This window comes from Azospirillum formosense (assembly GCF_013340925.1).
GTDB classification, from domain to species: domain Bacteria; phylum Pseudomonadota; class Alphaproteobacteria; order Azospirillales; family Azospirillaceae; genus Azospirillum; species Azospirillum formosense.
On sequence record NZ_WHOR01000001.1, the window covers coordinates 1 to 100,233 of the forward strand.

Annotated in this window: 101 protein-coding genes; 33 read left to right on the plus strand and 68 right to left on the minus strand. The window is 68.5% G+C overall.

Annotation, left to right across the window (positions count from 1 at the left end; all coding sequences use genetic code 11):
* Positions 1-90: 90 nt before the first annotated feature.
* The 3 genes from GBZ26_RS00005 to GBZ26_RS00015 form a co-directional block, all read right to left on the minus strand.
* On the minus strand, positions 91-3,228 hold the full coding sequence (locus GBZ26_RS00005) for an efflux RND transporter permease subunit (RefSeq protein WP_174437029.1): 3,138 nt from the start codon (positions 3,226-3,228) through the stop codon (positions 91-93).
* Between the two features lie 4 nt (positions 3,229-3,232).
* On the minus strand, positions 3,233-4,363 hold the full coding sequence (locus tag GBZ26_RS00010; RefSeq protein WP_174437030.1) for an efflux RND transporter periplasmic adaptor subunit: 1,131 nt from the start codon (positions 4,361-4,363) through the stop codon (positions 3,233-3,235).
* Positions 4,364-4,506: 143 nt separating this feature from the next.
* The gene (locus GBZ26_RS00015) at positions 4,507-4,875 is read right to left on the minus strand and encodes a hypothetical protein (RefSeq protein ID WP_174437031.1); all 369 of its coding nucleotides are present in this window, start codon (positions 4,873-4,875) and stop codon (positions 4,507-4,509) included.
* A 165-nt stretch (positions 4,876-5,040) separates the two neighbouring features.
* On the opposite strand from GBZ26_RS00015, the gene GBZ26_RS00020 reads away from it, so the two are divergent.
* The gene (locus GBZ26_RS00020) at positions 5,041-5,856 is read left to right on the plus strand and encodes a phosphodiesterase (RefSeq protein WP_174437032.1); all 816 of its coding nucleotides are present in this window, start codon (positions 5,041-5,043) and stop codon (positions 5,854-5,856) included.
* Here GBZ26_RS00020 and GBZ26_RS00025 read toward each other — a convergent pair.
* Positions 5,814-6,674 carry a glycosyltransferase family 2 protein gene (locus tag GBZ26_RS00025; protein WP_174437033.1) on the minus strand — a complete coding sequence of 287 codons (861 nt, stop codon included), beginning with the start codon at positions 6,672-6,674 and terminating at the stop codon, positions 5,814-5,816. The genes GBZ26_RS00020 and GBZ26_RS00025 overlap by 43 nt on opposite strands.
* A gap of 261 nt (positions 6,675-6,935) precedes the next feature.
* Between GBZ26_RS00025 and GBZ26_RS00030 the strand changes: the two genes are divergently transcribed.
* A complete protein-coding gene (locus GBZ26_RS00030) occupies positions 6,936-7,562 on the plus strand; it encodes an ATP-dependent Clp protease proteolytic subunit (protein ID WP_174437034.1) in 627 nt (208 codons plus the stop codon).
* A 97-nt stretch (positions 7,563-7,659) separates the two neighbouring features.
* Here GBZ26_RS00030 and GBZ26_RS00035 read toward each other — a convergent pair whose 3' ends face one another.
* Both GBZ26_RS00035 and GBZ26_RS00040 read right to left on the minus strand, forming a co-directional pair.
* Positions 7,660-7,872, minus strand: coding sequence for a hypothetical protein (locus GBZ26_RS00035; RefSeq protein WP_174437035.1), 213 nt, complete (start codon positions 7,870-7,872; stop codon positions 7,660-7,662).
* A gap of 51 nt (positions 7,873-7,923) precedes the next feature.
* Complete coding sequence (locus GBZ26_RS00040) at positions 7,924-8,481, minus strand: hypothetical protein (RefSeq protein ID WP_174437036.1); 558 nt, start codon at positions 8,479-8,481, stop codon at positions 7,924-7,926.
* Positions 8,482-8,703: 222 nt separating this feature from the next.
* Here GBZ26_RS00040 and GBZ26_RS00045 point away from each other — a divergent pair, with 222 nt between their 5' ends.
* Positions 8,704-10,188 (plus strand): tetratricopeptide repeat protein, encoded by a 1,485-nt coding sequence (locus tag GBZ26_RS00045; RefSeq protein WP_174437037.1) that lies wholly within the window; start codon positions 8,704-8,706, stop codon positions 10,186-10,188.
* Positions 10,189-10,192: 4 nt separating this feature from the next.
* Here the strand turns inward: GBZ26_RS00045 and GBZ26_RS00050 are convergent, their stop codons facing one another.
* The 10 genes from GBZ26_RS00050 to rpoZ form a co-directional block, all read right to left on the minus strand.
* Positions 10,193-11,221 carry a YcjF family protein gene (locus GBZ26_RS00050; RefSeq protein ID WP_174437038.1) on the minus strand — a complete coding sequence of 343 codons (1,029 nt, stop codon included), beginning with the start codon at positions 11,219-11,221 and terminating at the stop codon, positions 10,193-10,195.
* Positions 11,218-12,633 carry a YcjX family protein gene (locus tag GBZ26_RS00055; protein WP_174437039.1) on the minus strand — a complete coding sequence of 472 codons (1,416 nt, stop codon included), beginning with the start codon at positions 12,631-12,633 and terminating at the stop codon, positions 11,218-11,220. The genes GBZ26_RS00050 and GBZ26_RS00055 overlap by 4 nt, the downstream gene beginning before the upstream one ends.
* Before the next feature lie 80 nt (positions 12,634-12,713).
* Positions 12,714-13,742: a GTPase Era gene (gene era / locus GBZ26_RS00060; protein WP_174437040.1), complete on the minus strand. Its 1,029-nt coding sequence runs from the start codon at positions 13,740-13,742 to the stop codon at positions 12,714-12,716.
* Positions 13,735-14,484 (minus strand): ribonuclease III, encoded by a 750-nt coding sequence (gene rnc / locus GBZ26_RS00065; protein ID WP_051140636.1) that lies wholly within the window; start codon positions 14,482-14,484, stop codon positions 13,735-13,737. The genes era and rnc overlap by 8 nt, the downstream gene beginning before the upstream one ends.
* Before the next feature lie 63 nt (positions 14,485-14,547).
* A complete protein-coding gene (gene lepB, locus GBZ26_RS00070) occupies positions 14,548-15,318 on the minus strand; it encodes a signal peptidase I (RefSeq protein ID WP_035679215.1) in 771 nt (256 codons plus the stop codon).
* Positions 15,315-15,782: a holo-ACP synthase gene (acpS, locus tag GBZ26_RS00075; protein ID WP_174437041.1), complete on the minus strand. Its 468-nt coding sequence runs from the start codon at positions 15,780-15,782 to the stop codon at positions 15,315-15,317. Before acpS ends, lepB begins: the two co-directional genes overlap by 4 nt.
* Positions 15,779-16,531 carry a pyridoxine 5'-phosphate synthase gene (locus GBZ26_RS00080; RefSeq protein WP_174437042.1) on the minus strand — a complete coding sequence of 251 codons (753 nt, stop codon included), beginning with the start codon at positions 16,529-16,531 and terminating at the stop codon, positions 15,779-15,781. Before GBZ26_RS00080 ends, acpS begins: the two co-directional genes overlap by 4 nt.
* A gap of 65 nt (positions 16,532-16,596) precedes the next feature.
* Positions 16,597-17,052 (minus strand): HIT family protein, encoded by a 456-nt coding sequence (locus GBZ26_RS00085; RefSeq protein WP_174437043.1) that lies wholly within the window; start codon positions 17,050-17,052, stop codon positions 16,597-16,599.
* Positions 17,053-17,078: 26 nt separating this feature from the next.
* Entirely contained in the window at positions 17,079-19,250 is a 2,172-nt protein-coding gene (locus GBZ26_RS00090) for a RelA/SpoT family protein (protein WP_174437044.1), read from the minus strand.
* Between the two features lie 105 nt (positions 19,251-19,355).
* A complete protein-coding gene (gene rpoZ, locus GBZ26_RS00095; RefSeq protein ID WP_035679203.1) occupies positions 19,356-19,802 on the minus strand; it encodes a DNA-directed RNA polymerase subunit omega in 447 nt (148 codons plus the stop codon).
* 297 nt (positions 19,803-20,099) lie between these two features.
* Here rpoZ and GBZ26_RS00100 point away from each other — a divergent pair, with 297 nt between their 5' ends.
* Positions 20,100-20,690 (plus strand): LabA-like NYN domain-containing protein, encoded by a 591-nt coding sequence (locus tag GBZ26_RS00100; RefSeq protein WP_174437045.1) that lies wholly within the window; start codon positions 20,100-20,102, stop codon positions 20,688-20,690.
* A gap of 37 nt (positions 20,691-20,727) precedes the next feature.
* Here GBZ26_RS00100 and GBZ26_RS00105 read toward each other — a convergent pair whose 3' ends face one another.
* Positions 20,728-21,762: an esterase-like activity of phytase family protein gene (locus GBZ26_RS00105; protein WP_246653889.1), complete on the minus strand. Its 1,035-nt coding sequence runs from the start codon at positions 21,760-21,762 to the stop codon at positions 20,728-20,730.
* 232 nt (positions 21,763-21,994) lie between these two features.
* Here GBZ26_RS00105 and GBZ26_RS00110 point away from each other — a divergent pair, with 232 nt between their 5' ends.
* Positions 21,995-22,687 carry a sensor histidine kinase gene (locus tag GBZ26_RS00110; protein ID WP_137116284.1) on the plus strand — a complete coding sequence of 231 codons (693 nt, stop codon included), beginning with the start codon at positions 21,995-21,997 and terminating at the stop codon, positions 22,685-22,687.
* A gap of 21 nt (positions 22,688-22,708) precedes the next feature.
* On the opposite strand, the gene GBZ26_RS00115 is transcribed toward GBZ26_RS00110, so the two are convergent.
* The 12 genes from GBZ26_RS00115 to GBZ26_RS00170 form a co-directional block, all read right to left on the minus strand.
* On the minus strand, positions 22,709-23,128 hold the full coding sequence (locus GBZ26_RS00115; protein ID WP_174437046.1) for a NifB/NifX family molybdenum-iron cluster-binding protein: 420 nt from the start codon (positions 23,126-23,128) through the stop codon (positions 22,709-22,711).
* 78 nt (positions 23,129-23,206) lie between these two features.
* Positions 23,207-23,740 carry a MarR family transcriptional regulator gene (locus GBZ26_RS00120; RefSeq protein ID WP_174437047.1) on the minus strand — a complete coding sequence of 178 codons (534 nt, stop codon included), beginning with the start codon at positions 23,738-23,740 and terminating at the stop codon, positions 23,207-23,209.
* A 175-nt stretch (positions 23,741-23,915) separates the two neighbouring features.
* The gene (locus GBZ26_RS00125; protein ID WP_174437048.1) at positions 23,916-24,785 is read right to left on the minus strand and encodes a DUF2076 domain-containing protein; all 870 of its coding nucleotides are present in this window, start codon (positions 24,783-24,785) and stop codon (positions 23,916-23,918) included.
* Between the two features lie 92 nt (positions 24,786-24,877).
* The gene (lon, locus tag GBZ26_RS00130) at positions 24,878-27,295 is read right to left on the minus strand and encodes an endopeptidase La (RefSeq protein ID WP_211104503.1); all 2,418 of its coding nucleotides are present in this window, start codon (positions 27,293-27,295) and stop codon (positions 24,878-24,880) included.
* A 10-nt stretch (positions 27,296-27,305) separates the two neighbouring features.
* Positions 27,306-27,710 carry an Hsp20/alpha crystallin family protein gene (locus tag GBZ26_RS00135; protein ID WP_174437049.1) on the minus strand — a complete coding sequence of 135 codons (405 nt, stop codon included), beginning with the start codon at positions 27,708-27,710 and terminating at the stop codon, positions 27,306-27,308.
* A 33-nt stretch (positions 27,711-27,743) separates the two neighbouring features.
* Positions 27,744-27,935: a DUF2934 domain-containing protein gene (locus tag GBZ26_RS00140; protein WP_174437050.1), complete on the minus strand. Its 192-nt coding sequence runs from the start codon at positions 27,933-27,935 to the stop codon at positions 27,744-27,746.
* A gap of 167 nt (positions 27,936-28,102) precedes the next feature.
* Positions 28,103-28,354, minus strand: coding sequence for a hypothetical protein (locus GBZ26_RS00145; protein WP_014198724.1), 252 nt, complete (start codon positions 28,352-28,354; stop codon positions 28,103-28,105).
* 92 nt (positions 28,355-28,446) lie between these two features.
* Complete coding sequence (locus GBZ26_RS00150; RefSeq protein WP_174437051.1) at positions 28,447-29,274, minus strand: universal stress protein; 828 nt, start codon at positions 29,272-29,274, stop codon at positions 28,447-28,449.
* A 129-nt stretch (positions 29,275-29,403) separates the two neighbouring features.
* Positions 29,404-31,233, minus strand: a complete 1,830-nt coding sequence (locus GBZ26_RS00155; RefSeq protein ID WP_174437052.1) for an autotransporter domain-containing protein — start codon at positions 31,231-31,233, stop codon at positions 29,404-29,406.
* 219 nt (positions 31,234-31,452) lie between these two features.
* Positions 31,453-32,043 carry a cytochrome b gene (locus tag GBZ26_RS00160; protein WP_174437053.1) on the minus strand — a complete coding sequence of 197 codons (591 nt, stop codon included), beginning with the start codon at positions 32,041-32,043 and terminating at the stop codon, positions 31,453-31,455.
* A gap of 203 nt (positions 32,044-32,246) precedes the next feature.
* On the minus strand, positions 32,247-34,220 hold the full coding sequence (locus GBZ26_RS00165; protein WP_174437054.1) for a PP2C family protein-serine/threonine phosphatase: 1,974 nt from the start codon (positions 34,218-34,220) through the stop codon (positions 32,247-32,249).
* Between the two features lie 156 nt (positions 34,221-34,376).
* A complete protein-coding gene (locus GBZ26_RS00170; protein WP_174437055.1) occupies positions 34,377-35,396 on the minus strand; it encodes a zinc metalloprotease HtpX in 1,020 nt (339 codons plus the stop codon).
* A 233-nt stretch (positions 35,397-35,629) separates the two neighbouring features.
* On the opposite strand from GBZ26_RS00170, the gene GBZ26_RS00175 reads away from it, so the two are divergent.
* Together GBZ26_RS00175 and GBZ26_RS00180 are read left to right on the plus strand one after the other, a co-directional pair.
* On the plus strand, positions 35,630-36,541 hold the full coding sequence (locus tag GBZ26_RS00175) for a DnaJ C-terminal domain-containing protein (RefSeq protein WP_174437056.1): 912 nt from the start codon (positions 35,630-35,632) through the stop codon (positions 36,539-36,541).
* A 1-nt stretch (position 36,542) separates the two neighbouring features.
* Positions 36,543-36,911: a chaperone modulator CbpM gene (locus GBZ26_RS00180; RefSeq protein WP_119507132.1), complete on the plus strand. Its 369-nt coding sequence runs from the start codon at positions 36,543-36,545 to the stop codon at positions 36,909-36,911.
* Positions 36,912-36,913: 2 nt separating this feature from the next.
* Here the strand turns inward: GBZ26_RS00180 and GBZ26_RS00185 are convergent, their stop codons facing one another.
* Together GBZ26_RS00185 and GBZ26_RS00190 are read right to left on the minus strand one after the other, a co-directional pair.
* Positions 36,914-37,105, minus strand: coding sequence for a hypothetical protein (locus tag GBZ26_RS00185; protein WP_014198714.1), 192 nt, complete (start codon positions 37,103-37,105; stop codon positions 36,914-36,916).
* A gap of 336 nt (positions 37,106-37,441) precedes the next feature.
* Entirely contained in the window at positions 37,442-38,371 is a 930-nt protein-coding gene (locus GBZ26_RS00190) for an NAD(P)/FAD-dependent oxidoreductase (protein WP_174437057.1), read from the minus strand.
* A gap of 176 nt (positions 38,372-38,547) precedes the next feature.
* Here GBZ26_RS00190 and GBZ26_RS00195 point away from each other — a divergent pair, with 176 nt between their 5' ends.
* The 3 genes from GBZ26_RS00195 (at position 38,548) to GBZ26_RS00205 (ending at position 39,861) form a co-directional block, all read left to right on the plus strand.
* On the plus strand, positions 38,548-38,937 hold the full coding sequence (locus GBZ26_RS00195) for an Hpt domain-containing protein (RefSeq protein ID WP_174437058.1): 390 nt from the start codon (positions 38,548-38,550) through the stop codon (positions 38,935-38,937).
* A 73-nt stretch (positions 38,938-39,010) separates the two neighbouring features.
* Complete coding sequence (locus GBZ26_RS00200; RefSeq protein WP_343207267.1) at positions 39,011-39,382, plus strand: response regulator; 372 nt, start codon at positions 39,011-39,013, stop codon at positions 39,380-39,382.
* 98 nt (positions 39,383-39,480) lie between these two features.
* Positions 39,481-39,861, plus strand: coding sequence for a hypothetical protein (locus GBZ26_RS00205; protein WP_014198709.1), 381 nt, complete (start codon positions 39,481-39,483; stop codon positions 39,859-39,861).
* A 19-nt stretch (positions 39,862-39,880) separates the two neighbouring features.
* On the opposite strand, the gene GBZ26_RS00210 is transcribed toward GBZ26_RS00205, so the two are convergent.
* Together GBZ26_RS00210 and wrbA are read right to left on the minus strand one after the other, a co-directional pair.
* Positions 39,881-40,828, minus strand: coding sequence for a glutathione S-transferase family protein (locus GBZ26_RS00210; RefSeq protein WP_174437060.1), 948 nt, complete (start codon positions 40,826-40,828; stop codon positions 39,881-39,883).
* 67 nt (positions 40,829-40,895) lie between these two features.
* Positions 40,896-41,498: an NAD(P)H:quinone oxidoreductase gene (wrbA, locus tag GBZ26_RS00215; protein WP_174437061.1), complete on the minus strand. Its 603-nt coding sequence runs from the start codon at positions 41,496-41,498 to the stop codon at positions 40,896-40,898.
* A 127-nt stretch (positions 41,499-41,625) separates the two neighbouring features.
* Here wrbA and GBZ26_RS00220 point away from each other — a divergent pair, with 127 nt between their 5' ends.
* On the plus strand, positions 41,626-42,564 hold the full coding sequence (locus tag GBZ26_RS00220) for a LysR family transcriptional regulator (protein WP_174437062.1): 939 nt from the start codon (positions 41,626-41,628) through the stop codon (positions 42,562-42,564).
* Positions 42,565-42,594: 30 nt separating this feature from the next.
* Here GBZ26_RS00220 and GBZ26_RS00225 read toward each other — a convergent pair whose 3' ends face one another.
* Positions 42,595-43,974, minus strand: coding sequence for a tetratricopeptide repeat protein (locus tag GBZ26_RS00225; protein ID WP_174437063.1), 1,380 nt, complete (start codon positions 43,972-43,974; stop codon positions 42,595-42,597).
* A 522-nt stretch (positions 43,975-44,496) separates the two neighbouring features.
* Between GBZ26_RS00225 and GBZ26_RS00230 the strand changes: the two genes are divergently transcribed.
* From GBZ26_RS00230 to GBZ26_RS00250, 5 genes are all read left to right on the plus strand, one after another.
* Positions 44,497-45,141 carry a transglycosylase SLT domain-containing protein gene (locus tag GBZ26_RS00230; protein WP_343207266.1) on the plus strand — a complete coding sequence of 215 codons (645 nt, stop codon included), beginning with the start codon at positions 44,497-44,499 and terminating at the stop codon, positions 45,139-45,141.
* A gap of 54 nt (positions 45,142-45,195) precedes the next feature.
* Positions 45,196-46,035 carry a 23S rRNA (adenine(2030)-N(6))-methyltransferase RlmJ gene (locus GBZ26_RS00235; protein WP_174437065.1) on the plus strand — a complete coding sequence of 280 codons (840 nt, stop codon included), beginning with the start codon at positions 45,196-45,198 and terminating at the stop codon, positions 46,033-46,035.
* 110 nt (positions 46,036-46,145) lie between these two features.
* On the plus strand, positions 46,146-47,141 hold the full coding sequence (locus GBZ26_RS00240; RefSeq protein WP_174437066.1) for a hypothetical protein: 996 nt from the start codon (positions 46,146-46,148) through the stop codon (positions 47,139-47,141).
* A gap of 31 nt (positions 47,142-47,172) precedes the next feature.
* Positions 47,173-48,174, plus strand: a complete 1,002-nt coding sequence (locus GBZ26_RS00245; protein ID WP_174437067.1) for a hypothetical protein — start codon at positions 47,173-47,175, stop codon at positions 48,172-48,174.
* Positions 48,175-48,265: 91 nt separating this feature from the next.
* Positions 48,266-48,991, plus strand: coding sequence for a protein tyrosine phosphatase family protein (locus GBZ26_RS00250; RefSeq protein ID WP_343207265.1), 726 nt, complete (start codon positions 48,266-48,268; stop codon positions 48,989-48,991).
* Positions 48,992-49,013: 22 nt separating this feature from the next.
* On the opposite strand, the gene GBZ26_RS00255 is transcribed toward GBZ26_RS00250, so the two are convergent.
* A complete protein-coding gene (locus GBZ26_RS00255; RefSeq protein ID WP_174437068.1) occupies positions 49,014-50,792 on the minus strand; it encodes a tetratricopeptide repeat protein in 1,779 nt (592 codons plus the stop codon).
* A 456-nt stretch (positions 50,793-51,248) separates the two neighbouring features.
* Between GBZ26_RS00255 and GBZ26_RS00260 the strand changes: the two genes are divergently transcribed.
* On the plus strand, positions 51,249-53,807 hold the full coding sequence (locus GBZ26_RS00260) for a hybrid sensor histidine kinase/response regulator (protein WP_246653888.1): 2,559 nt from the start codon (positions 51,249-51,251) through the stop codon (positions 53,805-53,807).
* 21 nt (positions 53,808-53,828) lie between these two features.
* On the opposite strand, the gene GBZ26_RS00265 is transcribed toward GBZ26_RS00260, so the two are convergent.
* Positions 53,829-55,622, minus strand: a complete 1,794-nt coding sequence (locus GBZ26_RS00265) for an ABC transporter transmembrane domain-containing protein (RefSeq protein WP_174437070.1) — start codon at positions 55,620-55,622, stop codon at positions 53,829-53,831.
* 190 nt (positions 55,623-55,812) lie between these two features.
* Between GBZ26_RS00265 and GBZ26_RS00270 the strand changes: the two genes are divergently transcribed.
* Positions 55,813-56,829, plus strand: coding sequence for a patatin-like phospholipase family protein (locus GBZ26_RS00270; RefSeq protein ID WP_174437071.1), 1,017 nt, complete (start codon positions 55,813-55,815; stop codon positions 56,827-56,829).
* Positions 56,830-56,835: 6 nt separating this feature from the next.
* Here the strand turns inward: GBZ26_RS00270 and GBZ26_RS00275 are convergent, their stop codons facing one another.
* Positions 56,836-57,150, minus strand: a complete 315-nt coding sequence (locus GBZ26_RS00275; protein ID WP_174437072.1) for a hypothetical protein — start codon at positions 57,148-57,150, stop codon at positions 56,836-56,838.
* Between the two features lie 180 nt (positions 57,151-57,330).
* On the opposite strand from GBZ26_RS00275, the gene GBZ26_RS00280 reads away from it, so the two are divergent.
* The gene (locus GBZ26_RS00280) at positions 57,331-57,861 is read left to right on the plus strand and encodes a GNAT family N-acetyltransferase (RefSeq protein WP_174437073.1); all 531 of its coding nucleotides are present in this window, start codon (positions 57,331-57,333) and stop codon (positions 57,859-57,861) included.
* Between the two features lie 78 nt (positions 57,862-57,939).
* On the opposite strand, the gene GBZ26_RS00285 is transcribed toward GBZ26_RS00280, so the two are convergent.
* Entirely contained in the window at positions 57,940-58,119 is a 180-nt protein-coding gene (locus tag GBZ26_RS00285; RefSeq protein ID WP_014198692.1) for a hypothetical protein, read from the minus strand.
* Between the two features lie 139 nt (positions 58,120-58,258).
* Positions 58,259-59,050, minus strand: coding sequence for a porin (locus tag GBZ26_RS00290; RefSeq protein ID WP_246653887.1), 792 nt, complete (start codon positions 59,048-59,050; stop codon positions 58,259-58,261).
* 235 nt (positions 59,051-59,285) lie between these two features.
* On the opposite strand from GBZ26_RS00290, the gene GBZ26_RS00295 reads away from it, so the two are divergent.
* Positions 59,286-61,175 (plus strand): potassium/proton antiporter, encoded by a 1,890-nt coding sequence (locus GBZ26_RS00295; RefSeq protein WP_174437075.1) that lies wholly within the window; start codon positions 59,286-59,288, stop codon positions 61,173-61,175.
* Between the two features lie 27 nt (positions 61,176-61,202).
* On the opposite strand, the gene GBZ26_RS00300 is transcribed toward GBZ26_RS00295, so the two are convergent.
* Entirely contained in the window at positions 61,203-63,281 is a 2,079-nt protein-coding gene (locus GBZ26_RS00300; RefSeq protein WP_174437076.1) for a putative bifunctional diguanylate cyclase/phosphodiesterase, read from the minus strand.
* Positions 63,282-63,612: 331 nt separating this feature from the next.
* Positions 63,613-64,488 (minus strand): RNA polymerase sigma factor RpoH, encoded by an 876-nt coding sequence (gene rpoH / locus GBZ26_RS00305; RefSeq protein WP_174437077.1) that lies wholly within the window; start codon positions 64,486-64,488, stop codon positions 63,613-63,615.
* A 247-nt stretch (positions 64,489-64,735) separates the two neighbouring features.
* Between rpoH and GBZ26_RS00310 the strand changes: the two genes are divergently transcribed.
* Positions 64,736-65,110 (plus strand): response regulator, encoded by a 375-nt coding sequence (locus GBZ26_RS00310; protein WP_174437078.1) that lies wholly within the window; start codon positions 64,736-64,738, stop codon positions 65,108-65,110.
* A 130-nt stretch (positions 65,111-65,240) separates the two neighbouring features.
* The gene (locus tag GBZ26_RS00315; protein ID WP_174437079.1) at positions 65,241-66,251 is read left to right on the plus strand and encodes a M23 family metallopeptidase; all 1,011 of its coding nucleotides are present in this window, start codon (positions 65,241-65,243) and stop codon (positions 66,249-66,251) included.
* Positions 66,252-66,265: 14 nt separating this feature from the next.
* On the opposite strand, the gene GBZ26_RS00320 is transcribed toward GBZ26_RS00315, so the two are convergent.
* From GBZ26_RS00320 to GBZ26_RS00345, 6 genes are all read right to left on the minus strand, one after another.
* Entirely contained in the window at positions 66,266-66,721 is a 456-nt protein-coding gene (locus GBZ26_RS00320; RefSeq protein ID WP_174437080.1) for a hypothetical protein, read from the minus strand.
* A gap of 192 nt (positions 66,722-66,913) precedes the next feature.
* Positions 66,914-67,402 (minus strand): YajQ family cyclic di-GMP-binding protein, encoded by a 489-nt coding sequence (locus GBZ26_RS00325; RefSeq protein WP_035679074.1) that lies wholly within the window; start codon positions 67,400-67,402, stop codon positions 66,914-66,916.
* Between the two features lie 127 nt (positions 67,403-67,529).
* Entirely contained in the window at positions 67,530-68,066 is a 537-nt protein-coding gene (locus tag GBZ26_RS00330; protein ID WP_174437081.1) for a hypothetical protein, read from the minus strand.
* Positions 68,067-68,088: 22 nt separating this feature from the next.
* Complete coding sequence (locus tag GBZ26_RS00335) at positions 68,089-68,724, minus strand: hypothetical protein (RefSeq protein ID WP_035679068.1); 636 nt, start codon at positions 68,722-68,724, stop codon at positions 68,089-68,091.
* A complete protein-coding gene (locus tag GBZ26_RS00340) occupies positions 68,721-69,374 on the minus strand; it encodes a MotA/TolQ/ExbB proton channel family protein (protein WP_174437082.1) in 654 nt (217 codons plus the stop codon). Before GBZ26_RS00340 ends, GBZ26_RS00335 begins: the two co-directional genes overlap by 4 nt.
* Positions 69,375-69,796: 422 nt before the next feature.
* Entirely contained in the window at positions 69,797-70,207 is a 411-nt protein-coding gene (locus tag GBZ26_RS00345) for a bacteriohemerythrin (RefSeq protein ID WP_174437083.1), read from the minus strand.
* Between the two features lie 168 nt (positions 70,208-70,375).
* Between GBZ26_RS00345 and GBZ26_RS00350 the strand changes: the two genes are divergently transcribed.
* Positions 70,376-70,663, plus strand: coding sequence for a DUF3072 domain-containing protein (locus GBZ26_RS00350; protein ID WP_174437084.1), 288 nt, complete (start codon positions 70,376-70,378; stop codon positions 70,661-70,663).
* A gap of 25 nt (positions 70,664-70,688) precedes the next feature.
* Here the strand turns inward: GBZ26_RS00350 and GBZ26_RS00355 are convergent, their stop codons facing one another.
* From GBZ26_RS00355 to GBZ26_RS00385, 7 genes are all read right to left on the minus strand, one after another.
* Positions 70,689-71,693: a peptide ABC transporter ATP-binding protein gene (locus GBZ26_RS00355; RefSeq protein WP_211104504.1), complete on the minus strand. Its 1,005-nt coding sequence runs from the start codon at positions 71,691-71,693 to the stop codon at positions 70,689-70,691.
* Positions 71,693-72,682, minus strand: coding sequence for an ABC transporter ATP-binding protein (locus GBZ26_RS00360; protein WP_145623436.1), 990 nt, complete (start codon positions 72,680-72,682; stop codon positions 71,693-71,695). Before GBZ26_RS00360 ends, GBZ26_RS00355 begins: the two co-directional genes overlap by 1 nt.
* Before the next feature lie 8 nt (positions 72,683-72,690).
* A complete protein-coding gene (locus GBZ26_RS00365; RefSeq protein WP_174437085.1) occupies positions 72,691-73,617 on the minus strand; it encodes an ABC transporter permease subunit in 927 nt (308 codons plus the stop codon).
* Positions 73,618-73,625: 8 nt separating this feature from the next.
* Positions 73,626-74,636: an ABC transporter permease subunit gene (locus GBZ26_RS00370; protein WP_035679052.1), complete on the minus strand. Its 1,011-nt coding sequence runs from the start codon at positions 74,634-74,636 to the stop codon at positions 73,626-73,628.
* A 131-nt stretch (positions 74,637-74,767) separates the two neighbouring features.
* Positions 74,768-76,369, minus strand: a complete 1,602-nt coding sequence (locus GBZ26_RS00375; RefSeq protein WP_145680716.1) for an ABC transporter substrate-binding protein — start codon at positions 76,367-76,369, stop codon at positions 74,768-74,770.
* 136 nt (positions 76,370-76,505) lie between these two features.
* Positions 76,506-76,976 carry a GNAT family N-acetyltransferase gene (locus tag GBZ26_RS00380; protein WP_174437086.1) on the minus strand — a complete coding sequence of 157 codons (471 nt, stop codon included), beginning with the start codon at positions 76,974-76,976 and terminating at the stop codon, positions 76,506-76,508.
* Positions 76,977-77,005: 29 nt separating this feature from the next.
* Entirely contained in the window at positions 77,006-77,770 is a 765-nt protein-coding gene (locus GBZ26_RS00385; protein WP_174437087.1) for a class I SAM-dependent methyltransferase, read from the minus strand.
* Between the two features lie 113 nt (positions 77,771-77,883).
* Here GBZ26_RS00385 and GBZ26_RS00390 point away from each other — a divergent pair, with 113 nt between their 5' ends.
* Both GBZ26_RS00390 and GBZ26_RS00395 read left to right on the plus strand, forming a co-directional pair.
* Positions 77,884-78,681: a helix-turn-helix transcriptional regulator gene (locus tag GBZ26_RS00390; protein ID WP_174437088.1), complete on the plus strand. Its 798-nt coding sequence runs from the start codon at positions 77,884-77,886 to the stop codon at positions 78,679-78,681.
* Between the two features lie 29 nt (positions 78,682-78,710).
* Positions 78,711-79,667, plus strand: a complete 957-nt coding sequence (locus GBZ26_RS00395) for a DMT family transporter (protein WP_174437089.1) — start codon at positions 78,711-78,713, stop codon at positions 79,665-79,667.
* On the opposite strand, the gene hutU is transcribed toward GBZ26_RS00395, so the two are convergent.
* Genes hutU through hutI form a run of 4 tightly spaced genes read right to left on the minus strand, consistent with a single transcriptional unit; the run spans position 79,645 to position 83,303 of the window.
* On the minus strand, positions 79,645-81,345 hold the full coding sequence (hutU, locus tag GBZ26_RS00400; RefSeq protein ID WP_174437090.1) for a urocanate hydratase: 1,701 nt from the start codon (positions 81,343-81,345) through the stop codon (positions 79,645-79,647). The genes GBZ26_RS00395 and hutU overlap by 23 nt on opposite strands.
* Before the next feature lie 43 nt (positions 81,346-81,388).
* Positions 81,389-81,817, minus strand: a complete 429-nt coding sequence (locus GBZ26_RS00405) for a type II toxin-antitoxin system VapC family toxin (protein ID WP_174437091.1) — start codon at positions 81,815-81,817, stop codon at positions 81,389-81,391.
* Positions 81,814-82,050, minus strand: a complete 237-nt coding sequence (locus GBZ26_RS00410; protein WP_040134202.1) for a FitA-like ribbon-helix-helix domain-containing protein — start codon at positions 82,048-82,050, stop codon at positions 81,814-81,816. Before GBZ26_RS00410 ends, GBZ26_RS00405 begins: the two co-directional genes overlap by 4 nt.
* Before the next feature lie 44 nt (positions 82,051-82,094).
* Positions 82,095-83,303: an imidazolonepropionase gene (gene hutI, locus GBZ26_RS00415; RefSeq protein WP_174437110.1), complete on the minus strand. Its 1,209-nt coding sequence runs from the start codon at positions 83,301-83,303 to the stop codon at positions 82,095-82,097.
* Between the two features lie 63 nt (positions 83,304-83,366).
* Here hutI and GBZ26_RS00420 point away from each other — a divergent pair, with 63 nt between their 5' ends.
* Both GBZ26_RS00420 and GBZ26_RS00425 read left to right on the plus strand, forming a co-directional pair.
* Positions 83,367-84,242 (plus strand): ChbG/HpnK family deacetylase, encoded by an 876-nt coding sequence (locus tag GBZ26_RS00420; protein ID WP_174437092.1) that lies wholly within the window; start codon positions 83,367-83,369, stop codon positions 84,240-84,242.
* 180 nt (positions 84,243-84,422) lie between these two features.
* A complete protein-coding gene (locus tag GBZ26_RS00425; RefSeq protein ID WP_174437093.1) occupies positions 84,423-85,208 on the plus strand; it encodes a class I SAM-dependent methyltransferase in 786 nt (261 codons plus the stop codon).
* On the opposite strand, the gene GBZ26_RS00430 is transcribed toward GBZ26_RS00425, so the two are convergent.
* The 4 genes from GBZ26_RS00430 to GBZ26_RS00445 form a co-directional block, all read right to left on the minus strand.
* A complete protein-coding gene (locus GBZ26_RS00430) occupies positions 85,172-85,585 on the minus strand; it encodes a GtrA family protein (protein ID WP_174437094.1) in 414 nt (137 codons plus the stop codon). The genes GBZ26_RS00425 and GBZ26_RS00430 overlap by 37 nt on opposite strands.
* A complete protein-coding gene (locus tag GBZ26_RS00435; RefSeq protein ID WP_174437095.1) occupies positions 85,582-87,219 on the minus strand; it encodes an AMP-binding protein in 1,638 nt (545 codons plus the stop codon). Before GBZ26_RS00435 ends, GBZ26_RS00430 begins: the two co-directional genes overlap by 4 nt.
* The gene (locus GBZ26_RS00440) at positions 87,216-87,749 is read right to left on the minus strand and encodes a MarR family transcriptional regulator (RefSeq protein WP_174437096.1); all 534 of its coding nucleotides are present in this window, start codon (positions 87,747-87,749) and stop codon (positions 87,216-87,218) included. Before GBZ26_RS00440 ends, GBZ26_RS00435 begins: the two co-directional genes overlap by 4 nt.
* A gap of 175 nt (positions 87,750-87,924) precedes the next feature.
* On the minus strand, positions 87,925-88,488 hold the full coding sequence (locus tag GBZ26_RS00445) for a hypothetical protein (RefSeq protein WP_246653885.1): 564 nt from the start codon (positions 88,486-88,488) through the stop codon (positions 87,925-87,927).
* 594 nt (positions 88,489-89,082) lie between these two features.
* Here GBZ26_RS00445 and GBZ26_RS00450 point away from each other — a divergent pair.
* Positions 89,083-89,877 carry a response regulator gene (locus GBZ26_RS00450; protein WP_174437097.1) on the plus strand — a complete coding sequence of 265 codons (795 nt, stop codon included), beginning with the start codon at positions 89,083-89,085 and terminating at the stop codon, positions 89,875-89,877.
* Positions 89,878-89,908: 31 nt separating this feature from the next.
* Here GBZ26_RS00450 and purU read toward each other — a convergent pair whose 3' ends face one another.
* Positions 89,909-90,775, minus strand: a complete 867-nt coding sequence (gene purU / locus GBZ26_RS00455; RefSeq protein WP_174437098.1) for a formyltetrahydrofolate deformylase — start codon at positions 90,773-90,775, stop codon at positions 89,909-89,911.
* A gap of 168 nt (positions 90,776-90,943) precedes the next feature.
* Between purU and GBZ26_RS00460 the strand changes: the two genes are divergently transcribed.
* On the plus strand, positions 90,944-91,330 hold the full coding sequence (locus tag GBZ26_RS00460) for a hypothetical protein (protein WP_051658221.1): 387 nt from the start codon (positions 90,944-90,946) through the stop codon (positions 91,328-91,330).
* A gap of 46 nt (positions 91,331-91,376) precedes the next feature.
* Here GBZ26_RS00460 and GBZ26_RS00465 read toward each other — a convergent pair whose 3' ends face one another.
* From GBZ26_RS00465 to GBZ26_RS00480, 4 genes are all read right to left on the minus strand, one after another.
* Positions 91,377-91,898: a hypothetical protein gene (locus tag GBZ26_RS00465; RefSeq protein ID WP_174437099.1), complete on the minus strand. Its 522-nt coding sequence runs from the start codon at positions 91,896-91,898 to the stop codon at positions 91,377-91,379.
* The gene (locus tag GBZ26_RS00470; protein ID WP_174437100.1) at positions 91,895-92,506 is read right to left on the minus strand and encodes a hypothetical protein; all 612 of its coding nucleotides are present in this window, start codon (positions 92,504-92,506) and stop codon (positions 91,895-91,897) included. Before GBZ26_RS00470 ends, GBZ26_RS00465 begins: the two co-directional genes overlap by 4 nt.
* Entirely contained in the window at positions 92,493-93,236 is a 744-nt protein-coding gene (locus GBZ26_RS30040; protein WP_246653884.1) for a MotA/TolQ/ExbB proton channel family protein, read from the minus strand. Before GBZ26_RS30040 ends, GBZ26_RS00470 begins: the two co-directional genes overlap by 14 nt.
* 429 nt (positions 93,237-93,665) lie before the next feature.
* Positions 93,666-93,818 carry a hypothetical protein gene (locus GBZ26_RS00480; RefSeq protein WP_158282581.1) on the minus strand — a complete coding sequence of 51 codons (153 nt, stop codon included), beginning with the start codon at positions 93,816-93,818 and terminating at the stop codon, positions 93,666-93,668.
* Positions 93,819-94,125: 307 nt separating this feature from the next.
* On the opposite strand from GBZ26_RS00480, the gene GBZ26_RS00485 reads away from it, so the two are divergent.
* The 3 genes from GBZ26_RS00485 to GBZ26_RS00495 all read left to right on the plus strand — a co-directional run bounded on the left by GBZ26_RS00485 (position 94,126) and on the right by GBZ26_RS00495 (position 97,079).
* Positions 94,126-94,923: an N-acetylmuramoyl-L-alanine amidase family protein gene (locus GBZ26_RS00485; RefSeq protein WP_174437101.1), complete on the plus strand. Its 798-nt coding sequence runs from the start codon at positions 94,126-94,128 to the stop codon at positions 94,921-94,923.
* Positions 94,924-95,124: 201 nt separating this feature from the next.
* Complete coding sequence (locus GBZ26_RS00490; protein ID WP_244948007.1) at positions 95,125-95,673, plus strand: BON domain-containing protein; 549 nt, start codon at positions 95,125-95,127, stop codon at positions 95,671-95,673.
* A 23-nt stretch (positions 95,674-95,696) separates the two neighbouring features.
* The gene (locus GBZ26_RS00495) at positions 95,697-97,079 is read left to right on the plus strand and encodes a hypothetical protein (RefSeq protein ID WP_174437103.1); all 1,383 of its coding nucleotides are present in this window, start codon (positions 95,697-95,699) and stop codon (positions 97,077-97,079) included.
* 7 nt (positions 97,080-97,086) lie between these two features.
* Here GBZ26_RS00495 and GBZ26_RS30565 read toward each other — a convergent pair whose 3' ends face one another.
* A complete protein-coding gene (locus GBZ26_RS30565) occupies positions 97,087-98,376 on the minus strand; it encodes a methyltransferase (RefSeq protein WP_174437104.1) in 1,290 nt (429 codons plus the stop codon).
* A 139-nt stretch (positions 98,377-98,515) separates the two neighbouring features.
* Between GBZ26_RS30565 and GBZ26_RS00505 the strand changes: the two genes are divergently transcribed.
* On the plus strand, positions 98,516-100,233 hold a 1,718-nt coding region (locus GBZ26_RS00505; RefSeq protein ID WP_174437105.1), incomplete at its 3' end, for a tetratricopeptide repeat protein.

The following is a 100,233-nucleotide window of genomic DNA, read 5'->3' on the forward strand; positions in this document are numbered from 1 at the left end:
CAGTCCCCTCCCCTGCGAAAGCGGGGGAGGGTTAGGGTGGGGGCCCAACGCAACCACCCGCCAAGCATTTCTGCTTTCCCGCCCGCTTGGTCACTCCGCCGGCTGCGGATGCGCGTCCGAGGGCGGATGGCCGGTCGGATGGCTGGCGGAGCCGTCCAAGGCCGGGAGGGGCTTCTTCTTCGCGATGTAGCTGTAGACCGTCGGCACCACGAACAGCGTCAGGAAGGTGCCCAGCAGCATGCCGCCGACGATCACCGCGCCGATGGCCTGCCGGCTCTCCGCGCCGGCCCCATGGGCGTTGGCGAGCGGCACGGCGCCCAGCACCATGGCTCCCGTGGTCATCAGGATCGGACGCAGGCGCAGCACGGCGGCCTCCTCCACCGCCTTGCGGATGTCCACCCCCTCGCGCTGGAGCTGGTTGGCGAATTCCACGATCAGGATGCCGTGCTTGGTGATGAGTCCGACGAGGGTCACCAAGCCGATCTGGCTGTAGACGTTCATCGTCCCGCCGGTGAAATGCAGGGCGGCCAGCGCGCCGGTCATCGACAGCGGCACCGTCAGCATGATCACGAAGGGGTCGATGAAGCTCTCGAACTGCGCCGCCAGCACCAGATAGATGAAGGCCAGCGCCAGAATGAAGACAAAGTACAGGCCCGTCGCCGATTCCCGGAACTCGCGGCTCTGCCCCGCATAGTCGGTCTGGGCGGTGGCCGGCAGCACCCGGTTCGCAGCATCCTGGAGGTAGCCCAGCGCCTCGCCCAGCGAGGTGCCCGGCGCCAGCGTGGCGGTGATGGTGACGGAGCGCAGCTTGTTGAAGTGGTTCAGCTCCTTGGGCGCCACCCGCTCCTCGATGCGGACGAGGTTGGCGAGCGAGATCATCGCCCCGGTGCTGGTGGCGACACCGGCCTCCGCCGCCATGGTCGGCGTGCCGCGGACGTAGATGGAGGCGATGTCGTCCGGGTTGCGGCGGTCGACGTCGCCGACCTGGACCACCACGTCGTACTGCTTGCCCTCCTTCTTGAAGCGGGTGACCTGCCGCCCGCCCAGCAGCGTTTCCAGCGTGCGGCCCACTGTCTCCACGTCCACCCCGAGGTCGGCCGCCTTGTCGCGGTCGATGGTGATGCGCAGTTCCGGCTTGTTCAGCTTCAGGTCGGTGTCGAGGTTGGTCAGGCCGGGGAACTTCCGTGCCTCCGCCATCAGCCCGTCGACCATCTTCTGAAGCTCGTCGTAGGGCAGCGAGCTTTGGATGACGAAGTTGACCGGCTTGTCCACCGGGCTCTGGCCGAGCGACGGCGGGTTGGTGACGAAGGCCAGGATGCCGGGAATGCCGAACATCTTGGGGAAGAGCTGGGCGGTAATCGCCTGCTGCTTCACGTCGCGCTCGTCCCAATCGATCAGTCGGACGAAGGAGATGCCCTGGTTGACCACCGGGAAGCCGACCACGACGAAGAACTTCTCGACAATGGGGATCTGGCGGAACAGGTCCTCCATGCGCTTGGCGTAGCTTTCCGTGTAGTCGAGCGTCGAGCCCTCCGGCGCGATGGCGATGCCGACGATGGTGCCGCGGTCCTCGACCGGGGCCAGCTCCGACTTCAGCCCGGTGAACAGCGTGTAGCTGAGCCCCGCCACCACCGCGCCGACCAGCAGCACCAGCGGACGCGCCTTCAGCGACAGGCGGAGGATGGAGCGGTAGCCGTTGGTCAGCCCGTTCAGCAGCCGCTCGATGGCATTGTAGAGCGCGTTGTGCTTGGTCTGGTGCTTCAGCAGCTTGGAGCACATCATCGGCGACAGGGTCAGGGCGACGAAGCCCGACACGATCACCGCCCCCGCCAGCGTCAGGGCGAACTCGGAGAAGAGTCGGCCGGTGCGACCGGTCATGAAGCCGATGGGCGCGTAGACCGCGGCCAGCGTGATCGTCATCGCGATGACCGCGAAGCCGATCTCCTTCGACCCCTGCAAGGCCGCCTGGAAAGGCGGCACGCCCTCCTCGATGTGGCGGTAGATGTTCTCCAGCATCACGATGGCATCGTCCACGACGAGGCCGATGGCCAGCACCATGGACAGCAGCGTCAGCGTGTTGACCGAAAAACCGAAGGCGTACATCAGCGCGAAGCCGCCGATCAGCGACACCGGGATGGTCACCAGCGGCACCAGCGTGGCGCGGAAGCTGCGCAGGAACACGAAGATGACCAGAACGACCAGGACGATGGCCTCGAAGATCGTGCTGAACACCGCGTCGATGGACTTGGCGATGAAGACGGAGCTGTCGTAGCCGACGTCGACCCCCATGCCGTCGGGTAGGGCGGCGCGGATCTTCGGCAGCGCCTCGTTCACCGCCTTGGACACGTCCAGCGGGTTGGCGGTGGACTGCTTGACCACGCCGATGGCGACGGCGCCGCGCCCGTTGAAGCGGGCGCTGACCCGCTCGTCCCGCGCCCCCAGCTCGGCCCGGCCGACGTCCTTCAGCCGGACCAGATAGCCGCCGTCGTCGCGCAGGATGATGCGGTCGAACTCCTCCGGCGTGCGCAGGTCGGTTTCGGAGACGACGGTGAACTCCCGCGCCTTGCTCTCGACGCGGCCCGCCGGAATCTCGACGTTCTGCTTGCGCAGCGCGTTCTCCACGTCCTGCGGGGTGACCCGGTAGGCGGCCATGCGCTGCGGGTCGAGCCACAGACGCATGGCGAAGCGCCGCTCGCCGAAAATGCGCACCTGGGCGACGCCGGGCAGATTCTGCAAACGGTCCTTGACGTAGCGGTCGGCGAAGTCCGTCACGTCCAGCGGCGAATGGCGGTCGGAGGAGAAGGCCAGATAGATGATCGGCTGCGCGTCGGCCTCCACCTTCGCGATGACCGGCTCGTCGATCTCGTTGGGAAGCTGGGCGCGCACCCGGCCGACGCGGTCGCGCACGTCGCTGGCCGCCGTGTCGACGTTGCGGTCCAGCCGGAAGCGCAGGGTGATCTGGCTCTTCTCCGCCCGGCTGATCGAGGACATCACGTCGATGCCCTCGATGCCCGACAGCGAGTCCTCCAGGATCTGGGTGACCTGGCTTTCGATGATCTCGGCCGACGCGCCCTTGTAGGTGGTCTCCACCGTGACGACGGGCTCGTCGATCTTCGGGTATTCGCGCACCGACAGGCGCTGGTACGACACGATGCCGATCAGCATGAGCGCGAGGCTCATGACCGTCGCCAGGACGGGCCGGCGGATGGAAATGTCGGAGAGAACCATCGGCTCAGCTCCCCGCCGGCTTGTTGTTGACGACCATCACCGGGGCGCCGTCGCGGATCTTCAACTGGCCGGCGGTCACCACCACGTCGCCGGGCTGCAGGCCGGCGGTGATCTCCACCTCGGCGTTGCGGCGCTCGCCCAGCGTGACCGTGGTCTGCACCGCCTTGCCCTCCACCACCTTGAAAACGAACTGCTTGTTGCCGAAGGCGCTGACCGCCTGCTCGGGCACCAGCACGGCGTTCGGATTCTGGTCCAGCGTCAGGGCCACCCGGGCGAACAGACCGGGGCGCAGCGAGCCGTCGCTGTTGGGAACACGGGCGCGGATCACCACGGCGCGGCCGTTCACGTCGACCAGCGGGTCGATGGCGTAGACCGTGCCGTCGAAGGTCCGCCCGCCGAAGGAGTCCACGACAACCTTCAGGGTCTGGCCGGTGCGGACGGTCGGCAGATACAGCTCCGGCACCCGGAAATCGAGCTTGAGGACCTCGATGGCCTCCAGGTTCACGATGTCCTTGCCCGCCGCCACCACGTCGCCCACCGAGACCTTGCGCAGGCCCAGCACGCCGTCGAAGGGCGCGGTCAGGGTCAGCTTCTCCAATTGCGCTTTGGCGAGCTGCACCGCCGCCTCGTCGGACTGGAGCTTGGCGAGCGCCTGCTCGCGGTTGCGGGCGGGGCCGGTGCGCTGGCGGTACAGTTCCTCGGCGCGGGACAGCTCGGCGCGGGAGAAGGCGATGCTCGCCTGCGCCTGGGCCAGCGTGGCGCGGGCGATGGAGTCGTCCAGCCGGATCAGCACCGCGCCCTTCTTCACCGCCTGCCCTTCCAGGAAGGCGATCTCCGAGACCTTGCCCGCCACCTCGGGCCGGATGACCACCGACTCGCTGGACAGCAGCGAGCCGACCGCGGTGACCTGACGCGACACGGTGCCAATCTTGACCGGCAGGGCCTCCACCGGCATCGGCGGCGGTCCCCCCGGCGGTCCGCCCGCCGCAGGACCCGCGGACGCGCCGCCGGGGGACGGAACCTTGCCGGCGAGCAGCGTGTTGATGGTCCCGCCCTGCTTGACGAAGTACCAGTAGGCGCCGCCGCCGAGAGCGACCAGGACCAGAAGGGCGACGATGCGAAGCGTGTGACGCATGGATACGGAACCCGCGCAGGCCCGCCGGCCCGCCGGGCGGGCGCGCGGGGCGTTTCGTGTCAACCGGGCCGCTGTGAGGTGCGGGCGGTAAACTGAACTATATCGTTCAGTTCAGTTCCGGAGTCGAGACGGTTGCAGAGGGGTCAGCCGCCGGACGGCGGCGGATCGGGTTGCGCAACCCGGCCCTTTTCCATCTCCAGCCGCTCCCCATCGGGAAGAATCACCGTCAGATCAGCGGGTTGACCAGGGCCGACGGCGGTGCAGCCGCCGCGTGGTCGAACGGGCCCGCCGTCGAGGCAGAGGCCGGGCGCGCAGCAGGGCGCCTCGCCCGCCGGTAGAACCGCGCGAATCCGATCGCCTTCGATGCGAAGATCGGCCAGCAGAGCGCCGTCCGCGCCGGGTGGAGGTGCGCCCTCGCCGAGATCGGGGGAGGCGATGCGGGCGCGCTTCAGCCAGAACTTCCCGGACGCCAGCAACCGTGCGAGCAGGCAGGAGGAGGTGGACGCGCTCATTCCCCAATCCGATGCAGTGGCGGCAAGGGTGTGTTCAGGCGATGGGTCAGCCTGCCATGGAAGCGTAAAGGAAGTTTTGCTCCGGTTGAACTCTTGAAGACATTCGGGAAATCGGCGATGTGACAATCCTTGGTCCTTCGACCCTCGCGTCCCCAGGGGTGCCCGATGCTGATCGCCCAGATCTCCGACCTGCATGTCACGGCCCCCGGCACCGCCCCGACGACGGAATACGACACCAACGACCGGCTCGCCGCCGCGGTGGCCCATCTCAACGCGCTGGTGCCGCGCCCCGACCTCGTCCTGATCACCGGCGACCTCGTCAACGGGCCGAAGCCCGGCGAGTATGAAGCGCTGTCCGCCCTGCTGGAGCCGCTCGCCATCCCCGTCCGCGCGCTGCCGGGCAATCACGACGACCGGGACGGGCTGCGCCGGACCTTTGCGGCGACCGGCTGGATGCCCATGGATGGCCCCTTCCTCCACTATGCCGTCGAAGAGTTTCCGGTCCGTATCCTGATGCTCGACTCGGTCGTTTCCGGAACGGCGGCGGGCGGCCTGTGCGCCGACCGGCTGTCCTGGCTGGCGGAGCGTCTGGCCGAACAGCCGGAGCGGCCGACCGTGCTGGCGCTGCACCATCCGCCCTTCGACACCGGGCTGGCTTTCCTTGATACGCTGCGCTGTCTTGAGGGCGCTGAGGAACTGGGACGGCTGGTGCGGAGCCGCCCGAATGTCCGGGCCGTTCTGAGCGGTCACACCCACCGCCAGACCGCGGTCGCCTGGAACGGGGCGCACGGCTATGTCGCCCCGTCCGTGGCCTACCAGATCGCCCTGGACTTGGCGCCGGAGCCTCCCTACCGCTGGACGGAGGAGCCGTCCGCGCTCGCTCTTCATCAATTCCGACCGGATGGCACGGTGGTCACGCATCTGAGCGTGATCGGCGACTACCCCGGCAAGGAGTTTTCCCGCAAGGCCAGGAATTCCTGAAAGCTGGCGCAGCGCCCGGCGGCCTGCGCGGCCATGTAGGCGGCGTTCAGGGCGCGCTTTGCGTCCAGGGCGGCGGCGAAGCGGTGGCGCAGCGCGGCGTCGGCGATCCGCAGCCCGTCGCCCGCCAACCGCTCCAGAACATGGCGGTAGCAGAGGTCCGCCCGCGTGCCGCTGTCGGCGGAGCAGGTGATCGACCCCTCCCGCTGCCGGTATTCGTACAGCGGTTCCAGCACCAGAGGCAAACGGCCCACCCGGTCGATAACCTGGACGTTGAAGACCACGTCGTCGCAGAAGTCGACCCCCTCCTCCCAACCGGGAACATGGTCGCGGCGGACCACGGGGAACATCGGAATGGAGGTCTCCAGGAAGGCCGCGGCGTCCAGCGTCGTTGTCCCGGCGCCGGGCGGAAACAGGATGGAGAGCGGCGAACCATCGCCGTCGCGCACCACCGCCACATTGTCCGCCGCTGCCCCCTGCGCGGCCGCCAGCGGGGCCAAGCGCGCCAGCCGGTCCGGCTCGAACCGGTCGTCGGCGTCCAGCGAGGCGATCAGCGGTCGGCGCGCGCAGCGGAGCCCGGCGTTGCGCGCCGTCGAGGCACCGGACCCGACGCGGCCGGTTCCGGTGAAGGTCAGGCGCGAATCGGCGATGCCGGCGGCCTGCAGAACGGCCCGGTAATCGACGCCGTCGTCGCTGACCACCACCGCTTCCCATTGGGCAAAGCTCTGCGCCAGGAGGCTGGACACGGCGCGGACGATGGTGTCCTGCGCCCGGTAGGCCGGAATGATGACCGAGACGCCGATCCCGCTGCCCTCGTCCATGCACCGCCCTCCGATTGTGCAAGGATCAGTTTGCCGCTCCTTTCCGGATGCGCGCAAGCGGCGATCCGCACCGATACGGCCAGCCTGAGCGCGACTATGACGGTGCGGGGGTGGGATTTGGCGTCGCGGCCCGTTGAACAAGGAACCGATACGGGCTATGTGGAGAAACGAGTGGCGTGGTTCGGTCCCCATCCGACAACCCAGGCCCCCGCAAGCCAAAGCCCCCCGGTAGACACGCCGACCTCAGGGAGTTCAAAAACGATGGCGCAAGACGGATACACCCGCTTCGACGACGAACCCGAGCAGGAGCCGGACGAGAAGTCGAAGGAAAGCGCCCCGCCGCCGTTCGCTGCCGTGCAGTCGAACCTGTTCAAGGCGCGCACGGTGCTGATCTTCGGGCAGATCGACATGAAGCTGGCGCAGGCCGTCTCGGCCCAGCTGCTGGCTCTGGCCCACGAGAGCAACGACGACATCACGGTCGTGGTGAACTCCCCCGGCGGCCACGTCGAGGCGGGCGACACCATTCACGACATGATCCGCTTCGTGAAGCCGCGCGTGAAGATGCTGGGCACCGGCTGGGTCGCCAGCGCCGGCTGCCACATCTTCCTGGCCGCGAAGAAGGAAGACCGCTTCTGCCTGCCGAACACCCGCTTCCTGATCCACCAGCCGCTGGGCGGCACCGGTGGCCGGGCGACGGACATCGCCATCGAGGCGAAGGAAATCATCCGCATGCGTGAGCGCCTGAACCGCATCATCGCGCGCGAGACCGGCCAGCCGGTGGAGAAGGTTTCCAAGGACACCGACCGGAACTATTGGATGCTGGCGGACGAAGCCCGCGAGTACGGCATCGTCAGCCACATCATCGAGACCTTCGACGAGTTGAAGTAAGCGGTCCTCCGGAACGCACGAAGCCCCTCTCCAGCGAGAGGGGCTTTTTTTATGGCCGTGGCTTGGCTTGAGCGATCATGCCAAGCAAATCAGCCGCTTACACGACGATGTTGAGATTCTGTCCGCGCGTGGCGGTGACGTTGCCACCGGACGAGGACGCATCCGAACCGCCCTGAAGCAGCGTGGCGATCGCCTGATCCTGCTGCTGCGCGGTCTGGTTCAGCGTCTTCACGCCGAAGTCCATCTGTCCCTGCGCCTGCCGCAAACCGACCGCCGCGCCCAGGGTGGAGGATGAAACATCGAGAGCCATCGGAAAAAACCTTCAAAGGAAACCGGCGGCAGAAGCCCACCGTCCGTGTCGTCAGATGACCACGTTGACGGAACCGGCCCCCGACGAAGGAGCGGCCGCCGCGTGGGCCACCATCGGGGTCGAGGCTACCACCGGTGCGGCGTGCGCGGAAGTCCCCTGTGACGGGCCGATGCGGCCCCCGCCGGTCCCGGAATGGCCCGTGGCCCAGCGGTGCACGGGCGAGCCGTTGGCGGAGGTCCCGCTCTGGCCGGCGCCGTTCGGTTGGTCCTGCCCGTCCGAGCCACCGACCAGAAGCTCAAGCGACGCCTTGCCGCTCTTCCGATCCTTCTGCGCTTCACGGTATTGCCGCAGCGCCGCCTCGGTCGGAATCTGGTCGAGGGTCGCTCCGTCCTCCGGGCTGCGGAACAACAGCACCAGCCGCGACGCGTCGGCGTCATAGCGGTACGCGGTCTTCGTGTAGCGTCCGGAGAGAGGTTCGGACTGCCCGGTCACGGGGTCCTTCGCGGGCGGAGTCCCGGTGTCGGCCCCTGTTTCAACAGCCTCGCTGTTGCGGGCCGTCATGAAGGCCAACGGCCTTGCAGCCGTTGCGGTGGCGATGGCCACGTTCATGACATTACACCGATAATTGGACAATCCAGCTCATATATTGCAGCCGCACTCGTGCATTGTAAAGGGTTCGTTCACCTTTTTTCCGGCTATGCCAAAGGATGAAGTCCCTCAGGCTGTTTCCGGCACCAAAGCTTCGCATTCCAGGACCAGCGGAGCCGCCGCTCACCCTTTTCACAGCCGTGAGGCTTGCGGAGGGGCGCCGGGGTGCTTAAGCCTGTATGCATGGCTACGATCGCGGAAGCGCTGACGCTCGCCCTGGACCACCATCTGGCCGGCCGGTTGGCCGAGGCCCAGCAACTCTACAACCGCATCCTGGATGTGGAACCGGATCAGCCGGACGCTCTGCATTTCCTGGGCGTCCTGGCCGGGCAGGTGGGGGAGCAGACGCTCGGCCTGCAACTCATCGGCCGCGCCATCGCCCAGCGGCCCGAAGCGGCGGACATGCACGCCAACATCGGCAACATCCGCCGTTCCGCCGGGCAACCAGAAGCGGCGGTGGAGGATTACCGGCGCGCCATCGCCCTCCAGCCCGATTTCGCGGAAGCCTGGACCGACATGGCGAACGCGCTGCGCAGCCTGGGCCGTTCCGCCGGGGCCATCACCGCGCTGGAGCGTGCCGTCGCCTCCGCCCCCAGCCTCGCCATCGCGGTGGAACGCCTGGGCGCGCTGCGGCACGAAGAGGGGCGTTTGCTGGTGGAGCAGGGACGCGGCACGGAATCCCTCCGCCCGCTGGCCCGCGCTGCGGAATTGCTGCCGCTGGACGCCGACGTCGCCTTTCTCTACGGCAACGCGCTGTTCGCCATGGGACTGCGGGAGGATTCCACCCACGCCTACCGCAACGCCCTGGCCATCACGCCGGATTTTCCCTCCGCCGCCTTCAATTTGGGAGTCGCGCTGGGGGTCGTGGACCGGTTGGAGGACTCCGCCCGCGCTCTGGAACGGGCCGCCCGTCTGGACCCCCGCCATCTCGACGCCATCGACCGGCTCGTCGTCGCCCTCGCCTTTCTCGGTCGGGACGACGAGGCCGCCGCCTGGGGCGAACGCGCGCTGGACCTGAAGGACCGGGCGGCCATGGGCACTACTCCTGCCCTGCCGCCGTTGCCCGCCCGGCCGCGCGGGGCCGAGGCGCGGCGGCGGAGCGTCATCGCCTTCAGCCTGTGGGGCGGCCAGCCCACCAGTGCCCACGACCCGGCGGAGATTGTGCGGCAGACCGTGGCGCTGTATCCGGGTTGGACCTGCCGGGTCTTTCACGACGACACCCTTGCCGCCGACCGGTTGGCCGAACTGGCCGCGGCCGGGGCGGACCTCGTGGCGGTGACGTCCGGCGCGCCAATCGGTGGCCCCTATTGGCGCCTGACCGCGGCCGACGACCCTACGGTGGCGCGCTTCCTCTGCCGCGATTGGGACGCGTTGCCGTCCGCCGAGGGAAAAGCCGCCGTCGATTCCTGGGTCGCCTCCGGCCTGCCCTTCCACGTCCTGCGCGACGGGGTGCTGCACACGGAGGTGATGTCGGGCGGTCATTGGGGCGGCGTCGCCGGGCTGCTGCCCGACCTGTTGCCGCTCGCCGAGCGGCACGCCGCCGCCGAGGCGGACCGGGTGCAGGATCACCGGTTCCTGCGCCGCATCGTCTGGCCGATGATCCGCGACCGCGCCCTGATCCACGACCGTGCCCACCCCCGGCACGGTCTGCCCTTCCCCGCGGTGTGAGCGGCTACAGCACCTGCTTTGGCAGCGACAGCAGCTCCTTGCGGATCTGGCCCATGCTCGGCCGGTTGTCCGGCCCAAAGGCGATGGGGCGGCACAGATGCATCGCGGTCAGCCCGACCCGCGCGGTCAACAGCCCGTTGATCACCCCCTGCCCCATGCGGGTGGAGATGGCCGCGGCGATGGAGCCGCCCAGCGCCTCGACGGCGACATGGTGGGCGCTTTCCGCCACCCCGGCGACGGCGAGGTTGGCGAGCATCCGCCGCAGCAGCCGCAGCGACCCGACATAGCCGGGCCGCGCCCCGTAGAGCGCCGCGATCTCCCGCACCAGCTTCAGGTTCCGCCACAGCACCACCGCGAGGTCGACGACCGCCGCCGGGCTGAGCGCCGTCGCCACCGCCGTGTCGCGCGACGCCCGCAGGACGGTGTGGTAGGCGCGGCGGTCGAGCGGCCCCATCACCTCGCGGTCGAGCAGGCGCAGGATCTCCGCGTCGCCGTGGGCATCGGTCACATGGTCGCGCACCCGTTCCAGCGAGGGCGCCAGATCAGGACGCCCCTCATAGAGGCGGGTCAGCGACCCGGCGAAGCGCTCGGCGTGGCCCGGCTCTCCGGCCTTGGTCACGATCTCCGTGGTCAGGCGCCCGGCCTCGCCGCGCAGTTCCTCGATCTTGCGCAGGCGGCGCAGCGCGCGCAGCTCGCGCAGCAGCATCGCCAGCGCCGCCCCACCGGCCACGGTCACGGCGGCGGCCACCAGGACGCCCAGGGCGGCGCTGGTGGCGAAGGCGCGGTTGAATAGGTCCCAGGTGTCGAAGCCCAGCGCGATCAGCACCAGCGCGGCGACCGAGCCGGCCAACCAGCGGCCCAGCCGGCTGCGCGGCCGGTCTTCCGCCAGCAGCGCGGGAAGGCGCTCCGCCGCGGACCCGGACAGGGGGCCGGCGATGATCGCCTCCTCCTCCGCCGCGGGGACGGCGGCGGCGCGGGTGGGGTCCAGCTCCATCGGCGGGACCCAGTGGCGGTCGCGCGTGCGCTCGCTCATTCCAGATAATCCCCCAGCAGGAACTGCATGGCCTGATCCAGCCGGATGTGCGGCAGGCCGCGCGCCTCGCGGGCGAGGTCGGCGGGCGGCTGGAAGGCCATGAAGTTGTAGGGCCGCTCCTGCCCCGGCGGGAAGTCTGCGTCCTCGGGGATTTCGCCGGGGAACAGCACGGTCGGGCGGTCACGGCCGAGCGGCACGCCGCGCACGCAGCGCAATTGCCGCCCCTCATGCTCGGTCACCACCGTCTCGGTCGATTTCAGGGCGGCGATGGCCATCGTTTCCACTTGCGCCCCTTCGAAGCGGATGCCGGCGCGGGCGTCGGAGACCAGCCGGTCCAGCAGATGGCGCAGGCTGTTGTGCTGGTGCGAGGCGACATGGTCGGCCTTGGTCGCGGCAAACAGCACGCGGTCGATCTTCCGGCCCAGCAGCCAGTCCAGCCAACTGCTGGACCCGTGGCGGAACGGCTCCAGGCTCAGTTCCAGGGCGCGCTTCATGTCCGCCATGCCCGCAGGGCCGGAGTTCAGCGCGCCCAGCACGTCGATCAGGACGATCTGGCGGTCGAGGCGTGCGAAATGCTCGGCGAAGAAGCGGCGGACCACCTTGGACTTGTACGCCTCGTAGCGGTCCTCCATCAGCCCCCACAGGCTGCCGCGGGTGCGCGGACGGTCACCCGGCAGCGGGCAGAAGGTCAGCAACGGAGCGTTCGCCATGTCGCCCGGTTCGACGAAGCGCCCCGGCTGGATCAGGCTCAGCAGATTGTCGGAGCGGCGGCAGGCGTGCAGGTAGTCGGTGAACAGCGCCGCGCCGCGCCGCGCCTGCTCCTCTTCCGCCGGGGCCGCCGTGTCGATGGTCGCGAGCCAGCCGCGCCAGGACACCGACAGCTCGTCGCGCGGCGCCCGCCCGGCGAGTTCCAGGGTCAGCGCGCTCCATTCCGCGAAGGACTGGTAGAGCAGCGGCAGGTCGAGCAGCCATTCGCCGGGATAATCGACGATGTCCAGATTCAGCGTGGCGACCGGCTGCACCGTGCGTTTCAGCATGGCGTTCGGGCGGTAGCGCATGGACAGGCGGAGCTGGCTGATGCCCCGCGTCTCGGTCGGCCAGTGGGGCGCCGGGCCGGTCAACTCGGCCAGCCGCTGCTCGACCTCGAAACGGGGAACCTGGGCGTCGGGCTGCGGGCGCAGGCGCGACGCCTGGAAGCGGCCGGAGGACACCACGTCGAGGAAGGGAAGCCGCCCGGCCTTCAGGAGGTTGTCGACCAGCGAGGTGACGAAGACGGTCTTGCCGGCCCGCCGCAGCCCGGTGACGCCGAGACGGACGTCCTGTTCCAGGATGCCGCCGGAAACGAGATCGCCGGCCCGCCCCAACAGGCGCGAGCCGGCGTCGTAAAGGTCGTTGAAAATGGGCACGCGCACGGTCAGCCGGTCCGTGTGGGGGAAGGATCGCCCCTCTATATGGGGGACCGTCCGCCCACGCCTATACCCTGACCGGTGCTTTAGGACGCCCCGAAGTCGAGGTTCCAGGCCTCATAGCGCTCCGGATCGTTCTCCCAGTCCTCGCGCACCTTGACGAACAGCATCAGGTGGACGCGCTGCTCCAGCATCTCCTCCAGCTCGGTGCGGGCGGCCTGCCCCAGCGCCTTGATGCGGGTGCCCTGCTTGCCGAGCACGATGGCCTTCTGGCTGTCACGCTGGACATAGACGACCTGGGATATCTTGACCGACCCGTTCTCGAACTCCTCCCACTGCTCGGTCTCGACCGTCGCCGCGTAGGGGAGTTCCTGGTGAAGCTGCTGGAACAGCTTCTCGCGGGTGATCTCCGCCGCCAGAAGGCGCATCGGCATGTCGGAGATCTGGTCCTCCGGGTAGTGCCAAGGGCCTTCCGGCATGCGGGCGGCCAGGAAGCCGCGCAGATGCTCCACCCCGTCGCCGGTCGAGGCGGACAGCATGAAGATGTCGGTGAAGATGCCTTCCTGGTTGAAGCTGTCGGCGAGGCCCAGCAGCTTCTCGCGCGGCACGAGGTCGATCTTGTTCAGGATCAGGATGGCCTTGCGCCCCTGCTCCTTCAGCCGGGCGATGATGCCCTGGGTGTCCTGGTCGATGCCGCGGCGCGACACGTCGAACAGCAGGCCGACCAGATCGGCGTCCTCCGCCCCCTGCCAGGCCGCCGCCACCATGGCGCGGTCCAGCCGGCGCTTCGGCTTGAAGATGCCCGGCGTGTCCACGAAGATGATCTGGCTGTCGCCGGCGATGGTGATGCCCAACACGCGCGTGCGGGTCGTCTGCACCTTGGAGCTGACGATCGACACCTTGGAGCCGACCATCGCGTTCAGCAGGGTCGACTTGCCGGCGTTCGGCGCGCCGACCAGGGCGACGAAACCGCAGCGCGGGTTTTCGGGCACATAGGCAGCCACTTCGGCGCCCTCTTCGGCACCAGTGTCGGCACCCTCGTCCACGCTCTCGCTCACGCCCTCGTCCTTATCGTCGAAATCGTCGTCTTCAAACTTGTCGCGGCCGTCAGTCATCGACCTGCACTCCCAATTGGCGCAGCAAGGCGCTGGCCGCTTTCCGTTCGGCGACCCGCTTGGATGGGCCGGTGGCCGTCACCGGCTCCATGCCCTTCAGCCGGACCGCGATGCGGAACACCGGCTCGTGCGCCGGGCCGCTCTGCTCGATCAGTTCATAGGTGGGAAGGGGCCGCTTGTTGCCCTGCGCCCATTCCTGCAACGCCGTCTTGGAATCCAGCGGCGGCGGCTCCGCGCGGTCGATCTGACCGGCCCAGGCCCTGCGGATGAAGTCCCGCGCCTTGTCCATGCCGCCGTCCAGATAGAGCGCCCCGATCACCGCCTCGCAGGCGTCGGCCAGGATGGTGTTGTTGCTGCGCCCGCCGCCCTGCGCCTCCGACGGGGACAGGCGCAGGTAGCGCCCCAGTTGCAACGCGTCGGCGACACGGCTCAGCGCCTCCCGCCGGACCAGCGAGACGTGCCGCTTGGCGAGCGCGCCCTCGCGTTCGTTGGGGAAGCGCTCCAGCAGCCATTCCGCGATGACGAGGCCGAGCACACGGTCGCCCAGGAATTCCAGACGTTCGTAGGCAAGGCCCGGCCCCTGCTCGGGCCGTCCGCCGCGGACGTTGCGCTCCAGCCCCATCAGGCTGGGATGGGTGACCGCGTCGGCCAGCCGTTGCGGGTCGGCGAAGCGGTGGCCGATGGCCGCGGCCAGTTCCGCAAGGTCGGCGGAATCGGCGCTCACGTCCGCGTCGGACGCCATGGGGGTCCCCCGTTCTTCAGGGCTCACAATAATCGGTCTCCGCGCCCCGGTGCTGTGCGGGGCTCACTTCACGGCGTTGAACAGGCGGCTGAACCGCAGGTCCGCCGGCCATCGCCACACCTCGAAGAAGCGCGTCCCGTCCTCCAACGAGAAGAACAGGAATTCGGCGCGCCCGACCAGATTTTCCATCGGGACATACCCCACCTGCGACGGGACGCGGCTGTCCAGCGAGTTGTCGCGGTTGTCGCCCATCATGAACAGGTGGTTCGCCGGCACCTTGAAGGCCGGGGTGTTGTCCAGTGGACCGTTGTCCGATTCCTCGATGATGCGGTGGCTGCGCCCGCCCGGCAGGGTCTCGACATACTGGGCGATGCGGACCTCGCGGCCCAGCGCGTCGCGGGACACATAGTCCTCGATGCGCTCGCGCTTCACCGGCTGGCCGTTGATGTGCAGCACGCCGCCGGTCACCTGGACGGTGTCGCCGGGCAGGCCGATGACGCGCTTGATGTAGTCGGTCTTGTTGTCGCGCGGCAGCTTGAAGACGGCGACGTCGCCGCGCTCCGGCGCGTGGCCCATGATGCGGCCCTCGAACAACGGCAACCCGAAGCCGACGGTGTACTTGCTGTATCCGTAGGAGAACTTGGACACGAACAGGTAGTCGCCGATCAGCAGCGTCGGGATCATCGAGCCGGACGGGATGTTGAAGGGCTCGAAGGCGAAGGTCCGCACGCCGAAGGCGATGATGACCGCGTAGAAGACCGTCTTCACCGTCTCGGCAAAGCCGCCTGTCTCTTTGGATTTGCCGGTCAAGGCGGTCTCTCTGTTCATGGTCATGCGGGGGGTGCCGTGGAGGTGGTGATGGAGGTGTCGGAGGAGGTGTCGGCCGGTTCGGCGCTGATGATGACGAAGGCTTCCGCCATCGGGTATTCGTCGGTCAGCGTCACATGGATGCGCGCCTGCATGCCCGGCGGGGTGATCGCCTGCAGCCGTTCCAGCGCGCCGCCGGTCAAGCGCATGGTCGGCTGGCCGGAGGGCAGGTTCACCACCCCCATGTCGCGCCAGAACACGCCGTCGCGGAAGCCGGTGCCCAGCGCCTTGGAGCAGGCCTCCTTGGCGGCGAAGCGCTTGGCGTAGGTTGCGGCCCGCGCGCTGTGCTTGCCGGCGGCTCCGGCGCGGCGTTCGGACTTGGCGCGCTCCACGTCGGTGAAGATGCGGGCGATGAAGCGGTCGCCGAAACGGTCCAGCGACTGCTCGATCCGACGGATGTCGATCAGGTCGTTTCCGATGCCGAGGATCATGAGACGCCCCTAGCCGCCGCGCGGGCGTCCTTCATGACGGCGCGCATGCGCTGGAGTGTGTTGCCCAGCCCGACGAAGATCGCCTCGCCGATCAGGAAATGGCCTATGTTCAGTTCCACGATGGTCGGGATGGCGGCGACCGCCCCGACCGTCTCGTAATTCAGCCCGTGGCCGGCGTGGCATTCCAGGCCGATGGCCTCGGCGTGGGCCGCCGCCCGGACGATGCGCTCCAGCTCCGCCGCGCGCTCCGCCCCGGCGGGCGCGTCGCAATAAGCGCCGGTGTGCAGTTCCACCACCGGCGCGCCCAGCGCCTTGGCCGCGTCGAGCTGCGCCGGCTCCGGGTCGATGAACAGCGAGACGCGAATGCCCGCGGCGCCGAGATCGCCCACGGTGCGCTTGAGGTTGTCCAACTGCCCGGCGACGTCCAGACCGCCTTCGGTGGTGACCTCGGTCCGCTTCTCCGGGACGAGGCAGCAGGCGTGCGGCCGGTGGCGCAGCGCGATGGCGAGCATCTCGTCCGTCGCCGCCATCTCCAGGTTCAGCGGCAGCCGGATCTCCGCCATCAGCCGCTCGATGTCGGAATCGATGATGTGGCGCCGGTCTTCGCGCAGATGGGCGGTGATGCCGTCGGCCCCGGCTTCGGCGGCGAGCTTCGCCGCGCGCACGGGATCGGGATGTCGCCCGCCCCGCGCGTTGCGGACGGTCGCCACGTGGTCGATGTTCACGCCAAGGCGCAAAGGGCGGGGCATAGGCTCGAAACTCCGGTGTCGCGCCGGTCCCGCATCCTGCATCCGGCGGGCACCGGTTCTCCCTGCTATATAGCGGCGGCGTGGCGTGGCGTCACGCCGTCATTCGACGCGTGATGCGCGGCGATCCGCGCGGCGAGCGCCTTCAGCTCCTCGATGGGCGGGTCATGGCGCGGCCAGACCAGATCGGCGCCGTCGTTCTCGTAGCGCGGCACCACATGCACGTGAATGTGCGGCACCGTCTGCCATCCCGCCGGCTTGTTCGTCTGGAGAAGCGTGATCCCCTCCGGCGAAAAGGCCGCCTGGACGGCCTGGGCGACCTTGTGGACGGTGCGGAACAGGGCCGCCGCCTCGTCCTCCGTCACATCCAGAATGGTCGGGGCCGGGCGCTTCAGAGCGACAAGCACATGGCCGGGGTTGACTTGCCCGGCGTCCATGAAGGCGAAGGTCTCCGCATCCTCGTACACCACGGCGCAGGGCAGCTCGCCGGCGATCAGGCGGCTGAAAATGGTCGGGCTGGACATGCTTCCCTCGCTCCTGATGGGCACGCTCAACGCCCGCGGGCGCGCTCCACCGCGTTGATGGCGGGTGTGGCACGCAGGGCCGCCATGATGTTGGTCAGATGCTTGGCGTCCTTCACGTCGATGTCGATCAGCAGCTCGAAGAAGTCGGTGTTGCGGCTCGTGATCTTCAGGTTCGTGATGTTGCCGCCGTTCTTGCCGATGACCGTGGACAACGTGCCGAGCGAGCCCGGCTCGTTGTTGACCACCAGCGAGATGCGCCCGACATGCTCCTCCGGGCTGTCCGGTCCGATGTCCCAGGCGACGTCGATCCAGCGCTCCGGCGACTCGTGAAAGCTTTCGAGCGTTTCGCAGTCGATGGTGTGGATGGTCACGCCCTTGCCAGTGGTCACGATGCCGACGATGCGGTCGCCCGGCAGCGGGTGGCAGCAGCGGGCGTAGTGGACCGCCATGCCGGGGATCAGGCCACGGATCGGCAGCGGCGCGTTGTTGCCCTTCGCCTTCGGCTTGGGCTTCGGCACCGTGATGGAGTTCTTGTCGTCGCCTTCCTTGGGCGTCGCCACATGCGGCTTGTGGCCAGGGAAGACGGCATGGAAGACCTCGCGGCCCGAATGCAGGCCGGACCCGACGCTGGCCAGAAGGTCGTCGGCGCTCGGCTGCTGGAAGATCTTGACGACACCGTCCAGCGCCTTTTCCGAGAACTCGTAGCCTTCCGACTTGAATTGGCGCTGCAGGATGGCCCGGCCCAGCTCGATGTACTGGGTGCGCTGCTGGGTGCGCAGGAACTTGCGGATGCGCGCCCGCGCCTTGCCGGTGACGACGAATCGTTCCCAGCCCGGAACCGGGGTCTGGGCCTTGGAAGTGATGATGTCGACCTGATCGCCGTTCTGCAGCTGCGTGCGCAGCGGCAGCATCCGCCCGTTGATCTTGGCGCCAACGCAGTGGTCGCCGACCTCGGAATGGACGGCGTAGGCGAAGTCCACCGGGGTCGCCCCGCGCGGCAGCGCGATCAGGTCGCCCTTTGGTGTGAAGCAGAAGACCTGGTCCTGGAACAACTCCAGCTTGGTGTGCTCCAGGAACTCCTCGGGCTTCTGGGCGTGCTCCAGGATGTCGAGAAGCTCACGCAGCCAGCGGTACTCGCGCCCCTGCTGGGTGCGTTGCTCGCCCTGCTTGTAGGCCCAATGGGCGGCGACGCCGAGCTCGCAGATCTCGTGCATGTCGCTGGTGCGGATCTGCACCTCGATGCGGTTGCGCTCCGGACCGATCACCCCGGTGTGGAGCGAGCGGTAGCCGTTGGGCTTGGGCGTCGAGATGTAGTCCTTGAAGCGCCCCGGGACGACCGGGTAGTGGGCGTGGATGACGCCCAGCGCCTGATAGCATTCCGGCACCGTGTCCACCATGATCCGGAAGGCCATGATGTCCGACAGTTGCTCGAAGCTGACATTCTTGCGCTGCAGCTTGCGCCAGATCGAATAGGCGGTCTTCTCGCGTCCGGTGACCGCGGCGTTGGGCAGCCCCTCTTCCGCCAGCGTGCCGCGGAGTTCCTGGATGATCCGCTGGACCCGGTTCTCGCCCTCGGAGCGCAGGCGGGAAAGCTGGGCCAGGATGCTGTCCCGGGCGTCCGGATTCAGCTCCGCGAAGGAGAGATCCTCCAACTCGTCCTTGACCTGATGCATGCCGATGCGCTCGGCGAGCGGCGCGTAGATCTCGATCGTTTCACGCGCGATGCGCTTGCGCTTGTCCGGGTTCTTCAGATGGAACAGCGTGCGCATGTTGTGCAGCCGGTCGGCCAGCTTGACCAGGAGGACACGGATGTCCTCCGACATCGCCAGCACCAGCTTGCGGAAATTCTCGGCCTGCTTGGCCTGCTCGCTGTGCAGTTCCAGGCGCGACAGCTTGGTCACGCCGTCGACCAGACGGGCGATCTCCTTGCCGAAGTGCTTCTCGATGTCCTCCAGCGTGGCGACCGTGTCCTCGACCGTGTCGTGCAGCAGCGCCGTCGCGATGGTCCCGGCGTCCAGCTTGAGCTGGGTGAGGATGCCGGCGACTTCCAACGGGTGGAGGAAGTAGGGATCACCCGAGGCGCGGGTCTGCGACCCGTGCGCCTTCATGGAAAAGACGTAGGCGCGGTTGAGCAACTCCTCGTCCGCCGAGGGGTCGTACGCCTTGACGCGTTCGACAAGCTCATATTGCCGGATCATGCCACCCGACCCGGCGCAGTGTGCGCCATAAAGTTTCGCAAACGATTGGTTCGTGGACGGAAAGGGGGCCGATCGACCCCCACAGCCGGTCGCTGTCGCTCAGCGTCAGAGATCCCCGTCCGCATCGCGGCCGACAACGTCGTCCTCGGTCTCGCCGAAGGCCGCCGCCGGGTCGCTCTCCATGTCGGACAGCAGGTCATCGCCTTCGCCGACTTCCTCCGCTTCGCTCATCCCGTCCTCGTCCTCCAGCGACGTGTCGCCGCGGGCGGCCCAGTCGTGCTCGCCGGCCATCAGTTCGACGATCTCCTCCTCGGGCTCGTCCGGCTCGACGTGCTTCTGGTGGCCCTTGATCAGGGCGTTCTTCAGATGCTCCAGCATCACCGTCTCATCGGCGATCTCACGCAGGGCAACGACCGGGTTCTTGTCGTTGTCGCGGTCGATCGACAGCGGGGCGCCGGACGCGATCTCACGCGCGCGCTGGGCCGCCATCATAACCAGTTCAAACCGGTTCGGAACCTTGAGGACGCAATCTTCGACGGTAACGCGAGCCATACCAAACCAACTCCGGGATCTGCGAAGGCATCCGAATATATTGATGCGTTCGCGCCTGCGCAAGCGCTTCGAGCCTTGTCGGGTCCGCCCGCCGTACCCCGCCCGCGGCGCGCCCATGCCAGCACTCCCCCTTGCTCGCGCGAAGACGACCTCCTACTTTACTTATCTGGTGAATCGCAATTTCGCGTATGCCTGGCATATAATTCAATCCATCGTGGAAGGATTACGGAATTGGATCGGAATACGACTTTGCCGAAAGATGTTACGAAGCTCTTTTATAAGGAAGAGCGTCTGGCGATGTTCATCGACGGCGCCAATTTGTACGCAGCCGCCCGGTCCCTGGGCTTCGATATCGACTATAAGCGTCTTCGCGACGGCTTCGCCTCCGAAGGGCGACTGGTGCGGGCCTTCTATTACACCGCGTTGGTGGAGGATCAGGAGTATTCGCCGATCCGCCCGCTGGTCGACTGGCTTGACTACAACGGCTACACCATGGTGACCAAGCCGACCAAGGAGTTCACCGACGCCTCGGGCCGGCGCAAGATCAAGGGCAACATGGACATTGAGCTGGCCATCGACGTCATGGAGATGGCCGAGCGGGTGGACCACATCCTGCTCTTCTCCGGCGACGGCGATTTCCGCCGGCTGGTGGAGGCGGTGCAGCGCAAGGGCGTGCGGGTCAGCGTCATCAGCACCGTGCGCTCCCAGCCGCCGATGGTCGCCGACGAACTGCGCCGTCAGGCCGACAACTTCATCGAGCTTCAGGACCTTGCCCCCAGCATCGCCCGTGTCCATCATCACCGCGAGTCGATGGGGAACCCGAGCGCTCCGGGCGCTCCGGGCGCTCCGGACATGCCCGGCCAAGGCGGCCCCTACGCCAATTTCTGATCGGCACCGCTCTCCGCGGGCGGGGCGCGTTTTCCGGTCAGCGCCCCGCAACGGTGGGCTTCAGAGCATTCGCCGGAAGTTGGAACATCATCAGATAGGTCCGCTGAAGCGGGCTGCGGTTGTCGTCAGAGACAATGTAGAGCAACAGGTCGCCGTCCGGGCCGGGCCGCACCGCCAACCCTTCGAAATTGTCGGTCGGCAACGGCGGCTCCAGCCGAGCCAGTTCGACTCCATCCATCGTTGCGCCGCCGCGCAGCGAGTCGGAGGACACGTGAACGATGCGTGCCGCCCAACCACCCAGCAGGGACACCCGCCGTTCCAGCACCAGCACCCCACCGTCGGGCAGGGGCGCCGCCGCCGTGGGGCGGAAGCGCGGCGCGGCGCGGTAGGTCAGCGGCAGCCAGTCGCCGCGCGACGTTGGGTCGGCAGGGGCGATCCAGGCGTGGCGTTCCCGAACGCCGTCGTCATCCCCCTCCTCGATGGCCAGGAGGCGGCCGTCCGGCAGCGCGGCCAGAGCCTCGACCCCACCGTTCGACGGAGCCTTCTCCAGGCCTAGCGGCGTCGGAAGCTTCCGCGGCTTTCCCTCGGGCCGGTCGGCCCCGTCGTAACGGAGGATGCGGTGATTGCGTTCGAACGGCACCAGCCAGCCGCCGTCCGGAAGACGGATGAGGTCTTCCGAGTCATTGAGCCGACCGCGGTAATCCGGGTCCCTGTCGATCACCAGAGGGCGGACATCATAATGTCCGGCACCGGCCAGATGCCCCTGAGCGTCGTAGGACAGCCGGCCCGTGACGCTTTTGCCGTTGTCGGACAAGGCGACGAAACGGTCGCCCGAGTCGCTGACCCACAGGCCGGACAGGCCCCCGACACCCGCCCCATCGGGCAGACGGAGGGCGCCACGAAATGGCAGCGCACCGACCTCCGCAAGGGCCGGACGGTCCGGGTCCAGGGCTATCGGAACGGAGGGCACGGCCGGCCTGCCGTTACCGGCCACCGCGGCGCAGCCGCCGGCCACGGCCAGCAGAGCGCAAAAGGGAATCACCAAGCTTCTCAAACGCATGGCGGCACTCATGCCACGTCGGGGCGGCTGGGGGAACGCATTTTCCGGCTTGCCCCGCCTGCCCGTGATACCGACCCTTCGTCCTCCCGGCTCATAAGCCCCTCCTCTCCGTCCGAACGTGAACGAACGAATTGGCTATGCGCAGAGGGTTACTTCCTCAGAACCAACTCGGGAGTGGGTTCAAGCGCATAAATTGTTCTGAACCTAAGTAAAACGTTGCCCAGCCTCAGCCGAGAATTGCGTGATGCCCAATCCCCTCCGGTTCCAGCCGGTCGCCCTGCCTGCTGATCGCCCCGCCACCGGTTCGGGAGCGCCGGAGGACCCAATTGCGGAACGCATCCGCGAGTTGGAAGCCGAACTGCGCGAGCTTCAGCACCGGGCCAAGAACAGCCTTCAGCTGGTCATCAGCCTGCTGAAGCTGCAGACGGGCCGCATCCGCGACCCGGACGCCCGCGCCGCCTACGAACAAACGCTGGTCCGCATCGAAGCGCTGGCGATTCTCTATCGCCAGCTCCACGAGTCGGGCACCGGCACCCATGTGAATCTGGGCCGTTACATCGAATCCCTTGCCGATGCGGTGAAGCATGGAACGCCCGGCGGCCTCGCCAACGTGCCCATCGAGGTGAAGAGCGACCCCATCCAGATCGGCCTGTACGAGGCCATGCCTCTGGGCCTGATCACCGCGGAGCTGATCACCAACAGCCTGCACCACGCCTTTCCGGAGCAGGGCTGGATCCGCGTGTCGGTGACGCAGGAGAACAACGGGCGCGCCCGCCTGATCGTCGAGGACAACGGGCGCGCCCTGCCCGCCGGCTTCGACACGACGGCGGAGGACGGGCTGATGCTGGCCGAGGCGCTGGCCGCCCAGCTCGGCGACACGCTGAACACGGAAAGCGACGCCGCCGGCACCACCGCCAGCGTGTCTTTCCCTGTGTGACGACTCGGGCCGCTTGACGAATCAGGCCGGCGGCCCGTGGCGCTCCTGCGGGGCGTCACCAAGGTCGTGGTCGTGATGGCCGTGGTCGTGATGCTCGTGGGGATGCTCGGGCAGCGGCGCCGTCTTAACGGTTCCGGCGAACCAGTCACGGATCGCCTGTACCGGGTCGGTCTCCAGCGTGGTCACCGGCTCTATGCCGCGGCGCTTCATGTGGTCGATGAAGCCCTGGCCGGAGGAGCCGGTGATGACGACCCGCACTGCGTCGATGGGATGCGGGCGCCCGTCGCCGGCGAGGTGAAGCACCTCATCCTCCGCCAGTTCGATCCGCGTGACCTCGACGGGGTCGCCGCCCACCTCGGCCTCGAAGACCAGGAAGCGGCGGGTGCGTCCGCCATGGGTGGCGATGCTGCGGTAATCCTGCGTGCCGACGGCGAACTTCATCCCACTTCCCCCATAAAGCCCAGCGGCCTTACCGTGGCACGGCGTACCGCCGCGCACAGTGAGGGAGGTCAATGCGCGTCAGAGGATTTCCGTTTCGTCGGAGCGGATGACGTCCGTCCACTTGCGCTCCAGGCGGCGCAGCGTGCGGTAGGTGACCTCGAAGTCCTGGCTGTCGCCGTCGCTGCGGATCAGACCGTCGGAATGGACGGACGCCATATGGCGCAGCCGTTCGCACAGCTCCAGCCCCCTCGCCGACAGCTTCAGCCGGGCGGCGCGCTTGTCGCGCGGCGAGGCGGAGCGGTCCACATAGCCGCTGTCCACCAGCTGCTTCAGGTTGTAGGAGGCGTTGGAACCGAGGTAGTAGCCGCGCTCGATCAGGTCGCGCACACTGATCTCTCCGTTGGAGATGTTCAGCAGCATCATCACCTGCACCGGGCTGATGTCGTCGATGCCGATGCGGGACAGCTCGATTCGCAGAACGTCGAGGAACCGGCGGTGCATCCGTTCGATGATCCGCGCCACCTCATGGTACATCTGGGTGGCGGACACCTTGCGCTCAGCGTCGCTGCGCTCGGCGTCTTCGGTCGGCTGGGGCTGAACGAGCGTCGTCATGGGCCTCGGTTCTGCGTGGGGATCGGGGGAGCACGGCCTTCCTTGCCCGACGCACCGTAGGGACCTAACTGTTTAATTTATATTAACTGTGATGGCGGCACGAAGGCGCACCGGCCCTTTCCCAAAGGTTGGCACGCCTTCGCCAAAGATTGGATAAGGCAAGGACTGGATAAGGTCAGATCCAGCTGTCGTCTCCACCGCCATCGCCGCCGCCGCCATCGCCGCCGCCATCGTCGAACGAGGAATCGTCGGTCTGGTAGTCGACGTTCTGGAGGTTGTTGTCCTCCGGCGGGAAGCCCTGGTCCGCGCCCTGGTCGGCGGAGTCGCCGTAGTAATTGTTGATGATCGTCTCGCCATGGCTGGCCGTCTGGCCCGCCGCCGCGGCGGCCTCACCGAACGGACCCGGCGAATGGCTGAGCATCGAGGAGATGGCGCTGGCCGCCAGCATGCCACCAGCCACGCCGGCCGCGGTCTGGGCGGCCCCGCTCAGGAACCCGCCGCCGCGCGGCGCGTAGCCCTGCGGGCCGAAGCCGGGCTGCGGCGCGTAACCGGGCTGGGGCGGAAAGGCAGGCTGGCCATAACCGGGTTGCCCGCCACCTTGCGGAGCGGCGCCCCACGGGCTGCGCGACGGCGCCCCGGGCGACTGCATCGGCGGCTGCATCGGGTTGTAGGCCGGCCCCTGGGGCGACGGGGGCATCGGCGCAGGCCGCGGCTCAGCCGCACGGCTTCCCCCACCGGCCCACGGGCTGCGCCCCAGGCCGAGCGCGTTGGACAGGAAGCTGCCGCCGGACGGCTGGGTCTGGGTCTGCTGGGCGCGGGACTGCGCCTCCCTCACCTGCCGCTCCAGATCCTCGATGCGCTGCTGGGCGGCGGTCAGCGCCTGCTGCTGCACCAGGACCGACTGCGCCATGTAGTAGGCGGCGGCGGGCTGGCCCTGGATCATCTGCTGGATGAAGCGTTCCGCCTCCGGATCGCGGGGCTGGTTCTCCACCTCGCGCAGGTGCGTGAACAGATCGGAAAGGAGGGTGCGTTCCTCGGGCGTCATGATCGTCTCCTGTGCGCGCTCCGTGCGGGCGCGCCATTGATGTGGCGCACCGCACCCCCGGTGCGCAAGGGTCCCGGCCCCTGCGGAGAACGCTACCCGGCCTTGCGCTCCGCCCCCGCCTCTGAGGTCTCCGACACCAGGGCGGCGCGGACGGCGTCGTCCACCCGCTCCAGCCAGACGAAGCTCAGCCGCTCACGCACCGCCGCGGGAATGTCGTCGAAATCCTTGCGGTTGCGGGCGGGCAGCATCACCGTCTTCAGGCCGGCACGCTGGGCGGCCACCACCTTCTCACGGATGCCGCCGACCGGCAGAACCAGCCCGCGCAGGCTGATCTCCCCGGTCATCGCCGTGTCGGAGCGGATGCAGCGCCCGGACAGCAACGACACCAGGGCCGTGAAGATCGCCACCCCGGCGGACGGCCCGTCCTTCGGAATGGCGCCCGCCGGCACGTGGATGTGGATGTCGTAGCGGTCGAGCCCCTCCGGGTCGAGGCCGAGGTCCTTCACCCGCGACTTGACGAGGCTGAGGGCGGCCTGGGCGCTCTCCTTCATCACCTCGCCGAGCTGGCCGGTCAGGATCAGCCGGCCCGAGCCGGAAAAGCGGCTGGCCTCGATGAACAGGATGTCGCCGCCGACCGGCGTCCAGGCGAGGCCGGTCGCCACGCCGGGCACGCTGGTGCGCATCGCCACGTCGTTCTCGAAGCGCGGCGGCCCGAGGATCGCCGTCAGGTCCGGCGGCTCGACCCGCATCCGCTCGACCTCGCCCTCGGCGATGCGCACGGCGGCGTAGCGCCCGACCGCGCCGATCAGCCGTTCCAGCTGGCGGTTCCCCGCCTCCCGCGTGTGGTCGCGGATGATGGCGCGCAGGGTGTCGTCCGGGATCTCCAGTTGCTCCGCCGTCAGCCCGTTGGCGGCGAGCTGGCGGGCCAGCAAGTAGCGCTTGGCGATCTCCAGCTTCTCATCTTCCGTGTAGCCGGACAGTTCGATCACCTCCATGCGATCGCGCAGCGGGCCGGGGATGGTGTCCAGCATGTTGGCGGTGGCGATGAACATCACCTTCGACAGGTCGAAGGGCACGCCCAGGTAATGGTCGCGGAAGGTCGCGTTCTGCTCCGGGTCCAGCACCTCCAGCAGGGCGGCCGAGGGGTCGCCGTGGAAGCCCTGCCCCAGCTTGTCCATCTCGTCCAGCATCAGCACGCAGTCGCGCGTCCCGGCCTTGCGGATGGCCTGGACGATGGTGCCGGGAAGCGCGCCGACATAGGTGCGGCGATGGCCGCGGATCTCGCTCTCGTCATGGACGCCGCCCAGCGAGACGCGGGCGAAGGCCCGCCCGGTCGCCCGCGCGATGCTCTGGCCGAGCGAGGTCTTGCCCACCCCCGGCGGACCGACGAAGCACAGGATGGGGCTGCGCCCCTCCGGGTTCAGCTTGCGCACCGCGAGGAATTCCAGGATGCGGCGCTTGACCTTCTCCAGCCCGTAATGGTCCTCGTCGAGGATGCGGCGGGCCTCGGCGATGTCGATGCGGGATTCGGAACGGCGGTCCCACGGCATCTCGATCAGCCAGTCCAGATAGCTGCGCACCATTGAATATTCCGCCGCCGCCTCCGGCATGCGCTCCAGCCGGCGCAGCTCCTTTTCGGCGTGCTCGCGGACGTCGGGCGGCATACCGGCCTTGGCGATGGCGTCCTGAAGCTCGCCGATCTCGGCCTGCCGGCCCTCGTCGGCCTCGCCCAGTTCCTTCTGGATGGCGCGCAGCTGCTCGCGCAGCAGATATTCGCGCTGCCGCTCGTCCATCGCCTCGCGGGTGCGCTCGCGGAGGTCGCGCGACAGCCGCAGCACCTCGATCCGCCGGGCGAGCAGGCCGCCGACCTTGTCGAGCCGGTCCGGCAGGTCGAACGTCTCCAGCACCTCCTGCTTCTCGGCGGGTTTCAGGTCCATGTAGCTGGCGGTCATGTCAGCCAGCTCGCCGGGGCTCTCCAGCGCCTGGACGGCGGCAAGCAGCTCCTGCGGGGCCTGGGGCAGCAGTTGCAGCGCCTCCACCGCCTCGTTGCGCAGGTTCAGGAAGCGGGCCATGACCTCCGGCGTGGCGGTGTCGCTTTCCTCCACCATCTCCACACGCGCGGCCATGAAGGGATGGCCGGGCACCCATTCGACGATGCGGAAGCGCTGCTGCCCCTGGCACACCAGATGATGCGAGCCGTCGGGCGTGGTGACGTAGCGCAGGATGCTGGCGGTCGTGCCGACGCGGTGCATGTCGGCGCCGGTCGGGTCCTCCACCGCTTCGTCGCGCTGGAGCAGGATGCCGACCGGCCGTTCGGTGCGGGCCGCCTCCTGCGCCGCGGCGACCGAGCGCGCCCGCCCGACCGTCACCGGCAGCACCACCCCGGGAAACTGCACGAGGTTGCGCACCGGGATGACCGGGATCACATCCTCCGGCAACCCGGAGGCGGGCGTCGAGGCGGGTGGCGTCTGGGGGGGCGGCGTCGCTTCGGCAGCGTGCTCATCAGTCATTGGACGTCCTTCATCCCATCTTGTCGAGCGTCAGCACGAGGCAGCCCGCCGACAGCTCACGCCGCCCCATGCGGAAGGCCCCGGCGGGCAGCTCGATCCGCCGCTCGAAGCGGCCGTGGGGAATCTCAAGCCGGTGAATGATCCCGTCGCAGCCCAGCGGCAGAGTCCGTTCGCCGGCAACCACCAGAACGCCGTCCTCGACGGCGACGTGAAGCTCCTCCGCGCCGACGCCGGGAAGGGCGACGACGATGGTCACCGAATCTTCCGTCTCATAGACGTCGATGGGCGGGGTCCAGCAGGCACGGCGGCCGGGAGGGGCCGGACGGAAGAACTGGCGGTGCAGCCGCTCGGCGCGGTCCAGCAGTTCGACGGCCTCCGACCACATGAAGGAAGCGGGATCACGGCGGGGCGGCATGGCGTCTCCTTGGAGGAATGGCTGTGATGGACGTCAGATGCCGGCGCCCGAATCCGCAGAGGATCGGGCGAGGTCGCGCGGTTCGGACCCCTTCTCCTTCGCCCGCTCGTCCTCTTCCTGGAGTTCGCGGCAGGCCCGTTCCCAATGCTCGGCGCGGCGGCCTTCGGGGCGCCCTTCCCGCTCCCAGATCTCGTAGGCACGGTGGCGGATGCGGTGTTCGTCCATCGCGGCGTTCCCCTCCTTCCCGCCCCGGCCGCAGGCATGGCCCATCCGGCCGCAAGAACCGGGGCTCCTTCGTCCCTTCAGCAACGGCGGGGAATCGCAGGCGTTCCGCCGACCTTGCGGACATCAGACGGAAGAAAGGGCCGATGGCCCCTTTCGGGGTTGGGGCTTTAGAGCCGGTCCGGCCCGTCCGTGGGGTCCGGACGGCCCGCCGCCTCATCGTGGCCGCTGCGGTTGCTGAGGAAGACCAGGGCCATCAGCCCGATGGCGACGGCGCTGGTCAGCACGGCGCCGCCCACCAGGGCGAGCAGACCCGGCAGGCTGAGGCCGAACAGGTCGAATCCCGTCGCCGCCCAGGCGGCGAACAGCGCCGCCAGGACGATGACGGGACAGGCGATCAGGAAGACGCGGAGCCAGGACATGCACGCTCTCCAGCCGGTGCCGGGAAGCCTCTACATGGCCGCCCGGCACGGCGGAGGAAAGCCCGCCGCCTGTTTCCGTCAACCGGACGGCGTCAGTGGGACAGCAGCAGCGGCACCGGGCAGGTGCGCAGGACATGGCGCGTCCCGCCGCCGCGGTGCAGGAAGGGGAAACCGTAATGGCCGTGCGCGCCCATCACCAGCAGATCGGCCCCGGAGTCGATGCTGCGGGCGAGAAGCGCGTCCATGGCGCCGATGTCGGTCACCGTGAAATGGGTCTGGTCTGCCGTCACGCCGTGGAGGGCCAGATGGTCGAGCAGGCCGATGCGCTGCGGCTCCGACCCGGCGGGCGGGGCGGCCTGGGTCAGAACGGTGATGACCGTGACCTCGTCGGCGGCCTGGAGGAAGGGCATGGCGTCGGACAGGGCGCGGGCGGCCTCGCGCTCGGCGTTCCAGGCGACGGCGACGCGCTTGCCGATCACCGGGAAGGTGCCGGCGAAGGGCAGCACCAGCACCGGGCGACCGGAGTTCAGCACTACCTGCTCGTTCAGCTCCTCCGGCGCCACGCCGTCGGAGGGGGCGCTGCGGTCGAACTGGCCCAGCACCGTCAGGTCGGCGAAGCGCGACCAGATGATGACCTCGCGGATGACGTGGTTGTGCTCGCCGTGGGTCAGGCCGTGCCATTGCCCCTGCAGGCCGGATGCCTGGAGCTTGTCGCGGAACATCGCCTCGCTGCGGGCGGCGGCCTGTTCCAGATGATCGCTGGAGCGGCGGGCGATGACGCTGGTGGCGCTGCGGTCCGGCTGGGCGAACAGGCCGCGCAGGAAGGCGCCGCTGGTCTTCGCCAGCGCGATCGCCGCATCGAGGCGGGTTTCCACCTGCGGGCCGGAATCGAGATGCACGAGGATGTGCTTGTAGGCCATGAAACTCCTCCCGTTGTTCTTGTTCGGGCGGGCGTGCCCGGGGGCGACGCACCGGTTCCGATTGTTCCTCCTGCCGCTCCGCAACGCCAGCAGGAAAAAGCCTTCCGGAAGGATGGAATAGGCGATTCCTCAGAAGCTCATCCGCAAGCGGGCGGTGAAGGCATGGTTGTGGCCGTCCGCCCCCGACAGTTCGCCGCGGTAACCCACCGTGGCGCCGACCGCCTGCCAGAGTTGGGCCGACAGGCCGGCGCCGATCACCAGGGAGTCGCGGCCGTCGCCACTGGGGCTCACGCTGTTGGCGGCCCCGCCGGGCAGGCGGACGGTGACGGTGCGCGCGTCCTCGGCGAACTGGTGCTCCCAGGCGATGCCCAGGCTGGGCTGAAGCACCGTCCGCCCGATCTCCACGACGGTGGAGGCCTCGGCCCCGACGCTGCTCTCCAGCGATTCGGCGCTCTGCCGCTCGACGCCGAGCGACAGCAGGCCGGCGCCGCTCTCCTGATAGCCGTCGATCCGCGTGTGGATGTAGCGCAGGCCCAGCCGCGGACCCAGCGCCACCGGCCCGAGCTGCGCGGTGTAGCCCCCGGCGACCGACAGGGCGTAGGTCCGCCCGTCCGTCTCCGCCGAGGCGTTGGGGAACGGCGCGAAGCCGGTGGTCCGGTCGATGTCGCCGTAGCGGTCGAAGGAGACGCTGCCCGCCACGGCCAGTTGGAAGCCCCGAGCCTCGGTCACCGCGTGCAGACCGATGATGGTGCTGGTCATGTCCAGCGTGCCCGCCCCCTCGTCCAGCCGGGCGCGGCCACGCGACCCGCCGACCGACAGCCCGACCCGCGAGGCCGGCCCGACCGGCAGTTCGGCGCCGACGCCGCCCGACTGGGTGTTGAAGCGGAAGCCCTGGCGCTCCGCCGTGCCGCCGAGACGGCCCCAGGCGGCGTCGCCGATCAGGAAGGCCCTCAGCTCCCCGTTGCCGAGCGGCGCCTCCACCCGCGTCGCGGCGGGGCCGGCGATGGAGCCGAGCAGCGCGCGGTGCCAGCTCCGCGCCGACTCGAAGGCCAGTTCCGGCTGCATCGCCACCGTCTCCGCCGCGTCGTTCAGCGCGAGCAGGGCGCCCTGCATGTATTGCGCGATCAACAGATGAGCGGCGCGGGTCGGGTGGATCTCGTCCCAATAGACGGTCTGGTCGGCCTGCGCCTCGCTCCCGCAGGCGCCGGTCGGCGCGTTGTCCGACAGGCAGGGCGTCACGGCGTTGGTGAAGCCGTAGGCCGTCGGGTTGGCCGCCACCGCGCGGTACAGCGCGTTGACGTCGGCCACCACGACGGTGACTCCCAGCCGCTTCTCCACGTCGGCCATCGCCTGCGACAGCAACGTGTTGTGGGAGGCGGTGACGGCGTTCAGCAGGGCGGCGCGGTCGGAACTGCGGGTGTCCGGGATGGTGCCGAGGTCCGGCAGGTTCGGCACCAGGAAGGTCTTCCCACCGAGCGCCGCCAGGCGCTCCACCGTGGTGACGATGTTGCCGACCGTCTGGGTGACGAGGCCCGACGGGTCCGACCCGGCCGAGACGCGGTTGAAATAGTCGTTGCCGCCCGCCCACACCGCGAACAGCCCGCCGCCGGTGCCGCTCGGTCGGCTGAGCAGGAACTGCCCGACCTGTCCCTGGATGCCGGGAACGCCGGTCTGCGACAGCGTGCCCGTCTCGGCACCGCCATAGGCGAAGTTGGTCTTCTGCTCGGGCTGGCTGCCGATCAGCGGGGCCAGCCGCTCGACCCAGACGGGGCCGTTGGAGAAACGCCCGTCGTAATAGGGCGGGCTCTGCGGAATGGCACCGCGCGTCAGCTCATAGACCCGGCCGGTGTCGGACAGGCTGTCGCCGAAGACGAACACCCGGTCGAACGGCACCGCCCCGGCGGGCGCCGACACCAGCAACGCGGCTCCCGCCGCCATACGAATCGCCTTACCCGTCACCGCCTCACCTCCCCCGCTGGACAGCCGGAAAACAGGAGCGGTGCGTCAAAGCGGGGGGCGGTACCGCCATTGCGTCGGGAAGAGAAGCCGCTTGGGCGGGTTCATCAGACCATGGGGGACCCGAGCATGGGTCCATCCATGGAGGAGGCAGGACCTCACCACTCGGCGGGCGGCGCCCAGCGGCACTCCGGTGCCGGCGCTGCCCGCCCTTTTCTCAGTTCAGCGGTTCCTCCGGGGAAGCATGCGGCTCAAGGTCCCGTCCTTCAAGACATACTGGTGGACCAGGGCCGCCGCCGCGTGCAGGCCGGCCAGCACGATGATGGCAGTGCCAAGGAACTCGTGGGCCTCCTCCAGCGTGTGGCCGAAGCCCTTGTCCTCACCGACCAGCGCGGGCAACGTGAACAGGCCGAAGACGGAGACGGGATGGCCGTTGGCCTGGGTCATCAGCACGCCGACCAGCGGCACCGCGATCATCAGGGCGTAGAGCGCCAGATGCCCGGCTTTCGCGGCCAGAAGGAGCAGCGGCGCGGTGTCGGCGGGCATCGGCGGCGGCGGGCTGACGGCGCGCCAGACCATGCGCAGCGCCACCAGGGCCAGCACGAGGACGCCAAGCGAACGGTGGAGGTCCATCAGGGCGGTTCGCTCCGGCCCGCGGGGCACCAGCCCACGCCCCTGGGCGATGGCGAAGGCCACGAGGATCAGCAGGGCGACGCTCCAGTGCAGGAGCAGCATCACCCCGTCGTAGCGGGTCTTGACGGGGCGGGTCTTGACGGGCGGCCGGGCGGCGGCCTCGGAATACGCGTTGGACATCGGACATCCCCTCATCGGCAGAAACAGGCAAGTCCTGCCGATCCTGTCCGGGGGCGACTGAACCGAAGCTGAACGGCGGAACCCAGGACAGACATGGGGACGCAGGACGGGTCTGCGCCGTGGTCGCACGGATGACCCGGCCCGCCAGCCGGGCCACCACCATCAGAGAGAAAGGCCGCGATGCCGGCTCTGACCAGCCCGCGTCACGCCGTCGCTTCGGACTCCGGCGCCAGTTCGGACGCGGGCAGCAGGCGGCGGACGGTCAGGCAGACGATGTCGCCGGTCTGCCCGTCCGGACCGACATGGGCCTCCACCGCGCGCAGCAGCAGTTCGGAGCGGTCGCGCGCCGACAGGCCGCGGCCCTGGTGCAGGACGGCGGCCAGACGCTCCTCCCCGAACGGCTCGCGGTGGGCGTTCACCGCCCGCAGCACGCCCTCGGTGCACAGGAACAGCGTGTCCTCCTGCTCCAGCCGGGTCACCGCCTCGCCGTAGGGGATGCCCTTGCGCACGCCCAGCGCCGGGCCGCCGGCGTCGGCCAGGGTCAGGACGCTGCCGTCCGCCCGGATGCGGCAGGGCGCGCGGTTGCCGGCGCTGGAATGGCTGAGCATCCCGGTTTCACGGTCGTAGAGGGCGACGAAGGCGGTGGCGAAGCCGTCGAAGGGGCTCTGCCCGCACAGCCGGTCGTTGGCCGCCGCCAGGATGGCCGCGGGGGTCATGCCGGGCCGGGCCGCCGCCTCGCGGATCGCGCCGCGCACCAGCAGCATCAGGAAGGCCGCCGGCACGCCCCAGCCGGACACCCCGGCCACCACCAGCAGGCAATGGCGCTCGTCCAGCTCGATCACGTCGTAAAAGTCGCCGCTGACCGCCGGACCGGGGACCAGCAGGCCGAAGAACTGGCTGTCGCGCCCGGCGGGGAGCTGCTGCGGCAGCAGATTCGCCTGCACGTCGCGGGCGGCGCGCTGCTCCTCCTCGATCAGGTGTTCGGCGGCGGCCAGCTTCTCCGTGCGGGTCTCCAGCTCGGCCGTGCGCATCAGAAGCTGGGCGTCCAGCGTCTCCTCGCGGTAGGACGCCTCCAGCGCCATGCTGCGGAAGACACGGGCAAGGCGGCCCATCTCGTCGTTGCGCTCCATCGCCTCGTTCAGGGTGAAGGGGTTGAAGCGCCCGGCCTCGACGGCGGCGACGGCCTCGCCCAGCCGCTCGATCGGAGCCATCTGGCTGCGCGCGAAGCGGACGGCGCCGTAGACGCCCGCCGCCAGGACGAGCAGCCCGACCAGCACGCCGATCTTCACATGACGGCCGACCACCGAGGAGAGGTCCTCCGCCGGCAGGCGGACCACCGCGATCCCTGCTCCCTGCCCAGCCACCGCCGGCACCGGGGCGAAGGCGGTCAGCCGGTCTCCCTCACGCAGCAGGCCGGTCTCGCCGGCGGCGGCCGCGGCCTTCGCCGCCTCGACCGCCCGCTCCGACAGCGGCCCGGCGCTGGGACCGGTGGCGTGCACGGCAAGACGCCCGTCGCGCTCCAGCAGCCAAGCGCCCTCCACCGTGCCGCCGGCCAGCAGGGAGGCCATCACGCCGTCCACCCCGGCCCGGCGGGCGATGTCGCCCAGCCGGCGCACGTCGGCGCCGACCTGGACGATGCGCGGCTTGTCGACGCCGGCCACGCCGGCGAACTTCATCAGCTTGCCGCCTTCGGTGGCGGCGTCGGTCACCACCTTCTCCGGCGCGCGGTTCAGCAGGCCGTAATAGGGCGCCTGGCGCGGCTGCGCACGGGCGTCGGGACCGAACGTGATGTCGGGGCCGGGGATGTTGTGCAGATAGGCGCGGCCCCGGTTGTCGGTGACCCAGATCTCGTCCGGCCCGCCACCGTCCGCGACGGCCTTCAGCCGGTCGGTCACCGCCTTGACCGGCGCCTTGCCCGCCTCCATCACCGCCACAAGGTGGGCGGCGAGCGTCGCCTCCGACAACAGCCGGTCAGCCAGCAGCGCCTCCACGTCGCGCGGGACCTCGCGCGCCAGCGTGGCGGAGCGGGCCAGCAAGGTCGCCGCACCGCGGCCGTCCGCTTCCACCCGCGACTGGATCGCCGAATGGGTCGTCCAGGCCAGCAGGATCGTGACCAGCGCCACCGCCAGCGTCACCAGCCCGGAGATCAGGAGGACCAAACGCCCTTGAAAGGTCATGGAGGGGACCCGCCTTCTGTAGCCAACCGACCGCCGCGGGCGCTCCGCCGTCCCTGGACAAGCCTGGGATTTGGGAAAATTGCCCGACCGCGCCCGTCGGTTCTACCCAGCCGGGCAGCGCGAGTCCAGGAGAGGCGGACGCCGGCCTTGTAACCTTCAGTACCAGTAGCCGCCGATCCGGTAGCGCGGGCGCCGCAGCGCCGCCGGCATGGCGAGGTGCGGCCGGGCATGAAGGGGGTGGCCGTGCAGAGGGTAGGCGTCGAGCCCCGGCAGGACCGGCGGCGGGGTGCGCAGCGCCATCAGGCGGCGCACGCGCTCCTCGGTGTCCGGGTGGGTGCGCAACAGGGACGGGATGTTCTGCGCACGGCGGCGGCCGGGAAAACGCAGCCCCTCCCACGGGCTGTGCTGAAGCCGCTCGATCCGGGCAAGCGCCGAGGCCACGCCCTCCGGGTCGCCGGTCAGGTGGGCGGCGTCGAGGTCGGCGTCGAATTCCCGGGTGCGCGACAGGGCGAGTTGCAGAAGCACGCCGATCCAGGGTGCGGCGATAAGCAGCAGCACCAGCAGCCAGGGAACCGCCTCCTGCCGCATCATCAGCAGAGGCAGGTTGAGAATCAGCAGGGCCATGCCGAAGACCGACATCAGCCGGGTCAGGCTGGTCACCGTGTCGGCCAGCCCCATCACGGTCAGGTCGTTGTTGCGCACGTGGCTGACCTCGTGGGCCAGCACGCCGGCCAGCTCCCGCAGGCTGAGCGCGCGCAGCAGCCCGTCGGTGACCGCGATGGCCGACCGGCGGCGGCTGCCCACGGCGAAGGCGTTCAGCGCCGGGCTGGCGACGTACCACAGCTCCGGCACCGCGGGCAGGTCCGCCCGGCGGGCGATGGCGGCCAGCGCGTCGAACAGGACCGGGGCCTCCGCATAGGTCAGGCGGCGGGCGCCGAACATGCCCAGCACCATGCGCGGCGACAGGCGCGGGCTGAACAGCAGGCTGATGGCGCCGCCAAGCAGCGCCCACAGCACCCCCTCAACCCCCGCCAGGATCATCCCACACAACGCCAGCAGCAGCACCATGCCGCCGAGCAGGAGGAGGGATTGCAACACGTTCGCGATCTTGTGGCGCCGCCTCAGGTCGGCGACGGCCTGATCGGTGGGCATGAAGGACCGAGGCATGTGCGGCATGACGGGGGCTCCCTCCCTGACCATCTCCCTTTGGAACCGTTCAACCGGAGCCAAGTCCGGCCCGCTTCATATTGGCGCGCGCTGTTCCTTCGTCATCCCGGCCGCAAGCACAGGCGACGTGCGTTGCACGGAAGGGCACCCCTCTTGATTTGCGGGGGAGCGTCGAACACATACACGTCGAACGTGCTCACCCGTCAGCCGCTGACCCCCGCTTTTCAATCACGGTCATCGCCATGAGCAATCCTTACGAGATTCTGGGCGTATCCCCCACCGCTTCGGACGACGAGATCCGCAAGGCCTACCGAAAGCTGGCCAAGAAGCACCACCCCGACCTCAATCCCGGCAAGGCGGAAGCCGAGCAGCGCTTCAAGGACATCAGCGCCGCCTACAGCCTGCTGTCGGATGCCGACAAGCGCGCCCGCTTCGACCGCGGGGAGATCGACGCCTCCGGCCAGGAACGGCCGCAGCGCCAGTATTACCGCGACTTCGCCGAAGGCCCGGCGGGCGCCCGCTACGCCCACGCCGAGGGCTTCGCGTCGGACGATCTGGAGCACATCTTCTCCGACCTGTTCGGCGGGCGCGGCTTCGCCCGCGGCGGCGGCGCCATGCCGATGAAGGGCGGCAACCTCGGCATGTCGCTGACCGTCGATTTCCTGGCGGCGGCCAAGGGCGGCAAGCGTCGCGTCACCATGCCGGACGGGAAGACGCTGGACATCGACCTGCCCGCCGGGCTGGAGGATGGCGGCACCATCCGCCTGAAGGGCCAGGGCCTGCCCGGCAGCAACGGCGGTCCGCCCGGCGACGCGCTGGTGACCGTCAAGGTCACGCCCCACCCGTGGTTCCGCCGCGACGGCGACGACATCCAGCTCGACCTGCCGGTGACGCTGGGCGAGGCGGTGCTGGGCGGCAAGGTGCGCGTGCCGACCATAGACGGGCCGGTGATGCTGACCGTTCCAAAGGGGGCGAACAACGGCACGCGGCTGCGGTTGAAAAGCAAGGGCCTTCCCGGAGCGAACGGCGCGCGCGGCGACCAGTATGTGACGCTGCGCATCGCCCTGCCCGACGCGCCCGACCCGGCGCTGGAGGCGTTCGTCCGGGATTGGAAAACCGACCACAACCCGAGACGGGACATGGAGGCCGCGTGAGATGGACCGGAACGACATGGACCAGCACGGCGCGGGATGGCGGACCGAGGAGGTGCTGGCCACCTGCCGGCGCGTCTCCTCCGCCCAGCTGACGGTGTGGGTGGAGCGGCACTGGCTGAGGCCGCGGCACGAAGGGACCGGTTTCGTCTTCAGCGCAGCGGACATGGCCCGGCTGGAACTGATCTGCGATCTGCGGGAGGATCTGGCGCTCGACGACGAGGCGATGCCGGTCGTGCTGTCGCTGCTGGACACCGTCTACGGGCTGCGGCGTCGCCTGCGCGTGTTGGCCGAAGCCATCGGCGATCTGCCGCCGGAAGCCCGCTATCTCCTGCAGGACGAGCTGCGGAAGCGGGAGGAAAAGGAGGAGTAAGGTCAGCTCCGGACGCCGAAGGCCCGGCCGCTCAGCGCGATGTCCTGGTTGAAGCCTTCGGCGACCCGGTCGTTGCCGCCGGACTGCATGCACAGCGTCACGTTGATGGCGCTGAGGATGGCGTGGTCGATCTGCTCCGGCTTGGCGTTGTGGCGTTTGATGGCTTGAAGCGCGCGGGTCACGGATTGGGCCATGGAGCAGGTTCCGTTCGTTCTGGCAGGCTGCCCGGGTTGATCGGCGGGTTGGTCGATGACGTCATCATGACGCCCCTTCGCTCGTCCCGCTGTGCGCCGGGCCACACCCAGCCGCACGGACCGCCTTTCGCAATGGCGAAAGTCCTAAAGCCCAAATTCTTAATCAGGTGTAAACGTCCGGCCGAGCCCAAAAGGCATAACCCTTTATGCCTTTCCTGGAAGCTCCATCAAACCAAGAGCATAGCTTGGTCCATCGGATTGGTATTACCGCTCATTAATATCAAATGCGACATTTTGCCCGGCGCCGCTGACCACCCGACGGGGAGGCGTCACCCCTCAGAGGTCCCCGTCCTCTGCCAGGAGTCGGCGATGGATGGCGGTGGCGGCGATCGCGGCCTGTCCCATGGCGACCGAAATCTGGTTCAGGCCCTCCACGATGTCGCCCGCGGCGTAGAGCCCCTCGATCCCGGTCTGCTGGTGCTCGTCGGTGACCAGCCGTTCGCTCGGCCCGATGCGCACGCCCAGCCCCTTCACCGTCTCGTTGCGCGGGTGGCAACCCAGGGCGGAATACAGCGTGTCGAAGGTCAGCCGCTCGCCGGACGCCGTGGTCAGGGCGGCAATCCGCCCGCCCTCCGTGTGGATTTCCACCACCGGCTCCTCGACGGCGCGCAGCCCGGCCTCGGCCATGCGGCTCTCCTCCGCCTCCTCCAGATTCATCGGTTCGCCCAGCGTCAGGACGGTGATGTCGCGGGAATAGGTGCGCAGGAACAGCGCCTCCCCCAAAGCCCCGGTGCCGTGGCCGATGACGCCGATGCGGTGGCCGGTCACCTCGAACCCGTCGCAGATCGGGCAATGGCGGACCAGTCCCCGCTGCACCGCCTGATACAGGTTGGGCAGCTCCGGTTCGCGGTCGATCACGCCGGTCGCGGCCAGCACGGTGCGGGCGCGGAACAGCCGCCCGTCCTCCGTCCTCACGCGGTAGCCATCGTCGCCCCGCTCCACCGCCGTCACCGTTCCCGGCACGATCCGGGCGCCGTAGCGCTCCGCCTGGGCGCGCATGCGGGCCAGCAGCTCGTCGCCGGTCACCCCGTCGGGAAAGCCCGCATGGTTGTGGGACAGCGGAATCCAGGAGGCGCGGCTGGCCCCGGAATCCACCACCAGGAAGCGGCGGCGGTAGCGCGCCAGATAGATCGCCGCGGTCAGCCCGGCCGGTCCGCCGCCGACGATCAGGGTGTCCAGACGCTGTTCCTCGGGTGCGGCGGTCATCGCTCGGGCCTTCCAGCATCGTTGCGAACGTTGGGGAACAAGCGGCGCGTTCCACGGTTCCGTGACCGGATGCTGCGGCGCCGAAGCGTCCATTCGCCGCGCCGGCCTCGGCTTGACCGGGTTGAGTTGCCACACGCACTGTACGGCCATGCCGTGTCCTGCCGGGAGCCGCCGCCGTGCCCCAGCCGCCGTCCAGCCCATCCGAACCGCCACCGGCCAACGCGACGCCGTGTGACCGTGAGACCCTCGACGTGGAGCCGATGCTGCGCAACTTCGGTGGTCCTGGCCCCACCGTCACCATGCTCTACGCCCTGTTCCTGGAGAACACGGACGAGTTGTCGCGCATTCTGAAAGAGCGATTGGCGCTCGGCGACCTGAATGGCGTCCGGCTGGCCGCCCACTCGGCGGCGGGGGCCGCCCGCACCGCCGGGGCGGGGCGTGTCGCCGACCTGTTCGGCTCGGTGGAGGATGCGGCCCTGCGCGGCGACGCGGCGGTGGTGCGGCGGGACGCGGCGGCCCTCGACCGCGCCCTGGCCGACGTGAAAATTTTGATCGCACGCATTTGAGTTTCTTTCGCGCTGATATATCATACTGGCGTAACCCTCAGGGGTACCCACAGAACGAAGCGCGAGGGTGGCCGTGTCGTTCAATTCGTGCGCGGTGCTGGTCGTCGAGGACGAGGTGGTGACCCGCAGCGTCTCGGTGCGGCTGCTGAAGCAGTTGGGCGTCGGCACGGTGATCGAGGCCGCCGACGGGGCGGAGGCGCTGGCCCGCTGCAACCGGGTCGATTTCGACGCGATCCTCTGCGACGTGGACATGGCGCCGATGGGCGGCTTGGCCTTTCTGGAGGCCTTGGACGGGCGGGCGCCGGTCATCATGCTGACCAAGCACGACCGGTCCGACGTCGTCCTGTCGGCCCTGCGCTCCGGAGCCAACGGTTATCTGGTGAAGCCGCTGACCCCGCTCGGCCTGCGCGAGAAGTTGGAAAAAGCGCTGTCCGCGAAAGGGTAGAACCTTGACCGCGGCATTATACTTTTCGTAACCACGGCGGAATTATTCTGTACACGGTGCATTGCTGCACCCTTGTGCGGATTGCCGGGAGATTCCGCATGCCCATGAACGTTTTGGAAGTGGCGATCTACGCCATGGTGCTCACCGCGTCGCAGCCGCGCCCCTATGAGTGCGTCGCGGTGCAGCCGGAGGGGGTGAACTGCACGAACGGCCTCGCCGTGGCGTCCGAGACGCCGAACGGAGTCATGGCCTTCAACACCGGCGTGCAGGTCATCAAGGACAACCAGGGCCGCGTGCGGCTGAGCAATGGGATCACCACCCATTTTGATTCCTCGGCCTGGGTGGCGTTCAAGAACCCCGGCGGACAGACCCTGGTCAGCGTGCGCAAGACCGGGCCGTTCCGCTTCAAATTCTCCAACAGCTTCCAGTGCGAGATGATCGGCCAGAACCAGGACATGGCGCGCTGCTACAAGCCCTGAACCCGATCACCCTTCCCCATCATCCCACCGCGTCACGGCCATGCGGCGTGTCGAGATCCAGAGCCGGCCCCTTCGGCACGACGCCGGTCGGGTTGATCATGGTGTGGCTAGCGTAATAGTGCCGCTTGATGTGGTGGAAATCGACCGTCTCCGCCACGCCGGGCACCTGATAGAGGTCGCGCAGATAACCGGACAGGTTCGGATAGTCGGCGATTCGGCGCAGGTTGCACTTGAAATGGCCGACGTAGACGGCATCGAAGCGCACCAGCGTGGTGAACAGGCGCCAGTCCGCCTCGGTCTGCCGGTTCCCCAGCAGATAGCGCTGTCCGCCCAGCCGCTCGTCCAACTCGTCGAGCGCCGCGAAGAGGGCGTCGAACGCCTGCTCGTACTTCTCCTGGCTGGTCGCGAAACCGGCCTTGTAGACGCCGTTGTTGACGCGGTCGTAGACGAAGGCGTTGAGCCGGTCGATCTCCTCCGCCAGCTCCGCCGGGTAGAAATCCAGCGAAGCGTCGCCGAAGGCGTCGAATTCCCGGTTCAGCATGCGGACGATCTCCGCGGACTCGTTGCTGACGATGGTCCCGGTCTTCTTGTCCCACAGCACCGGGACCGTGACGCGCCCCGAGTAGGTGGGATCGGCCTTGGTGTAGACCTCGTGCAGGCGGGTGGAACCGGTGATCGGATCGGGCGCGGGGAAGGTCCAGCCCTCCTCCCGCATCAGGGGATCGACCACGGTGACTCCGATGACGTCCTCCAGCCCCTTCAGCTTGCGCAGGATCAACGTGCGGTGCGCCCAGGGGCAGGCCAACGACACGAACAGGTGGTAGCGCCCGGCCTCCGGCTGAAACGGAGTCGAACCGTCGGCCCGCACCCAATTGCGGAACTGGGTTTCCGGACGGACGAAAGCGCCGCCGCTGTTCTTGGTGTCGTACCACTGGTCGTGCCAGCGGCCGTCGATCAACAGACCCATGCCCTGAACTCCCCTCTGTCCGGTGCCACCTCTCCCGCCCATGCGGCGGGAGAGGCGCACTCCACCCTCACCCGTGCAGCTTCTTGGTGATCTCCGCGACGTGACGCCCCTGATAGCGGGCGCCGTCCAGCTCGACCGCGCTCGGCTGGCGGGAGCCGTCGCCGCCCGCGATGGTGCTGGCGCCGTACGGGCTGTTGCCCATCACCTCGTCCACGCCCATCTGACCCTGGAAGCTGTAGGGCAGACCGACGATCACCATGCCGAGGTGCAGAAGCACGGTGTGGGTGGTGAGGATCGTGCTCTCCTGCCCGCCGTGCTGGGTGGCGGAGGAGGAGAAGGCGGCGCCGACCTTGCCGACCAGCGCGCCCTTCGCCCACAGGCCGCCCGTCTGGTCGAGGAAGTTCTTCATCTGGCCCGGCATGTTGCCGTAGCGCGTCGGCACGCCCAGGATGATGGCGTCGTAGTTGGCCAGCTCGTTCGGGTCGGCGATGGGAATGTTCGGCTCTTCCTTGAAGTGCGCCTTCTGCCGCACCTCTTCGGGGACCAGCTCCGGCACGCGCTTCACGGTCACCTCGGTGCCGGCAACGGAGCGCGCGCCCTCGGCCATCGCCTGCGCCATGGTGGAGATGTGGCCGTAGCTGCTGTAGTAGAGCACCAGAACCTTCGCCATGTTTCGTCTCCCCTCTGTCGTTGCGGCCGCGCTGGAGGCTGCGGCGTTCCAAAAAGATAGCGCGTTGCCGCGTCCTAGCAAATCCAGGGCGCTGGAACTTCATTGTTCCCGGGTGTAGAACAATGACATGGATCGCCTCGACGACATGATGGCCTTTATCAAGGTCGTGGACACCAAGAGCTTCACCACCGCGGCGGAGCGCCTGAACCTGTCCAAGTCCGTGGTTTCCCGCCGCATCGCGGAGTTGGAGAACCGGTTGGGGGCGCGGCTGCTGAACCGCACCACGCGCAAGCTCAGCCTGACCGAGGTCGGACAAGCCTATTACGAGCGCTGCACCCGCATCATCGCCGACCTTGAGGAGGCGGAGCAGGCCGTCGCCGACCTGCACGCCGCCCCGCGCGGGCGTTTGAAGGTCAACGCGCCGGTGTCCTTCGGCCTGCTGCATCTGGCGAAGGCGGTCGCCGAGTTCCTGGAGCGCTACCCGTCCATCGAGATCGAGATGGACCTGAACGACCGCTACGTCGACCTGATCGACGAGGGCTACGATCTGGCGGTGCGCATCGGGCGGCTGCGCGACAGCTCGCTGATCGCCAAGCGCCTGGCCCCCAACCGACAGGTGGTCTGCGCCAGCCCGGCCTATCTGGAGAAGCACGGAGTTCCTCAGACGCCGGATGAGCTGTCCAACCACAACTGCCTGATCTACACCAACATTCCGACCGCTGAGCAGTGGCAGTTCCGCGTTGGCGACGCCATGCGCTCGGTCCGCGTGTCGGGATCGCTGCGCACCAACAACGGCGACCTGTTGCGCGAGTCCGCCATCGCCGGCGTCGGCATCATCGTTCTGCCGACCTTCCTGTGCGGCGAGGCGCTGTCCAAGGGGCAGCTCCAGTGCCTGCTGCTGGACTATTACATGGCGGAGTCGAACGTCTTCGCGGTCTACCCGCAGAACCGGCACCTGTCGCCGAAGGTCCGTGTCTTCGTCGATTTCCTGGCGGAACGCTTCGGCCCGCGTCCCTATTGGGACTGCGCCCTGCTCAGCCTGCAGCCCTTCCGGGCGGAGGCGTGACCGACGCCCCCGCTCCGAACGGTCTTTTCGTCAGGCCGCCGGCTTCTCCAATATAAAGAGAAAACCCGGCACGCCCACGCCCTTCTCCCGCCGGGGGGAGCAGGGCTCCATCAGGCGCACCGTCAGGCCCGCCGCCGCCGCCATCTCGCGCAGATAGGCTTCGCTGTGGGCGTAGCGCCGCGACGGGCCGAGCGCGTAGCCGGAGGCCGCCGCCTCGCCGTCCAGACGCTCCACCGTCGCGGCGAAGCGGCCCTCCGGACGCAGGGCCCTGGCGGCGCCCTCGAACAGCGCGGTCAGGTTGCCGAGATAGACCAGCACGTCGGCGGCGACCAGCAGGTCCCAGGTGCCGGGTGCCGCCTCCACCGCCGCGACCACGTCACCGACCGACAGCTCGTCATACAATGCGCGGGCGCGGGCCTTATCGACCATGCGCGGGGCCAGATCGACCCCGGCAAGATGCGCCGCCAACGGGCGGAACGCCACGCCCGCCAAGCCGGTGCCGCAGCCGAGGTCCAGAACCAGCAACCCGGAAGCCCCAGGGTCCGATGCCGGCCCCAGCCGGTCCACCGCCTCGCGCAGCAGGGCCGGCGCGGAGTAGCCCAGCTTGCCCACCAGATCCTGGTCGAAGCGGTCGGCGTAGCGGTCGAACAGGGCGCGCACATAGGCCGCCGACAGATCCGCCCCGGCGCCACCCTCCAGCGCGGCGATCAGCGCCGCGCAGCCGAGTCGCCCGTCCGAGTCGAGCCCTTCGGCGCGGCGCAGCGCGGTCAGCGCCTTCGCCGGCTCCTGCAGCATGATCCAGGCCCGACCGATGGCGGCGTGCAGGTCCGCGTCCTCCGGGTCCCGGCGGGACAAGGGCTGAAGCAGCTCGACCGCGCCCAGCGCGTCGCCGGCCTCGACCAGCAAGGCGGCCAGCTCCAGCGCCGCCTCGCGGTCGCCGGGGCGCAGGGCCACGGCCTCGCGGTACTCCTCCAGCGCGGCCTCCCGCCGGTCCGCCGCCGCCAGGGCGCGGGCGAGGCCGAGCCGGGCCGTGGCGGAATCCGGACGCTCCGCCGTCAGCACCTGCCCGGTGATCACCGCCTCCTCGAACCGGCCCGCGGCGCGCAACGCCTCGGCCAGGGCGATCCGCCAGGGCCATACGCCGGGGTCGAGCGCCACCGCGCGCCCGCAGGCGGCCAGCGCCCCGGCGGCCTCGCCCGCGTCCCGCGTGCTGTCGGCCAGGGCGCCCCAGGCTTCGCCCGATCCCGGGTCGGCGGCGCAGGCGAGCCGGAAGGCACGCGCCGCCCCCGCCGCGTCGGCGGCGTAGAGTCGGTCATAGCCGGTCTGGAACAAAATGCCCGGAACGTCTCCGGGTTGGACGAAGGGGCTTGGCCCCTCCCGGTCGGCTTGAGCCGTCGAATCGCGATCCACGATCACTTCGCTGTGGGAGATGCGCTGTCGCCCTCCCCGCTCCGGGAGACTCCGGAAAGCGGAAGAAGACACGAACTCCTGCACCAGCTTGCACGCGCGCGCAAGAGGCATCCGAAGGAGGTCGCTCGGCGGCGAATCGCGCTTCAGACCGTCGCATTAGGCCGTTTGGAGGAAATTGTACGCCCTTTGCACAATCCACCTCTTCCGGTTTTTCAAAGGACTTCGGAATCAGTGCCTTAATGGCTAAGTCCGAGGCTGTGAGTCGGCTTTTCCCACGGCCTTGTGACATCGTTCGAGCGAAAGGCGTGGTATTACCGGGCAGCAAATAGATTGACGCTGTATAAAATTTTTGGAAGTGTGGCTTCGGCGCCCGATGGTGGGCGCTGAACTTTCGGGTAGGAGGCGGTCACCGTAAGCGACTCGGTGACCGGTAATGGCGGCCCCGCGCGGGGGGCCAAAACGAAGCCGGATGAACCCGGCAACGAAGAGGGGACCGAGGATATGCAGGATCGAACTCAGCGCGTGCGACGCACGTATGGCGGCTGGCTCGCTCTTGCACTGGGCTTAGCCGCCGCTCCGGTTCTCCTCGCCAAGCCCGCCGCCGCCCAGGACAGCAGCTGCGTCTCCCACGCCGTGGAGGCCGAGCGCAAGTTCAACATCCCCTCCGGCCTCCTCGTCGCCATCGCCCTGGTGGAAAGCGGCCAGGATGGCGCTCCGACCCCCTTCGCGATGAGCGTGGAAGGCCGTCCCGTCTACGCCCGCAACGCCAACGACGCGGCCCGGCATCTCCGCGACAAGCGCGGCCAGCTTCGCCAGAACGTCTATGTCGGCTGCATGCAGATCTCGCTGGGCACCCACCGCGGCGAGTTCCAGCCGGTGGAGCGGATCGTCGATCCCCGCGAAAACGTCAACTACGCCGGCCGCCTGCTCCTTCGCCTTCACGGCGAGCAGGGAAGCTGGAAGACCGCCGTCGCCCGCTACAACGGCGGTTCCACCCGTCAGGCCCAGAACTACGTCTGCAAGATCTGGCAGCACCTGAACGAATTGGACCCGAAGAGCGCCAAGCTGCTGGAATCCGCCCGTTGCGGCGACTCCGAGCCCGCCAGCATCGCGCCGAGCACCCGCCGCACCTTCCGCAACGCCCAGCAGGTCGCCTCTCTGGACTGATCCCAGTTCGCGGGGGATGGCGCGGAAGGCCCCGATGGGCTAAATCCCTGCCCTATGAACTACCGTCACATTTTCCACGCCGGCAACCCTGCCGATGTGATGAAGCACGCCGTCCTGGCGCTGATCATCGATCATTTGCGCGCCAAGCCGGCGCCCTTCTGCGTGCTCGACGCCCACGCCGGCATCGGGCGCTACGACCTGGACTCCGAACCGGCGCGTAAGACGCTGGAGTTCCAGGAGGGAATTGGACAGCTGTTCGGCCAGCCGGCGCCACACCCGGCGTTGCGGCCCTATTTGGACGCGGTGAACGCGCTGAACCCGGACGGGCGGCTGCGCTGGTACCCCGGTTCGCCGCGGCTGGCGCGGGCGCTGCTGCGCGAGCAGGACCGGTTGCTCCTCAATGAACTGCATCCCGACGACTGGCAGACCCTGAGGGCTGAATTCGCCGGGGACCGTCAGGTCTCGGCCTTCAAGACGGACGCCTATCAGGCGCTGAAGGCCCATCTGCCACCGCGGGAGAAGCGCGGCCTCGTCCTGATCGACCCGCCCTTCGAGCAGCCGGACGAATTTGCCCGCATGGCCGAGGGGCTGAAGGCGGCGCACAGGCGCTGGTCCACCGGCATCTACGCCCTGTGGTACCCGATCAAGGAACGCGCGGCCGTCTGGCGCTTCCAGGAGGCGGTGGAGAACACCGGCATCCGCAAGATCCTGGCCGTCGAACTGACGTGGCACCCCGAGGACACGCACCTGCGGCTGAACGGCTCCGGGCTGCTGATCGTCAACCCGCCCTGGACGCTGGACGACACGCTGCGCGACCTGCTGCCCGCGCTGCACGCCGCCCTGCCCTCCACCGGCGGCGGCGGCTCGGTCGACTGGCTGGTTCCCGAGGGGTAAAACCGCAAATTTCAACGGAGAAGCGGCAACCGGTCACAGAGGTTGCCGTTGCAACGGGCCCACCACTCGCCCTAGGCTGAACGGGATTACTCCGTTCCGGCAAGGCCACGATGTCCCGTTCCAACGATTTCGCCAGCAACTTCATCAAGGCTCACGCCGATGCCGGGCTGGAGCGCGTCTCGATCGCCCACATCCTCCAGACCATCCAGAAGGACCCGGCCTTCCTGTTCAGCGAGGAGTTGCGCCGCGGCGGCGGCCAGTGCCCCATGCACGCCGCCCCCAACGCCGACGACGCGGACAAGGTGACGGTCAACACGCTGCTGGCCTACCTGTTCGACCGGCTGCGCGACCATGTGGCGACCAAGCTGCCGCTGGACGAGCGCGGGCAGGTGATGCTGCCGATCCCGCCGCGCTCCCCGCACGGCATCGACCCGGCCGACCGCGCGGCGGTGGCGGCCGCCCCGCTGGACGTGATGGCCTCGGTCCTGCGCGACGCCACCTGCCATCTGCTCGACGGGCTCATCACCGGCTGGGCGGCCGACCTGCTGACGGAAGAGGAGCATTACCGGGCCCAGGGCACGGGCGAGATCTCCGCCGCCGCCGCCGCCACCTTCATCCTGCGCACGACGCTGGAGGACTCGGCCCTCTACCAGCGCGCCGGCTACGACATGCTGTCGATCACCAAGACCGGCAGCCACACCGCCATCCACATCTGCTGGGCGATGGTGGAGGCCGCTCCCCTGCTGCTTCCCGGCAAGGAGGCGGCGGCCTACGACGACCTCGTCCGGCGCAGCCTGAAGCAGGTGGTGCCGCTGTCGATGGCCAGCCTGGGCATGCTGGTCCATTACATGGAAGCGTCGGGGATCGAGCCCCATGACGGCCTCGCCATTCATCTCCTGCCCAAGGACCAGACCGCCTTCGTCCTCGACGAGGCCGGGCTGATCTGCCTGAACCCGGAGCCGATCACCCGCTTCGCCAAGCCCGACGAGCGGCACTACACCGGCTGCCCGGCCTTCTACACGCCCGGCTTCATCAAACTGTATCTCGACATCGTGGCCAGCATCGCCATGGACTACGGCGTCTACGACCGGCTTCGCGACCGCTGACCGTCCTCACCCACGAGATTGACGCCCCATCATGGCCCGCTCCAACGACTTCGCCCTGTCCTATCTCGCCGCGCATGAGGAGGCCGGGATGACCCGGATCAACCTCGCGCCGATTCTGCACCGCATCACCGAGGACCCGAACTACCTCTTCACCGAGGAGCTCCAGCGCCTCGCCGGCCAGTGCCCGGCCCATGCGGACACCCGCAAGGAGGATTACGAGAAGGTCGCGATCAACACGCTGCTGGCCTTCCTCTACACCGACCTGCGCGACCACATCACCAACCGCATGCCGCTGGACGCCGACGGCCATCTGCTGCTGTGCAACCCGCCGGACTCGCCGCACGGGCTGGACGTCGCCGACACCGCCGGCCTGGCCGCCGCCCCGGCGGAAACGCTGATCGGCTTCTTGCGCGACAGCGTGTGCCACCTGCTGGACGCCATCATCAAGGACTGGGCGATCAAGGTGACGCTGGAAGAGGAGCGCTGCCGGGCGGAGGGCGCCATCACGCCGCTCGCCGCGGCCAGTTTCGTCCTCGCCAACACGCTGGAGGCGTCGGTGCTGCACGCGCCGTCCGGCTACGACATGCTGTCGATCACCAAGACGGGCAGCCACACCGCGCTCCACGTCTGCTGGAACTTGTGCGAGTCGGCGCCGATGCTGAAGCCCGGCCTGACGCTGGCCGAATACGACGCCCTGTCGCGCCGCAGCCTGAAGCAGGTGCTGCCGCTCGCCATGGGCAGCCTGGGCATGCTGTGCCAGTTCATGGGGGCGGGCCACATCGAGGCCGACGACCATCAGGCGATCCACCCCCTGCCCCGCCATCAGACCGCCTTCGTCTACGACGCGGAGGCGCCGGGCGGCATGATCGTCCTGAACGCCGACCTGATCGAGCCGACCGCCCAGCCAGGCGAGCGCCATTACACCGGTTGTCCCGCCTTCTACGCCAACGGCCTGATCAACCTCTACATGGAGATCGTGCTGTCGTTGGCCGCGCGATACGATATCTATGGGCGGGTCCTACGGGCCGGATGACCAAAGCGCCGCACTGCCCAGCGGCGCGGTGGCCTTGACGCCACGCGAAGTGTGCCTATCTTGGCGGCCTTGTCGATTTGGAGACTGCTGCGTGGCCACCACCAGGAAGATGTTGCGCCGTTACACGACCACCGCGCTGGCCGATGGGATCAAGCGGGCGCGCGGGCGCATGATCTCCCCGTTGCAACGGGCGCTTGGACATGTCGAAAGCGTGTTCATCGACCATGCGTGCTTCCGGCTGGTCTATTCGAACACTTACCGCATCTCTCCCAACATGTACCGGGCGAGCCAGCCCTCGCCCTCACACATCCACGAGGCGGCGCGGCGCGGCGTGAAGACCATCCTGAATCTGCGCGGCAGCCGCGACTGCGCCTCCTACATCCTGGAGGCCGAAGCCTGCCGGGCGGCCGGGCTGACTCTGGTGGACTTTCCCGTCAATTCCCGCGACATGCCGAAGAAGGAGACGCTGCTGAAGGCCCGCGACCTGTTCGCGACCATGCAGTATCCGGCGCTTCTGCACTGCAAGTCGGGGGCGGACCGCGCAGGCTTCATGTCGGCGCTCTACCTCTTCATCCACGAAGGCGTGCCGCTGGAGCGGGCGACCAAGCAGCTCCACTGGAAGTACGGCCACTTCAAGCAGGCGAAGACCGGCATCCTCGACTATTTCTTCGAGCTGTACGCCGCCTACAACGAGAAGCGCCCGATCGCCTTCTGGGACTGGGTGGAGCGCGTCTACGACCCGGTGGAGGCCAAGGCCAGCTTCCGCTCCCGCGAGTGGGCCGACACGGTGGTCGACCGGGTTCTCGGGCGGGAGTGAGCGCTGGATTGAGCGGGGCGCGTCACTTCGCCCCGACGAAGTGACAATAGGGAAAGCTCAGGAAATCGAAGCGGCGCACGCGGACCGGCTCATGCCGGTTCAACCAGTCGAGCACCGCGTAGTGGGCCATCTGGTCCAACATCCAGTAGACCTCCGCCCCCGACAGGAAATGCCCGATGTAGGAGCCGAGCAGCGACAGGAAACGGTCGCCGCCGGGGGTGTTCTCGTAAACGGCGAACCCGACCGGAATTTCCCGTGACGGACCACGGCGGCGGCCATCGAGCATGAGTCCGACGTCGTATCCGGCCATCTCCGCCCGGAGAGCCCGCAAGTCTCCGGTGATCCAGGCGTCGGTGTCGACCACCATCAGCGGGCGGTCCAACCGGCGCAGCCACTGCAAGGCGCGGAGAAAACGGGCGGAGGCGTAGTAGGTGACGCGCTTGATGTCGGTCCACCCCGCCATGTCCGGCCGGTCCAGCGAGAATGCGATTCTCAGCCGTCCGTCCACCCGCCAGCGGGCCATGGCCTGCTCAGTCTCCGGCGACGGCGCCACGACATGGACGGCGACCGTGGCGCCCGGCATCCGCTCCGCCAGCGACTCCAGAAGCGCCGGGGCGAAACGGTGGAAATAGACGTCGTCGCAGCAGAAGAACACCACCGGTTCGCCGGCCGACACCGGTGCCGGCTCGGCGCGGCACTCCAGGGGCGCCATGCGCTCCAGCACCGCGTCCACCGGCGGCAGGGACTGAAAGAAGGCGTCGTCGGCGCGCAGCATGGTCCACAGGCCCAACTCATGCTCCCGCGCGACCTCCGCCGCGGTGAAGCGCCGCCGGAAGCGTCGGCCCAGCCAGGAGGCGAGAACGAGCCGGTCCCCGCGGTAAGCGTGGAAACCGACGACGGAGGCCGCGACCGTGTCCTTGGGGTGGCGCCGCAGGCGGACCCAGGCGGCCCTCGCCCCGTCGCGCAACACCGTGTCGGACGCCATCCCCACCTGCACCAGCGTCGCCACCGCGGCAATGTGCAGCCAGTCGGCCTCGTCGTCGTCCGGGCGGGCGGCGACGGCCCGGCGCAATGCGCCGATGGCCTCCTCGACCAGCGCCCGGTCGACCGCGAAGGGCTTTCCGTCCTGCACGCCCATCGCCCCGCTGCGCTCCAGCAGCAGTCGCCCCAGTTGCCGGTTGGCACGATGATGACGCTCGTCCTGCGCCAGGGCCGCGCGCGCCATCACTTCTGCCGCCGCCGCATCCCCGACCGCCGCCAGGGCCTCGGCCGCCGCCATCCGGGTGTCGGTGTCCGCCTCCGGGAGGCGCGCCGCGACGGTCCGACGCTCCGCCTCGTCCAGCCGCGATCCCCATTGATCGCGCAGCACCTTCAGGTTGCCCGCCGCCCCGGCGTGACCGGGGTCCAGCGTCAGGGTCCGCCGGTAGCTTCGCGCCGCGCCCGCCGCCTTCTCCTGCTGCTTCAACCCGTTGCCGTGGTTGAACCAGGAGGCCGCGTGCGCCGGGTCGAGGGACAAAGCCCGATGCAGGCAGGCAATCGACTCCGCTCCCTGTCCGGCCAGGCGCAGGGCGGCGGCGAGGTTGCTGTATCCGGCGACGCCACCGGACTCCAGCCGCAAAATAGCCCGGAAATGACCCACGGCCTCCGTCGGGCGCCCGGTCTGCACCAGCAGCATCGCCAGCATTTGCAGCGCACCGCGATTCGCCGGGTCACGCTCCAGCACGTCGCGGTAGAGTGGCTCCGCCCCCGCATGGTTGCCGGATTTGTGCAGGCGAATCGCGTCGTCGAGGGCAGATTCCATAAGGCGGGACCATAGACCGGATCGTCCCTGGTGCCAATCGCTGCCGTTGGGCGGGCCGAAGCGACCCGGGGAATACACTTTTTGCGATCGGGCCGGCCCCGAGACGCTCATTCATGAGCGAGCGGATGGAATACCAACCAATTATTGCGTGGTATGATACAGTCCGGTCCAGAGATGCCCGCAACCGGTTACCTCAGGGATGGTCAGCGAAATGCCTCGGTACGTTCGGACCGGATACGTTCCCCCGATCGGCTGCCCCGCCAAACCCGTGCTCCTTCCGCCGTTTCGAAGAGTGCAGGCGCACGCTCCGGCACGGCCTGGACGGGTACGGGCCGCCAACCGGATCGGCCGCTGTCGGTTGGCGTTCCGGCGCAAGCTTGTGTTCGCACTCCGGCCGGTTCGATGATCCACAACCTGGACACCCCGCGGCGTTCGCCCCGGCGCCTGACTTGGCACATGCAACCGCAACGGGTGCGGGGCTGGCTCATCCTTCTGGTCATGGCGGTTGCGGTTCCGCTGGTCCTCTTCTCGGTGTTCCTCCTGATCCGCAATGTCGACGCGCAGGCCCGGCAAACGGAACAGCTCGTCCTCGACCGGACGCGCCTGCTGGCTGAGGACGTGGAACGCGAGGTGAGCCGCCAGATCGCCGCCGCCGAGGTGCTGACCACATCGGAAAGTCTGACGAAGAATGATCTGGCCGCCTTCTACCGGCAAGCCGCCGGCGTGCGCGACCGGTTGGGCACCAACGTGGTTCTCCGCGACCCGCAAGGCCAGCAGTACGTCAACACCCGGATTCCCTGGGGCACCGACCTGCCGGACAACACCGTGCTTGAATCCGACCAGAGGGTGATCGACACGGGAAGGCCGCAGGTCACCGGCCTCTTCAAAGGCGACGTGAGCCAAGCACCAATTCTGGCGGTGACCGCCCCGGTGATCCGCGATGGACGCATTCGCTATCTGCTGAGCCTCAACATCCCCCAGGAACGGCTTCAGGCCATCGTGTCGCCGGAGCGCATTCCGGCGGGATGGCGGGCGGGGGTGATCGACCAGGACGGTGTCGTCATCGCACGCTCGCACTTGAGCGAGCAGTTCGTCGGCAAACGGCTTCCCGCCGCGCTGTGGACCGGCATGCAAACGGTGCCGGATGGAATCCACCACGCCGTCAACCTGGAAGACGTGGAAGCGATCCAGGCCTACAGCCGATCCCGGAATTTCGGCTGGGTGGTTGCGACGAGCGTCCCAACGACCCTGGTGGCGTCACCGGCGCGCCATGCCCTCCTCCTGTTCACCGGTGGCGGCCTTGTCCTTTTGTTGATCGGGATCGGAGCGGCGATTCTGCTCGGACGGCGCCTCACGCGCTCCGTCTCCCAACTGGCCGGAGCGGCGGAAGCCTTGGGCGCCGGGCACCCCGTTCCACCGCCCGGCGGTGGCGTGTCCGAGATCGAAGCGGTGGGCCGCGCCATCCGCAACGCCGCGGACCTCATCCGGCGACGCGAGGCGGCGCTCGCGGAAAGCGAGGCACGTCACCGGGCCATCGTGCAGACCGCGGTCGATGCCATGCTGGTCATCGACGAGACCGGCACGATCCAGAGCTTCAACCCGGCGGCGGAACGCATCTTCGGCTATGAGGCCGGCGAGGCGGTCGGCCGGAACATCCGCATCCTCATGCCGGAGCCCTACCACTCTGCCCATGACGGCTATCTGCAAGCCTATCGGCAGACCGGCGAGAAGCGGATCATCGGTGTCGGGCGCGAGGTCGAAGGACGGCACAAGGACGGCTCGATCTTCCCGATCGAACTGGCGGTTACCGAATGGACCGCCGGCGAGCGCCGCTACTTCACGGGCATCGTCCGCAACATCACCGAGCGCCGCCGCACCGAGAACGCCCTGCGCGCCTCCAAGGCCGAGGCCGACCGCGCCAACGTCGCAAAATCCAAGTTCCTCGCCGCCGCGAGCCACGACCTGCGGCAGCCGGTCCAGGCGATGATGCTGTTCCAATCGGCGCTGGCGGAGCGGCTGGATGGGCACCCCGCGGCCCCGGTTCTCGACTCCATGGGCCAGGCCATGGACGGGCTGCGCATGCTGCTCGACAGCCTGCTCGACGTGTCCAAGCTGGATGCCGGGCTGATCGTTCCGCAATTGCAGGATCTGGCGATCGGCCCGATCATCGAGCAATTGGGCGCCGAGTATCACCCCCAGGCGGAGGCCAAGGGGCTTCGACTGCGCGTGGTTCCCTGCGCCTTGATGGTCCGCAGCGATCCGGCGCTGCTGATGCGCATCCTGCGCAACCTCGTGGAAAACGCGCTGCGCTACACCGAACGCGGCGGTCTGCTGATCGGCTGCCGTCGCCGGGGGGACCGCCTGCGCATCGAGGTGATGGACTCCGGCATCGGCATCCCGTCCGACAAGCACGAGGAAATCTTCGAGGAGTTTTTCCAGGTCAGCAACCAGGAGCGGGACCGAAGCAAGGGGCTGGGGCTCGGTCTGGCGGTGGTGCGCCGCCTCGCCCGCCTGCTCGGCCACAAGGTTCATCTGCGCTCAAGGCTGGGAACCGGGTCCGCCTTCTGCGTCGACGTGCCGCTGATCGCCCGTCGCGCCACCCTCTCCGAACCGGTGGCAACCCGGCGGCTGACGAGCGATGGGCGGGGAATCATCCTGGTGATCGACGACGAACCGCTGATCCGCCTCGGGCTGCAGGCGATGCTGGAGGGCTGGGGCTATCGGGTGCTGACGGCAGGCTCCATCGAGGACGCGGTTCAGCACGTCGAAAGCGGGGAATGGCCGAGCGCAATCCTGGCCGATTATCGCCTGCGCGACGGGAAGACCGGCTTGGACGCCATCCGGGCGGTGTGCGAGCGGTTGAGGACCCCGGTGCCGGCGACGATCATCACCGGCGACACCGCACCGGAGCGGCTGGCGGAAGCCCGCGCGGGCGGCCACACCCTGCTTCACAAACCCATCGCCGCCCATGAGTTGCGCAACGCCGTGGTGGAGATGGTGCCCGCGGCGGACTGAGCCCGGTTCGGGTTCGCCGGCTCAGGGAGCCAGGAGCGCGGCCTCGCCGTCCTCGCCGAACTGAAGCTTGCACAGGCGGGCGTAGGTGCCGTTCTGCGCGATCAGGGCGTCGTGGGTGCCCTGCTCCAGGATGCGTCCGCCCTCCATCACGACGATCCGGTCGGCGTTGCGCACGGTGGCCAGCCGGTGGGCGATGACCAGCGTCGTACGGCCCTGGGTCAGCCGCTCCAGCGCACCCTGCACCAGCCGCTCGGACTCGCTGTCGAGCGCGCTCGTCGCCTCGTCCAGCAGCAGGATCGGCGCGTCCTTCAGGAAGGCGCGGGCGAGCGCGAGGCGCTGCCGCTCGCCGCCCGACAGCTTGACGCCGCGGTCGCCGATCACCGTGTCGTAGCCCTCCGGCAGCCGCGCGACGAAGTCGTGCGCGGCGGCGGCCTTCGCGGCGGCAACGATGTCGTCGAAGGGGGCGTCCAGCCGCCCGAAGGCGATGTTGGCGCGCACCGTGTCGTTGAACAGGACGGTGTCCTGGCTGACCAGCGAGATGACGCCGCGCAGACTCTTCAGCGTCACCGCCCGCACGTCCTGCCCGTCGATCAGCACCTGCCCGCCGGTCGCGTCGTAGAGCCGCGGGATCAGGTTGAACACCGTTGACTTGCCGGCGCCGCTGCGCCCGACCAGGGCCACCGTCGCCCCAGCCGGAACCTCCAGGTCGATGCCCTTGAGCGTCTCCGTCCCCTCCTCGTAGGCGAAGCGGACATCCCGCAGGCTGACGGCGGCGCGCTCCACCGCCAGGGGCTTGGCGCCCGGCTGCTCGGTGATGGTCGGCTTCTCGTCGATCAGTTCGAAGATGCGCTGCGCGGCGGCCAGACCTTCCTGGAGCACGGCGTTCAGCGTGCCGATGGCCCGCACCGGCTGCGCCGCCATCAGGAGCGCGCCGACGAAACCGGAAAAGGCGCCGACCGAGCCCTCGCCCATCGCCATGCGGTAGCCGGCGAAGGCGATCACCCCGGCCACCGCGGCGCCGCCCAGAACCTCCATCATCGGGTCGATGCGCGAGCGGGCGCAGGTCGCCTTCATGGTCAGGGCGAAGTTGTCCTCGAAGGCGCGGGCCGCGCGGGCGCGCTCATACTCCTCCAACGAGTAGGTCTTGACCATGCGGGCGCCGGCCAGGCTTTCCGTCAGCAGGGCGGTCATGTCGCCCATCTGCGCCTGGGTGTCGCGCGACACGCGGCGCAGCCGCTTGCCGATGTTCACGATGGGAATGGCGGCGATCGGGTAGATCAGGAAGACGATCAGCGACAGCACCCAGTCGAGATAGAACATCGACCCGACCAGAGCGATCACCGTCAGGATGTCGCGCACCAGCCCGGTCAGGGTCCGCGACAGGGCGTTGCGGATCAGGTCCACGTCGCTGATGAAGCGGGAGGTCAGGGTGCCGGTGGGGGCCGCGTGAAGCTGCGCGGTGTCGGACCGCAGCAGATGGTCGAACATCGACAGGCGCACGTCGGTGATGATCCGCTGCACGATGTCGGTGGTCACCACCGTCTGGGAATACATGGACAGCGCCTTGACCGCCGTGACCACGATGATCAGGAGCGGGATGACCAGCAGCATGCCGCGGTCCTGCTCGGAGAACATCGAATAGGCCTGATCGATCAGCAGCGGATAGGCGCCGGTCGCCGCCGCCACCACGGCCATCAGCAGGAAGGACAGCATCAGCTTGCCGGTGTAGGGGCGCACCCATTCCCGCAGCATACGGCCGACCAGCCGTTCCGTCGCCGCGTCGAGGCGCAGCCGTTCTCCGCTCTTCTTGCTCACGTGCACGTCTTCCTGTAGCGCAATCGCGATGGCTTAGCCGATGGCCCCGGTGCTTGTCCACCGGGCCTTACTTCACCGGACCTTGTCCGGCGGGCCTTGTCCACCGGGGCGGAACCGATCAAGCTCCCCTGACCGGGCGGATGGCACGATACCGACCGGAACGCGATCCACCCCGTGCAAAGGAGGCGCCATGGCGGCGGACGGCGGAAACGGACAGGGTCCCGGCAATCGCTACGGCCAGCACCACCATCGGCCGCGCATCGGTCTGGCTCTGGGCGCCGGGGTGGCCCGCGGCTGGGCGCACATCGGCGTCCTGCGGGCGCTGGCGCGCTACGGGATCGAGGCGGACATCGTCTGCGGCAGTTCGGTGGGGGCTCTGGTCGGCGGCCTCCACCTCGCCGGCAAGCTCGACGCGCTGGAGGAGTGGACGCGCAGCCTGACCCGGATGAAGATCGTCGGCTATCTGGACCTGCGGCTGCGCCAGGGCGGCGGGTTGATCGGCGGCGACCGGCTGGTCGCCGAGATGCGCCATCATCTGGGCGACATCCAGATCGAGGAGCTTCCCAGCCCCTTCGCCGCCATTGCCACCGATCTGGTCACCGGGCACGAGGTGTGGATGCGCAACGGCCCGCTGGTGGACGCGCTGCGCGCCTCCTTCTCCCTGCCCGGGGTCTTTCCGCCGGTGCGCTTCGAGGGGCGCTGGATGGTCGACGGCGCCTTGGTCAACCCGGTGCCGGTGTCGGCCTGCCGGGCCCTGGGCGCCCAGATGGTGATCGCGGTGAATCTGGCCGCCGACATCATCGGCAAATCGCGGCGCCCCGGCGCCGCCGTGCCGACCGCGGCGGGGTTCGATCTCCTCAAGCTGATCGATGAGGAACAAGGACCGGACGGCGAGTCCAAGCCACGCGCCGGCTTCCGCGTTCCCATCGGCGCGCTGAGCCGCCGCATCTTCCGGCGCGATTACGAGGGGCCGAGCCTGTTCGGCGTCATGGTCTCCTCACTCGGCATCGTCACGGACCGCATCGCGCGGTCCCGTCTGGCGGGCGAGCCGCCGGACGTGCACATCACGCCGCGATTGGGTCACATCGGTCTGTCGGAGTTCGACCGCGCGGACGACTGCATCCGCGAAGGGGAAGCGGCGGTCGAGCGCGTCCTCCCCGACCTTCAAGACGCGTTGAGGGTATTTGGTTACGCCCCGCCGGTCTGAGCGGCATCAGGCGGTCAAGTCGACCGCCGCGCCGCGCCGCTCCTTCTCGCCGGACAACTGACGCTTCAGTTCCTCGGCGATCTGCTTCTCGACCGCGGCGCGCTTCTCCGCCGGCATGGACGCGAGGGAATCCTCGTCCAGCTTCATGCGGGCGAGAATCTGGTCCCGGATGCGTTGGGCCGGCGACTTCCGCGCCTCCTTGAGGAAGGCGTCGGCGGCACTGACGCCGCTTGCTTCCTTCTCCGGTTCGGTCTTTTCGTTCGGCGCCGTGAACTTGGCGACGACGCGGGAGACGTTGCTGATATAGTTGGAGATTTGCATGACGGTTTCTCATGACCGATGGGCTGGAGATCCGACAAGCAAGTTTTGTGCAACCTTAAATATGCTTGGCAATCAACCGCATAAATGGGAAGTCTGACGGCGTGGATGTGCCGGGCGGCAAAAATGACCGGCTCATGATCTGCCGGCTTCCGGTTCCGGCCCCTTCCGCAGTGACGACGCATGGACCCCATCACCACCGACCGCCTGATCCTGAGGCCCTTCCGCGAGGGGGACGCGCCCGACCTGCTTGCCTATCTGCGTCATCCCCGGGCAAGCTGCTTCCTCTCGCTCAAGCTGGACGACCTCGACGCGGCCGCCGCGGAGGTGGAAACGCGCAGCCGAAGCGACGAGCACATCGCCGTGTGCCTGCGAAGCACCGGACGGGTGATCGGCGACCTGTTCCAGGTGCCCGAGCCGCCGGACACCCACACCGTCGGCTGGAATTTCAACGCGGAATTTGCCGGGGCCGGATACGCGGCGGAGGCCGCGCGCGCCCTCTTCGACCATCTGTTCACGGTGAAGCAGGCCCGCCGCCTCTATGCCTATGTCGAGGAGACCAACGTCGCGTCGCAGCGCCTGTGCGAAAGGCTCGGCATGAGAAAGGAAGGGCTGTTCGTGGAGTTCATATCCTTCGAAACGGACAGCGCCGGGAATCCCATTTTCGAGAACACGATGCAGTACGCCATCCTGCGCAAGGAATGGCGCGCCTGAAAAAGCGAAAGCGCGCCGCGCCCGATCGGCGCGACGCGCTTGTCGTCCTTGGCAACGGAACGTGTCCGTCGCGTCCGGTCAGCGATCCAGCGCCGTACCCAGCGCGGCGCCGCCCAGGCCACCGATGATCGCGCCACGCTTGCCGTCCACCGCGTAGCCGCCAGCGGCGCCAGCCGTGCCGCCAACCACGCCGCCGGTCGAACAGGCCGCGAGCGTCAACAGCGCAATGGCGGTCCCGATCAGGCGCAAACGAGACATGTCCAAACCCTCCTTGTGGTGCTTCTCGCCCCTATAAACAGGCGAGAAGGCGATTTGCTTCCACGACACCGCGATTCCGTCGGGAATCCACCCTTGGATAAGGACGAAAGAGGGATATCAGGCCCGTTCGGGCACCGTTTCAGAACAGAACACGAGTGCCGACGCGCAGCATCGTGCTGTCGGACGGGTCTCCGCCGTAGGTCATGGTGCCCAGATCGGCGGTGACGCTGACCTTCGGCGACATGCGAAAGCGCAGGCCCGTGGACCAGGCCTCCTGCGGGGCCTCGGCGCCGACCTGCGTGTGGGCCAGCCGCCCCATGACCGTCCAGCCCCGCACCGCCGTGCCCTGCTCCAGATAAAGGCCGGCGTTGAGCGTCCGCCGCGCCGCGCCGTCATCCGGCAACTGCTCGCGATAGCCGGCGCCGACCGTCACGCCGGGTAGGGTCACCTGCCCGCCGACCACCCAGGACCGGCGGGGCGTGCCGCGGTCCTTGGCGACGGCGGCCTTGCCCGCCCCCGCGGTGATGCGCAGCCGGGCCTTGCCCAGCCGCCCGTCATGCCGGACCACGCCTTCCACCACATGACGGGCGAGCGGATCGGCCGCCCCCAGTTCGGTGCGGACAGGGGTATAGCCGAGGCCGATGTTGAAGCCATGCAGGCCCGGCGAATAGTAGGTCGCCCGCGCGTCCGGGCCGCCGAAGGCGCCGTCGTTCATGAAGACCGGGTCGGAGAACCATTGGTCACGCACCGGCGTGGTCGCCACCATCCGGCGCGACGCGCTTTCCGTCTGGCCGACCTCCAGGGCACCCCAGCCGCCGAGGTCGATCGCCTTCTTGTCGAACCGGATCGGCGTGGCGCCGCCGCCCGCCGCCGTGCGGTCCAGATCGGGCAAGGCCCCCGCCGTCGCGGTGGCGGATGACAGGACAAGCATCAGGAGCGCGAGGGGTGGTGCCGGAATACGCCGTATACGAAACATGAAATGCCCCTCGCCCGTTGCATTAACCCGGAAGGATTGTAGCCCGCCGCAATGCTGCATTGCGGGAGACATTTCTGTATTATTTTAGGAACATTGGGAAATTTTGGCCGCTGCGTTGCACTCGCGCCCAAGAATTGCCAAAATCGGATGACCGCAAAGGCGGCATCACTCCCATCCCGGCGCGAGGACTATGGAGACGGCGAGCACCATCATCCTGATCGGGTCGTCGCTGCTGATCGTCAGCATCCTGACCAGCTATCTGGCTCTGCGGATCGGCACTCCCTTGCTGCTGATCTTTCTCGGGGTCGGGCTGTTCGCCGGGGTCGACGGCGTCGGAGGCATCAGCTTCAACGACGCGGACAGCGCCTTTCTGATCGGCTCCATCGCGCTCGCCGTGATCCTCTTCGAAAGTGGCCTGGACACCAAGCTGTCGAGCTACCGCGCCGCCGCTTGGCCGGCGCTCAGCCTCGCCACCTTCGGGGTCGCCATCACCTCCGGGGTCGTCGGCGTCGCCGCGCATTTTCTTCTGGGCCTGCCCTGGATTGAATCCTTCCTGGTCGGCGCGGCGGTCAGTTCCACCGACGCCGCAGCGGTGTTCTTCCTGCTGCGGGTCGGCGGCATCACCATCCGCGACCGCGTGCGCTCGACGCTGGAGATCGAGTCCGGCAGCAACGACCCGACCGCCATCCTGCTGACCGCCATGCTGGTGGAGGCGGCGCTGCACGGCTGGGGGACGCCGCTGGAACTGGCCGGCTTCCTGGTCAAGCAGATCGCCGGCGGGGCGCTCCTCGGCGTGCTGGGCGGGGCCGGGCTGGCCGCCTTCATCAACAAGGCCCGCCTTGACCCCGGCCTGAACCCGGTGGTCACGCTGGCCTTCGCCCTGTTCCTGTTCGCCGGCACGAACGAGCTGGGGGGCAGCGGCTTCCTGGCCGTCTACGCCGCCGGTCTTGTGGCGGGCAACGTGAAGCTGCGCGGGGCGCTGGGCCTGCGGCAGTTCCACTCGGGCCTGACCTGGCTCAGCCAGATCGTGATGTTCGTCATGCTCGGCCTGTTCGCCACCCCGCACGACTTCGGGGCGATCGCCCTGCCCGCCCTGGCCCTGGCCGTCCTGCTGATCCTGCTGGCGCGCCCGCTGGCGGTGTGGCTGTGCCTGCTGCCCTTCCGCTTCTCGGCCAACGAGAAAACCTTCATGGCCTGGGTCGGGCTGCGCGGCGCGGTGTCGATGCTGCTGGCGCTGGTGCCGATCCTCGGCCAGTTGCCGGGCGGTCAAGTGATCTTCAACACGGCCTTCCTGGTGGTGATCGTGTCGCTGGCGGTGCAGGGCTGGACCATCGGCCCGATGGCGCGCTGGCTGAAGCTGATCGTTCCGCCACGGCGCGGCCCGGTCGAACGGTTCGAGCTGGAACTGCCCGGCGAGGCCGACCAGGAGATGGTCGCCTACACCGTCCACCCGAAGAGCCCCGCCGCCCGCGGCCAGCGCACGCCGCGCTTCGCCCGCCCCTCCCTGGTCATCCGCGATGGGCGCGTGGTGCCGCTGCACAAGGCGCGGACGCTCCAGGCCGGGGACATGGTCTATCTGTTCACCCCGCCCAGCCAGTTGCCGCTGATCGACAAGCTGTTTGCGGAGAGCCGGCCGCTGGATCAGGACGACCGCGCCTTCTACGGCGATCTGGCGCTGAACCCCGACGCGACGGTCGAGCAGATCGCCGAGATGTACGGCCTGCCCCTGTCGCTGGCCAACGCCCAACGCTCCCTGCGCGACCTGCTGCGCAACGAGTTCGGCGGCGGTTGCGAATTGGGCGACCGGATGCGCATGGGCGGCGTGGAGCTGATCGTCCGCGATATGCAGGACGGACAGATCACCTCGGTCGGCCTCGCGCTGGAGCCATCAGCGATGGACAAGCCCCGCGTGCCGCTGTTCCAGGGCCCGGAGCGGCTCTGGCAGACGATCCTGTCCTGGTGGTCGAAACGCTCCTTCCGCCGCTGGCAGCGCCGGGAAATCCGCCGCGAGCGCCTGCCCACCCGCGCCATCGAGACGCCCGCCTTGGCCGGAAAGGAACCGGAACGGCTGGAGGGGTGACCCCCGTCCGGCCCTCCCGCCGGACGCTCAGGCCATCGCGGGCTGCTGGGCGCGGATCATCGCGGCGAAGGCGTCGGGGGCGACGGGGCGGCCGAACAGATAGCCCTGGAGCAGGTCGCAGCCGACGGACACCAGGAAATCCCGCTGCTCCTCCGTCTCGACTCCTTCGGCCACCGTAACGAGACCGAGGCCGTGCGCCATGCCGACCGCGGCGCGGACCAGCGCCCCGTTCTTCAGGTTGTCCGGAATGTCCGTCATGAAGGCGCGGTCGATTTTCAGCTTCGACACCGGAAGCTGCTGCACATAGCTGAGCGACGAATATCCCGACCCGAAATCGTCGATGGCCACCTGCACATCGATGGCCTCCAACTCCGTCAGGGTCTGTACGGCGGCCTTCAGATCGCGCACCGCCGCCTGCTCGGTGATCTCCAGCCCCAACCGCCCGCGCAGCTCCGGATGGAGTCCCAGCAGCTCCTCGAGACGGGCGCTGAGATTGCCGCGCAGGAACTGCGGGCCGGAGATGTTGATGAAGATCTGGTTGGGCAGGGTGCCCGCCGGGGCCCACACCGCCATCTGCTCGACGACGGCGTTCAGCACCCAGTCGGTGATGGGAACGATCAGGCCGCTTTCCTCGGCGACCGGTATGAACTCGCCGGGGGAGACCGGCCCCAGCGTGTGCTGGTTCCAGCGCAGCAGCGCCTCCGCCCCCACGATCCGGCCGGAGCGGGCCTCAACGATGGGCTGGTAGGCCATGTGCAGTTCGTTCCGCTCGATGGCGTGTGCGAGATGCATGGTCAGGAACATGCGCCGGGTCGCCGCTGCGGCCATCTCCGGCGTGTAGAAGCACACGGCGTTGCCGCCGTTGTGCTGGGCGGCCTGAAGCGCCAGCTTGGCCTTGGCGTTCAACTCCTCCAGCGTGCGGATGTCGGCGTCCTGCACCGCGGCGCCGATGGACAGGCGCAGCCGCACCCAATGGCGATCGGCGTAGATTGAGGCGGTCAGCCGGTCGTGCAGCAGATCGGCCAGGGTCTCCGCCTGCTCCGCGCTTTCCACGCGGGACAGTGCGGCGAACTCGTCGGCGGCGATGCGGCAGACGTAGGTCTGCTGCGGCAGCACCTCCGTCACCCGGCTGACCATCGCCTTCAGCGCGGCGTCGCCGACATGGAAGCCGAACGCTTCGTTGATGTCGCTGAACTGGTCCACATCGAGCGCGTAGAGCGCGAACAGGCCCCCCTCCTGGCCGGGAAAGGGCGTGGCCAACACGGCCTCGCACTCTTCCAGGAAGGCTGTGCGGGTCAGAACGCCGGTCAGCGGGTCGTGCCGGGCGAGATAGGTCGCCTTCTGCTCCGCCGCCAGCCGCTCCGAGATGTCGCGGATGATGCCGACGAACACGACATCACGCGCCAAGCGAGCTTGACCGACGCTGAGGTGGATCGGGAACACCGCACCGTCCTTGCGCCGTCCCAGCGCGTCGCGCCCGATGCCGATGATCTTGGCGCGCTCCGTCTCCAGGTAGCTGCCGATGTACTTGTCGTGATCGCGGGAGAAGGGCGGCGGCATCAGCACGGACACGTTCCGGCCGATCAACTCCTCCTCGTCATAGCCGAACAGATCGCGGCAGGACCGGTTGACCGTGCGGATGATGCCGTGGCGGTCAGCCACGACCACCCCGTCCACCGCCGCGTCGAGCAGCGTCGTCACGAAGGGGTCGCGGCGCAGGACGAAATCGGCGATGCGGGCCGGGTCGGTCACGTCCTGGAACAGCCCGAGAAAACCATTTCCCCCATCGCCGGTGCGGTGCGGCAGGACGCAGCCGGTCAGGACGCCACGCCCGCCGTCCGCGCGCTCGATCTCGCAATCCACCGGAGCGGCGTCCCCGGTCTGTCTGGAGCGGTCCAACGCCTGCGCGATGGCGCGCGCCAGAGGATGGTCGAATTCGGCAAGGCACCGCCCCACCAGGGCTTCGGGCGACGTCCGCAAAACGGCGGCGAAGGCCGGATTGGCGAACAGGCAACACCGCCCGGCGTCGGCGTAGACCAACGCGAAGGACGCCTGGTGCATCAGGCTTTCGGCCAGCGACGCCAGAAACGCCGATGTCGTCGGCATTGCCGGTACGGACGGGCTGTCAGGCCCCTGATGCTCTGCCGGAGACACGTTGACCAAAACCGTACCCGTTCACCAAGGCGACCCCGAGGCTCGATACCCAGGGGTGCACAGAAACCGAGTTGTCATTATGACGGCTTGCGAAGCATTTTCCAACAAATTGCGGCGAAATCACAACATCCGCTGCATCCATCACCTTCCGTACCACAACCCTGGGCAGGAGAACGCCACCTCACATCACCCGAAGGGACGGAGTCGGCAACCGAATCCAATCCCGCAGGATATACGCCTTTCGATATACACCAAGAAAGAGAGGGAGGCAACAAGCCTCCCTTTACGCCGCTGCGGCGAGTTCCCGCACCCGCAGTGACAGCTTCTGGAAGGCGCGCTCCTCGATCTGGCGGATGCGCTCGCGGCTGACGCCGTAGACGGCGGCCAGATCCTCCAGCGTCTTGGGCGACGGGCTGAGGCGGCGGGCGGTCAGGATGTCGCGCTCGCGGTCCTTCAGCACCGCCATCGCGTCGCGCAGCAGGGCGCTGCGGTGCATCGCCTCGTCGCGCTCCAGCAGGCTGTCCTCGGCGTTCGGGCGCTCGTCGGGCAGGAAGTCCTGCATCTCCGCAGTCCCTTCCCCGGCGGAGAGCGGCGCGTTGAGCGAGGCGATCGGCTGGACGAAACGGCGGTTCACCGCCACCACGTCGCTCTCCGGCACGTCGAGTTCCTGGGCGATCCGGGACACGCTTTCGGGCTTCAGGTCGCCGTTGCCGAATTCGCCCAGCTTGCGCTTCAGGCGGGACAGGCCGAAGAAGAGCTTCTTCTGCGCGCCGGTGGTGCCCAGCTTCACGAGGCTCCAGGAGCGCAGGATGTATTCCTGGATGGACGCCTTGATCCACCACATCGCGTAGGTGGACAGGCGGAAGCCGCGGTCCGGCTCGAACTTGCGGACGGCGGTCATCAGGCCGATGTTGCCCTCGCCGACCAGATCGGTCATCGGCAGCCCATAGCCGCGGAAGCCGGTGGCGATCTTGACGACCAGACGCAGATGGCTGGTCACCAGCTTGCGGGCCGCCTCCATGTCGCCATGCTGGCGCCACGCGGTGGCCAACACATACTCCTCCTCCGCGCCCAGAACGGGGAAGCGGTGGACCTGCTCGATGTAACGGGACAGCGACTCGCCGGGAAAAGGCGTGGTCAGCGTCAATGCGGTGCTCATGTCACATCCTCTTGAAAGCGATATGACCCAATCCGCCGATCCCCGTTGATGGGCAACCGGCGCCCTCTCTGTGAAGGCACCATCAGTTTACGCGGACGGAACGCCAAGTCAACGCCGTGTGGCCGCGCGTGGCGGGTGCGTTGACCTGCATGCATGGCGGCCCTGCCCATAAACGGAGCGTAAACCAGCCGGACCTTATTCAAGTCGACAAGACCCCGAGCACCGATTCAGGAGAGGGCAGACTCCGATGGCCGACATCCTCGTCGTCGATGACGATCCGGTATCCCTCAGCATCGTCAGCAGGATTTTGGAGAAGGAAGGCAACACCGTGACCGGCTGCGCCGATGCGCGGGCGGCCATCGAATCATTGACCTTCCATGAGTTTGACCTGCTGGTCACCGACCTCATCATGCCGGAGCATGACGGGTTCGAGGTCATCCAGGTGGCCAGGAACCTTCGTCCGGACCTGCGGATCATCGTCCTGTCCGGAATCGACGAGCGGGTGCCGCCGGAACTGACCATGCAGGCCCTGACCAAGCTGGGTGTCGCCCGGATGGTCCGCAAGCCGATCAAGCCCGCGGTCCTGGCCTCCGAAGTGCTGGCGGTGCTGATCGGCGGCTGATGGGGCTTGGCTGAAGGACCCGAGCTGGAGGACCTTAGCCGGCCGGCGTATGGCTTCCTTGCGGTTGCATCGGGGCAGGGCTTGCCTCACCCTGCCCTCGAAGACCCGCCGTTCTTCCTTGGGAAGCCGTATGATCCGCACCGCTGTCGCCACTCTCCTGTCCGCAAGCTTGCTCACGGGCGCGCTGGCCTTCTCCGCACCCGCGGCGGCGGAGGCGCCGGCCTTCGGGTTGCCGGTCGAGTGCCGGGTCGGGGAAACCTGCTTCATCCAGAATTACGTCGATGAAGACGCCGGCCCCGGCTGGCGAGACCATGCCTGCGGGCGGCTGAGCTACGACGGCCATGACGGCACGGATTTCCGCCTGCCCGACTACACGGCCATGGACAAGGGCGTCGCCGTGCTCGCCGCCGCCGCGGGCACCGTCCTGCGGGTGCGCGACGGCATGGAGGATGTGAACGTCAACGTCATCGGGCGCGACGCGGTGATGAAGGTCGGAGGCGGCAACGCCGTCGTCATCGACCATGGCGACGGCTGGCAGACCGCCTACCTGCACATGAAGCGCGGCAGCGTCGCGGTCACCCCCGGCCAGCGGGTGGAGGCCGGGCAACGGCTGGGCGAGGTCGGGCTATCGGGGCTGACCGAGTTCCCCCATCTGCATTTCGGCGTGCGCCACAAAGGCGTGGTCGTCGATCCCTTCGTCGGCCAACAGCCCTTCACCGCCTGCGGCCAGACCATGACGCCGCTGTGGAACTCCGCCACGGCCAAGGCGCTGGCCTACCGCCCGACCGCCGGCCTCAGCGCCGGCTTCGCCACCAGCCGTGTTCCGGAGGCCGAGCCGGCCCGCCACGGCGAATTCGCCGGGGAGGCGCTGACACCGGATTCGCCCTTGCTGGTGCTGTGGTCGGACATCATGGGCGTCCGCGACGGCGACACCCAGCGAGTCCGCATCCTCGACGGCGATGGCAGGACCCTGTTCGACAACAGCAAGGGCATCACCGGCGACAAGGCCGCATGGTTCGCCTATCAGGGGCTGAAAAGGCCGGTGTCGGGATGGCCCAAGGGACCCTACAAGGGCATCGTGACGCTGACCCGCGACGGCAAGACGGTGGTCACGCTGGAGCGCCAGCTGGACGTTCGCTGACCCCCGCCGTCCCGTCACTGGGCGGAGCCTGCCTTCATGCGGTCGGGGACGCCCTGGGTCAGCAGCGTGGTCAGCCAGCGGAAGTTCGGCGCGCTTTCGGCCTGGAGCGCGCTCTGCACCACCTGCATGGCCTCCTCGGCGTTGGCAGCCCGCATGTCGGGCGTGTGGCCGTCGGCGGCCTGACCGCCCGATGCCTCGTCCGCTCCGCTCTGCGCGAAGACGCTGACGGCGCCGACACCCAGCCGGTGGGCGATCGCGGAACTTCCCGTCACCGGACCCGCCGCGGAGGACGCCATCAGGCCCGACGCGCCATCCTCGCCGCCGACGCCATTCAACTGTTCCAGCATCGCGGCGAATTGGCCGGCGAGTTCCCCGGCCTGCCGGGGCGCACCCGTGCCTTTGCGCTCCAGAAGCTCTTCAGCCCGGATGCGCATCAACTGGGAAGCGTCGGCGTTGGCCGGTATCGACATGGCGCGTGGACCCTGCGGCGTTCGGCTGCCGGATCAGGGCAAGCAAGGGACGGGCCAACGTCGGGAAAGGCGGAGGCCCGGGTGGCAGGCATTCCTCGCCGCCCGCACACCCGGCAAAAATTTCCGCCCCGCCCGGCAAGAATGACCGGCCGTCCGGCAAAAACCGACCCAGCGGCGCGCCCTTGCCGGCCCTCAGTCCCGGAAGTTCAGATACTGCAGGGGCTGCTCGATCTTCAGCCCGCGCACCAGCGCGATGGCGTCCTGGAGGTCATCGCGCTTCTTGCCGGTGACGCGCAGCTCGTCGCCCTGGATGGAGACCTGGACCTTCATCTTGGCGTCCTTGATCGCCTTGACGATGGTCTTGCCGAGGTCCTGGGCGATGCCCTGCTTGACCGTGACGACCTGGCGCAGCGCATCGCCCGCCGCCCGCTCCGGCGGCTTGGAATAGTCCAGGGCGCCGGCGTCCAGCTTCCGCCGGGTGACATAGACCCGCAGCAGCTCCTGCATCTGCTCCAGCTTGGGGGCGTCGTCGGCCAGCAGGGTGATGTCGTTCTCGGTGCGCTCCACGGTGCAGCGCGAGCCCTTGAAGTCGAAACGGGTCTCGATCTCGCGGCGCATGCCGTTCAGCGCGTTGTCGATTTCGTGGATGTCGGTCTTGGACACGATGTCGAAGGACGGCATGGGACTCTCTTTGCTCGGGCGGACGGAATCGCGGAACCGTAGACGAGGCCACACCCCGCCTTCAAGAGGCGCGCAAGGGGGCTGTGACGGAAAGCGGCCTGCAAGCGCCATCAGCGCGTCGAGATTCTCAGGTTGGCTGGCCGGGGTGCCGGAACTCGATCCCCGGATTGCCGCCCGGCCCACCATTGCCCGGCGCGTTCTCATAGGGCTTGTCCGGCATCTTCGGCTGCGGCTGCGCGTAGAAGCGTGGTTCCCGGTCGTCCCAGGACCGCTCGAAGGGCAGCCGCATCATCGGGTTCGTGCCGTTGCGCTGGGCCTCGCGCTGGGCCTCCTGCAACTGCTCCGCCATGCGGCGGTCCCAGGGCAGGCGGTAAAGATTGGGCGCCTGCTCCCAGAGCAGGGTGAGGTAGATCGCTTCGTTCTCCACCAGCGTGGCGCTCAGCACCTTGGCCTCGCGCACGTTGGCCCCCATCCATTCCAGAGTGACCGGCTTCGCCCGCCCCAGCAGCGCCGCCGGAGCCGCGTAGGCCGCCGGAAGCAGCAGGGCGAACAGCAGCAGGATCACCACGCGGGCCATCGGGCTGCGCGTCCAGCGCAAAGCCGACAGGACGAGCAGCAGGGTGACGACGGCGACGAAGCCGAAAATGACGGTCAGGCTTTCCATGGCGCACTCTCGATCCGACGGGTCAATTTTTCGCCGAGCGCAGCGGCTTGAACACGGCGTTCAAGGACCCCGGCACCAGCTCGCCCCGTTCCGTCAGGTTGAAGCGGAAGGCGGTGATTTCCTGCCCTTCGTGGTCCAGCCGGACGCGCGTGGCGGCGATGGTGGCGGCCCCCGACTCATGCTCCGCCTTGACGCGGGCGACCACCCTGACCCAGATGGGAAACACATTCTCCAGATTGCGGAACATATGCACGTTGACGGTGTATTCACCCGGAGGGATGCCGCGCGAATAGGAGGTTTCGAAATTGATTTCGGTGGGATCGGCGTAGGCACCCAGATCGTCGCGCAGCAGGTTGAAAATCAGCCCCGATTTGTTCGAGTAGCCGACCGGCACGTCGCCCGGCGCCTGTACCCAGAGATCGACGTCACTGCGCAGTTTGTCGTCCCAGCGCGCCTCGATGATGACGTTTCCCGGCGGCTCCATGCCCGCCGCGGCCGACGAGGAGGACTCGTTCTGCTGGTTGGCCTCGGTCTTCTTGGCCTCGTTGATGAAAGGGACCGCCAGCACCGCGCAGGCCACGAAGCCGCACAGCAGCAGCGTCAGCAGGTCCCGCGCGACCAGCACACCGGTTTGGTCCTCGCCCAGGAAATCGTTCATGGCGTGGCCTCGCCGCGCAGGGCGCCGTAGGGAGCCGCCTGGGGCACGGCGAAGTCCGGCGTCCCAGCCCGCGGAGCAAGCCGCGAGCGGGCGTGCGCCTCGTCCATGATCAGCGCGCACAGCGACGCCGTGGCCCCGCGCAGGAGCTGGAGGTTGCAGGTGGTCCACAGGCACAGGGCGCCGCCGAGCATCGTGGCGTAGATCGCCACGCCCAGACCGCTCGCCAGAGTGGTCACCATGGCGCCGGCCGACGCGGCGTTGCCCACCATGTCCGGCGTGATGTTCGCGGCGAACAGGCTGAAGCCCCAGGCCGTGCCGATCAGGCCGAGCATGCCGAGCGCGTTGGCGATGTGCTGAAGGTGCGATATCCGGGAGAACAGGCGGATCTCCAGGGCGCGCTCGCTCTCGACCTTCATCAGCCGTCCGCCGCCGAGCTTGGCCTTGTCCAACTCACCACCGATCTTCCACACCCGATACGCCGACATCACCAGCCCGACGATGAAGACGATCCCGATGATCGCGGTCGCCACGGCGATGTGCCCGGTCAAGACCCGGTCCAGCCACCCCTGCGCATAGAGGACGAAGACGAACGCCGAAATCGTCAAATTGAAAGCGACGAATTTCGCCTTGAGGAGCCACTGTTCTTCCATGGTTTTGACCCTGTGACGGTTGCGTGTGTCTCCGGATCGTCATGTTCAGGCGGCAAAGACGCGTAAAGGCTGCGCCACGGAAAGCCGGGCGGCGATGGCGGGATCAGGAGAGCGGAGGACGAATGCGGGACGGCGTGCGCTGACAGCCCCGGCGCAATCAGTCCGGGCGCTGGTGGCGGGACGGCTCCATGTCAGCCATCGGTTCATCGGCGCACCTTCGCCGGAATTGCGCGATGACGGAGCCTTTCAGGAGTCATCCGTCACGTCATGAACCCCGGCCCAGGCCAAGAGTTCCCGACACCCGGCAACGGACCTGCCGGTTTGACACGCGACACTGACGGGGAAAGCCCCCGTGCCGGGAGAGAGGAAGGGAGCGGCCCCGGGCTATCCGTCCCGGCAATCGTCCTTACGGAAATGGCCCTTTACGCCACGCCCTTTTCCTTCAGGAAGGGGCCGTACTTCTTGTCGGTACCCTGGATGTGCTTGATAAGCCAGTTCTTCAGGAAGTTCATCACCTCCATGCTCAGCGTGGCGGTGGCGCCGGCGTGATACTTGCGCTGCACCTCCAGCACCTGGCTGGCCAGCGCATCGTGTTCGGCCTTGTGGGCGTCGCGGTCCGGATAGCCGAGGCGGGCGAAATGCTCCTCCTCGTGGGTGAAGTGCGACTTGGTGTAGGCGACGAGGCTGTCGAGGATGCCGCCCAGCGCGTCCTTGCTGCGCCCCGCCTGGACGGCGTCGAACAGCTCGTTGACCAAGGCGACCAGCTGCTTGTGCTCCTCGTCGAACTGCGCGATCCCGACGCTCAGCTTGTCGTTCCACACCATCAGCGGCATTTCGTTCCGTCCCCTCGCGCTGGGCCTCGATGACCGGCCGGGAATAGACCACAGCCAGCGAAAGGGTACCGTCTTCGGGTGGAGGCTTCAACGGTCGGCAACGCGACGACCGGAACCAATCCAGCGGGCGGCTGTTCGTCAGACGTTTCCAGAAAAAAGGAACATTACATGAACGCGAAGCACGACGACAAAGTCGACAACCGAGCCCATCGCGCGGAGGCGCGGAATCCGGAAAGCAATCCGAAAACCACGCCTGTTGGGGATGCCGACCACTCGAACCGTGAAAAGGATCCCGACGACTGGACCACGGGGGACGAGCCGATGACCGGGGCGCAGGCCTCCTACCTGAAGACGCTCAGCGAGGAGGCCCGCGAAGGCTTCGACGGGGACCTGACAAAGGCCGAAGCCTCCAAACGCATCGACGCCCTTCAGGACAAGACCGGCCGCGGCGCCTGACAGGCGACGCCGCGGCCTTTCGCCCTCAGGCCATCTCTTCCGCGAAGTGGCACGCGACCAGCCGCTCGTCCACGGGGCGCAGCGCCGGCACCTCGGTCGCACAGCGCTCCGTGGCGTAGGGACAGCGCTTGTGGAAGGGGCAACCCGGCGGCGGGTTCAGCGGCGAGGGCAGTTCGCCCTTGGGGATCACCCGCTCCGCCCGCAGCGCCGGGTTCACCCGCGGCGTGGCGGCCATCAGGATGCGGGTGTAGGGGTGGCGCGGCCGGCTGTAGACCACGTCCTTCGGCCCGTGCTCCACCGGACGGCCCAGATACATCACCATGACCGCGTCGGCGATGTGCCGGACCACGCTGAGGTCGTGGGAGATGAACAGGTAGGCGAGGTTCAGCTCCTCCTGAAGATCCATCATCAGGTTGAGCACCTGCGCCTGGATCGACACGTCGAGCGCCGACACCGGCTCGTCCGCCACCACCACCCGCGGGTTCAGCATCAGCGCGCGCGCGATGGCGATGCGCTGGCGCTGGCCGCCGGAGAACATGTGCGGGTAGCGGTCCACCTGATCGGGGCGCAGCCCGACCTTCGCCATCATGGCGACGGCCCGCTCCCGCCGCTCCTGCTTGCCCATCGGGGTGTTGATGACCAGCGGCTCCGATAGGATCGAGCCCACGGTCTTGCGCGGGTTCAGCGATCCGTAGGGGTTCTGGAACACCATCTGGACGGTGCGCCGCAGCTCCTTCATCTCCGAGGCGGTGCGCCCGACCACGTCGCGCCCGTCGTAGAGGAGCTGGCCGGAGGACGGCGGCTCGATCATCGTGACGGAGCGCGCCAGCGTCGACTTGCCGCAGCCGGACTCGCCGACCACGGCCAGTGTCTTCCCGGCTTCGAGCTGGAAGGACACGCCGTCTAGCGCCTTGACGGTGGCCGCCGGCTTGAAGGCACCGCGCTTGACCGCGTAGTGCTTGCGCAGGTGGATGGCTTCCAGGACCACCGGGCCGGCGGCCGGCATGACGTTGGTGAGGATGTCGGTCATCACAGAACCTCCCCGGCGCCGACCGGAGCGTCGGCGAGCGGATAGAAGCAACGCGCCTTGCCGGCGTCGACGTCGAACAGGGCCGGCCGCTCGATGCGGCAGCGGTCGGTGGCGAAGCGGCAGCGCGGGTTGAACAGGCAGCCCTGCGGCCGGTCGCCGATGCCCGGCACCACGCCGGGGATGGTCGGCAGCCGGCGCTTGCCCAGCGCCCGCTCCGGCAGCGCGTCGAGCAGCGCGCCGGTGTAGGGGTGGCGCGGCGCCTTGAACAGGGCGTCCACCGGGCGCGTCTCGGCGACCTGCCCGGCGTACATGACGACCACCCGCTGCGCCGTCTCCGCCACCACGCCCATGTCGTGGGTGATGAGGATCAGCGCCATGCCCCGCTCCTTCTGGAGGCGAACCAGCAGGTCGAGGATCTGCTTCTGGATGGTCACGTCCAGCGCCGTCGTCGGCTCGTCCGCGACCAGCAGACGCGGGTTGCAGGCGATGGCGATGGCGATCATCACGCGCTGGTTCATGCCGCCGGAGAGCTGGTGCGGGAAGGCCGACAGGCGGCTTTCCGGGGCCGGGATGCCGACCTGCTCCAGCAGTTCGATGGCGCGGTTGCGCAGCGCCTTGCCGGACAGCCCCTCATGCACCTTCAGCGTCTCCATGATCTGGAAACCGACGGTGAAGCAGGGGTTCAGGCTGGTCATCGGCTCCTGGAAGACCATGGCCACGTCCTTGCCGGTGATCTTCCGGCGCTGCGACGGGCTCATCGCCAGCAGGTCCTTGCCGCCGAAGTGCATGCGGTCGGCGACCACCGTGCCGTTGGAGCCGAGCAGGCCCATCACGGCGAGCGAGGTCACGGACTTGCCGGACCCGGACTCGCCGACGATGCCCACCACCTCGCCCTCGTCCACGGTGAGATCGATCCCGTCCACGGCGCGGAAGGTCCCGGCGCGCGTGGTGAACTCGACGGACAGGTTCTTGATGTCGAGAAGAGGCATGGTGGGTATCAGCGTTTCAGCTTGGGGTCGAGCGCGTCGCGCAGCCCGTCGCCCAGCAGGTTGAAGGCCAGCACCGTCACCAGGATGGCCACGCCGGGCCAAGTGACGACCCAGGGGGCGCGCTGGAGGAACTGGAGGGAGGAGGCCAGCATGGTGCCCCACTCCGGCGTCGGCGGCTGCGCGCCGAGGCCGAGGAAGCCCAGCGCCGCGGCGTCGAGGATCGCCGTGGAGAAGCCCAGCGTGGCCTGGACGATCAGCGGCGCCACGCAGTTCGGCAGGATCACCACCAGCATCAGCCGCAGCGGCCCGGCCCCCGCCACGCGGGAGGCGACGACGTAGTCCTTGTTCGTCTCCGCCATCACGGCGGCGCGGGTCAGGCGGGCGTAGTGCGGGATGACCACGATGGACACGGCCAGCATGGCGTTGACCAGCCCCGGCCCGAGGATCGCCGCCACCACCACGGCCAGCAGCAGGCTGGGCAGCGAGAGCAGGATGTCCATGAAGCGCATGACCAGCGCGTCGGTGACGCCGCCGAAGAAGCCGGCGACCATGCCCAGCGCCAGCCCGACCGCCAGCGACAGCGTGACGACGATCAGGCCGATCATCATCGACAGCCGCGCCCCGAAGATCAGTCGGGACAGCATGTCGCGCCCGATGTCGTCGGTGCCGAGGAGGAAGGCCCAGCGCCCGCCCTCCTGCCAGACCGGCGGCACCAGGATGGCGTCGCGGTACTGGATGTTGGGGTCGTGCGGCGCCACCAGCTCGGCGAACAGCGCCACCACGGCGATCAGCAGGATCACGGCCAGGCCGGCCATGGCCCCCTTGTTCTGCCGGAAATGGTACCAGAACTCGACCAGCGGGTGCGGCGGCTGGGAAACCGGCGGAGCGGCGGCCGGAAGGGTCTCTCGGACGCCCGTCGTCGTAGGAGTCGTCATGGCTCACCTCACCGCGAATGGCGGATGCGCGGGTTCAGGACGCCGTACAGAACGTCCACCAGCAGGTTCACGGTCATCACCGTCGTCGCGATCAGCAGCACCCCGCCCTGGAGCGCCGGATAGTCGCGGCGGTTGATGCTCTCGATCAGCCACTTGCCCACGCCGGGCCAGGAGAAGATGGTTTCGGTCAGGATCGCGCCGCCCAGCAGCGTGCCCACCTGAAGGCCGATCACGGTGACCACGGGGATCAGCGCGTTGCGCAGCGCGTGCATGCCGATCACCCGCTTGCCCGCCAGCCCCTTGGCCTTGGCGGTGCGGATGTAGTCCTCGCCCAGCACCTCCAGCATGGCGGAGCGCGTCATGCGCGCCACGACGGCCAGCGGAACGGTGCCGAGAACGATCATCGGCAGGATGAGGTGGTGCAGCGCCGACCAGAAGGCGCCGTATTCACCCGCCATCAGCGTGTCGATCAGCATGAAGCCGGTCACCGGCTCCACGTAATAGAGCAGGTCGAGCCGCCCGGACACCGGTGTCCAGCCCAGCCCCACCGAGAAGAACAGGATCAGCAGCAGGCCCCACCAGAAGATCGGCATGGAATAGCCGGTCAGGCTGATGCCCATCACGCCATGGTCGAAGATCGAGCCGCGCCGCACCGCCGCGATGATTCCCGCCGGCAGGCCGACCACCGTGGCGAACAGCATGGCGAGCGCCGCCAGTTCCAGCGTCGCCGGGAACAGCGTCACGAATTCGCTGAACACCGAATTGCGCGTCACCAGCGACACGCCGAGGTCGCCCTGGAGGACGCCGCCGATGTAGTCCAGGAACTGGTGCCACAGGGGCCGGTCCAGCCCCAGCTCGTGCCGCAGCTCGAGAAGCCGTTCGGGGGGGATGCCGCGCTCGCCGACGCGCACCTCGATGGGGTCGCCGGGGACAAGGCGGATCAGAAGGAAGGTCAGGAAGGTGACGCCGAGAAAGGTCGGAATCACCAGGCTCACCCGCGTCAGGATGAAGCGTAGCATCGGATCGTCACCGGGGGCTCGAAACGAAAGCAAGGGGGCCGCGGCCCCCTTTTTACCTCTGCATCCGCAAAGGGAAGCCGGGGGTTTAATGCCCCGGCCACCGTTTTGTAAAGCCGCTTGCTACGCTGAGATTATTGTTTCAAATCGACGCCGTAGAAGCGATGGATGCCGAACGGGTCCATCTTGTAATCAACCACATTCTTGCTCAGCGCCATGTGCACGACCGAATGCGCGACGGTCAGCCACGGGGCCTCTTCCTTGAAGATGACCTGCGCCTGCTCGTACAGCTTGGTGCGGGCGGCGATGTCGGTGGTGCGCTTGGCCTGGACGACGAGGTCGTCGAACTCCTTGTAGCACCACTTGGCGATGTTCGACCCACCAGGACGCGCGGCCTCGCAGCCGAGCAGGACGTGCAGGAAGTTGTCCGGGTCGCCGTTGTCGCCGGTCCAGCCCAGCATGCCCATCTGGTGCTCGCCGGCCTGGAGGCGCTTGCGGTACTCGCCCCACTCGTACTGCACGACCTTGGCCTTGATGCCGACCTTGGCGAGGTCCGCCTGCATCATCTCGGCCATGCGCTTGGCGTTGGGATTGTAGGGACGCTGCACCGGCATGGCCCACAGGTCGGTCTCGAAGCCGTCCGGGAAGCCGGCCTCGGCCAGCAGCTTCTTCGCGCGCTCCGGATCGTAGGGGTAGTCCTCGATCTCCTTGTTGTACGACCACATGGTCGGCGGGATCGGGTTCTTCGCCGGCACGCCGGCGCCCTGGTACACCGCGTCGACCACGGCCTTCTTGTCGATGGCCATGTTCAGCGCGCGGCGGACGCGCACATCGTCGAAGGGCTTCTTGGTGACGTTGAAGGCGAGATAGCCGACGTTCAGGCCTTCCTGCTCCATCAGGGTGATGGCACTGTCCTTCTTCATCGCCTCCAGATCGGCCGGGTTCGGGTACGGCACGATGTGGCACTCGCCGGCCTTCAGCTTGGCGTAGCGGACGGCGGCGTCGGGCGTGATGGCGAAGACGAGGTTGTCGAGCTGCGCCTTGCCGCCCCAGTACGGCTCGAACGCCTTGTAGCGGATGACCGCGTCCTTCTGGTAGGCGACGAACTGGAAGGGACCCGTGCCGATCGGCGCCTGATCGATCTTGTCGATCTGGTTCTTCTTCTGCAGGGTCTCCGCGTATTCGGCGGACTGGATGGGCGCGAAGGGCATCGCCAGATTGGCGATGAAGGGCGCCTCGACCTTGTTCAGCGTGAACTTGACCGTGTAGTCGTCGACCTTCTCGATCGACTTCAGCAGGTCCGGCATCGCCATGTCGTTGAAATAGTCATAGGCGCCGCCCGACACCTTGTGGAAGGGGTGATCTTTCTTCCACTGGCGGTTGAACGACCACAGGACGTCGTCCGCGTTGGCGTCGCGGGTCGGCTTGAAGTCGTTGTTGCTGTGCCACTTCACACCCTTGCGCAGGTGGAACGTGTAGGTCAGCCCGTCCTCCGACACCTCCCACTTCTCGGCGAGGCCGGGGACCACCTTGGTGCCGCCGTACTCGAACTGCACGAGGTTGTTGTACACGGGCAGCGAGACGTCGAAGCTCGTTCCGGTCGTGTTGACCATCGGGTTGAAGTTTTCGGGGCTGCCCTCGGAGCAATAGACGAGGGTCTTGGCGGCCTGGGCCGGCGCAGCAAGCGCCAAGGTGGCGGCAACGCCGAGCCCGGCACCCAGCAGGATGCGCTTCATTCCTAACAACCTCCCGTGTTCGGTCGAATGGCCGCCCGTTCTTTTCGGCGGCCGGTGATGCGGGTTCATTTGGCGCGTGGCCGAATCGTCTGTCAACACGCAACCAAGCGGCATCACGCAAGCACCACGGGGGGCGTCAGGCCAAGCGGAATTTCAGCCGCGGCCCGATCTCCGTGAAGCCTTCGCGCTTGTAGAATCGCAGGGAATCCGGCCAGTCCCCGGCGGATGGCGCCCCCACCTCGACCCGCGACCAGCGATGGCGGCGGCCATGGTCGAGAACGGCCCGGATCAGCACCCGTCCCACCCCGGCGGAGCGCGACTCCGGTATTACGTACAATTCGCGGATCGTCCCGAACCGGCCCAACGTGGAGATGCAGACGCCCTCCGACAGCGTCGCGACGCCGAGCGGACGCCCCGCCCCATCCTCCGCCAGGAACACCGTGTAGGACTGGCCGTCGCCGCTCAGCAGGGATTCGGCGACGGCCAGCATGACGGCCCGCGGCGTGTCGTTCTGCCCGGCGGAGAGTTCCGACAACAGAGCCGCCACGAAGCCGGTGACCGTGCCCGCGTCGGCAAGCCCGGCCTTTCGTACACGAACGTCCCCCATCGCGCCCCCTCCCCCGACCTTTCTTGTGGTCAGCAAGCCTCCGCTTCGATGGTCAGGCTGTCCAGGAGAAAGCTGCCGTCCTCCAGGATGTCGAAGTGACGGCGCACCTCGTCGGAGGCGAGGTCCTGCAGGGCGCGGATGGCCTGGGCGCGCAGGTCGGGGGTGGAGGTGCGGGCGGTCCAGACGGCGAACTCCATGCGCAGGCGGCGCGGCGTCAGGCCGGTCACCGCGAAACCGGCGCGCGACAGGGCGGCCATCCATTCCGCGGCGCTGTAGTTGCGGACGTGCGAGGTGTCGCGCAGCAGCTCCACCGCCTGGAGATGCGTGTCCAGCAGCGGGTGCCCCGGCGACACGATGTCCACGAAGACCGCCCGCCCGCCCGAAGCCAGCACCCGCCGCGCCTCGCGCAGGCCGGCCTCGGCGTTCAGCCAATGGTGGGCGCTGAAGCGGCTCAGCACCACGTCGAAATGGCCGTCCGCGAAGGGCAGACGCTCGGCGGGGGCCTGGGTGGTGGTGATGTTGGTCAGGCCGCGCTCCGCCGCGTTGCGGGCCACCGCCTCCAGCATCGGGGCAGTGACGTCCACCGCCGCCACCTCGGCGGCGTGGGGCGCGGCGCGGTAGGCGACGTGGCCGCCGCCGCAGCCGAGATCCAGCACGCGGGCGGCGTTCCGGCCGCGCAGCGTCTCCTCAATCTGGTCCAGGTCGGCACCCGAGGCGTGGACGGCGCTGGTCACATAGGCGTCGGCGCGCTGGCCGTATTGCGCGGCGACGACGCCGTGGTGGCTGTTGGTCATGGTGGCGATTCCGTTGGCGTTTGTTGGGGCGTGTTCGTTGTGATGAACACAGCATCGGCCGTCCGGCAAACTGGTACAAGGCAAGCGCTTATCCTGGTATAAGCGCTGCCACCATGAGTTCCGACGACGATGCCCGGCGCCGGCTGGGCGCCTTCCTGCGCGCCCACCGGGAGCGGCTGACCCCGGCGGAGGCCGGCATCCCGCAGACCGGCTCCGCCCGCCGCCGAACGCCCGGCCTGCGGCGCGAGGAGGCCGCCCAGCTCTGCGGCCTCAGCCCGACCTGGTACACCTGGCTGGAACAGGGGCGCGAGGTCTCCGTCTCGCCGCAGGCGCTGGGCCGCATCGCCGGGGCGCTGCGGCTGACCGCGGCGGAGCGCGCCTATCTGTTCGAGCTGTCGCGCAAGCGCGATCCCGACGCCGACGCGACGGACGGAACGGACCAGCCGCCGGCTCCGTTGCTGGCGGCGCTGGAATCGATGACGGCGCCGGCCTACCTGCTCGACCGCGTCTGGAACGCCCGCGGCTGGAACGCCGCGGCGGCGCATCTCTTTTCCGGCTGGCTGGGCGGGGCGGAGCGGAACCTGCTGCGCTACGTCTTCCTCGACCCCACCGCGCGGGGTTTCATCGCGGACTGGGAGGATCGGGCCCGCCGGCTGCTCGCCGAATTCCGCGCCGACACCGCCCGCCGCGCCGGGGATGCGGAGGTGACCGCCCTGGTCGACGGCCTGCGCGCGGCCTCGCCCCGCTTCGCCCGGCTGTGGGAGGACCATGGCGTGCTGGAGCGGGAGGGCGGCACCCGCGGCTTCACCCATCCCCAGGACGGGACGCTGGTCTACGAACAAGTGACGTTGTGCCCCGCCGGACGATCCGACTACAAGCTGGTGATGCTGCTGGGGCCGCAGGCTCCGTAAGACGCCCACCGATACCCTCCGGACGCCCCATGGACCGCCAGCCGCGCAACGCCGTCTTCACCGCCTACAGCCTGTATCTGCTCTCCTCGGCCTTCTTCGCCTCCAACGTGGTGATCGGGCGGGCCGCGGCCGCCATCGTGCCGCCGGTCGGGCTGGCCTTCTGGCGCTGGGTGCTGGCCTTCCTGATGATCCTGCCGCTGGCCCTGCCCGGCCTGATCCAGCACCGCCACGTCCTGCGCGCGTCGTGGAAGCGCTTCCTTCTGCTGGGGGCGCTGGCCCAGGGCGTGTGCGGCGCCGTCGTCTACATGGGGTTGGAGCGCACCAGCGCGACCAACGCCGCCCTGATCTACGCCACCAGCCCGGTCATCATCCTGATGATCGCCGCCCTGTGGCTGCGCGAGAAAGTGACGCCGAGGCAAGCCGCGGGGATCGCCGTCGCCATGGCCGGTGTGCTGGTGATCCTGACCCGCGGCGACGGGCAGGCGCTGCTGCATCTGTCCTTCAACGCCGGCGACCTGCTGATCCTGGTGGGGTCGGCGACGTGGGCCGTCTACACGGTGCTGCTGCGCCAGACCCGCAGCTCGCTGCCGGTGGTGACGGTGTTCGCGGCGAACGCGCTGGCCGGTGTCGTCGTGCTCGCCCCCTTCTACGCGTGGGAGACGCTGGCCCTGCGTCCCGTGCCGCTGAGCCTGGACGCCGCCCTTCGCATCGCCGGCGTGGCGCTGTTCGCCTCCGTCCTGGCCTTCCTGACCTACCAGAAGACGATCAACCTGATGGGTCCGGCGCGGGCCGGCACCTCGCTCTACGTCATGCCGCTGTGGGCGGCGGTGGCGGCCTGGGCGCTGCTGGGGGAGCAGCTCCAGATGTTCCACCTGCTGGGCGTCCTGCTGGTGCTGCCGGGGGTGGCGCTGGCGACCCTGCCGCCACGCACCGCCCCCGCCAAGCCTGCCCCCGCCAAACAGGTCAGCCGATCATCGGAAGCGTGAGTCCCTGCTCCTTCGCGCAGTCCTTCGCGATGTCGTAGCCGGCGTCGGCGTGGCGCATCACGCCGGTGCCCGGATCGTTGGTCAGCACCCGCTCCAGCCGCTTGGCCGCGGCGTCCGTCCCGTCGGCGACGATGACCATGCCGGAATGCTGGCTGAAGCCCATGCCGACGCCGCCGCCATGGTGCAGCGACACCCAGGTCGCCCCCGAGGCGCAGTTCAGCAGCGCGTTCAGCAGCGGCCAGTCGGACACCGCGTCCGAGCCGTCGATCATCCCCTCCGTCTCCCGGTTCGGGCTGGCGACGGAGCCGCTGTCCAGATGGTCGCGCCCGATGACGATGGGGGCCTTCAACTCGCCCTTCGCCACCATCTCGTTGAAGGCGAGGCCGAGCCGCGCCCGGTCGCCCAGACCCACCCAGCAGATGCGCGCCGGCAGGCCCTGGAAGCGGATGCGCTCGCGCGCCATGTCCAGCCAGTTGTGCAGGTGCGGGTTGTCGGGGATCAGCTCCTTCACCTTGGCGTCGGTGCGGTAGATGTCCTCCGGGTCGCCGGACAGGGCGGCCCAGCGGAAGGGGCCGATGCCGCGGCAGAACAGCGGCCGGATGTAAGCGGGCACGAAGCCGGGGAAAGCGAAGGCGTCGGCCACCCCCTCGTCCTTGGCGACCTGCCGGATGTTGTTGCCGTAGTCCAGCGTCGGCACGCCCATGGCGTGGAAGTCCAGCATGGCGCGGACATGGGCCGCCATCGACGCCTTGGCCGCCGTGACCACCGCCGCCGGGTCGGTGCGGCGCTTCGTCTCGGCCTCCTCCATCGTCCAGCCGGCGGGCAGATAGCCGTTCAGCGGGTCGTGGGCGCTGGTCTGGTCGGTCACCGCGTCGGGGCGGAAGCGCGGGTCGGTCTTGGCGCGGCGGACCAGTTCCGGGAACACCTCCGCGGCGTTGCCGAGCAGACCGACCGACACCGCCGTGCCGGCGGCCTGGGCCTCCCACAGGATCGCCATCGCCTCGTCGAGGCTGGTGGCTGAACGGTCGAGATACTTGGTCTCCAGCCGCCGCTCGATGCTGCGCGCGGAGCATTCAACGGCCAGCATGGAGGCCCCGGCCATGGTCGCGGCTAGGGGCTGAGCGCCGCCCATGCCGCCCAGCCCGCCGGTCAGAATCCAGCGGCCCTTCAGGTCGCCGCCGTAATGCCGCCGCCCGACCTCGACGAAGGTCTCGTAGGTGCCCTGCACGATGCCCTGGCTGCCGATGTAGATCCAGGATCCGGCGGTCATCTGGCCGTACATCATCAGGCCCTTGGCATCCAGCTCCCGGAAATGGTCCCAGGTCGCCCAGTGCGGCACGAGGTTGGAGTTGGCGATCAGCACGCGCGGCGCGTCCGCGTGGGTGCGGAAGACGCCAACCGGCTTGCCCGACTGGACCAGCAGGGTCTCGTCCTCGTTCAGGGTCTTCAGCGACGCCACGATGGCGTCGAAGCAGTCCCAGTTCCGCGCCGCCCGTCCGATGCCGCCATAGACCACCAGCTCGTCCGGGTTCTCCGCGACGTCGGGGTCGAGGTTGTTCATCAGCATGCGCAGCGGCGCCTCGGTCAGCCAGGACTTGGCGGACAGGTCGGTGCCGTGCGGCGCCCGGATGACGCGGCGGTTGGCCGGCTGCGCGGCCGGCGACTTGGTGTCGGACATGTGACTCGTCCCTCTCGAATTTTGCTTGAAGCGTTTCTTGTTTTCAGACGGGAACAGTGCCTCCGCCCAGCAGAACGGTCAACGCTTCCCAAGGGGTGGAGCGGGTGCGGGAGTGCAGGCGCTTGTCCAGCGTGACGAGCGGCGCGCATTGCGCTTCGGCGAGCGCCAGATAAGCGCAGTCATACACGGGGTGATCCAGTTGGCGGGCAATGCGAAGCGCCTGTGACCACAAAACGTTTGGCGGCACCAGCTCGGTCAATGCGCGGGGAATACGCTCCACAATGCCTTCGGCCTGCTCTCCCTGGATGCCGCCGCGTCGCGCGATCTTCCAGACGGCGTTGGCAACCTCGATCAGGATAAAGTCTGGTGCGATCAAGGGCCGGGATGACAGAAGAAGGGCCTCCGCCGTTTCCGCCATTGGGTCCTCGACACCCCAGAGCACCGCGACACTGGCATCCACCACCAGAGTCATCGCTCGCGTCCCTCACGAATCACGGCCGCGACATCGATGGGTGCGCCGGGTGGCGTCAACGCGCGGATGCGCCGAAACTCCTCGACCAACGCCCTGCGGTCGGCAGGTGGCGCCGCCGTCGCTTCTTCGACAATCCTGCCAATTTCCTCTTCGACGGACCGACCGGCGATGCTGGCCCGCATCTTCAAGCGGTCGAGCACATCTTCCTCAATCCTGAGCGTGATCTCCCCCATCGCCTGCTCACCTCCGTCCGCGTTGTCCCGATGATAGACTACCCCTAGAGCGATTTCACCAGCCGCCCGCCCCGCACCACCGCCGCGCAGGGGTTGGCGCCCAGCCAGTAGCACAGCTCAGCCCGGTCGCCGACGTCCCACACCGCCAGATCGGCGGCCTTGCCGGGCTCCAGCGTGCCATGGGTGGCGGCCATGCCCAGCGCCTGGGCGGCGTTGCGGGTGACTCCGGCCAGCGCCTCCTGCGGGGTCAGGCGGAACAGGGTGCAGGCCATGTTCAGCATCAGCAGGAGCGACACGGCGGGCGAGGTGCCGGGATTGCAGTCGGTGGACACCGCCATCGGTACGCCGTGGCGCCGGAACAGCTCGATGGGCGGCAGCTTGGTCTCGCGCAGCATATAGAAGGCGCCGGGCAGCAGCACCGCCACCGTCCCCGCCGCGGCCATCGCCCGCGCGCCCTCCTCGCCGGTGTGCTCCACATGGTCGGCGGAAAGCGCGTTGTAGCGGGCGGCCAGCGCGGCCCCACCGCCGTCCGAGAGCTGGTCGGCGTGCAGCTTCACCGGCAGGCCGAGCCGCCGCGCGGTGTCGAACACACGGGCCGTCTGCTCCGGCGAAAAGGCGATCCGTTCGCAGAAGGCGTCGACCGCATCCAGCAGCCCCTCCGCGGCCAGGGTGGGCAGTAGCTCGTCGCAGACCAGCGCGATGTAGTCGTCGGCCCGCCCGGCGAACTCCGGAGGCAGCGCGTGGGCGGCCAGCCCGGTCGTCCGCACCGTGACGGGGAAGCGCTCGCCCAACGCCCGCGCCGCGCGCAGCATCCGCCGCTCCGTGGCAAGGTCGAGGCCGTAGCCGGACTTTACCTCCACCACCGTCACGCCCTCGGCCAGCAGCCGTTGCAGGCGCACGGCGGCGCTGGCGATCAGACCGTCCTCGTCGGCGGCGCGGGTGGCGGCGACGGTCGAGGCGATGCCGCCCCCGGCCCGCGCGATCTCCTCGTAGGTCGCGCCCTCCAGCCGCATCTCGAACTCGCGGGCGCGGTTGCCGCCGAAGACCAGATGGGTGTGGCAGTCGATCAGCCCCGGCGTGACCCAGCGCCCGCCCAGGTCATGCTCCGCGGCGGCGCGGCCGGCGGGGCGATCCTTGGCGGCGCCGATCCAGGCGATCCGCCCGTCCTTCACGGCGATCAGCGCGTCCCGTACGACTCCTTCCGGAGCCATCGTCGCCGCATGACCGTTGAACCACAGGCTGTCCCACTCCATCATCCCCTCCCCGGCTTTGCGCCGCCCTTACCACCCTGCATCGCCGTCCCACCTTACATCGCCATGCCCGACACCGACACCACCCCAGCCCCGCGTTCCGCGCATCCGGTCCTGCTCTGCGCCGATGACTACGGCCTGTCGCCGGGCGTCAACGAGGCCATCCGCGACCTCATCGCCGCCGGACGCCTGACGGCAACCTCGGCCATGACGCTCTGCCCCTATTGGGCGGAGGGGGCCGCGCCGCTGAAGGAGTTGGCCGACAAGGCCGACGTCGGGCTGCATTTCACCCTGACCGACCAGCCGCCGCTGGGCTCCCTGCCCAGACTGGCGCCGGACGGAAAGCTGCCGCCGCTGGGACGGCTGATGAAGCTGGCCTACACGGGCGGCCTCGACCCCCAGGAGATCCGGGCGGAGCTGGCCCGTCAGCTCGACGCCTTCGCCGCGGCCTGGGGCGGCCCGCCCGCCTACATCGACGGCCACCAGCACGTCCACCAGCTTCCCACTGTGCGCGAGGCGGTCACCGACGCCTTGGCCGACCTGCCCGGCGCCTACGTCCGCCTGTGCGGCGAGCCGGTGGGGGCCGTTCTGCGCCGCGGCGTGGCGGTGCCGAAGACCTTGCTGATCGGCGGGCTCGGCGGCGGGCTGGCGCGGCTGGCGCGGGCGCGCGGCATTCCCGCCAACGACCGCTTCGCCGGTGTCTACGACTTCTCCGGACGCCAGCCCTTCCCGGAGCTGATGGCACGCTTTCTCGACCGTCCCGCCGGGCGGCTGCTGGTGATGGTCCATCCCGGCATCCCGGACGAAGCCCTGCGCCGCGCCGACCCGCTGGTGGAACAGCGCAAGGTGGAGCACGATTATCTGAGAAGCCCGGCCTTCGCCGCCCTGCTCGCCGAGCGGAACGTCCGGCTCGTCCGCTTCGCCGGGTTCCCGGCGCCCTGACATACCCCCCGCGTTTCCGCCCCCTCCGGCGGCATAGTCCCGCCGGTCATTCTTGACCGCTGCGATTGTTCGCCCCTACCATCATTACGACACGGTCGGATCGAGGGGGCTCTTCACATCGGGGAGACGAACAACAACATCCCCTCGGCAAGAAACGACCCACAAAAGGGGATGCGGGACATGCACGACAACGGAACGTCGTCCGGGCCACCGGGCGGCCAGGGTTCCAGCGGCTGGGTCGATTTCTGGAACCGGCCCAACGCCATCTACGCGAACCAGCGCAATTTGGAAGCGCATTTCGCCTGCCTGCAGAACGACCTCGACGCCCATCTTCCGGAGGGGGGGACCGTCCTGGATTTCGGCTGCGGCGACGCGCTGGCGGCGGAGGCCATGGCCAAGCGCTGCCGGAACGTCTGGCTCTACGACGCCGCCCCCGCGGTGCGGCGACGCCTGCGCGACCGGCTGTCCGGCCATCCGGGAATCCGGGTTCTCGACGACGACGATCTCGCCACCCTGCCGACGGGCAGCGTCGATCTGGTGCTGGCCGTCTCCGTGCTGCAATACATCCCGCGCGAGGAGCTGGAGGGCGTCCTTCACCGCTGGCGCCACATGATCGGCGCGCGGGGGCGCATCCTGATCGCCGACGTGGTGGAGCCCGACACGCCGATGCTGCGCGACATCGCCAGCCAGCTCAGCATGGCGCACCGGCACGGCTTCCTGATGGCGGCGCTGATGGGGCTGGGGCGCATGGCCCTGTCCGACTACCGCCGCATCCGGCGCGAGGCCGGCTTCTCCACCTACACGCCGGCGGAGTTGCAGGCCCGGCTATCCGCCGCCGGGTTGCGGGGCGATCGTCTGGCGAAGAACATCGGACCGACGCCGCACCGCCATTCCTTCGTCGCCCGCCCCCACGCCCAACCGTTGGGGGCTCACCCGGCGGGCGATCCGGCCTTGAAGGTCCAATAGCGGTTCGCGCCGAAGCTCCACAGCATCACCAGCGCCGTGGCGGTGAGCTGGGCCGGCAGGTAATGCAGGCCCAGCCGCTGCGCCAAGCCCCACATGATGGCGCTGTTCACGCACAGCCCCACCGCCGCGACGGCCACGAACTTCGTGGCGGTGGGCAGGTGCTCCTGCTCGCTGCGGAAGACATGGCCGTAGTTCAGCAGGTAGCTGATGACCCCGCCGACGAGAAATCCCGCCGCCGAGGCCAGGACCGGCGGGGCCGCCGCCAGCTCCGACAGGACGATCAGCACGCCGTAATGGCCGACCGCCGCGGCGCAGCCAACCACCACGAAGAGCAGAAACTGCACCAGCGGTGCGTGCGCCGACCGGCCCGTGGTCAATCCTCGTTCTCGACCCATTCCCTCTGCCGCAGCTTGTAGCGCTGGATCTTGCCCGTTTCCGTCCGCGGCAACTGCTCCATGAACTCCACCGCGCGAGGGTACTTGTAGGGGGCGATCCGGTCCTTGACGTAGCATTGCAGGCGCTCCGCCAGATCGTCGCTGGGCCGCACGCCGTCGCGGGTGACGATGAAGGCCTTGGGAATGGAGCCGCGCAACGGATCGGGTGCGGCGATCACCGCGCACTCCTCCACCGCCTCGTGGCCGAGCAGGACGTCCTCCACCTCCAGGCCGGAAATCTTGTAGCCCGCGGAGACGATCAGGTCGTCGGTCCGCGCGTGATACCAGAAATAGCCGTCCTCATCCATGCGGAAGGCGTCGCCGGTCAGGTTCCAGCCGCCCTGCACGTAATTCTCCTGGCGTGGATCGTCCAGATAGATGCAGCCGGTCGGGCCGCGCACGGCCAGCCGCCCGATCTGGCCGGGGGGCAGCGGGGTCAGGCTGTCGTCGACCACGCGGGCCTCGTATCCCGGAACCACCGTCCCGGTGGCGCCGGGCCGCACGGCGCCGGGCGGCGAATGAAGGACGGCGTTCAGCATCTCCGTGGTGCCGAAGCTGTCGAGGATCTCCATCCCCGTCACCGCCTGCCAGCCCTCCAGGGTGGTGGCGGGCAGCGGCTCCCCCGCCGAGACGCAGGCGCGCAGCGTGCGCAGCCCCTCGGCCAGGGCCGGGTCCTCCTCGATCCGCGCCGTCATGGCGCGGTAGACGGTCGGCACGGTGAACATCACCGTCGCCTTGTGCTTCGCGGTCACCTCCAACAGCCGTTCCGGCGTGGCCCGGTCCAGCAGCACGACCGACGCCCCCACCCGCAACGGGAACAGGAGCATTCCTCCCTGCCCATAGGCGAAGGCGAGCGACGGCGTTCCGCAGAACACATCGTCGCCGCCGGTCTTCAGCAGCGATTGCGGCGACAGGTCGGCGACCGCCAGAAGGTCCCGGTGGAAGTGGGCGGTCGCCTTGGGCTTGCCGGTGGTGCCGGAGGTGAAGGCGATCAGCGCCACGTCGTCGGCCGCGGTGTCCACAGCGGCAAAGCCGGCGTCTGTTTCCTCCAGCCGCCCTTCCAGGTCGCCGCCGTTGAAGGTCACGACGGGCATCCCCCCACCCATCGATTCCGCCGCCGCGTTGAGATCCTTGGCGAAGCGCGCGTCGCACAACGCCAGCGAGACGGCGGCGCGCTCGATGATGCTTTCCAGTTCCGCCGCGCGCAGCAGCGGCATGGTCGGCACCACCACCGCGCCGGCCTTCAGCACCGCCAGCCAGCAGGCGGCGAGCATCGGCGTGTTGGTCCCGCGCACCAGCACCCGGTTGCCGGGAACGATGCCGAACCGCTCGGTCAGGAGGCGCGCAATGCGGTCCACCGTGTCGCGGAAGCGGCCATAGCTCCAGACGTCGCCGTTTCCGATGACGCAGGGGCGTTCGTCCCAGCCGCGCTCCCGCCAGACATCCAGCAGGGCGGCAGCCGCGTTCAGACGCTCGGGATAGGTGAGTTCGGGCCGGTCATAGGAAAAATCAGGCATCTGCTCCGGCCGCGGCAGCCGGTCGCGGGTGAAACTGTCGATATGACCGGACCGGATCATCTCCTCACGCCTCCACCACGCACCGTGTTCTTGAGCTTTCCCAACAGCCCCATCAACTGGACCACGTCGCCATGGGGCAATCCCGCCGTCAATTCGGCCAGCCAGCGGCGTTGCGCCGCCGCGATGGCCTGTGCCAACGCACTGCCTTCGGGAGTGATCCGGACGAACTGCATGCGCCGGTCGTTCGAGGCCGCGGCGCGCGTGACCAGCCCGTCCGTGGTCAGCCGTTCTACAATGCCGGTGACGTTTCCGTTGGTGACCATCATGCGCTTCGACAGTTCTCCCATGGTCAGCCCTTCCGGTTGGCGGTCGAGCAGACACAGCAGGTCGAAACGCGGCTGGGTGGTGCTGAATTCGTCGCGCAGACGGCTGCGCAGCCGGGCGCCGATCAGAACGGCGCACGCCGAAAGACGCAACCAGAGGCGCATCTCCGGGGAGGCGGCAAGGTCAGCCGCAGCCTCCACATCGACCGACACGTCCCCCTGCGCCCCGGCCGACGCCTCGGCCGCTGCGGTGGCGGGTCCCTTCACGGTCTGTCTCCACTCCCGGTGGGAGGCATCCGCCGCAGCGTCGCCTCTTCTTCGTTCGAAGGCTTACTGTAGTTGGACGCTCGGCCTTTGAGCCATGCAAGGAAAGAATGCTTGGTGCACAAGCAATAATCATCTGCGCAGGGATCGGGCGCTTTCGTCCCGTGCGCGACGCGGCCTACTCCGCGCTCAGATACAGGTCGATCTCGGCCTGCTCCATGACGTGGGCGGTGCCGTGGATGATGCCGTTGGCGACCTGGATGATTCGGTGGATCATCGCGACGGAGGTCTGGCAGTCCAGCCGCAGCTTGTCGCTCGCCCCGTCCTGGATGTCGATGGACACGCGCTCCAGCGTGTGGCGGACCACCTGATGCGCCTGGGCGATGGTGTCCTCGAACGGCCTCTTGAACTTGGCGGGGACGTGGCCGTACGCCTCGATGGCCAGATCCTTGTCCGAAAAACCGCTGTCGCGGAAATGCTCCTGGTAGCTCTTGGGCTGCCAGATCAGGCATTCCTCCAGCATGTCCGGCATGTCGGGAATCATCTCGATCAGCATCACGATTTCGTTGAAGTGATTGAGATAATCGGTCGCCAGCAGGGTCTTGTCGGAAATGTTGGTGCCGACCACCCGCTGCCGCCACGCATGGAAGTCCGCCAGTTCGTCCGGCGCCATGCCATCGGTCACCGGCGGATCGGAATCGGGCCGATCGGAGTCTGCCGGGTCGAAATCTGGTTCGGTCATACGCGACTCTGGCATGCGCGGCCCTGGCATACGCGGCCCTGGCATACGCGGTTCGACAGGCTCGGGTCTGGCGAGGGGGTGCCGGACGGTTTCCAAGCCGTTCCGCCACCGGTGCGCGACGCCGGGGACAGTCAGTAATATCGCACTCATCCCGGCGCAAGCCCACCAGCGCGCTTTTTTTCGATGCCGTGCAAAAAAACGCCGCCGGCGCGTCCCCGCTGGGACAGGCGCTGCGGCGGCAGTGACTGGCGGTTCAGGGAGGAATCACACCATTGGCGAACCCAACAACCGTCCTTTGCCAATTGTTCCACGTCCCTCGCAAGTGCAGCGAGCAGAACGGGGGCGGTCCGCCCGAAAAGCCCTTGAGCCCAAGCGGACGAGGTATGACGCCACCCGTCCGGCGATAAGATTTAATCCGATCAAGCTATCCCGAATAACCCTTTCGTCGTCACTCCCGATACGGCGCGAACTGCGCCATATGAACTTAACTTTGTAAGCGATCGGACGGGAACATTCGGCAAAGTCCGGGAAACGCGGCAGGCAAGCCAGCGCCCTTCGGCGGTCCGCACTGGCTGGAGGTACGGGGAAAACGTCATGGATCAGAACACCCGCCACCTGATGGAACATCTGCCTTATCTACGACGCTATGCGCGGGCCTTGACCGGCACGTCGACGCAGGGGGATGCCCTGGTGACGCGCACTCTGGAATGGTACCTGGACGGGCCGGGAGGGTCGGCGGCGGTGGACCTGTCGCGCGGCTCCCTCTACCGGTATCTGAATCAATTGCAGGACAGCTCCGGTGCCCGCGCCGGTGCCTCGGGCGCCCATCCGGTCGAAGCTGCGCTGCACAGCCTGGACGAGATGGATCGCCGCCTCTACCTGCTCGTCAATCTGGAGGATCTGCCGGTCGCCGACGCGGCCACCGTGCTGGGGATCGCCCCGGAGGACGCGGTGGAGCGGCTGAACTTCGCCCGCGAGCGGGTGCGGACAAAGCTGACGGCGACGATCCTGATCGTCGAGGACGACGCCATCATCGCCTTCGATCTGGCGGAGACCGTGCGCGGCATGGGCCATACCGTCTGCGGCAACGCCGCCACCATGGACGAGGCGCTGACGCTGGCCTCCCGCCATGCGCCGACGCTGGCGCTGATGGACATCCGTCTGGCCGAGGGCGACAACGGAATCGAGGTGGCGCGGGAACTCCGCCGCCAACGCTTCCTGCCGGTGATCTTCGTCACCGCCTTCCCCAACGAGCTGGCCAAGCAGGGACTGGAGCATCTGGGCCCGGTGATCCCCAAGCCCTTCACCCGCGAGCAGATCGAACAGGCGATCACCCGCGCCGTCTTCACCCCCCACCCCGAGGAAGCCTCGCTCGCCATGAAGCATTGAGGTTCCGCGGACGGCTGGGAGGCAACAACCGTTACTTGAAGACGACGGTGCGTCCGCCGTTCAGCAGGACGCGGTGTTCGACGTGATAGCGGACCGCCCGAGCCAGCACGATGTTCTCGATGTCGCGCCCGATGGCCACCAGGTCGTCGGGCGTCATCGTGTGGTCGACGCGCTCCGCCTCCTGTTCGATGATCGGCCCCTCGTCCAGGTTCGAGGTGACGTAGTGGGCGGTGGCGCCGATCAGCTTCACGCCGCGGGCGTGCGCCTGGTGGTACGGCTTGGCGCCCTTGAAGCTGGGCAGGAAGGAATGGTGGATGTTGATGACCCGCCCGGCCATCCGTTCGCACAGGGCCGGGGACAGCACCTGCATGTAGCGGGCGAGCACGACCAGATCGATCTTTTCCTGTTCCGCGATCTCCAGCAGCCGGGCCTCCTGCTGGGCCTTGCTGTCGTTGGTCACCGGCAGGTAATGGAAGGGAATGTTGTGCCACGCCGCGAGCTGGTAGAAGTCACGGTGGTTGGAGACGATCGCCGGGATCTCGATCGGCAGATAGCCGGTGCGATAACGGTACAGCAGGTCGTTCAGGCAGTGCCCGAACTTCGACACCATGATCAGCACCCTTTGGCGCCGCCCGGCGTCGTGCAGCTTCCAGGTCATGCCGAAGCGTTCGGCAACCTGCTCGGCGAAGGCCGCCTGCAACTCCTCCTGCGATGGACCCGCAGCGGCGGCCGAGAAATGAATGCGCAGGAAGAACAGATTGGTCCCGCGGTCGCCGAACTGCGCGCTGTCGATGATGTTGCACGACCGCTCGGCCAGGAATCCCGATACGGCGTAGACGATGCCCACGGCATCGGGGCACGAGACGGTGAGGATGTATTCAGAAGCGGTGCCGGACATGCGCGCCTACCGTTGCGACCTGGATTCAAGGGCGAATTCCCTAGCACGATCATCCGCGGGATGCATCGTGCAATGTCGGAATACCGGAACGCCCTTCCGGCAGCATTTGGTAAGGATTCCCATGCGACAATGCACCGTTTCGGCATTGTGCCGATGCGGAGGCGAGCCATGGGCATGGGCGGCAAGATCATCGGCGAATACGCCAAGGGCAAGGTTGACAAGCTGCTGACTCCGGAAGCGGCGGAAAGCACGTCGCGGCACCGGATCATGCACTTCCTGGAGAACATGGAGGCGGCGGTGCTGGAGGCGAACTGCGAGGTGATGGGGCGCGAGCTGCCCAACCTCGACCAGACCTCCTTCCTGCGCATGGCCGTTCGGGTGGCGGAGCTGCGGGCCGACTATCTGCGCGCCGGGCTTAAGGTGGCGGATCACCGGCACCCCAACGCCGCCGCCATCGAGGAACTGGCCCGCGTCCGCCGCGCCTACGAGGAGATGCAGGCGGTCTTCGAGGCTGCGGAACGGGTGATCGAGCGGGGATACGTGAAGCTGGGATGAGAAGCCCCGTCCCCAGCAGCTTCACGATCCGGTCGCGACCAGCGCGTCAGGCGTCCATGCCGGGGTGGCGGTAGACCATCGGCCCTGGCGCGCCCTCCTCGCCGTTCTTCTCGGGAAGCTGGGGCTGCGGCAGGGCGTAGAATTTCGGCTTGTCGGGATCCAGCGTATTTTCGAAGGGCAGCGTCATGGCCATGCCGGACCGGTTCCTTTCCGCCTCGCGCATGGCCTGCTGGAGCTGTTCGGCCAGCTTCTGGTCCCAGGCCAGCTTGTAGTAGCGCGGCTCGGCCCCGCCCTCCAGCTGGAGCCACAGGTAGATCCCCTGCCCCTCCTTGATCTGGGCGCCCAGAATGGTGGCCTGGGCGGTGGCGCTCTGCGCCCATTCCATGCGGACCGGCTTCGGCTTGCTCAGCAGATCGGCCATGCCGACATAGGCGACGGGCATGAAGCCGATGGAGACGGCGACCGCCGACACCTTCACCCACAGCCGGCGCGGCGCCCAGATGGCGATGGTGGCGAGCGTGGCGGCCAGCGCGACCGCGGCGACCTGGAAGTCGAGCAGTTGGGTCATGATTTCCTCCCGCTGCGCAGGGGCTTGTAAAGGCTGTGCACGCTGTCGCCGACCAATTCGCCGGACTCCGTCAGCTTGAAGCGGAAGACGGTCAGTTCCTGACCCTCCCGGTCCAGCTGGACGGTGGTGGCGAGGAGCTGGCGGGCGTTGTCGCCATCCGGCCGCTTGGCGCTGACCACCACGGTGACCGGGACCGGGAAGACCGTCGCCTTGTTGCGGTAAAGGTGCAGGTTCACGGCGTATTCGCCGGGCGGGATGCCGCGGCTGTAGCTGGCCTCGTAGTTCAGCTTCGTCGGGTCGGCGTTCCGGCCGAGATCGTCGCGCAGCAGGTTGAAGATCACGCCGGACTTGTTGGAATAGCCGACCGGCACGTCGCCCGGCGCTTCCACCCACAGATCGACGTCGGCGTCCAACTCGTCCGGCCAGCGGGCTTCGACCATGACGTTGCCGGGGGCGGCGACACCCACCGTGTCGGCCTGCTTGGCCTCCGGCCGGATGTGGGGAAGCAGCAGGATGACCACCGCCACGAAGCCGCAGAGCGCCAGCGTGATGACGTCGCGGAAGACGGTGCCGGCGTCGTCCTCCTCGAACTGGTCAAGGGCCTGCATGGCGTTCCCCCACGGCGACGATTTCGGTGATCAGGTTCACCGTGGCGCCGGACAGCAGGCCGATGTTGACGTTCAGCCAGATGTTCAGGACGCCGCCGACCAGCGTGGTGTAGAGCGCGACCGCCATGCCCTCGATCAGCTTCGACACCATCGGGCCGATGGCGGCGACGTCGCCGGCCTTCTCCGGGTCGACGCCCGACAGGGCCATGATGAAGCCGATGACCGTGCCGATCAGCCCGAGGATCACCAGCGTCGAAGAAACCTGCCGCACCGTGCCGATGCGCGCCGACAGCTTGAATTTCAGGGTGGATGCGGCGATCGACCGCGCGCCGGAATCCCGCCCGCGCACCTCCGCCAAGTAGCGCGCGGCGCGCGACGGGACGGAGGGGTCGAACTCCTTGGCGCGGTTCAGTTCGCGGCTGGTGCGCAGGATGCGCTGCGCCGACAGCCCCAGCCCGGCCAGGAAGACCAGGAAGATCAGCAGGCACAGATGCGTGCTGTCGGTGGCGACGATGGGATCGATCAGCCCTTCCGCCCAGGCGGCGGCGAGAAGGGTGAAGCCGGCGGCGTTGACGACCGCGAAGCGCAGAAGCAGCAGGTAGCGTTGCGACACCAGCGACAGGCCGGCGGTCAACTGGCCGCCACGACGGCGGCGCACGGTGGGCACGAGGGAATGTACGGGAACGTTCTGAGCGTCTTCGGCCATGGCGTCCGAAACAGCGTCCGACATCGGGCAGCCCTCCATCCAGGGAGCAGGGAGCGTTCGGGCCGACACTCCGCAACCGGCGTGCCAGCGATACGTCGTCGGTCCCACCCAACCCCGCAGCCCGCCGTCCCGGTCCGTTCATGTGCTTGGCCGGATGGGATGAATCGCCCCTGTGACAAACAGGCTACCCCGAAAGTCTGCCCTCCGCCCGTGGACTCACCATTGCTTTGGGTCAACGCATTCCACGATCCTGCGAGGCGCGATGATTAATTTCTGCACAAAGCCCAGAACACGCCCCTCTCACTGCACATGAAATAAGCAAAATTATGCTGCAATGCAGCACGACAATGGTGCATCTCCACAAGCGACGAAACGCGCGCACGAATACAAAAAGCCCCTTCCCCGCCATTGCGGGAAAGGGGCTTGCGGACAGAACCGTTCGTATTCAGTCAATCAAACGTCGCGGTAATGCTCAAGTTCGCGGCGCAGGTCGGTGACCTCGCGCTGCAACGCAACCACCCGGCCGACGTCGGGAGCCGTGCGGCGCTCTTCCTTTTCGAGTTCGTCTTCGACCTCGCGCTGCTCCTGCCGGATGATGTTGAACAAGGCTTTCCTCAACATCGCCACCTCCCGAGCTTATTTCTAAAATTTTAGCGCTTTCGGCCATCATCATCAAGGAATTCTTGGAAAGAGTCGAATCTTCATAGGGTGGCGACGCCCTCCATGACGGCGTGGCCGCGACAATTGGCGGTGCTAACCCGGCCGGCCTTGACAACCCTTTTGCGCGTCCCCATTGGTTAACGCTCACACCTTGGGCTCAACCTCAGGCCTGTTCGGGCCGGACGCCGCCTTTCCGATCGCGCTCAGGACTTTTGGTTTCGGCGGCCCCAACTCCTTGCGGAATCAGGGGCGAATGGAACGCAGACGTCTTCTCCAGCTGGCGCTGACCCTCCCCCTCGCCGGGGCCGGCGCCTTGCTGCTCCCGCACGCCGCGGGCGCCCAGACCAAGGCCCGCCCGGCGGCGCGGCCGCGCATGGTGGTGCTCGACCCGGGCCACGGCGGCATCGACCCGGGGGCCATCGGCGCGCGCGGCACCCGGGAAAAGGACATCACCCTGCACATCGCGCAGGAGGTCGGGCGCATCCTGTCGCGCCAGCACAAGCTGGGGGTGACCCTGACCCGCGACGGCGACCGCTTCCTGGCGCTGGGCGAGCGGGTGGACGCCGCGCGCGGGGCGCGGGCCGACCTGTTCGTGTCCATCCACGCCGACAGCGCGCCCAACCGCGAGGCCCGCGGCCTGTCCGCCTACACCCTGTCCGAGAAAAGCTCCGACTCCTTCGCGGCGGCGCTGGCGCACAAGGAGAACGCGGTGGACCGGCTGGGCGGCGTCGACGTGAAGGACGCCAAGAAGGCGGTGAAGGAAATCCTGCTCGACCTGACGGCGCGCCACACCAAGCACGCGGCACTGGTGGCCCGGCACGCGATCGTGAAGGGGGCGGGAAAGGACATGCTGCTGCTGGACAACCCGATGCGCTCGGCCAACTTCGCGGTGCTCAAGGCGCCGGACATTCCATCCGTCCTGCTGGAGACCGGCTTCCTGTCGAATCCGAAGGACGAGGCGATCCTGCGCGACTCAAAGGCGCGGCAGAAGATCGCCCGCGTTCTCGCGCGCGAAATCGCCGGGCTGGTGACGCGCGCGCCCTTCGCCTAGCCCGGATTCCTTCGCGCTCGCAGCGAGTGAAACATTCGTGCATCACCCTGGGACAAAACCACGATGAAGCCTGACACCCCCAAGATTCCCCATTGCCAACGCACCTGCGGCATGACTTTTTCCGCCCGCCCGTTCTTTCGGCGGGCCGGGGATCGGAGGCAGAGCGTGTCGGGGTTTGGCCGCCTTTGGGCGCTGGTCGGGATGGCCGCTGTCGCGGGTCTTGCGTCTGGCTGCGCGCCCGTCGTGCTGGGCGCCGCCGGGGGCACCGCCGTGGTCGCGGCCAGCGAGCATCGGGGCCTGTCCGGCTTCGCCTCGGACACCGAGATCAAGGCCCGCATCAACCATCTGTGGTTCCAGCATTCGCTTGACATGCACAGCCGCATCGGCCTGACCGTCGATCAGGGCCGCGTGCTGCTGACCGGCCGAGCCACCGACGCCCAGATGCGCCTCGACGCCGTGCGCCTGTGCTGGCAGGTGGAAGGGGTCAAGGAAGTCATCAACGAGATCCAGGTGGACACCGACTCGGGCATCATGGACAGCGCCCGCGACACCTGGATCACCACGCAGCTGCGCACCAAGCTGACCTTCGATTCACAAATTCATAGCCAGAATTTCAGCATCGATACCGTCAACGGCGTCGTCTATCTCATGGGTCTGGCCACCCACCAGGGCGAGCTTGACCGCGTGATCGAGCACGCCCGCACGCTGCCGAACGTCCAGCGTGTCGTCAATTACGCCCGCGTCCTCTAGCGCACCAGGGTTTCCGCACCGCCATGGCCATCCTGCCCGCCCTCGCCCGCCGTCTTGCCGCCTCCGCCGCCATGAGCCTGCTCGTGGCGCTGGCGGCGTTCACCGTGGCGGCGGGAGGCGCCGGCACCCCGGCGGCGGCGCAGCAGCCGCAACCCGACCAGGGTCCGGCCAACCGCTTGTTCGTCCAGGCGATGCAGATGATCCGGCAGGCGGACAGCACCTACGACATCGCCGAGGAGAGCCGCTTCCTGAAGGAGGCGGATCGGCTTCTCAATGAAATCGTCGTCAAGTATCCGGACAGCGCGCTGGCCGTCCAACTCGTCACCAACCAGTTCGTCGGCGACTTCGACTTCTTCGAGTTCCGCTCGCGCATGCGCTCGCTGGTGTGCAACGAGCCGATGACCTCGCTGTGCTTCCTGCACCGGGTGGCGGAGATGCTGCCTCCGGTGGAGACGCCGATCACCGCCGCCCGCTGGGACTGGCTGTCGCTGGCCGTCGCCTACAACACCATCGGCGACACCGCGCGGGCCAAGGAGATCATTGCCCCCTTCGTCAGCGCGGTGCGGCGTGGCGCGGCGTCCGACGGGGCCGGCCAGGATCTGTTCGTCGCCCGCGCGCTCGCCCTGATGGGGCAGAACCAGCTCGCGCTCGACATCACCCGGCAGATCCCGGAATGCTCGACGCGCATCTACAACCTCGCCGACATCGCCAAGGCGGCAGCGTGGCGCGGTGACATGGGGCTGGCCGGGCAGCTCGCCGAGGAGGCCAAGGCCTACGCCACCGCCCGCAACTGCAGCTGGGAGCTGGGGCTGGTCGCCCAGACTCTGCTGCGCGCCGGCAAGGAGGGGGCAGCCCGCACCCTGTTCCTGAACACGGTGGAGACGCAGTTCTCCAAGTTCCGCGAGACAAAGACCGACTGCTGCCCGCCGGAGCTGGCGGTCGCCGCGTCGGAGCTGGGCGACACCAATCTGGCGCTGGGCCTGCTGCGCACCGTGCAGGACGAGAATCCCTGGACGATCCCGGCGGTGCTGGGCCGCATCGCCCGCCGTTCCGACGCCTCGGTGGCGCTGTCCTACGCCGAGCAGGTGCAGGACCTCGACATCCGCGGCGAGGCCCTGGCCGAGCTGATCGAGGCGGCGCTGAAGCGCGGTGACCCGACCAGCGCCAACGAGCTGATGAAGCGGCTGAACCGTCTGGTGGACGATTCCGCCGGCCGCCGGCCCGGCCTGCTCGCCCAGAAGGCCAAGGCGGAAAAGGTGATGTACGGCGACGACCGCTGGCGCAAGAGCTTCCAGGGCTCGCTCAACGCCGCGGACCGGGCGAGCAACTTCGTCCGCCGCGACATCGGCGCTCCGCTGCTCGCCGCCCTGGTGCGGATCGAGACCGGCCTGCCGATGCTCGACTGAGGCCTCGTCAGGGCCGCGTCGCCAGCACCACCAGCCCGCCCACCGGCGCGCCGCTCTCATGGCGCAGGGTGTCCGGGGCGAGGCGCAGGAGGGACAGCCCCGCCATGGCAAGGCCATCCCGCACATGGCTCTCGGTGTGGGCGTAGCGGCCATGCGGATTGACCCGCCAGGGCGCACCGCCCTCCTCCAGCCGCTCCACCGTGAAGGCCAGCCGCCCGCCGGGACGCAACGCCGCGGCAGCCTGCGCCATCACACCGTTCAACGCCCCGAAGTAGCACAGCACGTCGGCCGCCACGATCAGGTCGAACGCTGCCGGGCGTTCCCCCAGGAAGGCACTGAGTTCCGCCTCCTCCAGCGCGTCGTAAACGCCGCGGGCGGCGGCGCGCTCCAGCATGCCCGGCGACAGGTCCACTCCGACCAGACGCCGCGCCGGGCCGCGCAGGAAGGGGCCGCACAGGCCGGTGCCACAACCGGCATCCAGCACGTCCAGGCTTGAGTCCTGCATGGCTTCCGTCTCGGTCAACGCCTCCGCAAGCAGCGTCGGCGCGCGGTAGTCCAACTCGCCGAGCAGCTTGTCGTCGAACTCCCCGGCGAACAGGTCGAACACCTGCCGCACATAGGCGTCGGACGCCCGTTCGCCGGCATCCAGCCCGGCGATGGCCGCGCCGATGTGGCGGGCCACCGGATGGTCTGGATGGTCGCGCAGCCACAGCCGGGCAAACCATGCCGCTTCCTCGTGCCGCCCGTCCTCGTGAAGCAGGTAGAGGGCACCGGACAGGTTGTCGTGCGCTTCGTCCCAGCCGGGCCGCAGGGCCAGCGCGCGGCGGTAGGCGGTGGCGGACTCGGCCAGCCGGTCGCCGTCGCGCAGCAGGTTGGCGAAGTTGTTGAAGGCTTCCGCATAGGTTGGTTCCTCGACCAGCGCCCGCCGGAAATGCCGCTCCGCCGGCACAGCATCGCCCGCCGCCTTCAGGGCCGAGGCCAGATTGTAGTGGACCAGCGGGTGGTCTAGGCCACAGGCCAGCGCCTCGCGGTAGGCCGCCACCGCCTCTTCCGCACGGTCCAGGGCGCGCAGGACATTGCCGAGGTTGTTGTGCGCCTCCGCGAAGCGCGGGTTCAGTCCCAGAGTGCGGCGGTAGGCGGCCTCCGCCTCCGCGGCCAGCCCGTCCGCGGCCAGGGCGTTGGCCTTGGTGTAGAGGCGCATGGCCTGAGCGGCCAAGCCGCCCAGCCGCCCCACGCCACGGGCGAGCAGGCTCGGACGCGGCGACGGAGAACGGGGCGGATCGCTCGGCTCTGACACGGAACAACTCCTGAATGGGGCATGGGCTAACAGCATCTTTACCGGGAACGGGGGAACATGGCACTCCCTTCCGGCAACAGACCGGCGCAAGCCCCTGCGACACAGGTCCCGGATCGGGCAGACGGAAAAGGCGAACCTCATGAACCAGTCCCCCGACCAGGATTCGCCGACGACACCCGACGACCTCGCCGCCCGGCTCGGCCGCGCCGTCGCCCACCATCGGGCGGGGCGGCTGGCCGATGCGGAGCGCGACTACCGCACCGTGCTCGCGGCCCACCCGAGCCACTCCGATGCGCTGCACCTGCTGGGTGTGCTGGCGCTCCAGGCCGGGCATCCCGGCCCCGCCGTGGAGCTGATCGAAGAGGCCATCCGGCAAGCCGGCGGCGTCGCCGACTACCACGACAATCTGGGAAGCGCACTCGCCGCTCTGGACCGTCACGCCGAGGCGGCGGACGCACACCGCATGGCCGTCGCGCTGAACCCGCTGGCGGCCCGGCCGCGCCACAATCTGGGCAACGCCTTCCAGGCGCAGGCGCTGCCGGGTCTGGCGGCGCTGGCCTTCACCGCGGCGGTGGAGCTTGAGCCGGGTTACGCCAAGGCTTGGTACAATCTCGGCAACGCATTGCGCGACCAGAACCGCCGTGCCGACGCCCTGCGCGCCTTCGCCCGCGCCGCGGTGCTGGCCCCCGCTATGGTCGAGGCCCACACCAATCTCAGCGACGCGCTGAGCGCCGCCGGGCGGTTGGACGAGGCGCTGACCCAAGCCCGTGCCGCACTGCGGCTGCGTCCCGACGACGCGAAGGTCCACCACAATCTGGGCACGGCCCTGCAACGCAAGGGCTCCTATGAGGGCGCGGAGATCGCCTACCGCGAGGCGCTGAAACGCGCCCCCGACAACCCGGTGACGCTGAACGAACTGGGCAGCGTTCTTCTGAAGCTGGGGCGCCCCGCGCAGGCCGAACAGTGCTTCCGCAGGGTGCTCAGCCGGAACCCGCACGCCGTCGAAGCCATCCACAACCTCGGCAACGCGCTGCGGGCGCAGGGCCAGTTCACCAAGGCGGAAGCCTGCTACGAAGAGGCTCTGGCCCACGATCCGGACCTTGCCAGCGCCAGCGACAACCTCGCCGTCATCGCCCTCCTGCACGGACGGCTGGAGCGCGGCTGGGAGGGCTACGAACGGCGCTTCGCCGCCGGCCGGGTTCTTCCCGACCGGCGGATCGATGCGCCGCGGTGGCGGGGCGAGGGGTTGCGCCGGCGCCGCCTGCTGGTCTGGCGGGAGCAGGGGGTGGGCGACGAAATCCTGTTCGCCTCCTGCTACGGCGACGTGATCGCCTGGGGCGGCGGGCCGGTGACCATCGAGACCGACCCGCGGCTGGTCAGCCTGTTCGCCCGGTCCTTCCCGCGCGCGACGGTGCGGGCGGAGACGCTGGACTCCGAAGGGCGGGAGACGGTGGTTCCCCCCGATTTCGACCTTCAGGTTCCGGCGGGCAGCCTGCCCGGCCTGCTGCGGGGAACGCTCGCCTCCTTCGACCAGTTCACCCCCTGGCTGAAGCCCGATCCGGCCCGAACCGCGCTGTGGCGGGACCGGCTGGATGCGCTGGGGCCGGGCCTGAAGGTCGGGATCGGATGGCGCAGCCAACTGGCCACGCCCGAGCACAAGGGCGCCTACACCACGCTGGACCAATGGGGCCCCCTGTTCGCGCTGCCGGGAGTGGTGTTCGTCAACCTGCAATACGGGGATTGCGCCGAGGAAATTGCCGCGGCGGAGGCGCGCTTCGGCGTGACCATCCACCGCTGGGACGATCTGGACCTGAAGGACGATTTCGAGGCCGCAGCGGCGGTGACCGCCAATCTGGA

Bases quoted from the DNA above. Each gene is read 5' to 3' on its own strand.
- GBZ26_RS00425 (WP_174437093.1), top strand. From the start codon at position 84,423: ATGCACGACAACGGAACGTCGTCCGGGCCACCGGGCGGCCAGGGTTCC.
- GBZ26_RS00390 (WP_174437088.1), top strand. From the start codon at position 77,884: ATGAGTTCCGACGACGATGCCCGGCGCCGGCTGGGCGCCTTCCTGCGC.
- GBZ26_RS00445 (WP_246653885.1), bottom strand. From the start codon at position 88,488: ATGACCGAACCAGATTTCGACCCGGCAGACTCCGATCGGCCCGATTCC.
- GBZ26_RS00325 (WP_035679074.1), bottom strand. From the start codon at position 67,402: ATGCCGTCCTTCGACATCGTGTCCAAGACCGACATCCACGAAATCGAC.
- GBZ26_RS00485 (WP_174437101.1), top strand. From the start codon at position 94,126: ATGGAACGCAGACGTCTTCTCCAGCTGGCGCTGACCCTCCCCCTCGCC.
- GBZ26_RS00495 (WP_174437103.1), top strand. From the start codon at position 95,697: ATGGCCATCCTGCCCGCCCTCGCCCGCCGTCTTGCCGCCTCCGCCGCC.
- GBZ26_RS00220 (WP_174437062.1), top strand. From the start codon at position 41,626: ATGGATCGCCTCGACGACATGATGGCCTTTATCAAGGTCGTGGACACC.
- GBZ26_RS00370 (WP_035679052.1), bottom strand. From the start codon at position 74,636: ATGCTACGCTTCATCCTGACGCGGGTGAGCCTGGTGATTCCGACCTTT.
- GBZ26_RS00490 (WP_244948007.1), top strand. From the start codon at position 95,125: ATGGCCGCTGTCGCGGGTCTTGCGTCTGGCTGCGCGCCCGTCGTGCTG.
- GBZ26_RS00005 (WP_174437029.1), bottom strand. From the start codon at position 3,228: ATGGTTCTCTCCGACATTTCCATCCGCCGGCCCGTCCTGGCGACGGTC.
- GBZ26_RS00460 (WP_051658221.1), top strand. From the start codon at position 90,944: ATGGGCATGGGCGGCAAGATCATCGGCGAATACGCCAAGGGCAAGGTT.
- GBZ26_RS00105 (WP_246653889.1), bottom strand. From the start codon at position 21,762: ATGAGTGCCGCCATGCGTTTGAGAAGCTTGGTGATTCCCTTTTGCGCT.
- GBZ26_RS00235 (WP_174437065.1), top strand. From the start codon at position 45,196: ATGAACTACCGTCACATTTTCCACGCCGGCAACCCTGCCGATGTGATG.
- GBZ26_RS00380 (WP_174437086.1), bottom strand. From the start codon at position 76,976: ATGGGGGACGTTCGTGTACGAAAGGCCGGGCTTGCCGACGCGGGCACG.
- GBZ26_RS00450 (WP_174437097.1), top strand. From the start codon at position 89,083: ATGGATCAGAACACCCGCCACCTGATGGAACATCTGCCTTATCTACGA.
- GBZ26_RS00015 (WP_174437031.1), bottom strand. From the start codon at position 4,875: ATGAGCGCGTCCACCTCCTCCTGCCTGCTCGCACGGTTGCTGGCGTCC.
- GBZ26_RS00120 (WP_174437047.1), bottom strand. From the start codon at position 23,740: ATGACGACGCTCGTTCAGCCCCAGCCGACCGAAGACGCCGAGCGCAGC.
- GBZ26_RS00210 (WP_174437060.1), bottom strand. From the start codon at position 40,828: ATGGGTCTGTTGATCGACGGCCGCTGGCACGACCAGTGGTACGACACC.
- GBZ26_RS00410 (WP_040134202.1), bottom strand. From the start codon at position 82,050: ATGGGGGAGATCACGCTCAGGATTGAGGAAGATGTGCTCGACCGCTTG.
- GBZ26_RS00375 (WP_145680716.1), bottom strand. From the start codon at position 76,369: ATGAAGCGCATCCTGCTGGGTGCCGGGCTCGGCGTTGCCGCCACCTTG.
- GBZ26_RS00385 (WP_174437087.1), bottom strand. From the start codon at position 77,770: ATGACCAACAGCCACCACGGCGTCGTCGCCGCGCAATACGGCCAGCGC.
- GBZ26_RS00260 (WP_246653888.1), top strand. From the start codon at position 51,249: ATGCAACCGCAACGGGTGCGGGGCTGGCTCATCCTTCTGGTCATGGCG.
- GBZ26_RS00465 (WP_174437099.1), bottom strand. From the start codon at position 91,898: ATGACCCAACTGCTCGACTTCCAGGTCGCCGCGGTCGCGCTGGCCGCC.
- GBZ26_RS00190 (WP_174437057.1), bottom strand. From the start codon at position 38,371: ATGACCGCCGCACCCGAGGAACAGCGTCTGGACACCCTGATCGTCGGC.
- GBZ26_RS00110 (WP_137116284.1), top strand. From the start codon at position 21,995: ATGCCCAATCCCCTCCGGTTCCAGCCGGTCGCCCTGCCTGCTGATCGC.
- GBZ26_RS00405 (WP_174437091.1), bottom strand. From the start codon at position 81,817: ATGACTCTGGTGGTGGATGCCAGTGTCGCGGTGCTCTGGGGTGTCGAG.
- GBZ26_RS00045 (WP_174437037.1), top strand. From the start codon at position 8,704: ATGGCTACGATCGCGGAAGCGCTGACGCTCGCCCTGGACCACCATCTG.
- GBZ26_RS00020 (WP_174437032.1), top strand. From the start codon at position 5,041: ATGCTGATCGCCCAGATCTCCGACCTGCATGTCACGGCCCCCGGCACC.
- GBZ26_RS00315 (WP_174437079.1), top strand. From the start codon at position 65,241: ATGATCCGCACCGCTGTCGCCACTCTCCTGTCCGCAAGCTTGCTCACG.
- GBZ26_RS00290 (WP_246653887.1), bottom strand. From the start codon at position 59,050: ATGCTTGTCCTGTCATCCGCCACCGCGACGGCGGGGGCCTTGCCCGAT.
- acpS (WP_174437041.1), bottom strand. From the start codon at position 15,782: ATGATCCTCGGCATCGGAAACGACCTGATCGACATCCGTCGGATCGAG.
- GBZ26_RS00355 (WP_211104504.1), bottom strand. From the start codon at position 71,693: ATGACCGACATCCTCACCAACGTCATGCCGGCCGCCGGCCCGGTGGTC.
- GBZ26_RS00030 (WP_174437034.1), top strand. From the start codon at position 6,936: ATGGCGCAAGACGGATACACCCGCTTCGACGACGAACCCGAGCAGGAG.
- lon (WP_211104503.1), bottom strand. From the start codon at position 27,295: ATGACTGATGAGCACGCTGCCGAAGCGACGCCGCCCCCCCAGACGCCA.
- GBZ26_RS00100 (WP_174437045.1), top strand. From the start codon at position 20,100: ATGTTCATCGACGGCGCCAATTTGTACGCAGCCGCCCGGTCCCTGGGC.
- GBZ26_RS00050 (WP_174437038.1), bottom strand. From the start codon at position 11,221: ATGAGCGAGCGCACGCGCGACCGCCACTGGGTCCCGCCGATGGAGCTG.
- GBZ26_RS00320 (WP_174437080.1), bottom strand. From the start codon at position 66,721: ATGTCGATACCGGCCAACGCCGACGCTTCCCAGTTGATGCGCATCCGG.
- GBZ26_RS00270 (WP_174437071.1), top strand. From the start codon at position 55,813: ATGGCGGCGGACGGCGGAAACGGACAGGGTCCCGGCAATCGCTACGGC.
- rpoH (WP_174437077.1), bottom strand. From the start codon at position 64,488: ATGAGCACCGCATTGACGCTGACCACGCCTTTTCCCGGCGAGTCGCTG.
- hutU (WP_174437090.1), bottom strand. From the start codon at position 81,345: ATGTCCGACACCAAGTCGCCGGCCGCGCAGCCGGCCAACCGCCGCGTC.
- GBZ26_RS00160 (WP_174437053.1), bottom strand. From the start codon at position 32,043: ATGTCCAACGCGTATTCCGAGGCCGCCGCCCGGCCGCCCGTCAAGACC.
- lepB (WP_035679215.1), bottom strand. From the start codon at position 15,318: ATGACCATGAACAGAGAGACCGCCTTGACCGGCAAATCCAAAGAGACA.
- GBZ26_RS00245 (WP_174437067.1), top strand. From the start codon at position 47,173: ATGGCCCGCTCCAACGACTTCGCCCTGTCCTATCTCGCCGCGCATGAG.
- GBZ26_RS00085 (WP_174437043.1), bottom strand. From the start codon at position 17,052: ATGTCCAGCCCGACCATTTTCAGCCGCCTGATCGCCGGCGAGCTGCCC.
- purU (WP_174437098.1), bottom strand. From the start codon at position 90,775: ATGTCCGGCACCGCTTCTGAATACATCCTCACCGTCTCGTGCCCCGAT.
- GBZ26_RS00135 (WP_174437049.1), bottom strand. From the start codon at position 27,710: ATGCCGCCCCGCCGTGATCCCGCTTCCTTCATGTGGTCGGAGGCCGTC.
- GBZ26_RS00470 (WP_174437100.1), bottom strand. From the start codon at position 92,506: ATGCAGGCCCTTGACCAGTTCGAGGAGGACGACGCCGGCACCGTCTTC.
- GBZ26_RS00255 (WP_174437068.1), bottom strand. From the start codon at position 50,792: ATGGAATCTGCCCTCGACGACGCGATTCGCCTGCACAAATCCGGCAAC.
- GBZ26_RS00035 (WP_174437035.1), bottom strand. From the start codon at position 7,872: ATGGCTCTCGATGTTTCATCCTCCACCCTGGGCGCGGCGGTCGGTTTG.
- GBZ26_RS00140 (WP_174437050.1), bottom strand. From the start codon at position 27,935: ATGGACGAACACCGCATCCGCCACCGTGCCTACGAGATCTGGGAGCGG.
- era (WP_174437040.1), bottom strand. From the start codon at position 13,742: ATGACTGACGGCCGCGACAAGTTTGAAGACGACGATTTCGACGATAAG.
- GBZ26_RS00310 (WP_174437078.1), top strand. From the start codon at position 64,736: ATGGCCGACATCCTCGTCGTCGATGACGATCCGGTATCCCTCAGCATC.
- GBZ26_RS00345 (WP_174437083.1), bottom strand. From the start codon at position 70,207: ATGCCGCTGATGGTGTGGAACGACAAGCTGAGCGTCGGGATCGCGCAG.
- GBZ26_RS00180 (WP_119507132.1), top strand. From the start codon at position 36,543: ATGGACCGGAACGACATGGACCAGCACGGCGCGGGATGGCGGACCGAG.
- GBZ26_RS00090 (WP_174437044.1), bottom strand. From the start codon at position 19,250: ATGATCCGGCAATATGAGCTTGTCGAACGCGTCAAGGCGTACGACCCC.
- rnc (WP_051140636.1), bottom strand. From the start codon at position 14,484: ATGGCGTCCGACGCGGACGTGAGCGCCGATTCCGCCGACCTTGCGGAA.
- GBZ26_RS00350 (WP_174437084.1), top strand. From the start codon at position 70,376: ATGAACGCGAAGCACGACGACAAAGTCGACAACCGAGCCCATCGCGCG.
- GBZ26_RS00295 (WP_174437075.1), top strand. From the start codon at position 59,286: ATGGAGACGGCGAGCACCATCATCCTGATCGGGTCGTCGCTGCTGATC.
- GBZ26_RS00395 (WP_174437089.1), top strand. From the start codon at position 78,711: ATGGACCGCCAGCCGCGCAACGCCGTCTTCACCGCCTACAGCCTGTAT.
- GBZ26_RS00175 (WP_174437056.1), top strand. From the start codon at position 35,630: ATGAGCAATCCTTACGAGATTCTGGGCGTATCCCCCACCGCTTCGGAC.
- wrbA (WP_174437061.1), bottom strand. From the start codon at position 41,498: ATGGCGAAGGTTCTGGTGCTCTACTACAGCAGCTACGGCCACATCTCC.
- GBZ26_RS00040 (WP_174437036.1), bottom strand. From the start codon at position 8,481: ATGAACGTGGCCATCGCCACCGCAACGGCTGCAAGGCCGTTGGCCTTC.
- GBZ26_RS00170 (WP_174437055.1), bottom strand. From the start codon at position 35,396: ATGCCGCACATGCCTCGGTCCTTCATGCCCACCGATCAGGCCGTCGCC.
- GBZ26_RS00365 (WP_174437085.1), bottom strand. From the start codon at position 73,617: ATGACGACTCCTACGACGACGGGCGTCCGAGAGACCCTTCCGGCCGCC.
- GBZ26_RS00435 (WP_174437095.1), bottom strand. From the start codon at position 87,219: ATGATCCGGTCCGGTCATATCGACAGTTTCACCCGCGACCGGCTGCCG.
- GBZ26_RS00080 (WP_174437042.1), bottom strand. From the start codon at position 16,531: ATGCCCCGCCCTTTGCGCCTTGGCGTGAACATCGACCACGTGGCGACC.
- GBZ26_RS00185 (WP_014198714.1), bottom strand. From the start codon at position 37,105: ATGGCCCAATCCGTGACCCGCGCGCTTCAAGCCATCAAACGCCACAAC.
- GBZ26_RS00300 (WP_174437076.1), bottom strand. From the start codon at position 63,281: ATGCCGACGACATCGGCGTTTCTGGCGTCGCTGGCCGAAAGCCTGATG.
- GBZ26_RS00420 (WP_174437092.1), top strand. From the start codon at position 83,367: ATGCCCGACACCGACACCACCCCAGCCCCGCGTTCCGCGCATCCGGTC.
- GBZ26_RS00165 (WP_174437054.1), bottom strand. From the start codon at position 34,220: ATGACCTTTCAAGGGCGTTTGGTCCTCCTGATCTCCGGGCTGGTGACG.
- GBZ26_RS00360 (WP_145623436.1), bottom strand. From the start codon at position 72,682: ATGCCTCTTCTCGACATCAAGAACCTGTCCGTCGAGTTCACCACGCGC.
- GBZ26_RS00340 (WP_174437082.1), bottom strand. From the start codon at position 69,374: ATGGAAGAACAGTGGCTCCTCAAGGCGAAATTCGTCGCTTTCAATTTG.
- GBZ26_RS00330 (WP_174437081.1), bottom strand. From the start codon at position 68,066: ATGGAAAGCCTGACCGTCATTTTCGGCTTCGTCGCCGTCGTCACCCTG.
- GBZ26_RS00125 (WP_174437048.1), bottom strand. From the start codon at position 24,785: ATGACGCCCGAGGAACGCACCCTCCTTTCCGATCTGTTCACGCACCTG.
- GBZ26_RS00145 (WP_014198724.1), bottom strand. From the start codon at position 28,354: ATGTCCTGGCTCCGCGTCTTCCTGATCGCCTGTCCCGTCATCGTCCTG.
- GBZ26_RS00010 (WP_174437030.1), bottom strand. From the start codon at position 4,363: ATGCGTCACACGCTTCGCATCGTCGCCCTTCTGGTCCTGGTCGCTCTC.
- GBZ26_RS00280 (WP_174437073.1), top strand. From the start codon at position 57,331: ATGGACCCCATCACCACCGACCGCCTGATCCTGAGGCCCTTCCGCGAG.
- GBZ26_RS00240 (WP_174437066.1), top strand. From the start codon at position 46,146: ATGTCCCGTTCCAACGATTTCGCCAGCAACTTCATCAAGGCTCACGCC.
- GBZ26_RS00205 (WP_014198709.1), top strand. From the start codon at position 39,481: ATGCCCATGAACGTTTTGGAAGTGGCGATCTACGCCATGGTGCTCACC.
- GBZ26_RS00285 (WP_014198692.1), bottom strand. From the start codon at position 58,119: ATGTCTCGTTTGCGCCTGATCGGGACCGCCATTGCGCTGTTGACGCTC.
- GBZ26_RS00150 (WP_174437051.1), bottom strand. From the start codon at position 29,274: ATGGCCTACAAGCACATCCTCGTGCATCTCGATTCCGGCCCGCAGGTG.
- GBZ26_RS00275 (WP_174437072.1), bottom strand. From the start codon at position 57,150: ATGCAAATCTCCAACTATATCAGCAACGTCTCCCGCGTCGTCGCCAAG.
- hutI (WP_174437110.1), bottom strand. From the start codon at position 83,303: ATGGAGTGGGACAGCCTGTGGTTCAACGGTCATGCGGCGACGATGGCT.
- GBZ26_RS00025 (WP_174437033.1), bottom strand. From the start codon at position 6,674: ATGGACGAGGGCAGCGGGATCGGCGTCTCGGTCATCATTCCGGCCTAC.
- GBZ26_RS00115 (WP_174437046.1), bottom strand. From the start codon at position 23,128: ATGAAGTTCGCCGTCGGCACGCAGGATTACCGCAGCATCGCCACCCAT.
- GBZ26_RS00335 (WP_035679068.1), bottom strand. From the start codon at position 68,724: ATGAACGATTTCCTGGGCGAGGACCAAACCGGTGTGCTGGTCGCGCGG.
- rpoZ (WP_035679203.1), bottom strand. From the start codon at position 19,802: ATGGCTCGCGTTACCGTCGAAGATTGCGTCCTCAAGGTTCCGAACCGG.
- GBZ26_RS30040 (WP_246653884.1), bottom strand. From the start codon at position 93,236: ATGTCGGACGCTGTTTCGGACGCCATGGCCGAAGACGCTCAGAACGTT.